General features: G+C 58.3%; 112 protein-coding genes and 1 riboswitch (2 of these 113 running past the window's edge). Of the genes, 70 read left to right on the top strand and 42 right to left on the bottom strand.

Translation table 11 applies throughout. The annotated features are described in order from the left end of the window. From ACR3E6_RS05590 to ACR3E6_RS05550, 9 genes are all read left to right on the top strand, one after another. Positions 1-906 carry the 3' portion of a PAS-domain containing protein gene (locus ACR3E6_RS05590; protein WP_480486210.1) on the top strand. It extends 603 nt beyond the left edge of the window, so the window shows 906 of its 1,509 coding nt (coding positions 604-1,509); its start codon lies off the left edge, out of view; it ends in the stop codon at positions 904-906. Positions 907-947: 41 nt separating this feature from the next. After that, on the top strand, positions 948-1,421 hold the full coding sequence (gene tsaE, locus ACR3E6_RS05585) for a tRNA (adenosine(37)-N6)-threonylcarbamoyltransferase complex ATPase subunit type 1 TsaE (RefSeq protein WP_480486208.1): 474 nt from the start codon (positions 948-950) through the stop codon (positions 1,419-1,421). Further along, complete coding sequence (locus ACR3E6_RS05580) at positions 1,418-2,422, top strand: aminoglycoside phosphotransferase family protein (protein ID WP_480486206.1); 1,005 nt, start codon at positions 1,418-1,420, stop codon at positions 2,420-2,422. Before tsaE ends, ACR3E6_RS05580 begins: the two co-directional genes overlap by 4 nt. Then, complete coding sequence (locus ACR3E6_RS05575; RefSeq protein WP_171723988.1) at positions 2,419-3,105, top strand: nucleotidyltransferase family protein; 687 nt, start codon at positions 2,419-2,421, stop codon at positions 3,103-3,105. The genes ACR3E6_RS05580 and ACR3E6_RS05575 overlap by 4 nt, the downstream gene beginning before the upstream one ends. Continuing rightward, a complete protein-coding gene (addB, locus tag ACR3E6_RS05570) occupies positions 3,098-6,022 on the top strand; it encodes a double-strand break repair protein AddB (protein ID WP_480486204.1) in 2,925 nt (974 codons plus the stop codon). The genes ACR3E6_RS05575 and addB overlap by 8 nt, the downstream gene beginning before the upstream one ends. Next, positions 6,019-9,375, top strand: a complete 3,357-nt coding sequence (addA, locus tag ACR3E6_RS05565; protein WP_480486203.1) for a double-strand break repair helicase AddA — start codon at positions 6,019-6,021, stop codon at positions 9,373-9,375. Before addB ends, addA begins: the two co-directional genes overlap by 4 nt. 9 nt (positions 9,376-9,384) lie before the next feature. Next, complete coding sequence (gene trxA / locus ACR3E6_RS05560) at positions 9,385-9,756, top strand: thioredoxin (RefSeq protein ID WP_348539528.1); 372 nt, start codon at positions 9,385-9,387, stop codon at positions 9,754-9,756. A gap of 74 nt (positions 9,757-9,830) precedes the next feature. After that, a complete protein-coding gene (locus tag ACR3E6_RS05555; RefSeq protein ID WP_480486201.1) occupies positions 9,831-10,181 on the top strand; it encodes a Lin0512 family protein in 351 nt (116 codons plus the stop codon). Then, positions 10,178-10,540 (top strand): Lin0512 family protein, encoded by a 363-nt coding sequence (locus tag ACR3E6_RS05550; protein ID WP_171723992.1) that lies wholly within the window; start codon positions 10,178-10,180, stop codon positions 10,538-10,540. The genes ACR3E6_RS05555 and ACR3E6_RS05550 overlap by 4 nt, the downstream gene beginning before the upstream one ends. 61 nt (positions 10,541-10,601) lie before the next feature. On the opposite strand, the gene ACR3E6_RS05545 is transcribed toward ACR3E6_RS05550, so the two are convergent. After that, complete coding sequence (locus ACR3E6_RS05545) at positions 10,602-10,796, bottom strand: DUF1127 domain-containing protein (RefSeq protein ID WP_152459629.1); 195 nt, start codon at positions 10,794-10,796, stop codon at positions 10,602-10,604. Positions 10,797-10,993: 197 nt separating this feature from the next. Here ACR3E6_RS05545 and hslV point away from each other — a divergent pair, with 197 nt between their 5' ends. Then, on the top strand, positions 10,994-11,551 hold the full coding sequence (hslV, locus tag ACR3E6_RS05540) for an ATP-dependent protease subunit HslV (RefSeq protein WP_480486198.1): 558 nt from the start codon (positions 10,994-10,996) through the stop codon (positions 11,549-11,551). On the opposite strand, the gene ACR3E6_RS05535 is transcribed toward hslV, so the two are convergent. Beyond that, positions 11,543-12,784 (bottom strand): MFS transporter, encoded by a 1,242-nt coding sequence (locus ACR3E6_RS05535; RefSeq protein WP_480486197.1) that lies wholly within the window; start codon positions 12,782-12,784, stop codon positions 11,543-11,545. The genes hslV and ACR3E6_RS05535 overlap by 9 nt on opposite strands. Before the next feature lie 106 nt (positions 12,785-12,890). Next, on the bottom strand, positions 12,891-13,292 hold the full coding sequence (locus ACR3E6_RS05530; protein ID WP_209834389.1) for a DM13 domain-containing protein: 402 nt from the start codon (positions 13,290-13,292) through the stop codon (positions 12,891-12,893). Positions 13,293-13,491: 199 nt separating this feature from the next. Here ACR3E6_RS05530 and hslU point away from each other — a divergent pair, with 199 nt between their 5' ends. From hslU to ACR3E6_RS05515, 3 genes are all read left to right on the top strand, one after another. Then, positions 13,492-14,799: an ATP-dependent protease ATPase subunit HslU gene (hslU, locus tag ACR3E6_RS05525; RefSeq protein ID WP_171723995.1), complete on the top strand. Its 1,308-nt coding sequence runs from the start codon at positions 13,492-13,494 to the stop codon at positions 14,797-14,799. 68 nt (positions 14,800-14,867) lie between these two features. After that, positions 14,868-15,998, top strand: a complete 1,131-nt coding sequence (locus ACR3E6_RS05520; RefSeq protein ID WP_348539739.1) for an alpha/beta hydrolase — start codon at positions 14,868-14,870, stop codon at positions 15,996-15,998. Then, positions 15,995-17,215 carry an MFS transporter gene (locus ACR3E6_RS05515; protein WP_480486194.1) on the top strand — a complete coding sequence of 407 codons (1,221 nt, stop codon included), beginning with the start codon at positions 15,995-15,997 and terminating at the stop codon, positions 17,213-17,215. The genes ACR3E6_RS05520 and ACR3E6_RS05515 overlap by 4 nt, the downstream gene beginning before the upstream one ends. On the opposite strand, the gene ACR3E6_RS05510 is transcribed toward ACR3E6_RS05515, so the two are convergent. The 3 genes from ACR3E6_RS05510 to ACR3E6_RS05500 are packed head-to-tail and all read right to left on the bottom strand — an operon-like array spanning position 17,212 to position 19,495. Continuing rightward, a complete protein-coding gene (locus ACR3E6_RS05510) occupies positions 17,212-17,799 on the bottom strand; it encodes a Smr/MutS family protein (RefSeq protein WP_480486192.1) in 588 nt (195 codons plus the stop codon). The two genes, ACR3E6_RS05515 and ACR3E6_RS05510, sit on opposite strands and share 4 nt — an antisense overlap. Then, positions 17,799-18,839, bottom strand: coding sequence for a murein transglycosylase A (gene mltA, locus ACR3E6_RS05505; RefSeq protein WP_480486190.1), 1,041 nt, complete (start codon positions 18,837-18,839; stop codon positions 17,799-17,801). Before mltA ends, ACR3E6_RS05510 begins: the two co-directional genes overlap by 1 nt. Beyond that, complete coding sequence (locus ACR3E6_RS05500; protein ID WP_152459622.1) at positions 18,836-19,495, bottom strand: Tim44/TimA family putative adaptor protein; 660 nt, start codon at positions 19,493-19,495, stop codon at positions 18,836-18,838. The genes mltA and ACR3E6_RS05500 overlap by 4 nt, the downstream gene beginning before the upstream one ends. Before the next feature lie 108 nt (positions 19,496-19,603). On the opposite strand from ACR3E6_RS05500, the gene ACR3E6_RS05495 reads away from it, so the two are divergent. Both ACR3E6_RS05495 and secB read left to right on the top strand, forming a co-directional pair. Continuing rightward, complete coding sequence (locus tag ACR3E6_RS05495) at positions 19,604-20,104, top strand: FxsA family protein (protein WP_480486189.1); 501 nt, start codon at positions 19,604-19,606, stop codon at positions 20,102-20,104. 54 nt (positions 20,105-20,158) lie between these two features. Further along, positions 20,159-20,659, top strand: a complete 501-nt coding sequence (gene secB, locus ACR3E6_RS05490; protein ID WP_152459620.1) for a protein-export chaperone SecB — start codon at positions 20,159-20,161, stop codon at positions 20,657-20,659. Positions 20,660-20,683: 24 nt separating this feature from the next. On the opposite strand, the gene dnaQ is transcribed toward secB, so the two are convergent. Genes dnaQ through ACR3E6_RS05470 form a run of 4 tightly spaced genes read right to left on the bottom strand, consistent with a single transcriptional unit; the run spans position 20,684 to position 23,418 of the window. After that, complete coding sequence (gene dnaQ / locus ACR3E6_RS05485; RefSeq protein WP_171724000.1) at positions 20,684-21,406, bottom strand: DNA polymerase III subunit epsilon; 723 nt, start codon at positions 21,404-21,406, stop codon at positions 20,684-20,686. Beyond that, the gene (gene coaE / locus ACR3E6_RS05480; protein WP_480486186.1) at positions 21,399-21,992 is read right to left on the bottom strand and encodes a dephospho-CoA kinase; all 594 of its coding nucleotides are present in this window, start codon (positions 21,990-21,992) and stop codon (positions 21,399-21,401) included. Before coaE ends, dnaQ begins: the two co-directional genes overlap by 8 nt. Further along, positions 21,989-22,822 carry a shikimate dehydrogenase gene (locus tag ACR3E6_RS05475; protein WP_171635358.1) on the bottom strand — a complete coding sequence of 278 codons (834 nt, stop codon included), beginning with the start codon at positions 22,820-22,822 and terminating at the stop codon, positions 21,989-21,991. The genes coaE and ACR3E6_RS05475 overlap by 4 nt, the downstream gene beginning before the upstream one ends. Then, entirely contained in the window at positions 22,819-23,418 is a 600-nt protein-coding gene (locus ACR3E6_RS05470; RefSeq protein WP_152459616.1) for a Maf family protein, read from the bottom strand. The genes ACR3E6_RS05475 and ACR3E6_RS05470 overlap by 4 nt, the downstream gene beginning before the upstream one ends. 404 nt (positions 23,419-23,822) lie before the next feature. Here ACR3E6_RS05470 and ACR3E6_RS05465 point away from each other — a divergent pair, with 404 nt between their 5' ends. The 7 genes from ACR3E6_RS05465 (at position 23,823) to ACR3E6_RS05435 (ending at position 31,195) form a co-directional block, all read left to right on the top strand. Beyond that, positions 23,823-24,272, top strand: coding sequence for a CopD family protein (locus ACR3E6_RS05465; RefSeq protein WP_171171524.1), 450 nt, complete (start codon positions 23,823-23,825; stop codon positions 24,270-24,272). Between the two features lie 122 nt (positions 24,273-24,394). Next, complete coding sequence (gene rho / locus ACR3E6_RS05460; protein WP_171635359.1) at positions 24,395-25,666, top strand: transcription termination factor Rho; 1,272 nt, start codon at positions 24,395-24,397, stop codon at positions 25,664-25,666. A 31-nt stretch (positions 25,667-25,697) separates the two neighbouring features. Beyond that, on the top strand, positions 25,698-26,984 hold the full coding sequence (gene mnmE, locus ACR3E6_RS05455) for a tRNA uridine-5-carboxymethylaminomethyl(34) synthesis GTPase MnmE (RefSeq protein ID WP_171724003.1): 1,287 nt from the start codon (positions 25,698-25,700) through the stop codon (positions 26,982-26,984). A 12-nt stretch (positions 26,985-26,996) separates the two neighbouring features. Next, on the top strand, positions 26,997-28,865 hold the full coding sequence (mnmG, locus tag ACR3E6_RS05450) for a tRNA uridine-5-carboxymethylaminomethyl(34) synthesis enzyme MnmG (RefSeq protein ID WP_480486184.1): 1,869 nt from the start codon (positions 26,997-26,999) through the stop codon (positions 28,863-28,865). Further along, complete coding sequence (rsmG, locus tag ACR3E6_RS05445) at positions 28,865-29,482, top strand: 16S rRNA (guanine(527)-N(7))-methyltransferase RsmG (protein ID WP_480488097.1); 618 nt, start codon at positions 28,865-28,867, stop codon at positions 29,480-29,482. The genes mnmG and rsmG overlap by 1 nt, the downstream gene beginning before the upstream one ends. After that, a complete protein-coding gene (locus ACR3E6_RS05440; RefSeq protein WP_152459610.1) occupies positions 29,475-30,278 on the top strand; it encodes a ParA family protein in 804 nt (267 codons plus the stop codon). The genes rsmG and ACR3E6_RS05440 overlap by 8 nt, the downstream gene beginning before the upstream one ends. Before the next feature lie 20 nt (positions 30,279-30,298). After that, positions 30,299-31,195: a ParB/RepB/Spo0J family partition protein gene (locus ACR3E6_RS05435; protein WP_171635364.1), complete on the top strand. Its 897-nt coding sequence runs from the start codon at positions 30,299-30,301 to the stop codon at positions 31,193-31,195. Here ACR3E6_RS05435 and ACR3E6_RS05430 read toward each other — a convergent pair. Genes ACR3E6_RS05430 through rph form a run of 4 tightly spaced genes read right to left on the bottom strand, consistent with a single transcriptional unit; the run spans position 31,185 to position 34,009 of the window. Beyond that, entirely contained in the window at positions 31,185-31,538 is a 354-nt protein-coding gene (locus tag ACR3E6_RS05430; RefSeq protein ID WP_480486181.1) for a YbaN family protein, read from the bottom strand. The genes ACR3E6_RS05435 and ACR3E6_RS05430 overlap by 11 nt on opposite strands. Positions 31,539-31,540: 2 nt before the next feature. Next, entirely contained in the window at positions 31,541-32,695 is a 1,155-nt protein-coding gene (gene hemW / locus ACR3E6_RS05425; RefSeq protein ID WP_480486179.1) for a radical SAM family heme chaperone HemW, read from the bottom strand. After that, positions 32,685-33,299, bottom strand: a complete 615-nt coding sequence (rdgB, locus tag ACR3E6_RS05420) for an RdgB/HAM1 family non-canonical purine NTP pyrophosphatase (RefSeq protein ID WP_480486177.1) — start codon at positions 33,297-33,299, stop codon at positions 32,685-32,687. The genes hemW and rdgB overlap by 11 nt, the downstream gene beginning before the upstream one ends. Then, entirely contained in the window at positions 33,296-34,009 is a 714-nt protein-coding gene (rph, locus tag ACR3E6_RS05415) for a ribonuclease PH (RefSeq protein ID WP_171233535.1), read from the bottom strand. The genes rdgB and rph overlap by 4 nt, the downstream gene beginning before the upstream one ends. A gap of 112 nt (positions 34,010-34,121) precedes the next feature. On the opposite strand from rph, the gene hrcA reads away from it, so the two are divergent. Continuing rightward, on the top strand, positions 34,122-35,186 hold the full coding sequence (gene hrcA / locus ACR3E6_RS05410) for a heat-inducible transcriptional repressor HrcA (RefSeq protein ID WP_152459604.1): 1,065 nt from the start codon (positions 34,122-34,124) through the stop codon (positions 35,184-35,186). A gap of 10 nt (positions 35,187-35,196) precedes the next feature. Further along, complete coding sequence (locus ACR3E6_RS05405; protein WP_171116719.1) at positions 35,197-35,760, top strand: nucleotide exchange factor GrpE; 564 nt, start codon at positions 35,197-35,199, stop codon at positions 35,758-35,760. 58 nt (positions 35,761-35,818) lie between these two features. Here the strand turns inward: ACR3E6_RS05405 and mutS are convergent, their stop codons facing one another. Continuing rightward, on the bottom strand, positions 35,819-38,434 hold the full coding sequence (gene mutS, locus ACR3E6_RS05400; protein WP_480488095.1) for a DNA mismatch repair protein MutS: 2,616 nt from the start codon (positions 38,432-38,434) through the stop codon (positions 35,819-35,821). 161 nt (positions 38,435-38,595) lie between these two features. On the opposite strand from mutS, the gene ACR3E6_RS05395 reads away from it, so the two are divergent. Both ACR3E6_RS05395 and ACR3E6_RS05390 read left to right on the top strand, forming a co-directional pair. Further along, a complete protein-coding gene (locus ACR3E6_RS05395) occupies positions 38,596-40,851 on the top strand; it encodes an NADP-dependent malic enzyme (protein WP_171724010.1) in 2,256 nt (751 codons plus the stop codon). A 3-nt stretch (positions 40,852-40,854) separates the two neighbouring features. Continuing rightward, positions 40,855-41,727 carry a ribokinase gene (locus tag ACR3E6_RS05390; protein ID WP_171724011.1) on the top strand — a complete coding sequence of 291 codons (873 nt, stop codon included), beginning with the start codon at positions 40,855-40,857 and terminating at the stop codon, positions 41,725-41,727. On the opposite strand, the gene msrA is transcribed toward ACR3E6_RS05390, so the two are convergent. From msrA to ACR3E6_RS05370, 4 genes are all read right to left on the bottom strand, one after another. After that, positions 41,724-42,326: a peptide-methionine (S)-S-oxide reductase MsrA gene (gene msrA / locus ACR3E6_RS05385; protein ID WP_480488093.1), complete on the bottom strand. Its 603-nt coding sequence runs from the start codon at positions 42,324-42,326 to the stop codon at positions 41,724-41,726. The genes ACR3E6_RS05390 and msrA overlap by 4 nt on opposite strands. A 259-nt stretch (positions 42,327-42,585) precedes the next feature. Further along, complete coding sequence (locus ACR3E6_RS05380) at positions 42,586-42,867, bottom strand: SCP2 sterol-binding domain-containing protein (protein ID WP_210093134.1); 282 nt, start codon at positions 42,865-42,867, stop codon at positions 42,586-42,588. Between the two features lie 79 nt (positions 42,868-42,946). After that, a complete protein-coding gene (locus tag ACR3E6_RS05375) occupies positions 42,947-43,351 on the bottom strand; it encodes a DUF1810 domain-containing protein (protein WP_171724165.1) in 405 nt (134 codons plus the stop codon). Positions 43,352-43,383: 32 nt separating this feature from the next. Further along, on the bottom strand, positions 43,384-44,610 hold the full coding sequence (locus tag ACR3E6_RS05370; protein ID WP_152459598.1) for an argininosuccinate synthase: 1,227 nt from the start codon (positions 44,608-44,610) through the stop codon (positions 43,384-43,386). 141 nt (positions 44,611-44,751) lie between these two features. On the opposite strand from ACR3E6_RS05370, the gene ACR3E6_RS05365 reads away from it, so the two are divergent. Then, positions 44,752-45,519: a hypothetical protein gene (locus tag ACR3E6_RS05365; protein WP_480486174.1), complete on the top strand. Its 768-nt coding sequence runs from the start codon at positions 44,752-44,754 to the stop codon at positions 45,517-45,519. Positions 45,520-45,577: 58 nt separating this feature from the next. Further along, entirely contained in the window at positions 45,578-46,804 is a 1,227-nt protein-coding gene (ilvA, locus tag ACR3E6_RS05360) for a threonine ammonia-lyase IlvA (protein WP_170345826.1), read from the top strand. Here the strand turns inward: ilvA and ACR3E6_RS05355 are convergent. Next, positions 46,801-47,130, bottom strand: coding sequence for an Hpt domain-containing protein (locus ACR3E6_RS05355; protein WP_170345824.1), 330 nt, complete (start codon positions 47,128-47,130; stop codon positions 46,801-46,803). The genes ilvA and ACR3E6_RS05355 overlap by 4 nt on opposite strands. Positions 47,131-47,293: 163 nt before the next feature. On the opposite strand from ACR3E6_RS05355, the gene ACR3E6_RS05350 reads away from it, so the two are divergent. Continuing rightward, on the top strand, positions 47,294-48,568 hold the full coding sequence (locus tag ACR3E6_RS05350; protein ID WP_171635382.1) for a PP2C family protein-serine/threonine phosphatase: 1,275 nt from the start codon (positions 47,294-47,296) through the stop codon (positions 48,566-48,568). Here the strand turns inward: ACR3E6_RS05350 and ACR3E6_RS05345 are convergent. Further along, complete coding sequence (locus ACR3E6_RS05345) at positions 48,565-49,008, bottom strand: NUDIX hydrolase (protein WP_152459593.1); 444 nt, start codon at positions 49,006-49,008, stop codon at positions 48,565-48,567. The two genes, ACR3E6_RS05350 and ACR3E6_RS05345, sit on opposite strands and share 4 nt — an antisense overlap. Positions 49,009-49,084: 76 nt before the next feature. On the opposite strand from ACR3E6_RS05345, the gene hslO reads away from it, so the two are divergent. From hslO to ACR3E6_RS05305, 8 genes are all read left to right on the top strand, one after another. Beyond that, positions 49,085-50,071 (top strand): Hsp33 family molecular chaperone HslO, encoded by a 987-nt coding sequence (gene hslO, locus ACR3E6_RS05340; protein WP_209834369.1) that lies wholly within the window; start codon positions 49,085-49,087, stop codon positions 50,069-50,071. Then, positions 50,046-50,660: a CoA pyrophosphatase gene (locus ACR3E6_RS05335; RefSeq protein WP_209834366.1), complete on the top strand. Its 615-nt coding sequence runs from the start codon at positions 50,046-50,048 to the stop codon at positions 50,658-50,660. Before hslO ends, ACR3E6_RS05335 begins: the two co-directional genes overlap by 26 nt. Next, on the top strand, positions 50,657-51,811 hold the full coding sequence (locus ACR3E6_RS05330) for a CCA tRNA nucleotidyltransferase (protein WP_171635387.1): 1,155 nt from the start codon (positions 50,657-50,659) through the stop codon (positions 51,809-51,811). The genes ACR3E6_RS05335 and ACR3E6_RS05330 overlap by 4 nt, the downstream gene beginning before the upstream one ends. Before the next feature lie 191 nt (positions 51,812-52,002). Further along, positions 52,003-53,841 (top strand): ABC transporter ATP-binding protein, encoded by a 1,839-nt coding sequence (locus ACR3E6_RS05325; RefSeq protein WP_209834362.1) that lies wholly within the window; start codon positions 52,003-52,005, stop codon positions 53,839-53,841. Then, the gene (locus ACR3E6_RS05320) at positions 53,838-55,670 is read left to right on the top strand and encodes an ABC transporter ATP-binding protein (protein ID WP_480486169.1); all 1,833 of its coding nucleotides are present in this window, start codon (positions 53,838-53,840) and stop codon (positions 55,668-55,670) included. The genes ACR3E6_RS05325 and ACR3E6_RS05320 overlap by 4 nt, the downstream gene beginning before the upstream one ends. A 39-nt stretch (positions 55,671-55,709) precedes the next feature. Next, a complete protein-coding gene (locus ACR3E6_RS05315) occupies positions 55,710-56,939 on the top strand; it encodes a class I SAM-dependent RNA methyltransferase (RefSeq protein ID WP_480486167.1) in 1,230 nt (409 codons plus the stop codon). Between the two features lie 21 nt (positions 56,940-56,960). Beyond that, positions 56,961-57,746, top strand: coding sequence for an ion transporter (locus ACR3E6_RS05310; protein ID WP_171635393.1), 786 nt, complete (start codon positions 56,961-56,963; stop codon positions 57,744-57,746). A gap of 59 nt (positions 57,747-57,805) precedes the next feature. Then, positions 57,806-58,324: a L,D-transpeptidase family protein gene (locus tag ACR3E6_RS05305; protein ID WP_171230125.1), complete on the top strand. Its 519-nt coding sequence runs from the start codon at positions 57,806-57,808 to the stop codon at positions 58,322-58,324. Here ACR3E6_RS05305 and ACR3E6_RS05300 read toward each other — a convergent pair. From ACR3E6_RS05300 to cysQ, 7 genes are all read right to left on the bottom strand, one after another. Further along, positions 58,321-59,760: a nodulation protein NodH gene (locus tag ACR3E6_RS05300; protein WP_480486165.1), complete on the bottom strand. Its 1,440-nt coding sequence runs from the start codon at positions 59,758-59,760 to the stop codon at positions 58,321-58,323. The two genes, ACR3E6_RS05305 and ACR3E6_RS05300, sit on opposite strands and share 4 nt — an antisense overlap. A gap of 6 nt (positions 59,761-59,766) precedes the next feature. Further along, positions 59,767-61,467, bottom strand: coding sequence for a DUF5927 domain-containing protein (locus ACR3E6_RS05295; RefSeq protein ID WP_209834354.1), 1,701 nt, complete (start codon positions 61,465-61,467; stop codon positions 59,767-59,769). Next, on the bottom strand, positions 61,464-62,450 hold the full coding sequence (locus tag ACR3E6_RS05290; RefSeq protein ID WP_209834477.1) for a glycosyltransferase family 2 protein: 987 nt from the start codon (positions 62,448-62,450) through the stop codon (positions 61,464-61,466). The genes ACR3E6_RS05295 and ACR3E6_RS05290 overlap by 4 nt, the downstream gene beginning before the upstream one ends. A 184-nt stretch (positions 62,451-62,634) precedes the next feature. Next, positions 62,635-63,678, bottom strand: coding sequence for a glycosyltransferase family 2 protein (locus tag ACR3E6_RS05285; protein WP_171724022.1), 1,044 nt, complete (start codon positions 63,676-63,678; stop codon positions 62,635-62,637). 7 nt (positions 63,679-63,685) lie between these two features. Further along, on the bottom strand, positions 63,686-64,669 hold the full coding sequence (gene galE / locus ACR3E6_RS05280) for a UDP-glucose 4-epimerase GalE (RefSeq protein WP_171724023.1): 984 nt from the start codon (positions 64,667-64,669) through the stop codon (positions 63,686-63,688). A 70-nt stretch (positions 64,670-64,739) separates the two neighbouring features. After that, positions 64,740-65,540: a 3-deoxy-manno-octulosonate cytidylyltransferase family protein gene (locus ACR3E6_RS05275; RefSeq protein ID WP_171724024.1), complete on the bottom strand. Its 801-nt coding sequence runs from the start codon at positions 65,538-65,540 to the stop codon at positions 64,740-64,742. Beyond that, positions 65,540-66,337, bottom strand: coding sequence for a 3'(2'),5'-bisphosphate nucleotidase CysQ (gene cysQ, locus ACR3E6_RS05270; protein ID WP_480486162.1), 798 nt, complete (start codon positions 66,335-66,337; stop codon positions 65,540-65,542). Before cysQ ends, ACR3E6_RS05275 begins: the two co-directional genes overlap by 1 nt. 122 nt (positions 66,338-66,459) lie before the next feature. Here cysQ and ACR3E6_RS05265 point away from each other — a divergent pair, with 122 nt between their 5' ends. Beyond that, positions 66,460-67,284, top strand: coding sequence for an ABC transporter permease (locus ACR3E6_RS05265; RefSeq protein ID WP_171616598.1), 825 nt, complete (start codon positions 66,460-66,462; stop codon positions 67,282-67,284). On the opposite strand, the gene ACR3E6_RS05260 is transcribed toward ACR3E6_RS05265, so the two are convergent. Then, a complete protein-coding gene (locus tag ACR3E6_RS05260) occupies positions 67,281-67,883 on the bottom strand; it encodes an alpha-ketoglutarate-dependent dioxygenase AlkB family protein (RefSeq protein WP_480486160.1) in 603 nt (200 codons plus the stop codon). The genes ACR3E6_RS05265 and ACR3E6_RS05260 overlap by 4 nt on opposite strands. 212 nt (positions 67,884-68,095) lie before the next feature. Between ACR3E6_RS05260 and dnaK the strand changes: the two genes are divergently transcribed. The 13 genes from dnaK to radC all read left to right on the top strand — a co-directional run bounded on the left by dnaK (position 68,096) and on the right by radC (position 79,766). Beyond that, positions 68,096-70,003 (top strand): molecular chaperone DnaK, encoded by a 1,908-nt coding sequence (gene dnaK, locus ACR3E6_RS05255; RefSeq protein WP_209834348.1) that lies wholly within the window; start codon positions 68,096-68,098, stop codon positions 70,001-70,003. Positions 70,004-70,077: 74 nt separating this feature from the next. Then, entirely contained in the window at positions 70,078-71,226 is a 1,149-nt protein-coding gene (dnaJ, locus tag ACR3E6_RS05250; RefSeq protein ID WP_171635418.1) for a molecular chaperone DnaJ, read from the top strand. A 238-nt stretch (positions 71,227-71,464) separates the two neighbouring features. Next, positions 71,465-71,570: riboswitch (TPP riboswitch) on the top strand. Between the two features lie 44 nt (positions 71,571-71,614). After that, on the top strand, positions 71,615-72,418 hold the full coding sequence (thiD, locus tag ACR3E6_RS05245; RefSeq protein ID WP_480486157.1) for a bifunctional hydroxymethylpyrimidine kinase/phosphomethylpyrimidine kinase: 804 nt from the start codon (positions 71,615-71,617) through the stop codon (positions 72,416-72,418). Further along, positions 72,415-73,392, top strand: coding sequence for an FAD-dependent oxidoreductase (locus ACR3E6_RS05240; protein ID WP_480486155.1), 978 nt, complete (start codon positions 72,415-72,417; stop codon positions 73,390-73,392). The genes thiD and ACR3E6_RS05240 overlap by 4 nt, the downstream gene beginning before the upstream one ends. Next, a complete protein-coding gene (gene thiS / locus ACR3E6_RS05235; RefSeq protein ID WP_171635425.1) occupies positions 73,376-73,570 on the top strand; it encodes a sulfur carrier protein ThiS in 195 nt (64 codons plus the stop codon). Before ACR3E6_RS05240 ends, thiS begins: the two co-directional genes overlap by 17 nt. A gap of 2 nt (positions 73,571-73,572) precedes the next feature. Further along, positions 73,573-74,337 (top strand): thiazole synthase, encoded by a 765-nt coding sequence (locus tag ACR3E6_RS05230; RefSeq protein WP_171635428.1) that lies wholly within the window; start codon positions 73,573-73,575, stop codon positions 74,335-74,337. Then, positions 74,334-74,930 (top strand): thiamine phosphate synthase, encoded by a 597-nt coding sequence (locus ACR3E6_RS05225; RefSeq protein WP_480486153.1) that lies wholly within the window; start codon positions 74,334-74,336, stop codon positions 74,928-74,930. The genes ACR3E6_RS05230 and ACR3E6_RS05225 overlap by 4 nt, the downstream gene beginning before the upstream one ends. Then, positions 74,927-75,892, top strand: a complete 966-nt coding sequence (locus ACR3E6_RS05220) for a HesA/MoeB/ThiF family protein (protein WP_209834344.1) — start codon at positions 74,927-74,929, stop codon at positions 75,890-75,892. Before ACR3E6_RS05225 ends, ACR3E6_RS05220 begins: the two co-directional genes overlap by 4 nt. A gap of 20 nt (positions 75,893-75,912) precedes the next feature. After that, entirely contained in the window at positions 75,913-76,848 is a 936-nt protein-coding gene (locus ACR3E6_RS05215) for an ABC transporter substrate-binding protein (protein WP_171635434.1), read from the top strand. Then, on the top strand, positions 76,845-77,519 hold the full coding sequence (tenA, locus tag ACR3E6_RS05210) for a thiaminase II (protein ID WP_171635437.1): 675 nt from the start codon (positions 76,845-76,847) through the stop codon (positions 77,517-77,519). Before ACR3E6_RS05215 ends, tenA begins: the two co-directional genes overlap by 4 nt. Continuing rightward, positions 77,516-78,244, top strand: coding sequence for an ABC transporter ATP-binding protein (locus ACR3E6_RS05205; RefSeq protein ID WP_480486150.1), 729 nt, complete (start codon positions 77,516-77,518; stop codon positions 78,242-78,244). Before tenA ends, ACR3E6_RS05205 begins: the two co-directional genes overlap by 4 nt. After that, positions 78,241-78,975: an ABC transporter permease gene (locus ACR3E6_RS05200; RefSeq protein WP_152459564.1), complete on the top strand. Its 735-nt coding sequence runs from the start codon at positions 78,241-78,243 to the stop codon at positions 78,973-78,975. Before ACR3E6_RS05205 ends, ACR3E6_RS05200 begins: the two co-directional genes overlap by 4 nt. Positions 78,976-79,010: 35 nt before the next feature. Further along, on the top strand, positions 79,011-79,766 hold the full coding sequence (gene radC / locus ACR3E6_RS05195) for a RadC family protein (RefSeq protein ID WP_171724034.1): 756 nt from the start codon (positions 79,011-79,013) through the stop codon (positions 79,764-79,766). A 3-nt stretch (positions 79,767-79,769) separates the two neighbouring features. On the opposite strand, the gene ACR3E6_RS05190 is transcribed toward radC, so the two are convergent. The 3 genes from ACR3E6_RS05190 to secA all read right to left on the bottom strand — a co-directional run bounded on the left by ACR3E6_RS05190 (position 79,770) and on the right by secA (position 85,085). After that, a complete protein-coding gene (locus tag ACR3E6_RS05190; RefSeq protein ID WP_210093157.1) occupies positions 79,770-81,326 on the bottom strand; it encodes a phosphate ABC transporter substrate-binding/OmpA family protein in 1,557 nt (518 codons plus the stop codon). A gap of 24 nt (positions 81,327-81,350) precedes the next feature. Continuing rightward, the gene (locus tag ACR3E6_RS05185; protein WP_480486147.1) at positions 81,351-82,268 is read right to left on the bottom strand and encodes a hypothetical protein; all 918 of its coding nucleotides are present in this window, start codon (positions 82,266-82,268) and stop codon (positions 81,351-81,353) included. A gap of 99 nt (positions 82,269-82,367) precedes the next feature. Continuing rightward, positions 82,368-85,085, bottom strand: coding sequence for a preprotein translocase subunit SecA (secA, locus tag ACR3E6_RS05180; RefSeq protein ID WP_210093159.1), 2,718 nt, complete (start codon positions 85,083-85,085; stop codon positions 82,368-82,370). 176 nt (positions 85,086-85,261) lie between these two features. On the opposite strand from secA, the gene ACR3E6_RS05175 reads away from it, so the two are divergent. From ACR3E6_RS05175 to ACR3E6_RS05115, 13 genes are all read left to right on the top strand, one after another. Then, complete coding sequence (locus ACR3E6_RS05175; protein ID WP_171724038.1) at positions 85,262-86,110, top strand: peptidylprolyl isomerase; 849 nt, start codon at positions 85,262-85,264, stop codon at positions 86,108-86,110. A 6-nt stretch (positions 86,111-86,116) separates the two neighbouring features. Beyond that, positions 86,117-87,343, top strand: a complete 1,227-nt coding sequence (argJ, locus tag ACR3E6_RS05170) for a bifunctional glutamate N-acetyltransferase/amino-acid acetyltransferase ArgJ (RefSeq protein ID WP_480486145.1) — start codon at positions 86,117-86,119, stop codon at positions 87,341-87,343. Further along, complete coding sequence (locus tag ACR3E6_RS05165) at positions 87,340-87,738, top strand: (deoxy)nucleoside triphosphate pyrophosphohydrolase (RefSeq protein ID WP_480486143.1); 399 nt, start codon at positions 87,340-87,342, stop codon at positions 87,736-87,738. The genes argJ and ACR3E6_RS05165 overlap by 4 nt, the downstream gene beginning before the upstream one ends. A gap of 173 nt (positions 87,739-87,911) precedes the next feature. Next, a complete protein-coding gene (locus ACR3E6_RS05160; RefSeq protein WP_480488090.1) occupies positions 87,912-89,855 on the top strand; it encodes an AMP-binding protein in 1,944 nt (647 codons plus the stop codon). Positions 89,856-89,933: 78 nt separating this feature from the next. After that, a complete protein-coding gene (locus tag ACR3E6_RS05155; protein ID WP_171635456.1) occupies positions 89,934-90,752 on the top strand; it encodes an ABC transporter ATP-binding protein in 819 nt (272 codons plus the stop codon). 29 nt (positions 90,753-90,781) lie between these two features. Further along, positions 90,782-91,768: a branched-chain amino acid ABC transporter permease gene (locus ACR3E6_RS05150; RefSeq protein ID WP_171635458.1), complete on the top strand. Its 987-nt coding sequence runs from the start codon at positions 90,782-90,784 to the stop codon at positions 91,766-91,768. A gap of 3 nt (positions 91,769-91,771) precedes the next feature. Next, entirely contained in the window at positions 91,772-92,029 is a 258-nt protein-coding gene (locus ACR3E6_RS05145) for a hypothetical protein (protein WP_480486140.1), read from the top strand. A 3-nt stretch (positions 92,030-92,032) separates the two neighbouring features. Continuing rightward, a complete protein-coding gene (locus ACR3E6_RS05140) occupies positions 92,033-93,109 on the top strand; it encodes a branched-chain amino acid ABC transporter permease (protein ID WP_171635463.1) in 1,077 nt (358 codons plus the stop codon). A gap of 74 nt (positions 93,110-93,183) precedes the next feature. Beyond that, positions 93,184-94,467, top strand: coding sequence for an ABC transporter substrate-binding protein (locus tag ACR3E6_RS05135; RefSeq protein WP_171635465.1), 1,284 nt, complete (start codon positions 93,184-93,186; stop codon positions 94,465-94,467). A gap of 107 nt (positions 94,468-94,574) precedes the next feature. After that, positions 94,575-95,408 carry an ABC transporter ATP-binding protein gene (locus ACR3E6_RS05130; RefSeq protein WP_171724042.1) on the top strand — a complete coding sequence of 278 codons (834 nt, stop codon included), beginning with the start codon at positions 94,575-94,577 and terminating at the stop codon, positions 95,406-95,408. A gap of 19 nt (positions 95,409-95,427) precedes the next feature. Further along, positions 95,428-96,645, top strand: a complete 1,218-nt coding sequence (locus ACR3E6_RS05125; protein ID WP_171635786.1) for a phenylacetate--CoA ligase family protein — start codon at positions 95,428-95,430, stop codon at positions 96,643-96,645. A gap of 122 nt (positions 96,646-96,767) precedes the next feature. Next, positions 96,768-98,432, top strand: a complete 1,665-nt coding sequence (locus ACR3E6_RS05120; RefSeq protein WP_171230091.1) for an ABC transporter permease — start codon at positions 96,768-96,770, stop codon at positions 98,430-98,432. A 73-nt stretch (positions 98,433-98,505) separates the two neighbouring features. Beyond that, positions 98,506-98,856 carry a DUF2794 domain-containing protein gene (locus ACR3E6_RS05115; RefSeq protein WP_117871396.1) on the top strand — a complete coding sequence of 117 codons (351 nt, stop codon included), beginning with the start codon at positions 98,506-98,508 and terminating at the stop codon, positions 98,854-98,856. On the opposite strand, the gene ACR3E6_RS05110 is transcribed toward ACR3E6_RS05115, so the two are convergent. The 3 genes from ACR3E6_RS05110 to ACR3E6_RS05100 all read right to left on the bottom strand — a co-directional run bounded on the left by ACR3E6_RS05110 (position 98,853) and on the right by ACR3E6_RS05100 (position 101,422). Continuing rightward, positions 98,853-99,590 (bottom strand): C40 family peptidase, encoded by a 738-nt coding sequence (locus ACR3E6_RS05110; protein WP_480486137.1) that lies wholly within the window; start codon positions 99,588-99,590, stop codon positions 98,853-98,855. The genes ACR3E6_RS05115 and ACR3E6_RS05110 overlap by 4 nt on opposite strands. Beyond that, positions 99,587-100,969, bottom strand: coding sequence for a leucyl aminopeptidase family protein (locus ACR3E6_RS05105; RefSeq protein WP_171724045.1), 1,383 nt, complete (start codon positions 100,967-100,969; stop codon positions 99,587-99,589). Before ACR3E6_RS05105 ends, ACR3E6_RS05110 begins: the two co-directional genes overlap by 4 nt. Before the next feature lie 63 nt (positions 100,970-101,032). After that, entirely contained in the window at positions 101,033-101,422 is a 390-nt protein-coding gene (locus ACR3E6_RS05100; protein ID WP_170345768.1) for a hypothetical protein, read from the bottom strand. Positions 101,423-101,566: 144 nt separating this feature from the next. On the opposite strand from ACR3E6_RS05100, the gene ACR3E6_RS05095 reads away from it, so the two are divergent. Further along, entirely contained in the window at positions 101,567-102,217 is a 651-nt protein-coding gene (locus tag ACR3E6_RS05095; RefSeq protein ID WP_152459543.1) for a carbonic anhydrase, read from the top strand. A gap of 98 nt (positions 102,218-102,315) precedes the next feature. Next, positions 102,316-102,852, top strand: a complete 537-nt coding sequence (locus ACR3E6_RS05090; protein ID WP_210093163.1) for an SRPBCC family protein — start codon at positions 102,316-102,318, stop codon at positions 102,850-102,852. Between the two features lie 47 nt (positions 102,853-102,899). On the opposite strand, the gene ACR3E6_RS05085 is transcribed toward ACR3E6_RS05090, so the two are convergent. After that, entirely contained in the window at positions 102,900-103,637 is a 738-nt protein-coding gene (locus ACR3E6_RS05085) for an endonuclease/exonuclease/phosphatase family protein (RefSeq protein WP_480486134.1), read from the bottom strand. 100 nt (positions 103,638-103,737) lie between these two features. Here ACR3E6_RS05085 and ACR3E6_RS05080 point away from each other — a divergent pair, with 100 nt between their 5' ends. Next, positions 103,738-104,091, top strand: coding sequence for a hypothetical protein (locus ACR3E6_RS05080; protein WP_480486132.1), 354 nt, complete (start codon positions 103,738-103,740; stop codon positions 104,089-104,091). Here the strand turns inward: ACR3E6_RS05080 and ACR3E6_RS05075 are convergent. The 4 genes from ACR3E6_RS05075 to ACR3E6_RS05060 form a co-directional block, all read right to left on the bottom strand. Beyond that, entirely contained in the window at positions 104,082-105,008 is a 927-nt protein-coding gene (locus ACR3E6_RS05075) for a DMT family transporter (RefSeq protein WP_480486130.1), read from the bottom strand. The genes ACR3E6_RS05080 and ACR3E6_RS05075 overlap by 10 nt on opposite strands. A gap of 151 nt (positions 105,009-105,159) precedes the next feature. Beyond that, positions 105,160-106,182 (bottom strand): aspartate-semialdehyde dehydrogenase, encoded by a 1,023-nt coding sequence (locus ACR3E6_RS05070; RefSeq protein WP_480486128.1) that lies wholly within the window; start codon positions 106,180-106,182, stop codon positions 105,160-105,162. 95 nt (positions 106,183-106,277) lie between these two features. Beyond that, entirely contained in the window at positions 106,278-107,363 is a 1,086-nt protein-coding gene (locus ACR3E6_RS05065) for a glycosyltransferase family 4 protein (protein ID WP_480486126.1), read from the bottom strand. Further along, a complete protein-coding gene (locus ACR3E6_RS05060) occupies positions 107,353-108,525 on the bottom strand; it encodes an MFS transporter (protein WP_480486124.1) in 1,173 nt (390 codons plus the stop codon). The genes ACR3E6_RS05065 and ACR3E6_RS05060 overlap by 11 nt, the downstream gene beginning before the upstream one ends. A 141-nt stretch (positions 108,526-108,666) precedes the next feature. Here ACR3E6_RS05060 and ACR3E6_RS05055 point away from each other — a divergent pair, with 141 nt between their 5' ends. Beyond that, a complete protein-coding gene (locus tag ACR3E6_RS05055; RefSeq protein ID WP_480486122.1) occupies positions 108,667-109,809 on the top strand; it encodes a DUF3095 domain-containing protein in 1,143 nt (380 codons plus the stop codon). A 4-nt stretch (positions 109,810-109,813) separates the two neighbouring features. Here the strand turns inward: ACR3E6_RS05055 and ACR3E6_RS05050 are convergent, their stop codons facing one another. Further along, entirely contained in the window at positions 109,814-110,584 is a 771-nt protein-coding gene (locus ACR3E6_RS05050; RefSeq protein ID WP_171724051.1) for an HpcH/HpaI aldolase family protein, read from the bottom strand. Positions 110,585-110,816: 232 nt separating this feature from the next. Here ACR3E6_RS05050 and hpaR point away from each other — a divergent pair, with 232 nt between their 5' ends. Both hpaR and ACR3E6_RS05040 read left to right on the top strand, forming a co-directional pair. Beyond that, positions 110,817-111,251 (top strand): homoprotocatechuate degradation operon regulator HpaR, encoded by a 435-nt coding sequence (gene hpaR / locus ACR3E6_RS05045; RefSeq protein ID WP_171206457.1) that lies wholly within the window; start codon positions 110,817-110,819, stop codon positions 111,249-111,251. Positions 111,252-111,858: 607 nt separating this feature from the next. Next, the gene (locus ACR3E6_RS05040) at positions 111,859-112,557 is read left to right on the top strand and encodes a fumarylacetoacetate hydrolase family protein (RefSeq protein ID WP_171635793.1); all 699 of its coding nucleotides are present in this window, start codon (positions 111,859-111,861) and stop codon (positions 112,555-112,557) included. A gap of 3 nt (positions 112,558-112,560) precedes the next feature. Here ACR3E6_RS05040 and ACR3E6_RS05035 read toward each other — a convergent pair whose 3' ends face one another. Beyond that, positions 112,561-113,190, bottom strand: partial view of a winged helix-turn-helix domain-containing protein gene (locus ACR3E6_RS05035; protein ID WP_480486119.1) — the 3' portion only. The gene runs 591 nt beyond the window's last position; only the last 630 of its 1,221 coding nucleotides appear in the window; its start codon lies beyond the right edge, outside the window; its stop codon occupies positions 112,561-112,563.

Genomic DNA, 113,190 nt, shown 5'->3' with positions numbered 1-113,190 from the left:
GTGTCGGTGGATGTTGCAGATACTGATCGCAAGCTTTGGTTCGATTTGACTCGGATCGAACACGAGAACGGTCATCTATGCTATGCCGTTGACGTCAACGCGATTGTCGAGGCGGAAACCGCCCAGCGCAAATTCGTGCAGACCATGACCAAGACCTTTGCCCAATTGTCCATTGGTCTCGCCATTTTTGACCGCAATCGGCAACTGGCCCTGTTCAACCCGGCCCTGATCGATCTGACCACGTTGCCGCCCGATTTCCTCAGTTGCCGCCCCAGCCTGAGCAGTTTCTTCGACCGCTTGCGGGATCAACACATGATGCCCGAACCGAAGAATTACCGCAGCTGGCGGCGTCAGATGAACGACCTTCTCGAAGCGGCTGAAGATGGAAACTACCACGAGACGTGGTCGCTGCCATCCGGATCGGTCTATTCCGTCAGCGGCCGCCCTCACCCGGACGGCGCAGTGGCGTTTCTATTCGAGGATATCACCGCCGAAATCACCCTGACGCGGCGCTTTCGATCAGAAATGGATCTGATGCAGTCCATCCTGGACAAACTGGCGGACGCGATTGCCGTCTTTGCAGATGACGGTACGCTGGCCTTCACCAACTATGCGTATCAAAAGCTGTGGGGAGACGCGCACGAGGTCGGGTTCCAAAGCGAAACGGTCACCGATGTCACGCGACGCTGGCAAGACCTTTGTATTGCGACGCCGGTTTTGGGTGAGGTGCGGGATTTTGTCGAAATGCGGGAAAACCGCGCCGAATGGACAGCTGAAATCCAGATGAGAACCGGCATAACCGTGGATTGCACCGTCACACCGGTTCATAACGGCGCGACAATCGTGCGGTTTACGCAATCCGAGTTTCCCTCGAAATCCACCGCGATGGAACAGATCAGCGCCTGAACCGGGTTGCAGCCGGTCAGGCGCAAGGCCATTGTGGCGGCATGACACAGTCCGCCCGATCTCTGACTTTCAAATCGCCCGAAGAAACCGCGGTTTTCGCACGCCAACTGGGAACATCACTGCGCCCGGGCGATGTTGTTCTGCTGGAGGGCCCGATCGGCAGCGGCAAGACGCATTTCGCGCGCAACCTCATTCAGTCATTGATGGCAGAACCCGAAGATGTGCCCTCGCCAACTTTCACTTTGGTCCAGGCTTACGACACGCCATCAGGGGAAATATGGCATTGCGACCTGTATCGTCTGAGCGCGGCCGAAGAAGTTGACGAACTGGGCCTGACGGACGCTTTCGATACCGCAATCTGCCTTGTGGAATGGCCGGACAAGCTGGGCCCGTTGGCGCCCCAAGGCGCGTTGACGTTGACCTTTGAAACAGACCCTAACAATATCGATTTTCGCTGTGTGACCCTGTCTTGGACTGCTCCGAAATGGGCGGAAAAACTGGAGAGAACTGCATGACCAACAGGACGGTCCTGGCCGAGGCCCTGATTGCACAAACACCCTGGGCCGGAGCAACACGTACGCCGCTGGCAGGCGATGCCTCGAACCGCCGATACGAACGGTTGATTGATCCAACCGACGGGCGCACTGTGGTTTTGATGGACGCGCCACCTGAAAAAAGTGATAATGTTGAACCCTTTGTGCGGGTCGCCGAATACCTCCGATCGGTTGGTCTGAGCGCGCCGGAAATCTACGCCGAAGATGCCCAGTACGGTTTTCTGTTGCTGGAAGATCTGGGTGATGACCTTTTTGCGCGCGTCCTGAAAAAAGACCCGGGCAAAGAGCGCGAATTGTACCGCGCCGCTACCGACGTGCTGCTCCACCTGCATCGGGCGCCTTCTCTTGCATTGCCGTCTTATGATCCGTCCCTGATGACGGAACTGGCGGCATTGGCTTTCACCAAGTATGCGGCCGGTATCCTGGGAATATGTGATGAAGACGCCCTGTCCCGGTTCGAGCACCGGTTCGCGGATATCCTGCATCGTGAAACATCCGGTTCGAAAGTGGTCATTCTCAGGGATTATCACGCAGAAAACCTGTTGTGGCTGCCGCAGCGCGAAGGCGTGAAGCGCGTCGGGTTGCTGGACTTTCAGTTGGCCATGCTGGGGCACCCGGCCTACGATCTGGTGTCTCTGCTACAGGATGTACGCCGAGATGTCTCGGCCGGGATCGAAATGCAGATGATCAACCACTATATCTCTGCGTCAGGTATGGACGACCATGAATTCCGCACGGCCTACAGTGTTTTGGGGGCCCAGAGAAACCTGCGTATCCTTGGCGTCTTCGCACGTCTGGCGACGGAATATGGCAAGCCTCACTATGTGGACATGATCCCGGCCGTCTGGGCACATCTGATGCGCGATCTGGATCACCCTGCCCTGGTTTCGGTGGCGTCCCTGCTGCACGAAGTTTTGCCCAGACCCACACCGGAAAACCTGGCCAAGTTGAGAACGCAATGACCGGATCGCCATTTGCCGTAATGCTGTTCGCAGCCGGGTTCGGCACCCGTATGGGCGCGCTGACCAAAGACCGGCCCAAGCCATTGATCGAAGTGGCGGGGCGACCACTGATTGATCATGCGCTGGGTCTTGTCGAAGATCTTGATCCCGTCCGTACCGTTGCCAACCTGCATTATCACGCTGATCAACTCGCGGCGCATCTCGGCCCCAAGGGCGTTCTGCTGTCTCGGGAAGACCCTGAAATTCTGGAAACAGGTGGCGGATTGCGGGCAGCTTTGCCGATGCTGGGCACCGACCCCGTATTCACGTTGAACACGGACGCGATCTGGTCCGGACCAAACCCTTTGACCCTGTTGCAGCACGCCTGGGACCCGGGTCGTATGGATGCGCTGCTGATGTGTGTTCCAGTTGCGCGAACCGTTGGTCATATTGGATCGGGTGATTTCACCGCTGGAAAAGATGGACGGATCACGCGCGGTCCTGGTCTGGTTTACGGCGGGGCCCAGATCCTCAGGGCCCAGGGTTTGCATTCGTTCTCGCAAACTGCGTTTTCACTCAACCTGCTCTGGAACCAGATGCTTGATCAGGGTCGGCTTTTTGCGGTCGAATACCCGGGGCGCTGGTGCGACGTAGGTCGTCCGGAAGGCATCGCGCTGGCCGAGGGTTTGCTGGCTGATGTTTGAATCCGGCACCCTGCCCCGTGTATTTGCCGTGCCTCCCGGCACGGATTTCCCCAAGGCATTGGTCGATGGCCTGCGGCAGCGCTGTTCGGGCCCGCCCGACGCTTTGGCGCGGGTAGAGTTGGTGCTGAACACACGACGCATGGAACGGCGCGTCCGCGATCTGTTCAATCAGGGGCCACCTTGCCTTCTGCCCCGTCTCTCGTTGGTGACGGACTTGGGTGAAAGGGTTGATCTGGCGCGGATCCCGCCTGCTATCCCGCCTCTGCGGCGGCGTCTTGAGTTGACTCAGCTTGTATCCAAACTGCTGGAGCAACAGCCGGACCTTGCCGCCCGGTCATCGATCTTTGACCTGTCCGACAGTCTGGCCGCGCTGATTGACGAAATGCAGGGCGAAGGCGTATCGCCCGAAGCGATCCGGCAGCTGGACGTCAGCGACATGTCCGGACACTGGTCGCGGGCACAAGCCTTTATCGGCATCGCGGATAAATTCATCGACACCGGCAGGCAGACGATGGATGCACAGGCCCGCCAGCGCCGCGTGGTCGAAAACCTGATCACGCGATGGCAGATTGCCCCCCCGCAACACCCGGTCATTCTGGCGGGCTCTACCGGGTCCCGTGGCACCACCCTGATGTTGATGGAAGCCATCGCGCGCCTGCCGCAAGGGGCATTGGTGCTGCCCGGATTTGATTTCGACCAGCCGGATCACGTTTGGCAGGGGTTGGATGATGCGTTGACGTCTGAAGATCACCCACAATACCGTTTCCGCAAGTTGATGCGCGCGCTGGAACTTGCACCGGGTCAGATCACCCCATGGACGGACTTATCGGCCCCCTCACCCTCGCGTAACCGCTTGATATCACTATCTTTACGTCCGGCGCCCGTCACTGACGCCTGGATGACCGAAGGCCCCGGACTGTCCGATATAAAAGGCGCAACCGACAGCCTGACGCTGGTCGAGGCTCAATCGCCTCGCGCCGAGGCATTGGCCATCGCCCTGCGCCTGCGGCAAGCGGCGGAAACAGGACAGACCGCCGCTCTGATCACGCCGGATCGCATGTTGACCCGCCAGGTCAGCGCCGCGCTGGATCGGTGGAACATCGTGCCGGACGACAGTGCGGGCCTGCCGCTACAACTTTCCCCGCCGGGACGTTTTCTGCGCCATGTGGCCAACCTGTTCACACGCCGTCTGGAAGGCGAGGCGCTGCTGACCCTTTTGAAGCACCCGCTATGTCATGATGGCGGTGATCGCGGAATTCATTTGCTGCACACGCGTGACCTGGAACTTGACCTGCGCCGTCACGGCCCGCCCTTTCCTGACAGTGCAAGCCTTGCGGCTTTTGCGGTGCGTAAAGAGGCCCAGGAAAGCTGGGTGAAATGGGTCGTGCAGCATTTCTGCGACCAGCAGATCACCAGTGAGCTACACCTCGCAGACTGGGTGGAGCGTTTGATGACACTGGCCGAGGCGATCTCGGCCGGCAGCACGGGTGAAACAGGTACTCTGTGGGACAAAAACGCAGGCCAAAAGGCGCTGGAGGTGCTGAATTCTCTCAGGGCCGAGGCGCAGCATGGCGGCCTGATGACGGCCCATGACTTTGCCGATCTGCTGGGTGCTCTCCTTGCGGGTGAAGAGGTTCGTGACCGGGATGCGCCGCATCCGCATATCATGATCTGGGGCACGCTCGAGGCACGGGTGCAGGGCGCCGACCTGCTGATCCTTGGCGGGTTGAATGAAGGAAGTTGGCCAGAGGCGCCAACGCCCGATCCCTGGTTGAACCGGCAGATGCGTGACAAAGCCGGCTTGTTGCTGCCCGAACGCCGGATCGGCCTGTCTGCGCATGACTTCCAGCAGGCCATCGGCGCACCCGAAGTATGGTTGACCCGCGCGATCCGCTCGGATGATGCCGAGACGGTTCCGTCGCGCTGGCTGAACCGACTGACCAACCTTTTGCAGGGTTTGCCGGGTCAGGGTGGCCCCGAAGCTCTGGCCAAAATGCGCGCTCACGGCGAAAAATGGTTGAACTGGTCCGAGGCACTGGAAGATGCGCCGCCGATCGACCTCGCACCGCGTCCTTCTCCGCGCCCACCGGCCGCCGCACGTCCGCGCCGTCTGTCTGTGACCGAGATAAAGAGGCTGATCCGCGATCCATACGCGATATACGCCAAACATGTGCTTCGGCTGAAACCGCTAGATCCGCTTGTACAGGCCCCCGATGCCTTGCTGAGAGGCATTGTGATTCACGAAATCCTCGAGCATTTCATCAAGGACAGCGTCCTCGACAGCGCTTTGCTGACGCGGGACAATTTCCTGAAACGGGCGCATGCTCTGTTGGATCAACACGTCGCCTGGCCGACGGCCCGTAAACTGTGGTTGGCCCGGCTTGAGCGGATCACGGATGATTTCCTCGGGGCAGAGCTCGCGCGCCGGAAGGATGGTGGCCCCGTGGCGTTTGAGGCGGTGATGAAACTGGCGCTGCGCCCCCTGGATTTCACCATTGTCGGGCGCGCGGACAGAATCGATTGCAACAGCCGGGGCGCGTTGCGCATCATCGACTATAAAACCGGCGCACCACCGACGGAAAGCCAGCAATCCAAATTTGACAAGCAGTTGCTGATCGAGGCGGCCATGGCCGAGCAGGGCGGGATTGAGGGCCTTGACCCGACAAGCGTGGCCGAAGCCATCTTCATCGGTATGGGTGGCAGCTATAAGGAGGTTGCGGCGCCCCTGCCGAAAGAACCGACCGACAAGGTTCTTGCCGAACTGAAAGAGTTGATTTCCGCCTATTTAGAGCCTGATCAGGGGTTTTCGTCCCGGCGCATGCTGCACAAGGATACGGATATGGGTGATTATGATCACCTGGCGCGGTTCGGCGAATGGGACCGGACATCGGAAACACACCCCGAGGATCTGACATGAGCCCGCGCAACGACGCAACCGAACGGCAGGTACAGGCCGCGCGCCCCGATGCCTCGACCTGGCTGGCGGCCAACGCCGGGTCCGGCAAAACCCGGGTTCTGACCGACCGTGTGGCGCGTCTGCTGCTGGGCGGGGTCCAGCCTCAGCACATTCTGTGCCTGACCTACACCAAGGCCGCCGCCAGCGAGATGCAGAACAGGTTGTTCAAGCGCCTTGGCAAATGGGCCATGCTGGATGATACCCCCTTGTTGGAGGAGCTGACCGACCTGGGTGTACCCGGCGAAATCGGCTCGGACCGGTTGGCGCAAGCACGCACCCTGTTTGCCCGCGCCATCGAAACGCCGGGTGGTCTGAAAATCCAGACCATCCACTCGTTCTGCGCGTCATTGTTGCGACGCTTTCCGCTGGAGGCTGGCGTTAGCCCGCAGTTCACCGAAATGGAAGACCGCGCAGCAGCCTTGCTGCAAGAGGAAATTGTCGAGGATTTCGCCGCGGGCCCGCAGGCCGGGTTGATTGAAGATGTGGCCCGGTTCGTCACGGACACGGGGTTTGATAAACTGACCGCTGCGATCACGCAAAAACGCAGTCTTTTTGCGCAGCCGCTCGAATGGTCCGATCTGCTGCAACGCTTCGGTCTGCCCGCCGGTTTTGACGAAACAGCGCTGCTTGCCCGGGTTTTTCTTGGTGGCGAAGTCGAACTCATCCAGTCCATACTGCCCGCTTTGACCGAAAGCGGAGGCAACAATGCCAAGGCCGCTGCAAAACTGGCCGCATTCAACGAAGCCAGATTGATACATCTACCCATGTTGGAAAGCGTGTTTCTGACAGGGAAGGGCGCAAAGGAACCCTTCACGGCCAAACTCAACGCTTTTCCCACCAAACCCCTGCGCGAAGGTGTGTTGGCCGACCGGATGCCGCAGATCGAGGCCTTCATGCAGCGGATCGAAACCGCGCGTGAACAACGTCTGGCGCTGGTCGCGGCGCAGAAAACCGCGGTTCTGCACCGCTTTGCCGCAGCCTTCCTGCCGGAATACGAACGGCGCAAGCAATTGCGCGGCTGGCTGGATTTCGACGACCTGATCCTGCGCGCGCGGCAGGTGTTGAACGATCCGGCAGTGGCCGAATGGGTGCTGTACCGACTGGACGGGGGCATCGATCATATTCTTGTGGACGAAGCACAGGACACCAGCCCCGATCAATGGGACGTGATCGAGAAGCTGGCGCAGGAATTCACCAGCGGGGAAGGGGCCCGATCCGGGGTTGAACGCACGATCTTCGTCGTCGGTGACAAGAAGCAATCGATCTATTCCTTTCAGGGCGCCGATCCACAGGCCTTTGACAGAATGCAGGAAGAGTTTGGCCGGAAACTGTCTGAATCAGGCTCTAAACTGTGGGATTCGACGTTGGAATACTCGTTTCGATCCTCCAGCGCGATCCTGACTCTGGTCGATATCCTGTTTGAAAACCGCTCTGATGCGGGGTTTCACAAGGACAGTCAGCACCGTGCTTTCAAGGCCGATCTGCCGGGTCGTGTTGATCTTTGGCCCGTGGTTGAAAAGGTTGCAGATACCGAAGACGGGGATTGGACCGATCCGGTCGATCGTCCGGGAGCACGGCATCACACCGTCATTCTGGCCGAGAGAGTTGCACAGTCGATCAAAGACATGATCGAACGGGGCGAGACGATCCCGGAAGATGGCAAATCCGGCCAATTCGTTCGTCGAAAAGTGCAGCCGGGGGATTTTCTGATCCTCGTGCAACGCCGCTCGGACCTGTTTGCCGAGATCATCCGTGCCTGCAAGGCGCTGCACCTGCCCATCGCCGGAGCAGATCGGCTGAAAGTGGGCGCTGAACTGGCGGTCAAGGATCTTGCGGCCCTGCTCAGCTTTCTGGCCACGCCCGAAGATAGCCTGTCTCTGGCGACGGTTCTCAAGTCCCCCTTGTTCGGATGGTCCGAACAGCAGCTTTTCGATCTGGCGCACCGTCGGAAGGAACAGTTCCTTTGGGCCGCACTGCGCAACCGCGCGGAAGAGTTTCCGGAAACACTGTCTGTGCTGAATGATCTGCGCAGCCAGATCGACTTTCTGCGCCCCTATGATCTGATCGAACGTATCCTGACCCGCCATGACGGACGGCGCAAGCTGTTGGGGCGGTTGGGGGCGGAAGCCGAAGACGGTATCAACGCGCTGTTGTCGCAGGCGCTGGCCTATGAGCGAACGGATATCCCCAGCCTAACGGGATTTCTGGTCTGGATGCAGACCGACGATCTGGAGATCAAACGACAGATGAGCGGCGTCGGCAACAGAATCCGGGTGATGACCGTTCATGGTTCAAAAGGGTTGGAGGCGCCGATCGTCATCCTGCCGGATACCGGCAAGCGCCAGCCTCCGCGTGACGCAGAGATCATGCTGGCCGGCGGAACACCCTTGTGGAAAGTGTCGGCGGACGCATCACCAAACCTGATCTCGCAGGCGCGGGAAGAGGCGCGCAGCCGTGAGGAAAACGAACGGCTTCGGCTGCTATATGTGGCTCTGACACGAGCGGAAAAGTGGCTGATCGTGGCGGCGGCAGGTGATTTGGGGAAAGACGGCAACAGCTGGTATCAGATGGTCGAGGCGGCGATGGATCGGGCCGGGGCCGCTCAGGTGCCGGGTACCGATATCCGCCGTCTGTCCCACGGGGATTGGGACGCGCTGCCCTTGATCGATCAACCGAACACTGTCGTTCAGCAGGTCGAATTGCCGGACATTTTCCAACATCCGGCACCGGATCCGGTTGCGCCTACCGTCACGCTCAGCCCTTCGGATCTGGGTGGCCCTAAAGCGTTGCCCGGCGATGCCGGCCTGGATGAAGATGCGGCCAAACTGCGCGGAACCCGCCTGCACCTGTTGCTGGAACACCTTCCCGTCGCCGAGAAAGACCTTTGGCCAGAGCTTTGCGCGCGGTTGCTGCCCGATATGCACGAAACGGACCGGCAAGAGATATTGAGCGAAGCCGTAACTGTGCTGATAGCGGAAGGTTTGCAGCCCGTCTTCGCGCCTGACACGTTGGCCGAAGTGCCCATTACAGCCGCTCTGAACGGGCAGCGGATGCATGGGGTTGTTGACCGTCTAATCCTATCGGAATCGGAAGTGCATGTGATTGATTTCAAATCAAATGCCACCGTTCCAGACCGCGCGGAAGACTGCCCCGAAGGCCTGTTGCGACAGATGGGGGCATACGCGCAGGCGCTGGCGCAGATCTATCCGGATCGCAGCATTCGTACCGCCATTCTGTGGACCCGCACGGCGCGGCTGATGTGGTTGCCACACGATCTTGTGACAGATGCTTTGGCCCGCACCCGGATATCTTGACCTTACCCGATGCGGCACATACGTTCTGTTCCCAAGTTTACCCCATTCAGGAGACAGAATATGTCGACCGTAGCCGTAACCGACGACACCTTTGACGCCGAAGTCAAGAATTCGACCGTTCCCGTGGTCGTGGATTTCTGGGCCGAATGGTGCGGCCCCTGCAAGCAAATCGGCCCTGCGCTGGAAGAGCTGGCGGCCGAGTATGGCGACAAGGTCAAAATCGCCAAGGTCGATGTGGACAGCAACCCGAACTCAGCCGCCGCCATGGGCGTGCGTGGCATCCCCGCGCTGTTCATCTTCAAGGACGGTCAGGTCGTTTCCAACCGCGCGGGCGCGGCGCCCAAAGCCGCCCTGCAAAGCTGGATCGACGAATCCATCTAATCTGGTCCTAACAGATTATCTCGAAGGCGCCTCTGATCGGGGCGCCTTTTCTATTGAAGACATCGGAGACACCAATGGCAAAAACGCGGGTCCTTGTGGAATTCGGGATGGGCACATCCCTGCGCCAGATGGACTATACCCAGGCGTCACTGCGGGCGGTCAAGGATGCGCTTTGGCACAACTCGGTCAACATGGCGGAACTGTTCGGGTTTCCGAAAGAGGCGATGATCATTGATGCCGAAATTGGGGTTCAGCAGCCGGATCAGGTGGACACCGAAGCGTTGAAAGCTGTCTTTCCCTATGGTCATCCGAATATCACTGTCACCAAAGGCGGGCTGGACATCGCAAAGCCCCACAGTGACGGGCACACGGTCATCGCCAACGCTGCCCTGATCGTTTCCTTCGACATGGAGCCCACACAATGAGTGAAAAACGCATCATTCTGGAGATGGGAACAGGTAACGACCTGTATGGCCGGGACTATACCAAGGCAGCCCGCCGCGCGGTGCAGGACGCTTTGCACCATTCATCTATCACGTTGTTTTCAAAACTGGGGATCGACCATTCCGAAATGCGCGTCAGCGTCACGATCGGTGTGCAGGATCCTGAACAGGTGGATTGCGATCTGGTTGCCGCGGATCTGCCGCGGGGCAGGGCCGAGGTTCGTGCAGTCAAAGGTGGGCTTGACGTTGTCGACGAAGAAGCGGGAACGCGGCACGTGGTTGCAACTGCGGCGATCGAGGCGTTTCTGCCTGATCTTTCCGGAAAATACGTGCAAGGCTGAAAAAAGAAAAAGCCGCTCGGAAATCCGTGCGGCTGTCATGAATTGGCGATCTGCGGGAACATCAGAGATCGGCGATGTCTGCGCGGCTCAGGCCGATATCGTCAAGCTGGGCGTCGCTGAGTTCCGACAGGAGTTTGCGGGTTTTACGGGATTCTTTCCATTCGACAACGGTGTTGACGACATTGGTGAACGCGTCCACTACGTGCAGGATGGTAGCTGCTCCGAGCGGCGCATGAATGTTAGCTGTGGTTGCCATGTGCGCGGTCCTTTGTGAAGAAACAGCCGACCCGTTGTCGGTTGTGAGCCTCATGTAGTCCTGCATGCCCGGACTCACAATTGCTGGTCCGGTAACCCCGGAATGCGTTTTTTGCATATCTTTTAAGCAACTGAAGAACGGGTTGCGCCAACCTGCGACCCAGCCCATATATACCGCCAGCGAAAACGGAGACGATCATGGCAGACAACGAGTTTCCCGGTTGGCACGGCACAACGATCATTGGCGTCAAGAAAGACGGTCAGATCGTCATAGCCGGTGATGGGCAGGTCAGCCTTGGTCAAACCGTGATCAAGGGCACGGCCCGCAAGGTGCGTCGCCTGTCTCCCGGAGGGTCCGAAGTTGTCGCCGGCTTTGCCGGGTCGACGGCCGACGCCTTCACGTTGCTGGAACGGCTGGAGGCCAAGCTCGAGGCGACACCGGGCCAACTTGCCCGTGCTTCTGTGGAATTGGCCAAAGACTGGCGCACCGACAAATACCTGCAAAAGCTCGAAGCGATGCTGATCGTCACGGACGGCAAGGACATGTTCGTGATCACCGGGGCGGGTGACGTACTGGAACCTGAACACAACGTGGCTGCCATCGGATCCGGGGGCAATTTTGCCCTGGCCGCTGCCCGCGCGATGATGGACAGTGACAAGTCGGCGGAAGAGGTCGCGCGTCAGGCAATGGCCATCGCGGCCGATATCTGTGTCTATACCAATGGCAAGCTGACGGTTGAGACGATCTCAGGCTAACAGCGCCGAGATCTCCTTGCCTTTCCAGCGGCGATGCATGCCGATCAGGCCAATGATCGCTGCGATGATGACGATGTAATAGGGCACGCGGATATCGATGCTCATCAATCCGCCCCCGATCAGCGACATGATCCCGCCCGCAAGGCAGAACACGGCAGTGGTCACACCCATGACCCAGCCCTGATCCGCTTCGCTGACGCTGGAAGAGAACAGCCCAAGCATGGTGGGGTAGGCGATTCCGAACAGGAAATAGAAGAAAAAGACCGGCACATAACTGAACACGCCGCTTGGGCTGAAGGCGAACGCGAAGCCGCAAATCACCATGACGATGAGCGATGTGCGGATTATCGCATGTTTGCTGAATTTCTCCTGCGCGGGTTTCACCAAAAACGTGCTGGAGAAGGCCAGCGCCACACCGATGACAACCATCGCCACGCTGCCGCCGATGACTCCGTATCCGAAGGCGCTGGTCAGGAAATTGTCGACAAAGACGTAGAAGGTGACATTGGCGATCATGAAGAACGAATAGACCGGCAGGATCTTCAACACCATCGGATGACCACGCACCGCCATCAGGCTGTCTGTTATGTCACGGGGACGGAAAACAAAGGGCGCGCGATCCGTTCGGGTATCCTGGAAGAAAAACAGGACCAGAAAAATTGCAATCAGCACAAGGACAAATGCGCCGTAAAAGGGCGTTCTCAGCGTGGCGAAGCCGCCCAGCAGGGCGGCGTCAGACAAGACCGCGCCGATGATCGGCCCGCCCACAAGACCAAAGCTGACGCCCGTCACGATATAGCCCATGTTCCGGTCCCGGTCTGTCGCGTCGGTACTGCCGTCGATCATCGCCGCTTGCGCAATGGGTTGGTTGCCCGCAGTGAATCCGGTGATCGAACGCCCGACGATCAGCAGAAGAAGGTTGTTGAGATAAAGCGCGGCAATGGTCAGGGCATAGCCGGCCAGAGCACCGCCCAGGCACACCAGCAAAGCGTTCTTGCGCCCGATCGAATCCGATACTTTCGAGACATAGACAACGCCCAAAAACCACGACAGGAAAAAGCACCCGATCACGAGGCCGTAATAGAAATGCCTGCGCCCCTCGGGCGTGTTTTCGGGCAGAAACCCGGATTTCGTTTCCATGATCAGCGAGTTGATGATGGGAAAGACCAGCCCCTGTCCGATCAGATCCACAAACACCACAAACAGAAGGGTAATCTTGGCAATTCTCGTCATTAAATTCGTCCCCGGCTCCAATGCCTTGGGACAAGTGTAACAGACGACGACTTTGTTACCTAACGGTGCGTCAGCAACCGGAGGACCCGGCCGCTGACCGAAAGAATTACTTCAGCGACGCAACACCCAGCGGCACACCCGCGACCTCGCACCAGATGTACACCTCATTGTAGCCAGAAACATCCATGGTCGGCGGAACGGCATAGGATTGGCTGCCGGTCAAGTTCAACAGCGCGCCCAGCTTGGTGTCGGGCGCATAGGTCCCATCTTTCCCGAAGGCCACCCGTGGGTCAGGGCCGCCGTCCAGCGAGAAATCATCGCCCAACTCGACGATGTAACGCTCGCCGTCCTTGACCAGCTTCACCGATCCGCTGGTGATGTGGTTCGACCTGCCTTCAAACGTGCCTTTCTTTTTGGCACCTCCGGCCAAAGCAGCCCGGGTGCCAACCAAAGCAAGAGCAGCGCCCGTGGCGGCAGCTTTCGCAAAAAGCGAACGACGAGTCATCATGATAAGGTATCTCCATATGAATGTCGCGGGCGACCTGCCCGTCACGCAAGACTATGGGGCACACACCGTCCCGTGACGATTCACATCGCCGCCAATTTCCGTGTGCTACGTGTGAGTTGGTGTGAGTTTTCCGTGATCAGCTTGTGTTTTTGTGTCTTATGATTAGGTTCCGTTGCGAAACAAACGGATAGAATTTAACATGACCGACCTGACCCCGCGCGAGATTGTCTCGGAACTGGATCGCTTCATCATCGGGCAGAAGGACGCCAAGCGTGCCGTTGCCGTCGCCCTGCGCAATCGCTGGCGCCGCAAGCAATTGCCGGACGACATCCGGGAGGAAGTATATCCCAAGAACATCCTGATGATCGGCCCCACCGGCGTCGGCAAGACCGAAATCAGCCGCCGTCTGGCCAAACTGGCCCGCGCGCCGTTTATCAAGGTCGAGGCCACCAAGTTCACCGAAGTCGGATATGTCGGCCGAGACGTGGAACAGATCGTGCGCGATCTGGCGGATGCGGCCATCCTGCAAACCCGCGAGTTCATGCGCGAAGACGTCAAGGCCAAAGCGCATCAGGCCGCCGAAGACCGCGTGATCGAAGCCATTGCTGGCGCGGATGCGCGCGAAGGCACGCGCGAGATGTTCCGCAAAAAGCTGAAAGCCGGCGAACTGGACGACACGGTGATCGAGCTGGAACTGTCCGACACCACGAACCCGATGCCGATGTTCGACATTCCGGGGCAGCCGGGTGGTCAGATGGGCATGATGAATCTGGGCGACATCTTCGGCAAGGCCTTTGGCGGACGGACCGTCAAGAAACGCATGACCGTCGCCGAAAGCTATGATGCGCTGATCGGGGAAGAGGCCGACAAGCTGCTAGATGATGAAACCGTCACCCGCACCGCGCTGGACTCCGTCGAACAGAATGGCATCGTATTTCTGGATGAGATCGACAAGGTTTGCGCCCGCTCTGACGCACGCGGCGGCGATGTCAGCCGGGAAGGCGTGCAGCGCGACCTTCTGCCCTTGATCGAGGGAACCACCGTCAGCACCAAGCACGGTCCGGTCAAAACCGACCATATCCTGTTCATCGCCTCGGGTGCGTTTCACATCGCCAAACCGTCGGATCTGTTGCCGGAATTGCAGGGGCGCCTGCCGATCCGTGTCGAACTGCGCGCCCTGACCGAAGAAGACTTCGTGCGCATCCTGACCGAAACCGACAATGCCCTGACCTTGCAATACACGGCGTTGATGGGCACCGAAGACGTGACCGTCAGTTTTACCGAGGACGGCATCGCGGCATTGGCGAAGATTGCAGCTGACGTGAACCAGAGCATCGAAAACATCGGCGCGCGGCGGCTTTACACGGTCATGGAGCGGGTTTTCGAAGAACTGTCCTTCGCTGCACCGGACAAAGCCGGTTCGGAGATCACCGTTGATGCACAGTTCGTCAGCGACAATCTTGGTGAATTGACCAAGTCCTCTGATCTGAGCCGTTACGTTTTGTAACACGGCCAGCCGTTTTTTGCCGTTGTTTTGGTCTTGCCATGCTGGACGTCGCGCAGGAATAGGATAGCGTGTGCACAAGTCACCCCGAGGTCTGGCCCGTGCTGCGATATTTCGTCATTCTGTTCATATGCCTTTCGCTCAGCGCCTGTGTCGACCGGACGGTGTCCGAGGTCGTGCCCGGTGCCGTGAACATCGGAACACCTGAAACCATCTTCGCAAGCACGACCCGCGCGCGTGAGGCCGATGGCTCCTATGGATTCCGACGCGGTGAAACGCTCAGGTTTCTGGAAACGACGGTTTCTATCCCACCCACGCATACGCCGGGTACGCTCCGCTTCTCCTACGCGAACCCGAATCCGCGGAAAGAATTCGTTCTGGCGGACGTGACCGAGTTGGATGGACCGCAGGGGCTGCGCAAACACCTGCGAGGACAGGATGATGTCACGATCTTTGTGCACGGCTACAATTCGACCCAGACCGAAACGATCTTCCGCGCGGCGCAGCTGACACATGACATCGGCCTCCCCGGATCAACGCTGGTGTATTCCTGGCCCAGCCGCGCGACGGGCTATGGATATGCCTATGATCTGGACAGTATGCTGTTCGCCCGCGACGGGTTGGAACAGACCATCCGCGAACTGAAAGCCATGGGTGTCAAACGCGTTATTCTGGTCGCACATTCCATGGGCGGTGCGTTGACGATGGAGATGATACGGCAAACCGAATTGCAGGAACCCGGCTGGGCCAAGCGAAACATCGAAGGGGTCGTTCTGATCTCGCCTGATCTTGATCTTGATCTGTTTCGATCGCAGATGAAACGTATCGACAACCCCCCCGATCCGTTCATCGTAATGGTGTCCCAAAAGGACAAGATTCTGAACATCTCGGGCCGCTTGCGTGGCACGGATGAGGGCCAGCGGTTGGGGAACATCAGTTCGGTTGACTCGCTCGAGGAATTCCCGATCAGCGTGATCGACACGACTGCTTTCAACAGTGATGCCGCATCCTCGCATTTCGTTGCCGCGACCTCTCCGGCTTTGTTGTCGATCCTCAACTCATTGCGGCGGGTCAACAATACCTTCGGGCGGGAAGACCGACCAGCCATTGATATCCTGGTACCACCCAGCGAGCGCAATCCAGACGGAGCCACTGAAATTGTTCTGACGGAAACCGGGCAGGCACAGGTTACCACTCCGTGACGCGGTTCAAGCTGCGTCGGTATCTTCTGGACAATGCCACCTGGCTTGGCGCTGGCGTTCTTCTGACGTTTTTATCCAGCTTCGGGCAAACATTCTTCATCTCGATCTTTGCCGGTGAAATCCGCGCGGAATTCGGCCTCGGCCACGGTGCGTGGGGTGGGCTATACACATTGGGCACAACCCTGTCGGCCATCGTGATGATCTGGGCCGGAGGGCTGACGGATATCCTTCGCGTCCGGGTGCTGGGTCCGGCGGTTCTGGCTGGGTTGGCCCTAGCCGCCCTTGCCATGGCGCTGAATACCTGGCTGCTCCTGTTGCCAGTGGTGATTTTTCTGCTGCGCCTGCTGGGTCAGGGGATGAGCACACATCTGGCCGTGGTCGCCATGGCGCGGTGGTTTACGGTCACGCGGGGCAAGGCGCTTTCCATTGCATCCATCGGCTATGCCATCGGTGAGGCCCTGCTGCCCCTGATCTTTGTTGCGGCCATGGTTTACCTGGACTGGCGTTGGCTGTGGGTCGTCGCGGCGGGGATGACCGCCTTGGGAATTCCCGTTCTGATGCGGCTGTTGCGCGAGGAACGAACACCGCAAAGCCTTGCCAGCGGATCCTCTGCCATTGGGATGCAGGGTCGCCACTGGAGCCGTCGCGACGCGCTGTTTGACCCCTTGTTCTGGTTCATAGTGCCCGCCGTGCTTGCGCCATCGGCATTCATCACCGCGTTTTTCTTCCATCAGGTCTATTTCGCCGAGGTCAAAGGCTGGCAGCATATCCAACTGGTCGCTCTGTTCCCGGTGTTTACCGGAGTATCACTGCTGTCGATGTTTGCTGCGGGCTGGGCATTGGACAAGTGGGGCACTGCGCGCATCATGCCATTCTATCAGCTTCCGATGGCGGTTGGGTTTGTGGTTCTGAGCATGACTGAATCAATCAGCGGCGCGACGATCGGGTTGGTGTTTCTTGGCCTGACGGTCGGAGCGAACAGCACGTTGCCCAGCGCGTTCTGGGCAGAATTCTATGGGACCCGGCATATCGGGGCCATCAAGGCGTTGGCTGCGGCTGTCATGGTACTGGGGTCAGCCATCGGTCCCGGTCTGACCGGCGTTCTGATTGACCTTGGTATCCCGCTGAGCGTTCAGTTTTTCTGGATTGGCCTGTTCTTCGTGCTGGTATGCAGCCTTGTTTGGGTCGGTATTTCCCGCGCCCGTCACGACCTTTAGCGCACGCGCCTGAGATACACGTAATACGCCCCGTCTCCGCCGTGGCTTATATGAGCCGGCGTGACCTGCATCACCGCCTGCACCAGCGGTGGGATCGACAACCAATGAGGAACCTGATTTCGCAGAACACCGCGCGGCGTCGGAATCGGACCGGGCTCGTCCCGATCCTTGCCTTTGCCGGTCACGACCAGAACCAGACGCTTACCCTGTGCTTGCGCGCTCAGGATGAATCGGATCAGCGCCGGATGGGCCGAAGCCACCCGCATACCGTGCAGATCCAGCTTGCCTTCGGGTTTCAGCTTGCCGCGCTTCATCCGGCCAAAGGCCTTGTTGTCCATCTGAACCGGTGCATTGCGCAACGCATCCGTCACCGAAGGCTTCAGGTCGTTCGGTTTCGGTTTCGACTGATGGGCCTGTCCAAGTTCGAATGCCTGAAAACGGGGTTTCGGCGTTTTCTTGGGCTTGGGTTTCGGCAAAGAGGTCGGATGGATCGTCTGCGGAATCTCGGGGTGCAGCCTCTCGGCCTGTTTGGCGACCTTGCGCCACAGCTCGATCTCTTCGCTTGTCAGTTTGCGCCGGGTCATCAGAATTCATCCGGCAACAGGGCATAGGCACGCTGGATGGGCAGCAACAGCACCATCCGACCCGGATCCTTCAGCTTACCCGCGGCATGACCGGCTTCGTCCCCCGTTCCGAAAAAGATATCGGCACGCTGCGCGCCTTTGATGGCCGCACCTGTATCCTGCGCGATCATCAGGCGGCGGATCGGTTTCTTGCCGTCTTTTTCCACCCAAACCGGCGCGCCCAACGGGGTATAGGCCGGGTCGACCGCAATGCTGCGCATCGTCGTGACAGATCGGTTCATGGCGCCCAACGGCCCAAGCTCGGGCGCGACACGTGAAACTTCGCGGAAAAACACGTATGATGGGTTGTGGAGAAGCAGTTCCGCGCCGGCCTCGGGGTTTTTGCGCACCCAGGCGCGGATCATCTGCGCGCTGACCTCATGCGCGCCAAGAATGCCGCGCCGCACCAGTTCCACGCCAATTGACCTGTAGGGATGCCCGTTCGCACCGCCATACCCGACGCGCAAAGCGCCGCCATCCGGCAATCGAACGCGGCCCGAACCCTGGATTTGCAGAAAAAACAACTCTACGGGGTCATCGACCCAGGCAATCTCAAGCCCGCGGCTCTGCATGACATCACTGGTCAGGATTTCTCGTCGGCTCAGCCAGGGCCCCTCAGCGCGGGCCTCGGGCGGCATCTTGTAGATGGGGTATTTGAAACGATCCGTCCGGGTACGCGCACCATCAAGTTCGGGTTCGAAATACCCCGTGAACAGGGCATCCTCACCATCCTCGACCAGAACAGGGCGAAAAAAGAGCTCAAAAAACGACCGTGCCGCTTCGGCATCATAGGTTCTTGCCACACCGCACAGGGCCCGCCAATCGGGATCCTTCAGATCCCCGCAGGTGTTCAGAAAAACGGACAGGGCTGCACCGTGGTCATCCTCGGCCCAGCCACGCAGATCATCGAACGACAGAATGGATCGCGTTGCCTCGGCCCCGGCAGCGCTGGCAGTGGTCATTGCACCCACCAGTAAAAGCGACCGGAGCGTGGCAATCATGCGTCCGTGGCAACAAGCAGCCAGTTCGGATCGTCCTTGCCCATCACACGGGCAAAGGTCCAGCTGTCCTTTTGGCGTTTCACGGTGTTGGGGCTGCCTTCGACGATATCGCCACCGCGATCCCGCACGACCGAAGTCAGTTCACCCACGAATTTCATGGTGATCTCGGCCTGATTGGTATCCTTGTCGAATTTCACATCCGTCAGGGTCGTCTCTCGGACACCGATGAACTCGGCCTCGATCGTCAGGCCCTGATCTTCTCGTGCGGCGACGCCCGCAACGAAGGATTCAAAAACTTCTTCCGACAGGAATGGCTGGATTTCGTCCAGGTTGCCCTTCTCAAACCCCATCACGATCATTTCATAGGCACCGCGGGCACCCTGAACAAACTCGGTGACGGAAAAACCGGGTTCAACGCGTTTCATCGCCGCCAGCGTCTGCGCCAGCTCGCTGTCTTCCGGGACATGGTCTGTGATGTCATGATCCGGGCCGCCTTCGATCACTTCGAAATCGCGGCGCGACTTATGCGCTTCGGGCTGCTGCTGCACAGGCGGTTTCTCAAAACCTTCACGCGTGCCCAACACGCTCTTGAGGCGCAGGATCAGGAAAACGGCAATTCCGGCCAGGACCAGCAACTGGATCATGGGTTCGTTCATTTCATCCTCTTTTCAGAACCGCGGCTTTGTATACGCGGCCTCATGCCACTATGTAGGTGACCGTAGGTGGCAAGTCCACAGCCCGGCCTAAGGGAAAGGATAACGCAAATGTATCTGTTCTTGGCATTTTTGTTGGTGCCCATCATCGAGATCGCGCTGTTTATTCAGGTTGGCGGGTTGATCGGCTTGTGGCCAACCCTTGCCATCGTAGTGCTAACGGCGGTTTTGGGCACTGTTTTGGTGCGGACACAAGGTCGCATGGCGTTGGGAAACCTGCAACGGTCGTTTGCCGAACTGGACGACCCGACCGAGCCGCTGGCCCATGGTGCGATGATCCTGTTGTCGGGCGCTTTGTTGCTTACACCTGGATTCTTTACTGATGCCATTGGATTTGCGTTGCTTGTTCCCGGCGTGCGGGTCGCGGTTTTCAGGTATCTCAGATCGAAAGTCACCGTTACCCAGTTTCAGATGGGTCAAGGCCCCGGTTTTCAATCTCGTGGAAACCCGTTCGATCAGGGTGATATCATAGATGGCGACTTTACCGAGGTCCGCCCGAAAAATAATCCGTCAAAGCCGTCTAAATGGGTGGAAGGCCCCCACCGGCATTGAGGTGCCGCGCCCAACTTGATAAGCAGTGGCGAATTTCATTTTTGGAGTAGATCCATGGCCGAAGAAAAAGCTGCAGAAAACACTGCGGCCAAAGCCGCCCCGCAAGTTCAGATGCGCGTTCTGGGGCAGTTCATCCGCGACATGTCCTTTGAGAACGTGATGGCCCAAAAGGGTGTTTCCGGTGACGTACAGCCCGAAATCGCGGTTCAGGTGAATCTGGACGCCAAGAAGCGCCCGGCTGACCACCAGTTCGAAGTGTCGATCAAGCTGAACCTGACATCCAAAGCCAAAGGCCTGGAAGACGTTCTGTTCCTGTGTGAACTGGACTATTGCGGCCTGTTCCACGTGGAAGGTGTGCCGGAAGACCAGCTGCACCCGTTCCTGATGATCGAATGCCCGCGGATGCTATTCCCGTTCCTGCGCCGCATCGTCAGCGACATCACTCGCGACGGCGGTTTCCCACCGGTGAATCTGGACAATATCGATTTCGTCGCCCTGTACCGCAACGAATTGATGCGTCGTCAGGCCGAACAGTCCCAGAAGACAGACGCCTGAGGGTTTGGCCCGTGCCTGACGGGTTCAGGTGCGGGTCCACAGGGCATTGTCGCCCAGTTTTTCTATGAATGCATCATGTGCCGCGCGTTCATCCTCGGTAATACGAGACGGCAGTGGCGTTGCTCGTGGTGCCGGTCGCCAATCATCGCTGCCGCCTGCCACGGATGATGCAGATGTTGACAGTCCAAAATCGGGCTGTCGTCCTCCGATCAGCTCAAGATAAACCTCGGCCAGGATTTCAGAGTCGAGCAACGCGCCGTGCAGCACACGGTTCGAGTTGTCGATATTGAAGCGACGGCAAAGCGCATCCAGTGAGGCCGGAGAGCCGGGAAACCGTTTGCGCGCAATTGCCAGCGTATCCAGCGCCTGTTCCATCGGGATGAGCGGGGCACCCATCCATTTCAGTTCGGCATTCAGGAACTTCATGTCGAAAGATGCATTGTGGATCACCAGCCGCGCATCGCCGACGAATTCGCGAAAAGCGTGACCGATCTTGGCAAAAACCGGTTTGTCTTTCAGCGTCACTTCACCCTTTTCGGGCGGGCGTGGGTTTTCCAACAGGTCCGGGCCGATGCCATGCACGCCAAATGCCTCTTCCGGCATCGAACGTTCGGGATTGATGTAGACGTGATACGTCTCACCCGTTGCGACGTGGTTCCACAGTTCAACGGCGCCGATTTCCACGATCCGATCACCGCTTTCGGGATCGAAACCCGTGGTTTCGGTGTCGAGTACAATTTCACGCATCTGCCATTCCCGCCCGTATCTGCCTGACCACATCCTGCACCTGCGCGCGGGCGTGGTCCAGAGTGTCGGTCACGATGACGTAATCCGACAGCGCGCATTTTTCTTCATTCGGCATCTGCTTGGCGCGGATTTGCTCGAACTGCGCCTCGGTCATTGTGCCCCGTTCCATGACACGCCGCTTTTGCTCGTCGGCCGGGATCAAAACACAAGCCACCGCGTCCATCGCCGCGTCACCGCCCGTTTCAAACAAAAGCGGAATGTCGAACACCAGGATGTCGTTTGTCGCGGCTTCACGAAATGCTGCGCGGTCAGCAGCGACCAGAGGGTGGACGATGGCTTCGATGGCCTTCAGCGCAGCAGGATCGGCGGCAATTATCTGTTTTAGCGACTCCCGGTTGACCGCACCGTCCTGAATGGCCGACGGAAACAATCGTTCCATGGGGCCAACGGCCGCGCCCCCCCTGGAATACAGGCGATGCACCGCCGCATCCGCATCCCACAAGGCACAACCTTCTTCGACGAACATCTGCGCCGTTGTGCTTTTCCCCATGCCAATGGAACCGGTCAGGCCAAGCGCGAAACTCATGCCAAGGCCGCCGCACGCGCATCAGCATCAACTTCGGGGCGCACGCCGAACCAGCGTTCGAAACCGGGCACTGCCTGATGCAGCAACATGCCCAGCCCATCGACTGCGGTGCATCCTGCCTGTTCAGCGGTTTGCAACAGGCGGGTTTTCAATGGCGCATAAACCAGATCCGTCACCACGGCACCGGGCTGCAACCCATCAAGCGGAACCCGCAATTCCGGTTGGCCCTGCATGCCCAACGAGGTGGTGTTCACCACGAGTTCTGCGTTTTCGATGACATTTCCGGCCTGAACCCAATCCACCACGCGGATACGTTGACCGAATTCCTCTTTCAGATGATCCGCACGGGCGCGGGTTCGGTTGGTCAGCAGGATTTCCGGAACACCCGCGTCAGATAATGCCTGCAACACGGCGCGCGCGGCCCCTCCGGCCCCGAAGACAACAGCCGGTCCGTCCTTTGCATTCCAGTCCGGAGCACCAGTGCGAAGATTCTCCATGAACCCGTACCCGTCAGTGTTATCCGCGTGGATCGAGCCATCTTCACGAAACACCAGAGTGTTCGCCGCACCTATCACTGTTGCGCGGTCAGACGCATGATCCGCGATCTTCAAGGCGGCTTCCTTGTGGGGAACGGTCACATTGGCGCCGACAAAACCCGCCCTGGGCAGGGTGCGCAGCACAGTTTCCAGGTCGGCGGGTGCCACATCCATCGGGATGTAATGACCGGCAAGACCGTATGTCTTAAGCCAATGACCATGCAGTTTGGGGGATCGTGAGTGACCAATGGGATGTCCAATCACACCGGCCAAAGGAACCCGATAGTCCGTCATTGATCGATTACCCCTTTGACAGCCAGAAAGTTGAGCAGCTCCAACAGGGGCATACCCAAAACGTTAAAATAGTCGCCGTCAATGGTGGCGAACAGGCGGACACCTTCTTCCTCCAGCTTGTAAGCTCCGACGGCGTGGCGGATACTGTCCCAGTTTCGCGCGACGTAATCTTTCAGATAGGCGTCGGAACTGGCCCGCATCCGCAATCGTACCTGCCCCACATGCCGCCAGACCGGCTGAGCATTCTGATAGATCACCGCTGCGGACAAAAGCATGTGACGCTTGCCTCGCATGGCTTTCAGCTGGGCCAACGCCTGTTCGGGGGTTTCCGGCTTTGACATCAGTTGACCGTCAAAATCCAGAACCTGATCACATCCCAGAACCATGGCACCGGGATTTTTGTCACTGACCTTCCGCGCCTTCATTTCTGCGAGTGTATCGGCAATGTCCCGTGGTGATGCGTTTTCAGCCAGCAGGGCGCGTTTGGCCGTCTCTTCATCCACGCGCGCGGTTTGAACCACAAACGGTACGCCTGCATTTTCAAGCAGCTGCGCGCGAATGGCGGACCCGGAAGCAAGAAGAATGGGGACAGACATGTGGAAAACCCCGTGCGCAAATAATTGAGAGTTCAGGGGTGCTTTGTATGGTTTTCCGGTTGACACGCAACCCCGGGGATTTCGCGCCAGAGATCCCAGAGTCGCTCAAATCTCATCCCGTCCGGACAAGGATAAGTCGGTTTCTCTGGAAAACCCCGATATCCCAAATTCTCCTACCAGTTATCCCCAAGCGGAACGAGGAATACTGTTATTAAACTATTGATTTTAAATGATAAAAATATCCACCAACAGAATCACCTGAAAAATTCCGTGCTCTGTCCACCTGGGGAAAACACTTGTGTAAAAAAGTAATCCACGGATTTTACTCACCCTACAAAACCATCATCCTTTTTCTTTTCTTATTTTTTTATTAGGGAGGGTCCCGAACAACGCCCGGAGCCGAAATGACCGATCTTCTGTTCACTTTGTACCCATGGGTGAAGTCACTCCATATCATGGCGGTGATTTCGTGGATGGCCGGCCTGTTCTACCTGCCCAGGTTGTTCGTCTATCACGTCGAAAAGGCGCAGGCCGTCGAAGGCGCACAGGACATTTTCTTTGAAATGGAAGAAAAGCTGCTGCGTGTGATCATGAGACCCGCGATGATCGTTGCGTGGGTTTGTGGTTTGATCATGGTGTTCACGCCCGGCATCGTGGGATGGGACTGGAGCTGGCCTTGGGTCAAGGGCGCTGCCGTGATCGGCATGACCTGGTTTCATCACTGGCTGATGGCGCGACGCAAGGATTTTCTGGAAGGGCGAAACACGCTCAGTGGGCGGCAGTTTCGCATGATGAACGAGGTCCCGACCGTTTTGATGGTTGCCATCGTTCTGGCGGTTGTTCTGAAGTTCTGAGGGCATGTTTGACTCCGCCCCGCACTGCGCTTATGTAGGGGTCAACACGCCCGTCCGGGCGGCGTATCTTCCATACTGAAATTCCACTTCGTGCCGCGCTGTCAGCGGTGAAGGTATATATCATGACAACCGAATCCCTGAATCTTGCTGACCTGAAAGCCAAAAGCCCCAAAGACCTTCTGGCGATGGCCGAAGAGCTGGAGATCGAAAACGCCTCGACCATGCGCAAGGGCGAGATGATGTTCCAGATCCTGCGTGAACGCGCCGATGAAGGCTGGACCGTTGGTGGCGATGGCGTGCTTGAAGTGCTTCAGGACGGATTCGGCTTCCTGCGCTCGCCCGAGGCGAACTATCTGCCCGGCCCGGATGACATCTACGTCTCACCCGAGATGATCCGCCAGCACTCATTGCGGACAGGGGATACCGTGGAAGGCGAGATCAAAGCCCCGGATGAGAATGAGCGCTATTTCGCGCTGACGAAGGTAACCAAGATCAACTTCGAAGACCCGGAAAAGGCCAGGCACAAGATCCTGTTCGACAACCTGACGCCGCTTTATCCGGATGAGCGGCTGAAGATGGAGATCGAGGATCCGACCATCAAGGACAAGTCTGCACGGGTGATCGACCTGGTCGCGCCGATCGGCAAGGGCCAGCGGTCGTTGATCGTGGCGCCGCCGCGCACCGGTAAGACGGTGATCCTGCAAAACATCGCGCACTCGATCGAGCGCAACCACCCGGAATGCTACCTGATCGTCCTGCTGATCGACGAACGCCCGGAAGAAGTCACCGACATGCAGCGTTCAGTGAAGGGCGAGGTGGTATCCTCGACCTTTGATGAACCCGCGACGCGCCACGTGGCTGTGTCGGAAATGGTCATCGAAAAAGCCAAGCGTTTGGTCGAGCATAAACGAGATGTTGTTATTCTTCTTGATTCGATCACAAGACTTGGTAGGGCCTTTAACACGGTGGTCCCATCCTCGGGTAAAGTTCTGACCGGTGGTGTGGATGCAAACGCCCTGCAACGGCCCAAGCGTTTTTTTGGCGCGGCGCGGAACATTGAAGAGGGTGGTTCGCTGACCATCATCGCAACTGCACTGATTGATACCGGCAGCCGGATGGACGAGGTCATCTTTGAAGAATTCAAAGGTACTGGTAACTCGGAAATCGTTCTGGATCGCAAGATCGCGGACAAGCGAGTGTTCCCGGCCATCGACATCCTCAAATCCGGCACGCGGAAAGAGGATCTTTTGGTCGACAAGGGCGATCTGGCCAAGACCTTCGTTCTGCGGCGTATCCTCAACCCGATGGGCACGACCGACGCAATCGAGTTCTTGTTGTCCAAGTTAAAGCAGACAAAGACAAACAGCGAATTCTTCGATTCCATGAACACCTGACACTGGTCTTTAACTCTAGCGAGGCCTTCGAATGGATACGATATTCGCCTTGGCCAGCGCGCAGGGCAAAGCCGGGGTGGCGGTCATCCGCCTCTCGGGTCCGGACTCTCATTCAGCTGCGGCGCGCCTGACGGGTGGTGCGCTGCCAAAGCGTGGCATGGTCCTGCGCACTCTGACCGATCATGGCGGAGCACGTTTGGACGACGGATTGGTCTTGACCTTCCAGGCCCCGGCCAGTTTTACCGGTGAGGACGTGGCCGAGCTTCAGATTCATGGAAGCACCGCCTCTGTCAACGCCGTTCTGCGTTGCCTGTCGGATACGGAAGGATTGCGCATCGCTGAACCGGGTGAGTTCACACGACGGGCGCTGGAAAACGGCAAGATGGACCTGACTCAGGTCGAAGGCCTGGCCGATCTAATCGATGCAGAAACGGAAGCACAACGTAAGCAGGCTCAGACCATTCTGGCGGGCGAGCTGGGCACGTTGGCTGAACGGTGGCGTCGGGATTTGATACGGGCTGCGTCCCTGTTGGAGGCTGTCATCGATTTTGCTGATGAAGAAGTTCCAACCGATGTGACGCCGGAAGTGCGCGAGCTGATCCAAGGCGTCATGTCGGACCTTCATCGCGAAGCAGATGGCGTCAAGATTGCCGAGCGAATTCGTACAGGGTTCGAGGTTGCGATCGTCGGCCTTCCAAATGCGGGAAAATCCACTCTTTTGAATGCTTTGGCAGGCCGTGAGGCGGCCATTACTTCGGAATATGCCGGGACCACGCGCGATGTGATCGAAGTTCGAATGGATCTGGCTGGTTTACCGGTGACCTTGCTGGATACGGCAGGCCTGCGAGAGACCGAAGATCATGTCGAAAACCTGGGTATCGAGCTTGCGCGCAGCAGAGCAGAGGCCGCCGACCTTCGCGTTTTCCTGTCTGAAACACCGAAGGACCTGGGGGTGGAGATGCGGGAAGATGATATACATGTTTTGCCCAAAGCAGATCTTAGAGGGATCGGGGAAAAGGGTGTTTCAGGGAAATCTGGACAGGGAATAGATGCGTTAGTAGACCAGATATCGTGTGTTTTGCGCCAGCGAACCACTACCCATGGTATTGCAACTCGGGAACGTCACCGCATTGCAATCACCAGAGCATTGGACTCACTCACATCTGCAATCTCGGTTCTGGAATCAGGCCCAGACCTGTATGATATAGCGGCAGAGGAGCTGAGAACCGCCATACGCGCCCTTGAATCCTTGGTGGGCAGAATTGACGTGGAAACTCTGCTGGATGAAATCTTCTCCAGCTTCTGTTTGGGAAAATAAGGAGTGTTTCACGTGAAACATTCGAAGTTTGATGTCATCGTCATCGGCGCAGGTCACGCCGGAACCGAGGCCGCTCATGCATCAGCCAGAATGGGTGCTACAACTGCGCTGGTGACGCTGTCCGCAACGGACATTGGCGTCATGTCCTGCAATCCAGCGATTGGCGGTTTGGGGAAAGGCCATCTTGTGCGTGAGATTGACGCCTTGGATGGCGTCATGGGTCGGGTGGCGGATCAGGCGGGCATTCAGTTTCGATTATTGAACCGTCGAAAGGGGCCCGCCGTTCAGGGGCCGAGAGCGCAGGCGGATCGCGCCCTTTATCGTCTTGCCATGCAACAGGTAACGGAGAAGCAGGATAACCTGTCCGTCGTTGTCGGCGAGGTTGTCGATTTCCTGATGAACGGCGAAAAGGTTGCAGGTGTTGTTCTTTCCGATGGATCAGAACTTTCCGCGCGCGCCGTTATTTTGACGTCCGGTACGTTTCTAAGGGGCGTCATCCATATCGGTGACGTGTCTCGCCCAGGAGGGAGAATGGGGGATCGGCCTTCCATCAAACTGGCTGAGCGGTTGGATGGATACGATCTTCCCATGGGGCGATTGAAAACCGGAACACCACCGCGTCTGGACGGGCGGAGCATTGATTGGTCCGATCTTGAAAGGCAGGACGGCGACGATGAACCAACCCTGTTTTCTTTCATGTCGAAATCCGTTGTCGCGCCCCAGATTTCTTGTGGAATTACGCATACAAATGCGCGAACTCATGAGATCATTGCGGCGAATCTTTCGAAATCTGCCATGTATGGCGGTCACATCGATGGGGTAGGCCCGCGTTACTGCCCTTCGATCGAAGACAAGATCGTACGCTTCGCCGACAAGGAATCGCATCAAATCTTCCTTGAACCCGAAGGGGTCAACGACCACACAATCTATCCGAACGGCATATCGACATCTCTGCCCCAGGATGTTCAGCTGGACTACGTGCGGTCGATCAAAGGCTTGGAAAATGCAGAGATTCTGCAACCGGGATATGCAATCGAATACGACTATGTTGATCCGCGCGTCCTGAGTGCTTCTTTATCCTTGCCGGCTGTTCCCGGACTATATCTAGCGGGCCAGATAAATGGGACCACAGGATATGAGGAAGCTGCGGCTCAGGGCATGGTGGCCGGACTCAACGCGGCGTTAGAGACCCAAGGGCGGGAGCCTATCCATTTTACACGATCCGACAGTTATATTGGCGTAATGATCGACGATTTAACAACTCGAGGAGTTGCCGAACCTTACCGCATGTTCACGTCACGCGCGGAGTTCCGGCTATCTCTGCGTGCCGACAATGCTGATCAACGGCTGACTCCGCTTGGTTTGGAATTGGGGTGCGTCGGAGAAGGGCGCAAGGTTCAGTTCGAAGATAAAATGAACCAACTTGAGAGTGTGAAGTCAAAGCTGACGGAACGCACTTATACGCCCAAGGAAGTTCTCGCTGCCGGTATAAACGTTAATCAGGACGGAAACCGAAGGGATGGGATGGCAATTCTGGCGTTTCCCGATACCTCATTTGAAGATTTGTTGCCTCTCGTTCCTGATCTGCAGGACGTTGACCCAAAGATCAGGCTTCAGATCGAGAGGGACGCCTTGTATGCCAACTACATTGCCAGACAAAAGCGGGATGTCGAAGCAATGAAGCGGGATGAATCCTATGTTATCCCGAATGAGTTCGACTATTTTGCCTTGGACGGCCTGTCTTCGGAGATGAAACAGAAGCTGTCGCAGGCGAAACCCGCCAATATCGCTCAGGCAAGCCGTGTCGAGGGCGTCACTCCGGCAGCGCTGACGCTCGTTCTGGCAAAACTGCGCCGGGATCAAAGAGCTCGTCAGGCATGATGGTTGATTATTCGAAGTTTGAAGACCTGAATGTTTCACGTGAAACATTCGATCGCCTCGTGACCTATGTTGATCTGGTGAAGCGTTGGAATCCTAAGATCAACCTCGTGTCTAAGAACAGTTTGGAGCATATCTGGGATCGGCATATTCTTGATTCGGTGCAAGTCTATCGGTGCGCTGACAGTTTTGACACCTGGGCAGACCTGGGAAGCGGAGGCGGATTCCCTGGTATGGTCTGCGCCATCATCGCTGCGGAAGAAAACCCAGGCGCCGCATTCAATATGATCGAGAGCGACCAGCGGAAATCAGCTTTCTTGCGCAGTGTTGCGCGGGAATGCGGCATAAAATGCACGGTGATCTCAAAAAGGATTGAATCGGCTGATCCTTTGGCTGCAAGCATAATTTCTGCCCGAGCACTGGCTGACTTGCGCACCCTGTTGTCCTTTTGTGACAGGCATTTACACACCAACGGGACAGCGTTGTTGCCCAAAGGCGCAAATTGGAAAAAAGAGCTGGAAGACGCACGTGAGGAATGGAATTTCGAGGCTGAGGCGATTACAAGTTTAACTGAACCTCAAGCCGTTATCCTTAAGATAAATGGAGTATCACGTGGTTGATTTGTCTCGACCTTCAGGGCCTCGGATAATTGCTGTTGCCAATCAGAAGGGCGGGGTCGGAAAAACAACCACAGCGATCAACCTTGCAGCAGGATTGGCCGAATCCGGGTGTCGGGTGCTGGTGGTTGACCTTGACCCGCAGGGGAACGCTTCGACAGGTTTGGGTGTCGAAGATCGAGACTGGACAACTTATGATTTGATCCTCGACGACGCGCCATTGGAAGCCGTCGTTCAGGAGACTGAAATCGAAGGTCTTTTCGTTGTTCCGGCGACCGTTGATCTGAGTTCCGCCGATATTGAACTGATCTCCAACGAAAAACGCAGCTATCTTTTGCATGATGCTTTGAGGCAGCCAGCCATAGATGCGTTTGAACTGGATTTCGTGCTTATCGACTGCCCGCCATCCTTAAACTTGTTGACCGTGAATGCAATGGTTGCTTCGCATTCGGTGCTTGTTCCGCTGCAGAGCGAGTTCTTTGCTCTTGAAGGGCTTTCACAACTGATGCTGACGATTCGAGAGGTCCGCCAAACGGCGAATCCAGATCTGAGAATCGAAGGTATTGTGTTGACCATGTATGACAACCGCAACAACTTGTCCCGTCAGGTTGAAAAGGACGCGCGTGACAATCTGGGTGAGATGGTCTTTAAAACGAAGATACCCAGAAATGTGCGGGTCAGCGAAGCGCCGTCATATGCGCTGCCTGTTTTGCAATATGACTCGGGATCGCTTGGGGCCATGGCCTACCGGCATCTTGCTCGTGAGATCTTGCACAAGAACAATAAGACCGCTGCCTGAGCGGGAACGAGGAGGGCGACATGAGCGCCAAGAAAGCAAAGTCCAGAGGATTGGGGCGGGGGTTGTCTGCCCTTATGGCGGATGTGAATCCTGAATCAGAAGGCCGGATTTCAACGGATGCACGCAGACCGGATCTGAAAGTCCCGATTGAAAAGCTGAAAGCCAACCCCAACCAGCCGCGCCGGACATTCATGCCCGAGCAGTTGGACGAGCTGGCAGCGTCGGTTAAGGAAAAAGGTATTATTCAGCCGTTGATCGTTCGCTCGACGGGGTCCGATGAATACGAAATCGTCGCGGGGGAACGCCGTTGGCGCGCGGCACAGATGGCGCAGCTGCATGATATCCCGGTGATTGTGCGTGAATTCGATGATACGGAAGTGTTGGAAGTTGCGATTATCGAAAACATCCAACGCGCGGATCTGAACGCGGTGGAAGAGGCCGCCGGCTACAAGCAGTTGATGGACCGGTTTGGTCACACACAGGAAAAGCTCGCCGAGGCCCTGGGTAAAAGCCGCAGCCACATCGCAAATCTTTTGCGGCTTCTGTCCTTGCCGTTGGATGTTCAAACCCTTGTTATTGAAGGAAAATTATCTGCGGGCCACGCCAGGGCGCTGATTACGGCGGAAAATCCGTCGGAACTTGCGAAACAGATCGTCAAGGATGGCTTGTCGGTGCGCGCAACCGAGGCTCTGGTCAAAAAACAGCAGCAAGGCACTGCCGAGCGTTCTGCGCCGCGCTCCAGAAATCTGGATGCTGGAAAGGATGCAGACACACGTGCGTTGGAAAAAGACCTGTCCGCGATCCTGGCGATGAAAGTTTCAATCAATCACAAGGCCGGAACGGAAACGGGACAAGTTGTTCTGACCTACGAAAACCTGGATCAGCTGGACGACTTGTGCGCCAAGCTCAGCCGTTAGGCCGTGACCAGATAAAGATCATGACACCGCCCAGCACAACCGCCTGAATGATCAACACAAAAGGCGGTGCTGACAACAAAACAGAGAGTCCAAAAACGGCGGCGATCGAGACGGTTGCCGCCTTTTTTGCGGCTGGTCGAATGGCACCGGAACTTTGCCAATCAAGAATCAGTGGCCCAAAAAGGTTATGGGTCACAAGCCAATTGTGCAGCTGCGAGGATGAGCGGGCGAAGAAAAACGCGGCAAGCAGAAGAAAAGGCACCGTTGGAAGAAGGGGCAGGACAACTCCAACAGCCGCCATAGCAACACAAAGCAATCCCAGTCCGGCCCAAAGATACTGCATGCTCAGTCCAACAGCTCCCGGATGACCGCGTTCAATACGGCGCGCCCGTCTGATGTGGCGATGAGGCGCCCGTTGCTGCGCCGAACCATGTTGATGTCGGTCAGATGATCTATGGCTTCAGAAGGAAGAGAGCGGCCAGACAAGGCTTGCCACCTGTCCATATCTAGTCCCTCAGTAATTCTCATACCCATCATAAGGTATTCATTTGCCTGATCTTCAAGGGGCAATGCGCTGCGGTTCATTTCACCATTGCCTTGATTCGCGGCATCAAGCCAACGCTGGGGGTTCAGATAGGTTTCGGTCGCGTATTTCCGACCATTCAGGGTAATCCTCCCATGGGCGCCGGGGCCGATGCCCACATAGTCGCCATACCGCCAGTAAATCAGGTTGTGCTGCGATTCTGCGCCCGGTCGGGCATGGTTCGAAACTTCATAGGCCGGCAAGCCATGTGCTTCGCAGATTTCCTGTGTGGCCAGATACATGTCGGCGGCACTGTCATCTTCGGGCAAGCCGCGTAACTTACCGACGGCGTATCGATCGCCAAAGGCCGTCCCGTCTTCGATCGTCAATTGATAGAGCGACAGGTGGTCGATGGCCATCGATAGCGCTTGGGTCAGTTCCTCTTGCCAGGCGTCCAGTGTCTGGTGTTGGCGCGCATAGATCAGGTCAAAGCTGACCCGGTTGAAACAGTTGCGGGCGATGTCAAAGGCGGCGCGGGCCTCTGCCACGGTGTGGATGCGGCCCAGCCGCCTCAGGTCTTCGTCATTCATCGCCTGAATGCCCATCGAAACCCGGTTCACGCCTGCATCGCGATAGGCGGCGAACCGCCCGGCCTCGACCGAACCGGGATTGGCCTCGAGGGTGATTTCCATGTCATTGGCGGGCCGCCACAGGGCGCGGGCGGTGTCGATCACGGCGGCCACTGTTTCGGGCGCCATCAGCGAGGGGGTGCCGCCGCCAAAGAAGATCGTGTTCAGAACCCGATCGGGCGTTTCGGCAGCAGATCGGTGAAGCTCGGATAGATAGGCGTCAAGCCATTGTTTTTGATCAATATTATTTGAAACATGGCTGTTGAAGTCGCAATAGGGGCATTTGGCCTGGCAAAAGGGCCAATGCACGTACAGGCCAAAGCCCCCGTTGCGCCAATCATCCGCCAAAGCAGCCTTTCACGAACATTTCCACCGCGCGACCGCGGTGGCTGATCTTGTTCTTTTCCCAGCGATCCATCTCGGCAAAGGTAATGTCGTAGCCGTCGGGGACAAACATCGGGTCATAGCCGAACCCGTCCTTGCCGCGGATCGGCCAGACCAGATGACCGGGCGCGATGCCTTCGAACACTTCGTCGTGCTCGTCGGGCCAGGCCAGAACCAATGTGCAGCGGAATTGGGCCGTGCGGGGATGCGGTGCGTTTTTTGCTTCAAGCTCGTCATGGGCGCGGGTCATGGCCATCAGGAAATCGCGGCCATTTCCGGTTTCGGCCCAGTCGGCGGTGTACACGCCCGGCGCGCCGTCCAGCGCATCGATGGTGATCCCGGAATCGTCCGACAGGGCGGGCAGTCCGGTGGCCTGTGCGGCGGCGTGGGCCTTGATCCGGGCATTGCCGACAAATGTGTCCTCGGTCTCTTCCGGCTCGGGCAGGTCCATCTCGGCCGCGCCCACGACCGTCACGCCAAAGGGCTCGAGCAGATGGGCCATCTCCTCAAGCTTGCCTTTGTTGTGGGTGGCGACCAACAACCTGTCGCCGTCGAACTTGCGGGTCATGCGGTGGCGGCCTTTTGCGCGGCCGCAAGTTCGGACACGCCTTTTTCCGCCAGATCCATCAGTTGATCCATTTGGGCGCGGCTGAAAACCGAGCCTTCGGCGCTCATCTGCACTTCGATCAGTTTGCCGGATCCGGTCATGATGAAGTTGCCATCTACGCCCGCTTCGCTGTCTTCGGGGTAATCAAGGTCCAGCACCGGCTGACCTGCATAAATGCCACAGGACACGGCCGCGACCGGATCAACCAGCGGGTCCGAGATCACGTCGCCGGTCTTCATCAGCTTGTTAACCGCCAGACGCAGCGCGACCCAGCCGCCGGTGATTGACGCGCAGCGGGTGCCGCCATCGGCCTGGATCACATCACAGTCCACGGTGATCTGACGCTCGCCCAGAGCAACCCGATCGACGCCGGCGCGCAGGGCGCGGCCGATCAGGCGCTGGATTTCGACCGTGCGGCCCCCTTGTTTGCCCGCGGCCGCCTCGCGCCGCATCCGCGTATTGGTGGCACGGGGCAGCATGCCGTATTCGGCTGTGACCCATCCCAGGCCCGAGCCCTTGATAAACGGCGGCACGCGATCTTCGATCGTAGCGGTGCACAGAACATGCGTGTCGCCCATTTTGATCAGGCAGGAACCTTCGGCATGTTTCGTGACTCCCGTCTCGATTGAAACGGCGCGCATTTCACTTAAATCTCTTCCAGAGGGTCGCATCGGAATTCCTTTGTTTGCTGGGTTGGGGATAACGCCCCGCAGCGTTACGATGCAACCCCGATTGACCTTTCATTTGCCTGCTATTTAATGACGAACGAGCAGGGGAACACGGATGAGCGAAGCGAGCAAGATTCTGGACGAGATGAACGACCGGTCACGCGAAGTGTTCCGGCTGATTGTCGAGAGCTATCTGGAAAGCGGAGAGCCCGTCGGCAGCCGTACTTTGACGCGTACGTTGTCAGAAAAAGTCAGTGCTGCAACTGTCCGCAATGTGATGCAGGATCTGGAGTTTCTGGGCCTTCTGGATAGCCCCCATGTCAGCGCCGGCCGAATCCCGACGCAGCAAGGCCTGCGAATGTTTGTGGACGGATTGCTTGAGGTCGGTGACCTGGGTGCCGATGACCGGCAGAAACTGGAGCAGACATTAGGCTCTAACACGGGTGATGTTGGTGGAATGCTGGACCGTGTCGGCTCTGCCTTGTCTAACGTGACACAAGGGGCCTCGCTGGTTCTGACGCCCAAGCATGAATCGGAAATCAAACATATCGAATTTGTTTCTCTGGGCCATGATCGGGCTTTGGTGGTTTTGGTTTTCTCGGACGGACATGTGGAAAACCGGCTGTTCACGCCGCCGCCTGGGCAAACACCCAGTTCCATGCGCGAGGCCGCGAACTTCCTGAACGCACTTATCGAGGGACGGACACTCAGCGAAGTGCGGCGGCAAATGCAGACGCAGATCGATGCGCGCAAGCAGGAAATCGACACTCTGGCCCGTGAGATGGTCGAAAGCGGAATGGCCGTTTGGGACGGAGACGGAAGCGACTCGGCCCGTTTGATCGTGCGCGGGCGCGCGAATCTTTTGAACGAACCCGGTCAGGCCGAGGAACTTGACCGCATCCGCACCCTGTTCGATGACCTTGAGCGCAAGCGAGACATCGCCGAATTCCTTGAATTGACCGAGGAAGGCGAGGGTGTGCGCATTTTTATCGGGTCTGAGAACAAACTTTTCTCACTTTCGGGTTCCTCTTTGGTGGTGTCTCCTTATATGAACGCTGATCGAAAGATAATCGGTGCGGTGGGGGTCATCGGACCCACACGTCTGAATTATGGGCGGATCGTACCGATCGTGGATTATACGGCGCAACTGGTCGGCAAGCTGATATCCGACCGGAGCTAGAGGGTAAAAGATGGCAGAGCCGAAGAACGAAGATTTTCTGGACGATATCGCAACCGCCGAGGCCGAAGAGCTGGCCGAAGAGCTGATGGATATCAGCGAAGAAGAACTGGAACTGGACGCGCTGCGGGCCGAACGGGATGACTATAAAGACAAGTTCATGCGCGCGCTGGCGGATGCCGAAAACATGCGCAAGCGCAGCGACAAGGCGCGCCGAGATGCGGAACAGTATGGCGGATCCAAGCTGGCCCGCGATATGCTGCCCGTCTATGACAACATGAAGCGCGCCCTGGAAGCTGCGACGGATGAGCAGAAAGAAGTGGCTGCTGGTCTGCTGGAAGGCGTCGAATTGACCATGCGCGCTTTGAAGGACGTGTTCCAGAAGCACGGAATCGAAGTGATCACACCCGAAGTGGGCGACCGGTTTGATCCGAACGTGCATGAGGCCATGTTCGAGGCGCCTGTTCCCGGAACCAAGGCAGGAGACATCATTCAGGTGTCCGCCGAAGGGTTCATGTTGCACGATCGTCTGTTGCGCCCGGCACAGGTGGGCGTGTCGTCAACCCCGGCAAGCTGAAACGCGCCCAAGGGCGCGTGCCTTCGGCGAGAGTATTTGGGAAAAGATGAAGGGGCGGTCAGGATCTGGCCGCCTCTTTCAGTTTGTAGATCAGATCGAGGGCCTCGCGCGGGGTCAGTTCGTCCGGCAGGATCTGGTCCAGCATATCGGTGACTGGCGACGCTTTCGGGACCGGCTGCGGCGGGGGCGGTGAGGCGGAAAACAGCGGCAGATCGTCGATCAGCGCCTTCTGCTTGCCGCCCTCGCGTTCCGTTTTCTCCAACTGGTCCAGAACCACGCGGGCGCGTTCGACCACGGATGCGGGAAGCCCGGCCAATTGCGCGACCTGCACGCCATAGGAGCGGTCGGCGGCGCCCTTGTGGACCTCGTGCAGGAATATCACCTCGCCGTCCCATTCCTTGACCGCGACGGTGGCGTTTTCGACGCCTTCCAGTTTACCGGCCAGCGCGGTCAGCTCGTGGTAATGCGTGGCGAAAAGCGCGCGGCAGCGGTTGGCGGCGTGCAGATGTTCCAGCGTGGCCCAGGCGATGGACAGGCCGTCATAGGTGGCGGTGCCACGCCCGATTTCGTCCAGGATCACCAGCGCCCGGTCATCAGCCTGGTTGAGGATGGCGGCGGTTTCCACCATCTCGACCATGAAGGTCGACCGGCCCCGCGCCAGATCGTCGGACGCGCCTACGCGGCTGAAAAGCTGGCTGACCACGCCGATATGCGCCTGCTCGGCCGGGACGTAGCTGCCCATCTGGGCCAACAGGGCGATCAGCGCATTCTGGCGCAGAAAGGTCGACTTACCGGCCATGTTCGGACCGGTAAGTAACCAGATGGCGGCGCCGTCCTGGGCGCTGAGGTCGCAGTCATTGGCGATGAAGGCATCGCCCGATTGCTGGCGCAGCGCGTGCTCGACCACAGGGTGGCGGCCCGCGACGATGTCGAAGGCGCGCGATCCGTCCACCTGCGGGCGGCACCAGTTCTCGCCCCGCGCCAGATCGGCCAGCGCGGTGGTTAGGTCCAGCTCGGCCAGCCCGCGCGCGGCCTGATTGACGCGGGCAGCCTGCGCCAAAATCTTGTCAGAAAGCCTTTGATAGAGCCGCTTCTCGATCTCCAATGCCAAATTGCCGGCGTTCAGGATGCGGGTTTCGATCTCGCTGAGTTCAACTGTGGTGAACCGCACCTGGTTGGCGGTGGTCTGACGATGGATATAGGTCTCGGAAAATGGCGGGTTCAGCATCTTCTCGGCATGGGTGGCCGTGGTTTCGATGAAATAGCCCAGCACGTTGTTGTGCTTGATCTTCAACGAGGCGATGCCGGTATGTTCGGCATATTTCCGCTGAAACCCGGCAATGACCGAGCGGCCTTCGTCCCGCAGGGTGCGGGCCTCGTCCAGTTCGGGGTCGAAACCCGGCGCGATGAAGCCGCCATCGCGCGCCAGCAGCGGCGGGTCGGCGACCAGCGCCTGATCCAGCAGGTCGAGCAGATCGTCAAAGCCCACAAGGTTCTGCACCGCAGTCGCCAGCAGCACCGGCAGGTCCTGACCTTCGCAGATTTCGGAAATTGCCTGCGCCTGCGCCAGCCCGTTGCGGATGGCGGCCAAGTCGCGCGGGCCGCCTCGGTCCAGCGACAGGCGCGACAGGGCGCGGTCCAGATCGGGAGTTTTGCGCAGAGCCTCGCGCAGGTCCGATGCGATCAGGCTGTCTTCAGCGGCAAAACTAACCGCGTCCAACCGTCCGTGAATAACATCGAGGGTAAGCGAAGGGCTGGACAGGCGCTGCTCCAGCAACCGTGCGCCGCCGGGCGTGACCGTACGATCCACCACGGATAACAGCGATCCGGCGCGCCCGCCGGACAGGGATCGAGTCAGTTCCAGATTGCGACGCGTGGCGGCGTCGATTTGCACAACACGGTCCTCGGATTCCTTGAGTGGTGTTTGCAGCAGGGGTAGTTTGCCTTTTTGAGTAATCTCCAAATAGCCAATCAAGGCACCCATCGCCGATACTTCTGCGCGCCCGAAGGACCCGAACGCGTCCAGAGCATTCACATGAAACAATCCGCAGATGCGTTTTTCCGCCGCAGTGCTGTCGAAGCTGGCTCGTCCAATTGGTGTCAGCGAAATTCCCAGATCTCGTACCGTTTCCTGCAAAGGCTGTTCCACCCCGTCGGCCACGATCAGCTCGGATGGGGCCAGCCGGGCCAGCTCGGGGCTCAGCCGGACCGAGGTCAATGGCATCACGTGAAACGCCCCGGTTGAGATATCTGCCCAAGCCAGCGCGGCCTCGTCGCGCACCTCGGAATAGGTAGCCAGAAAATTGTGACGACGGGCTTCCAGCAGGGCATCCTCGGTCAGCGTACCGGGTGTCACCAGTCGCACGACATCGCGCTTTACGACTGATTTAGAGCCTCTTTTCTTCGCTTCAGCGGGGCTTTCCATCTGTTCGCAGACAGCGACGCGGAACCCTTTGCGGATCAGTGTCAGCAAATACCCTTCGGCGGCGTGAACCGGCACGCCACACATTGGAATGTCAGTTCCGTTGTGTTTGCCGCGTTTGGTCAGGGCGATGTCCAGCGCCTCGGCGGCGTTCACGGCATCCTCAAAGAACATCTCGTAGAAATCGCCCATGCGATAGAACAGCAGGGCATCCGCGTGGGCCTCTTTGATTTCCAGGTATTGCGCCATCATCGGCGTGACGTTGGACAAGGCTGCTCCCCTCTGGCGTATTCCGGCGCGACCTTACAAACCCGGCCCCTGCGACGAAAGGTGAAAACGTATTGTCGTTGAGACGCGCCTTTGCCTGCGCTATGAGGCAAAAGCCCAACAGATGTAAAGAAACGACATATCCGATGCCCAAAGCGAAGATCACCAAAGAAGAGGCGCTGGCCTTTCACCTCGACCCGACCCCCGGCAAGTGGGAGGTGCAGGCCACCGTCCCGATGACCACGCAGCGGGATCTGTCATTGGCCTACAGCCCCGGTGTGGCTGTCCCATGTGAAGCCATCGCCGAGGCGCCGGAAACCGCGTATGACTATACCAACAAGGGCAATCTGGTCGCTGTGATCTCGAACGGGACGGCGGTGCTGGGTCTTGGCAACCTTGGTGCACTGGGCTCGAAACCGGTGATGGAGGGGAAATCCGTTTTGTTCAAACGGTTCGCCGACGTGAACTCGATCGATATCGAGCTGGACACCGAAGACCCGGATGAGTTCTGCCGAGCGGTTCGACTGATGGGGCCGACCTTCGGCGGCATCAACCTGGAAGACATCAAGGCGCCCGAATGTTTCATCATCGAACAGCGCCTGAAGGAAGAGATGGACATCCCGGTCTTCCATGATGACCAGCATGGAACAGCGGTGATCTGCGCGGCGGGTCTGCTGAACGCTCTGCATATCTCGGGCAAGAAGATCGAGGATGTGAAGATCGTTCTGAACGGGGCCGGGGCGGCAGGAATCGCCTGTATCGAATTGCTCAAGGCGATGGGCGCCCGCCATGAAAACTGCATCGTCTGCGACACCAAGGGCGTGATCTATCAGGGCCGGACTGAGGGAATGAACCAGTGGAAGTCGGCGCATGCGATCACAACCGACCTGCGCACATTGGAAGACGCGATGAAGGGCGCGGATGTGTTCCTGGGCGTATCGGTCAAGGGCGCTGTGACGCAGGATATGGTTGCCAGCATGGCTGACAATCCTGTCATCTTTGCGATGGCCAATCCCGATCCGGAAATCACCCCGGAAGAAGCGCACGAGGTCCGTGTGGACGCCATCGTGGCGACCGGGCGCAGCGACTATCCAAACCAGGTGAATAATGTTCTGGGCTTCCCCTACCTGTTCCGCGGTGCGTTGGACATTCATGCCCGCGCCATCAATGATGAGATGAAGATCGCCTGTGCCCACGCACTTGCAAATCTGGCGCGCGAGGATGTGCCGGATGAGGTCGCCATGGCCTATGGCAAGTCGCTGACCTTTGGGCGGGACTATATCATCCCCACGCCGTTTGACCCGCGCCTGATCCACCGTATCCCGCCCGCTGTTGCCAGGGCGGGGATGGACACCGGTGCCGCGCGCCGTCCGATCATCGACATGGACGCGTATGAGCTGAGTCTGAAATCCCGGATGGACCCGACCGCCAGCATCCTGCGCGGGCTGAACGCCCGGGCGCGACAGGCGCAAAGCCGCATGATTTTTGCTGAGGGCGATGATCCCCGCGTGCTGCGTGCAGCGGTCATGTATCAGCGGTCAGGTTTCGGCAAGGCGCTTGTGGTTGGTCGGCCAGACGATGTTAAGACCAAACTGGAAGCCACGGGCCTGGGCGACGCTGTGCGTGAAATCGAGGTCGTGAATGCGGCCAATACCGCGCATCTCGAGACCTATTCGAATTTCCTTTATGAGCGTTTGCAGCGTAAGGGCTTTGACCGTAAAGATATTCACCGTTTGGCCGCACGGGACCGGCACGTGTTTTCCTCGCTGATGCTGGCCCATGGGCATGGTGATGGTCTGGTCACCGGCGCAACCCGCAAGTCCGCGCATGTGCTCGACCGGATCAACCATGTGTTTGATGCCGATGCCGCCAACGGTGCCGCCGGTGTGACAGCTTTGCTGCATAAAGGTCGGATTGTCCTGATTGGCGACACTTTGGTACATGAATGGCCCGACGAAAACGATCTGGCGAATATTGCCGAACGTTCGGCCGCAGTTGCCCGGCATATGGGGCTGGAGCCGCGCGTGGCTTTTGTCAGCTTCTCAACCTTTGGCTATCCGGTGTCAGAACGTGCTGAAAAGATGCACCGCGCCCCGGCTGTTCTGGATCAGCGCGGCGTCGACTTTGAATACGAGGGTGAAATGACGGTGGATGTCGCCCTGAACGTCGAACAGCAAGCGGCCTATCCGTTCTCGCGTCTGACCGGTCCGGCGAATATCCTGATCGTTCCCGCACGGCACTCGGCCAGCATCTCGACCAAGCTGATGCAGGAAATGGGCGGTGCCACCGTGATCGGGCCGATCCTGTCGGGCGTCGACAAGCCGATTCAGATTTGCTCGACCGTCTCGACCGCGAACGATATTCTGAACATGGCCATTCTGGCCTCGTGCGACATCGGGTAACCCATGACAATCTGGAACCTCGGCTCGATCAACGCGGATATGGTCTATGACTTGCCGCATCTGCCTGCGCCAGGGGAAACTCTGGCCGCCCACGGGCTGGACCGGTTTCTTGGCGGGAAAGGTGCCAATATGTCAGTGGCGGCTGCGCGGGCCGGATCACGCGTCAGCCATATCGGTGCCGTCGGGCATGATGGGCGCTGGGCGAAGGATCGACTGACGGAATATGGTGTGGACACACGCTATATCTCTGAGGTGGATCTGCCGACCGGGCACGCGATCATTGCGGTGGACGCCGAGGGTGAGAACCTGATCATCCTCTATCCGGGGGCCAACCATGCTTTGGATATCAGCCATCTGGGGCAGGCGCTGTCATCGGCAAGCACCGGTGATCTGCTGATCTTGCAGAATGAAACCAACGCACAGGTCGAAGCTGCGCAATTCGGGCGCAAACTTGGATTGACCGTGTGTTATGCCGCTGCACCGTTTCAGGCACAGGCGGTTCAGGCGGTTCTGCCCTATCTGGATTTCCTGATCCTGAACGAGATCGAGGCCGAACAATTGCGGCAGGAAACCGGGATGGGTGCGGCTGACCTGCCCGTGCGGCATGTCATTGTCACGCTGGGCTCAAAAGGTGCCCGGTATTTGCAGCAGGGCAATGACCCGGTGGAATTTTCGGCCCACAAGGTGCAGGCCGTGGATACCACCGGGGCAGGTGATACTTTTACCGGCTACGTACTGGCTGGAATGGATCGGGGAATGCCGATGGAACAGGCCATTCTGCAAGCGAACCGCGCCGCTGCCCTGATGGTCACGCGGCACGGGACTGCGGATGTCATTCCCGATCTGAGAGAAGTGCGCGACGCGTCCTTCGATTAAGAGCCGGCGAAAGGCGCATCTGAACCCCAAAGCTGTTTGACACGCGCGTCACGGCCACAGGCTTTGCGATATGCTTTATAGGCGTTTTGCTGACGTTTCGGCCCAAAGCGGGTAAAGATCAGCTTGTTCCCTTTGTAGTAATCCTGATGATAGGCCTCGGCAGGGTAAAACGTGCCCGCGTTCAGGATCGGGGTGACCACCTTTTGGCCCAATGCCCGCTCTGCATTTTTCTTCGCCTGTTCCGCCAACGCCTTTTCGCCCGGGTTAGAGACGAAAATTGCGGTTCGATAGCTGTCGCCCCGGTCGCAGAACTGACCACCGGCATCCGTTGGGTCAACCGAGCGGAAGAACATGTTCAGCAGCGTTTCACGTGACACCCGGGCCGGATCGAAAGTGATCTGAACCGCTTCATAATGGCCAGTGCTACCTTTGGAGACCTGATCATAGGTGGGGTTGGCCGAATTGCCGCCGGTATAGCCCGACACAGCCCCGACAACGCCCGGTACCGATTCAAAATCGGACTCAACACACCAGAAACAGCCCCCTGCAACTGTCAGCGTTTCGGCCCCTGCCGCGGGGGCGGGCAGAGCGCGCAACATCGCAGCCAACGTGATCAGGGTGAAAAGAATGGCCGGTTTGAAGGCTTCCAGAAAAGCGGTTCGTGACATGTCGGGTCTCCTTTCGGCACCAAGGTGACCCGAACCCGAATGACATTCAATTGCCTGACATCTGATGTCACGGTCTGGTGAGGCAAGTTTATCGGCGGCGGATGTCAGTGGAACAGCTTGCGCAGGCCGTCTTGGCGGAGGGACAGGGCGCCCCGGCGAGGTGGAATTCCGCGGTGAACCTGCCTTCGGCTTAACCCAGCAGCTGCCCCAGTTTCATCGCAACGCCCATATTGCCCGAGATTTTGAGCTTGCCCAAAGCGACACCTGTCATCGGGTTCAGTTTTCCGGTCAGAAGCTTGGTCAGGTTGTCCTGCGAGATGCGGATCGTGCAATCCGTTTCCTGGTCCCGTGTCGATGCCTGACTGTCGGCCAGAACAATCACGCCGTCCTCGCCACAATCGAATTTCAATGAGCCGTCAAAGGTTTTGCCGTTCAGGCCTTTTTGAATTTCGTCGGCGATATGCTGAAGCATCCGGGTTCCTTTCGCAGTTACCGAATGCGTAAAACGTCAGGTATCGAACAGGCAAGGCTGACCCGACTGGAACTTCCGATCACGATGCGCCAAGGCTCTGAACGGTTCGCGCGCACGGCTCGCCATCGTAGAAAGCGTCAAGAACGGCCTGGAACTCGGCCGGAGCATCTGCCACCGAGGAAAACAAGGTCATCGAAGAGCGAAGCTTTTTCGCGTCAACCCCGCCCAGTATGTCGCTGGCGTCGCGCCCCTGATGCAGCAACATCAACGAGGCCGCTTGCGTCAGACGGTGGCGCAGTACCGGGTGGTTCAGATAGCGCTTGGCTTCATCCAGATCTTCGATGCCGTAAAGCTGCGCCATATGCGATTGGCCCAGCTCGGCCAGTTGCGGAAAAACGAACCACATCCAATGGCTGGTCTTCTGCCCCTGTTCCAGTTCGCGCAGGACATCGGCCCAGACCGTATCCTGCGCTTCGATGAACATTTCCAGTTCGTCGTTCAGACCGTCATCTTCGGTCACTTGGACAACCGCTTGTCGCGCGCGGCCAGCAGTTTCAACCGCAGCGCGTTCAGTTGGATGAAGCCCGCGGCGTCTTTCTGATCATAGGCGCCCGCGTCTTCTTCGAAGGTCACATGCGCCTCGGAATACAGCGAGTGATCCGACCAGCGGCCCACGGTCGAGGCCAGACCCTTGTACAGCTTCACCCGCACGGTGCCGGTGACGTGTTCCTGGCTCTTGTCGATGGCGGCTTGCAGCATTTCACGTTCAGGCGAGTACCAGAAGCCGTTGTAGATCAGTTCCGCATATTGCGGCATCAACTGATCCTTCAGATGCATCGCGCCCCGGTCCATGGTGATGGATTCGATGCCGCGATGCGCCTCAAGCAGGATGGTGCCGCCGGGTGTTTCATAGATGCCGCGCGACTTCATGCCAACAAAGCGACCTTCAACAAGGTCCAGTCGGCCAATGCCGTGCTTGCCGCCATATTCGTTCAGCTTGGTCAGGATGGTCGCGGGGCTCATCGCCTCGCCATTGATACTGACCGCGTCGCCTTTTTCAAAGCCGATCTCGATGAATTCCGGCTGATCGGGCGCGTCCTCGGGGTGGACGGTGCGCTGATAGACATAGTCGGGCGCCATATCGGCTGGGTCTTCCAGAACCTTTCCTTCGGACGAGGTGTGCAGCAGGTTGGCATCGACCGAGAAGGGGGCCTCGCCGCGCTTGTCCTTGGCGATCGGGATCTGGTTCTGTTCCGCAAATTCCAGCAGCTTGGTGCGGCTGGTCAGGTCCCACTCGCGCCAGGGTGCGATCACTTTGATATCGGGGTTCAGCGCATAGGCCGCCAGTTCGAACCGTACCTGGTCATTGCCCTTGCCGGTGGCACCGTGGGCGACCGCATCGGCACCGGTGGCTTCGGCGATTTCGACCAGACGTTTCGAAATCAGGGGGCGCGCGATGGACGTGCCCAGCAGGTACAGACCTTCGTACTGCGCATTGGCGCGGAACATCGGGAAGACGAAGTCGCGCACGAATTCCTCGCGGATATCCTCGATATAGATGTTCTCGGGCTTGATCCCGAGCAGCTCGGCCTTTTTGCGAGCGGGCTCCAGCTCTTCGCCCTGACCCAGATCGGCGGTGAAGGTGACGACCTCACAGCCATATTCGGTCTGCAACCATTTCAGGATGATCGAGGTATCAAGGCCACCGGAATAGGCCAGAACAACTTTCTTGGGCGCGGACATCTGACTTCCCTTTATGCGTAGAACGATTGGCCCCTAGCGGGTTTTGCACGCGGGGGCAAGTTGTGAGGATTGACGCAGTACCGGAATTGGGGTGAAACGGATGCAGAGAATAACAAGCATTGGTTGAAGGGGCGGTTTCAAATGTTGGGATGGCAAATATTCGTGCATTCGGTGCGGATGGTATTTGGAAACATCAAGCAGGTGCTACAGATTACGGTTGGCCCTGCCCTGATTGCGACGATCATCATCGTGGGCGTGTTCATGGCGCTTGGTATTCCGCTTGAGGCGCTGGATGAAAACGCAGTCGATCTGCCACCGGGTGTAACCGCAGGTTCAGCCTTTGTTTTTGTGGTCGTTTTGCTGGCGGTAATGTTCGTCACCATGTTCTGGATCGCGGTGTCATGGCACCGCTTCATCCTGATGGAAGAGTACCCCACGGGAATACTGCCGACCTTCCGTTTCGACAGGATTCTTGCCTATTTCGGTCGCTTCCTGATGTTGGGAATTTTGATGGTGATCGCGTATGTCCCCATGGGCCTGGTCGCTGCTGCACTAGGCGAAGGTCTTGCAGGGCTTTCGATCATTCTGATGATTGCATACTCCGTTTTTCTGGTCGTATGCTTCTATCGCCTGTCAATTATTCTGCCCGCGGCGGCGATAGGAAATCCCATATCGCTCGGTGAGGCTTGGAACAACACATCCGGGGTCAGCGGTGCAATCTTGTTGCTGCTCCTCGTTGCATTCCTGTTCCAGGTGTTGGTGCAGCTGGCTTTCGCCGCCTTGGCAATAATACCGGTGCTGGGCGTTTTGCTGACCGTGTTCTTCGGCACGCTCATCCTTCCGATGATCAACGTCAGTATCTTTACTACAATGTACGGCGTCTTCATCGAAAAGCGCGAACTGTCCTGAGCGGCGTACACATATGTATTCCTTGCCCTTATCGCGACGATGGGGCAGGGAAACGGGCATGACTGATTTCATGACCCGCGCCCGCGCCGCCGAACAGGCGATGCGCTCTGTGTTTCCGGCGACGCCATTGCAGCGGAATGCCCATCTGTCTGACCGCTACGGCGCCGATATCTGGCTCAAGCGCGAGGACCTCAGCCCGGTGCGGTCCTACAAGATCCGCGGTGCGTTCAACGCCATGCGCAAGCAGCAGGGGCAGGACCTGTTCGTCTGTGCCAGCGCGGGCAACCACGCGCAGGGCGTGGCGTTCATGTGCAAGCATCTGGACGTCAAAGGCGTGATCTTCATGCCGGTGACGACCCCGCAGCAGAAAATCCAAAAGACCCGCATCTTCGGCGGCGACAATATCGAGATTCACCTCACCGGCGACTATTTCGATGACACGCTGGCTGCTGCCCAGGCGTGGTGCACACAGCAGGGCGGGTATTTTCTGTCTCCGTTTGACGACGTGGATGTCATTGAAGGCCAGGCATCATTGGCGGTCGAGATCGAAGAGCAAATGGGCGGTGTGCCGGATCACGTCGTTCTGCCGGTTGGCGGCGGCGGCATGTCCTCGGGCGTGGCCACGTGGTTCGGGGATCGCAGCCATTGTCTGTTTGTCGAACCGGCCGGAGGTGCCTGTTTGCGCGCTGCGCTGGCTGCGGGGCATCCTGTGTCGCTGGATCATGTGGATACCTTTGTCGATGGCGCTGCGGTTGGACGGATCGGTGAGAAACCGTTCGAACTGCTGAAATCTCGCCATCTGTCGGACGTACTGGTTCTGTCCGAGGACCGAATCTGCACCACCATGATCGAGATGCTGAATGTCGAAGGCATTGTTCTGGAGCCCGCTGGCGCGCTGGCGATCGAAGCGGTGGGTGATATCCAAAGTTTTGTACGGGGCAAAACCGTGGTCTGTGTAACGTCGGGCGGCAATTTCGATTTCGAGCGCCTGCCCGAGGTCAAAGAACGCGCCCAACGCTATTCCGGGGTGAAGAAGTATTTCATCCTGCGCCTGCCGCAACGCCCCGGCGCGCTGAAAGAATTTCTGGGTATTCTGGGCCCCGAGGACGATATCGCCCGTTTTGAATACATGAAAAAATCGGCTCGCAATTTCGGCTCGGTCCTGATCGGGATCGAAACCCGCAAGCCTGAAAACTTCATGCGTCTGTTTGCGCATCTGGATGAGGCAGGGTTCACCTACACCGATATAACCGAAGACGAAACGCTGGCGCAGTTCGTGATTTAATCCAGATTCTGGCGCAGCTCAGCCTCGAATTTCTGTTTCGAGCTGTCAAATACGGCCAGAATAGCGGGCAGATCGACATCCTCGCCCTGACCCGCGGCCGCCTGCCGTTCGCCGTCCTGACAGAGTTTCGAGAACTGATCGAATCCAAGACTGAGCGCGCTGCCTTTCAGGAAGTGCAGGTTCTGTTCCAGTTCGGACCGGCTTGTATCCTGATGCAGGCGGGCGATGACCTCCTGCACTTCTTCCAGAAAGATGTCGACCACTTCATCAAACTCATCCGGGCCAACCTCGTCCCGCAATTGTCGGACTCTGCCCCAGTGGATCATACTGCGTCACCTGCCGTTGAACATGCGCTTTCAGGAATAGGCAACAGCAGTAAAAACCGGGTTAACGGCCAAGCTGGATTGCTGCCTTCGGTCTTCACCGGATGTTAAAACCGTCGCCACTAGGATCGCCCTGTGTGAATGAACGCATCAGGTCAGAGGGTAAATGGTGCCAAGGGCGAGTCTTGAGGAAACCAGATCAGATCTGGATTTCGGCGCGATCCGTAAGGTGCTGGTTGTTGATGACAGCCGTCTACAGCGGCGCATCCTGGTCGCATCGCTCAGAAAATGGGGCTTTGAGGTGGTCGAGGCCGATACGGGCGATGCCGCTTTGGCGCATTGTCTGGACGATCCGCCCGATCTTGTTCTCAGCGATTGGGTCATGCCGGGGATGAGCGGGCTTGAGTTCTGCAATGCGTTTCGCGCCCTGGATACCGATCAATATTGTTATTTCATCCTTCTGACTTCCAAAAGTGAAAAGCAGGAGGTTGCGCGCGGACTGGATGCCGGGGCAGACGATTTTCTGATCAAACCCCTGGAGGCGGATGAGTTGCGGGCGCGCATATCCGCAGGCGCGCGCATTCTGGACATGCAGCGCGAGCTTTCACAGAAAAACCGCCTGATCGAATCCGCGCTGGAAGAACTCAGGCTGGCGCATGACGCGATCGACAAGGACCTCATGCAGGCCCGAAAAATCCAGGAATCGCTGGTTCCGGAATTTACGCGGAGCTTTGGAAAATCCCGGGTCAGCCTGTTGTTGAAACCCTGCGGCCATATCGGAGGAGACCTTGTTGGCATGTTCTCGCCCGGGGTCAATCGGCTGGGGTTCTACAGCATAGATGTATCCGGGCATGGCATCACCTCGGCCATGATGACGGCGCGTCTGGGCGGTTATCTTTCCAGCAAGCATTTCGATCAAAATGTCGCAATGGAAAAGAGGTTCAACAAATTCTATGCACTGCTGCCTCCGGAAGACGTCGCAAGCATGCTCAATTCCCGATTGATGGCGGATGAGGGGATCGAGGAGTATTTCACGATGGTCTACGCCATTGTGGATCTTCGAAACGGGCATCTCAAGATGGTGCAGGCCGGGCATCCGCATCCGCTTCTGCTGCGGCAGGATGGCAGCACTGAATTTCTGGGTGATGGCGGGTTGCCGATCGGGCTGATCGAAGATGCGAGTTTTCAGCAAATCGAGATTCACATGAAACCCGGCGACAAACTGTTGGTGTATTCGGACGGGTTTACCGAATGTCAGCTTGCCGAAGGCGGTTTGCTAGAGGAAGACGGTTTGCGACAGATGGCCCAGCAGTGCATTTCTGAAAAGGGCGGCTCGGAGTTTCTGGACGACATGTTCTGGCGATTGACCCAGGAGATTTCGCCCAAAGATGGCATTGGGGATGACGTATCCGCCGTTTTCTTTGAATATAACGGGCCTTAAAGCGAACTGAGATGCATTTCCGCAAAGTGCCGGTCACCGTCATTGCCCAGCAATTCAACGGCATCGGCGGCTTCCATCCACAGTGCTTCGTGGAATGCCTCGCTCGGCGGGCCTTTGCGGCGTACGGGACGGGCGCGGTAGATCAGGCAGACCTTTTCGGCCCACAGATCGTATTCGGGCATATAGGTGAACCGACGAAAAGCGCCGATGCGACGCGGGTTGGCAACGTGCCACCCGGTTTCTTCATAGACTTCGCGATGCAAGGCCGAAATCGGTGATTCGCCCGGATCGATGCCTCCACCCGGCAATTGCAGATCCGGGCCCGGTTCGGTCTGACAGGTCAACAGCAATTGGCCGCCACGTGGCAAAAGGGCATATACGCCAACCCTTCGGGTGTATTTCCGCCCCGTCTCGGGGGTTTCACCGAACCGCCTGATCATGTATGGCCCCTTTCAACCCGATCTGTACGACCTATATGGTGCCGGTATGCCAACCCGTGGCGTGTAAGGAAACCCCATGTCTCTTGGAACAAAAATCGCGTGGGACGATACTGTCCTGCCCTTTCAACTTGATGCATCCGACATGCGCGGCCGCGTGGCCCGTCTGGATGGCGTGCTGGAAGGTATCCTGAAACAGCATGACTATCCCGAGCAGGTCGAGGCGCTTGTGGCCGAGATGGCCTTGCTGACCGCGTTGATCGGCCAAACGGTTGCGTTGCGCTGGAAACTGTCGTTGCAGGTACAGTCCAAAGGGGCGGTGCGCATGATCGCAACCGACTATTATGCGCCGCAGAAAGAGGGCCAGCCCGCCCAGATTCGGGCTTATGCCAGTTTTGACCGGGACCGGCTTTCCAATTCCGCACCGTTCGATCAGGTGGGCGAAGGGTATTTTGCCATCATGATCGATCAGGGTGAGGGCACGCAGCCGTATCAGGGCATTACCCCGCTGGCCGGTGGATCACTGAGTGCGTGCGCCGAGGCGTATTTTGCACAATCCGAACAGCTGCCGACGCGGTTTTCGCTGAGCTTCGGCAAATCGACCGAGCCGGGCGTGGGCGAGCATTGGCGTGCAGGCGGCATCATGCTGCAACACATGCCCAAAGCGTCGCCCTTTGCCGCGTCGGGCGAAGGAACCGGTGACATTCTGACCGCTGCCGAACTGGTCGACGGCGAAGAAGGTGAAAACTGGGGTCGCGTCAATATCCTGCTGGATACCGTCGAGGAATTGGAGATGATCGGCCCCTCTGTTGCGCCGACCGACCTTCTGGTTCGCCTGTTTCACGAGGAACAGCCGCGTGTCTATGATGCGCAGTCCGTGCAATTTGGCTGCACCTGTTCCGAGGATCGTGTGCGACAGAGCCTGTCGATCTATTCGGCCAAGGATATCGAAAAGATGACCACGCCCGAGGGCGAAGTCACCGCGGATTGTCAGTTCTGCGGGGCTCATTATGTGTTGGACCCAGCAACTGTCGGGTTCGATGCCGAAGACCCCAAAGGTGCATGACCTGGTTGAAAAGATCCGGGCGGCCCTGCGCCGCCCCGGTCACGGGTCCAGCGACTTTGACCTGAACCCGGATACCGTTCTGCCGCCCGGACGACGGTTGCGACCCGCCGGTGTTCTGGTGGCCATTTCGCTGGCTGATGACACACCGCAGGTCATCCTGACCAAACGCTCATCCGCGTTGAAGCATCACCCGGGCCAGATCGCCTTTCCCGGTGGCAAACAGGACGAAACCGATGCTGATGTTACGGCTGCGGCGCTGCGGGAAGCTGAGGAAGAGATCGGCCTGCCCCCGGAAATGCCCGAGATCCTGGGATTTCTGTCGACGCATGAGACCGTGACCTCGTTCACTGTGACACCGGTTGTCGCAGTTTTGCGGGACAGGTTCCAACCCGTGCCTGAACCCGGAGAAGTGGACGAAGTTTTCTCGACCCCCCTTGCCCATCTTTTGAATCCTGAGAATTATCTGGTCGAGTCGCGCCGATGGCGCGGCCAAAGACGCAGATACTACGCAGTTCCGTACGGCCCCTATTACATCTGGGGCGCGACCGCCCGCATATTGCGCGGGCTTGCTGCACGGGTGAATGAATGATGCTGATTGACGAAGCCTGGATCAGTGAACCAGCGACCCAAAAGGTCTGTTCGGCGCTGACCTCATCCGGGGCTCAGGCGCTTTTCGTGGGTGGATGCGTGCGCAACGCGCTGCTTGGCGCACCAGTGTCGGATATCGACATTGCCACCGATGCAAAGCCCGGGCAGATCGTCGAACTGGCGCAGGCTGCCGGGCTCAGGGCCATTCCGACCGGCATCGAGCATGGTACGATCACAGTGGTCAGCGCGGGCATCCCGCACGAGGTCACCACCTTCCGCCGTGACGTGGAAACCGATGGCCGCCGCGCGGTCGTGGCTTTTTCCGATCATGTCGAAGAAGACGCGGCGCGACGGGATTTCACTATGAACGCGCTCTACGCCCAACCTGATGGCACCGTGCTGGACCCTCTAGGTGGTCTTCCCGACCTCGAGGCCCGGTTGGTGCGGTTCATTGGAACCGCCGAGAACCGCATTCGCGAAGACTATCTCCGCTCGCTTCGCTACTTCCGTTTTCACGCCTGGTACGGGGATCCGGATGGCGGTTTCGACCCCGGTGCCCTGGCCGCCATCGGCGCCAATCTTGACGGGCTGGAGTCGTTGTCGCGCGAGCGGATCGGGGCAGAGCTGCTGAAATTGCTGGCGTCGCCTGATCCGGCCCCCGCCGTTGCAACCATGCGCAGTACCGGTGTTTTAGCCCGTGTGCTGCCGGGGGCGGACGATCGGTCTTTGGCCCCTTTGATCGCGCTGGAACAGGCGGCTGGTGCCGATCCCGATCCGGTGCGTCGTCTGGCAGCCATTGCCTCGCCCGATGATGCCGCGACATTGCGGTTGAGCCGTTCGCAGTTGCAACGCCTGATCAGGATGCGTGAAGAGGCACAGTCCACAACCAGTATTGCTGAACTGGGATACCGCTATGGCGATGAAGGGGGATTGCACGAGACGCTTTTGCGCTGCGCCTTTCTGGAACAACCCTGGTCCGAAGATTTGCGGCGCGATCTGCATGCAGGCGCAGCAGCACGTTTCCCTGTCCAGGCCAGGGATCTGATCCCCAACTTCACCGGCCCGGCGCTGGGCAAGAAGCTGGCCGAGCTGGAAAAACGCTGGATCGCATCCGGTTTTGCGCTGTCACGCGAAGAGTTGCTGGCACATTAGCGCGAAGTCTCAAAAGGGGATGACATCTCGGATCCTTTGTGCTTAGGTGCGCCTGTCACATGGATGGAGGAATGCGAATGTATTACGGGATCTGGTTCGGCTAAAGCCGGGACACCTGCCCCGTAAAGGGTGGTGTTCAGGCGCCATCTTTCTTCGCACGTCTATTTTCCTGCTCAATCGGAGCACTATCCATGTTTCGCTATTTCGAAAACCTTGTTGACCCTTTTGTTGCCTACCGTGAGTCTGACACTCCGCCGACGCGGTTGTGGCCCTTCATGCTGGATTATTCGCGGCCCTTTATTCGGGTATTTTTCTGGGCGGCGCTGGTTTCCATAATCGTCGCGGGTGTTGAAATCGGGCTGATCTACTACATGGGTCGCGTCGTGGATCTGTTGGGCGGCACGCCGGCAGAGGTCTGGCAAAATCACGGAACGGAATTGCTGCTGATGGCAGCCTTTGTGTTGCTGTTGCGTCCGCTTCTGCATTTGGTCGACGTACTTCTGCTGAACAATACGATTTTGCCGAACTTCGGTACGCTGATCCGTTGGCGTGCGCACAAACACGTGTTGCGTCAGTCGGTTGGCTGGTTCGAAAACGACTTTGCCGGGCGGATTGCAAACCGGATCATGCAGACACCTCCGGCGGCGGGTGAAGTGGTCTTTCAGGTTTTTGACGCGATTTCCTTTTCGCTGGCCTATTTGATCGGTGCGGCGATCCTGCTGTATGCGGCGGATCCGCGTTTGTTGATCCCGCTGCTGATCTGGCTCGGATTCTACGCCATGCTGGTGCGCTGGACCGTTCAGCGTGTTGGTCCGGCGTCAAAAGCGGCCTCGGATGCGCGTTCGACGGTCACGGGGCGGGTGGTGGACAGCTATACCAACATCCATTCGGTCAAAATGTTTGCCCATGGCCCGCAAGAGCTGGACTATGCCCGCGAGGCGATCGAGGAAACCCGTCGGACATTTCAGATTGAAATGCGGATTTTCACTATTATGGATGCCGTTCTGGTCACTTTGAACGGTATGCTGATCGTGGGTGTTGTGGGCTGGGCGATTGCCTTGTGGATGCAAGGCAGCGCTTCGGTCGGTGTTGTTGCGGCGGCTACGGCCTTGACCCTGCGCCTGAATGCCATGACCGGATGGATCATGTGGGCCCTGACCAGCTTTTTCCGCCAACTTGGTATCGTGTCCGAGGGGATGGAGACCATTGCCCAGCCCATCGATTTGCTTGATGCACCGACTGCGAAGCCACTGCAACTCAGCAAGGGTGAGATCCAGATCCGCGACCTCTCGCATCACTATGGTCGCGAGGCCGGCGGTTTGGACCATATCGACCTGACCGTCCGGCCCGGCGAAAAGATTGGTTTGATCGGGCGGTCTGGCGCGGGAAAATCGACCCTAGTAAAGCTGCTTTTGCGATTCTACGACGTTGAGCGTGGCGCAATTCTGATTGACGATCAAAACATTGCGGATGTCACGCAGGACAGTCTGCGGAGCCATATCGGCATGGTTCAGCAAGATAGCGCGTTGCTGCACCGGTCGGTGCGCGACAACATCCTCTATGGCCGTCCGGATGCGTCCGAGGCACAGATGATCGCCGCCGCCAAACAGGCCGAAGCACATGAGTTCATCCTCGATTTGCAGGATCCGCAGGGTCGCACCGGGTACGACGCGCATGTCGGTGAACGGGGGGTGAAGCTGTCAGGTGGCCAGCGGCAGCGTGTGACGCTGGCGCGGGTGATCCTGAAGGATGCACCGATCTTGTTGTTGGATGAGGCGACATCCGCCCTAGATTCCGAGGTCGAAGCGTCAATTCAGGAAACTCTCTACGGCATGATGCAAGGAAAAACCGTGATCGCCATTGCCCACAGGCTTAGTACCATCGCGCAGATGGATCGCATTCTGGTGATGGATGCAGGCCGTATCGTCGAGGAAGGCACGCATTCTGATCTTCTGGCGCAAGGTGGCCTTTACGCCCAATTCTGGGCGCGGCAATCTGGTGGCTTCATGAACCCGGAGGCCGCTGAATGAGGATTGCCGACCTCATCTATCCGTTCAGGAACACCGAAACGCCCCCACCGCAGACGTTGGGGGCGTTCATCCGCTGGAGCCTTTCCGGGGCGTGGCCGATGCTGTTTGTTGCGGCGTTCTTCTCGGCCATTGCAGGCGCGATGGAGGCGGTCACGGCATGGATACTGGGCCGCGTGATTGATGTAGCGACCGCCAGCGGGCCCGAGAATTTTCTGACCGCTGCTAATATGTGGATGATCCTCGGTGCGGTCGCCTTCTTCATGTTGCTTCGCCCGATCCTGTTTGGCCTGTCATCCTTGTCGAACAATTTTATTGTCATGCCAAACATCACACCTTTGGTTCTGGCCAAGTTGAACCGTTGGACCTTGGGTCAGTCGGTGACCTATTTCGACGATGATTTTGCCGGTCGGATCGCGCAAAAGCAGATGCAGACATCGAACGCCATGGCTTCGGTCGTGTCGGAAACGATCAGCGCGATTGTGTTTGCCCTGGCGTCTCTGGCGGGGTCTTTGCTTTTGTTAGGGTCTATTCATCCTTTGGTGATGCTGCCCTTCGCGGCATGGCTGGCTGTGTATTTCATGCTGGTGCGCTGGTATCTGCCGCGCATCCGCAAACGTTCCGCCGCGCGGGCCGGGGCGCGGGCGATGGTGTCCGGGCAGGTGGTCGATACGATCACCAACATCAAAACCGTGAAGCTGTTCGCCCACTCGGAATTCGAAGATCAGGCGGCGCGTGAATCGATGGTGGATCTGCGTGAAAAATCGCTGGATTTCGGCAAGCTGTCGGCGAGTTTCCGGTTCATCCTCATGACACTGGCCGGTGTCCTGCCTGTCTTGCTGCTGGGCGCGACTTTGTGGCTGTGGCAGGGCGGTATGGCGACCGCCGGGGATATCGTGGCTGCCGGGGCGGTTTCGATCCGTATTGCTCAGATGACCGGTTGGGTCAGTTTCACCTTGATGGGGCTGTATGCCAATGTCGGTGAAATCGAAAACGGGATGAAAACGCTGGCCAAGCGTGACCGGGTCGAAGATATTTGCGGGGCGAAGGACCTAGACGTGACCGAAGGGTCGATTTCCTTCGAAGGCGTCAGCTTTGCTTACGGGCGCGATATCGGTGGCGTCACGGACTTGAGCCTGACCGTCAACCCGAGCGAAAAGCTGGGCATCGTCGGTGCATCCGGGGCGGGGAAATCCACGCTCGTCTCACTGTTGCTCAGGCTCTATGACAGGGAAAGTGGCGCCATTCGTATCGACGGCCAGGACGTGTCACAGGTGACGCAGGACAGCCTGCGCCGACAGATAGGTATGGTCACGCAGGAAACGGCGATGTTCAACCGGTCTGCTCGTGAGAACATTCTGTATGGCCGGCCGGACGCCTCAGAGGCCGAGATGATTGAGGCCGCAAAAAAGGCCGAAGCGCATGATTTCATCCTGAGTCTTGAAGATGCTCATGGTCGAAAAGGCTATGATGCTCATCTGGGTGAACGGGGCGTGAAACTCAGCGGCGGGCAGCGACAACGGATCGCTCTGGCGCGCGCCATTCTGAAAGATGCTCCAATTCTGGTTCTCGACGAGGCGACATCGGCGCTGGATTCCGAGGTTGAAGCTTCGATTCAGACCGCGCTGCATCGGGTGATGCAGGGTAAAACGGTGCTGGCCATTGCGCACCGGCTGTCGACACTCAGCGAAATGGACCGGATTGTTGTTTTGGACGAGGGCAGGATCGCCGAAACCGGAACGCATGAGGCGCTGCTGGACCTGGGTGGGCTGTATGCGCGGTTCTGGCACCGCCAGTCGGGCGGGTTCATTCAGGCAGAAGCTGCGGAATAAGGGTTTTTTTGCTGCGAAAGCCCGGCTATCAGGCCTCTTATGACGCAGCAATTCATAATCACACGGCTTGGACATCAGGGCGACGGTATTGCCGATGGCCCTGTTTACGCCCCTCGTACCCTTCCCGGCGAGATCGTCAGCGGCACCCTTGTTGGCCAGCAATTGACCGATATCCGGGTCGAGACACCGTCCGAACACCGTGTCAAAGCCCCTTGCCGCCACTACAAAGCGTGTGGTGGCTGCCAGTTGCAGCACGCATCCGATGCATTTGTGGCCGACTGGAAACTGCAAGTCGTCCGCAAGGCGCTGACGGCGCAGGATCTCGAAGCACCCCTCCGCCCGATACACACATCGCCCGAACGGTCACGTCGGCGGGCTACGATTGCCGTAAGGCGCACGAAAAAGGGCACATTGGCGGGGTTTCACGGTCGTTCATCCGGCACGATCACCGAGATACCCGATTGCCGCTTGCTTGACCCGGCCTTGATCGTGGCCATTCCCGTGGCCGAGGCGCTGGCCACCCTGGGCGCAAGCCGCAAGGGCGTTCTGGCTGTCACGCTCACACTGTCCGAAGCTGGTCTGGATGTGGCCGTAACAGGTGGCAAGCCGCTGGACGGCCCCTTGGAACTGGCGTTGGCGCAGGCGACCGAGAAACATGGGCTGGCCCGGCTCAGTTGGGATGATGAGGTTATTGCCATGCGGCATGCGCCGGTTCAGCGCTTTGGAGCAGCCGGAGTCACGCCACCCCCCGGAGCTTTCTTGCAAGCAACAAAGGACGGAGAAAAGGCTCTGTCAAAGGCAGTTTCCGAGGCTACACGGGGTGCGAAACGTATCGCTGACCTGTTTGCAGGCAGCGGAACGTTCTCTTTGCCGTTGGCGGAAAGCGCCGAAGTTCACGCGGTTGAAGGCGAGGCCGCCATGATCGAGGCGTTGGATCAGGGCTGGCGCAGGGCACAGGGGCTGAAACGCGTCACGACCGAGGCCCGCGACCTGTTTCGCCGCCCGCTGATGCCGGACGAGCTGAAATCTTTCGACGCCATTGTTCTGGACCCGCCTCGCGCCGGTGCCGAAGCGCAGGTAAACGAGATAGCACAGGCGCAACGCCCGGTGATCGCTTATGTCTCGTGCAATCCCGTCACCTTTGCGCGCGATGCAAAAACGCTGGTTAACGCGGGTTACACCCTTGAATGGGTACAGGTCGTTGACCAATTTCGGTGGTCGTCACATACGGAACTCGCTGCGCGGTTTGTTCTGAACGCCGCATCTTGATCTTACTGGGGAAGCTGACACATGGGGTCCAAACAGCGTTTGCTGAATATTATCGAAGCGCCCGTTTTCGGGCGGTTCATAACGGCCGTGATCATTTTCAATGCCATTCTTTTGGGGATGGAGACATCGCCGACCCTGATGGAACTGGCAGGTCCTTTGATCGTGGCGCTGGACAGGCTTTGCCTGGCGATCTTTGTGGCTGAAATTTCCATGAAGCTGATTGCCACCGGGCGCAGGTTCTTCACAAATGGCTGGAACATATTCGATTTCCTGATCGTTGGAATTGCCCTGGTTCCCAGCGCCGGGGGGCTGTCGGTGCTGCGCGCCCTGCGAATTCTGCGGGTGTTGCGCGTGATTTCCGTGGCGCCTCGTCTGCGTCGCGTGGTCGAAGGGTTCATCTCGGCCCTTCCGGGCATGGCCAGCGTGTTTCTGCTGATGGCAATTCTGTTTTATATCGGTTCGGTAATCTCGACCAAGCTGTTTTCGGAATCGTTCCCGGATTGGTTCGGCGATCTGGGCCTGTCTGCTTATACGCTGTTCCAGATCATGACGTTGGAAAGCTGGTCGATGGGCATCGTGCGCCCGGTGATGGAGGTCTATCCCTATGCCTGGGTCTTCTTTGTTCCCTTCATCATGGTCACGACCTTTGCGGTGGTGAACCTGTTGGTGGGTCTGATCGTCAATTCGATGCAGGATGCCCATCATGCCGAGGATGAGGTTAAAACCGATGCCTATCGCGACGAGGTTCTGGAACGGCTGGAAAGCATTGAACGTAGACTGGCCGAGCAGTCGAACATCAAAATGTGATTTCAGTTTTTCCAATTTTTGGCATAATGATCGAAAAAAAGCAGAGCAGGCAGTGAAACATGGATCGTCGAGTATTCGGTTTAGGCGCGTTGGCAACGCTGAGCCTTTCGGCTTGTGCCTCTAGCGGCCCAAGATTTCTGACTTACAACGGACCCGAGGTGACCTCTTTGGTGGTCAACAAGGGCACGCGCAAACTATACTTGTTGCACAACGAAAAGATCCTTAAGGAATATGACGTCGATTTGGGGTTTGCCCCGAATGGAACGAAGAACCAGCGCGGTGACGGTAGAACGCCCGAGGGCACCTATCTGATCGACCGTCGCAACCCCAGAAGCCGGTACCACCTATCGCTGGGCATTTCTTATCCAAACTCGCAGGATGTCGCCAAAGCCAAGGCTGCGGGTGTTGATCCGGGTGGGGATATCTTCATCCACGGTGAACCCAATCTGCGTTCTGAGCGGAGACGCGCAAAAAAGAAGCGGGATTGGACAGCTGGATGCATCGCGGTCAAGAATGACGAAATCGAAGAGATTTACGCGATGGTTAACAAAGGTACGCTGATAACCCTGCGCCCTTAGGCCGTTTTTGGCGCCCAGTCACTGAACCCGAATGCTTCATAGTCGCGCTGATAGGCGTCAACCGCCAGCGCTTCGAGGTTTTTGTCGTAGATCAGCTGCAAAGCGTAGGGTTCATCCGGTGCGCAGGAGCCAGGCTGAGGCGGGTTTGAATGCCCCATGCTGCGCGCCAGATTCGGCAGATCGGTCATCAGATCCTCCTCTCTCAGAATCAGATCCGGCAGAGTGAAGGATGCGATCCCTTCCAACGTCCTGGACTGGCTGCACCACGTGCCGTCCACACGGACCGGTGTCTGCCCGTTGAGGTTGAGGCGCAGAAAGTTCAGAAAGCCCGAAAACGCTTCGCGGTGCTGTTCGACAGAATAATTGTTGTCCCTCACTTGCCCCGGGATCGGCAGCTTGAGCCGGTTGCGAAGATAATTCCGCACCATCTTATAGCTGCCCGGCCCCGTGTTCAGAATATGACTGCAAAACGCCGTATGTGCCCGGGCCAGAGGGTGACGCAGGACGGTAAATTGCCGATGACCGGGATGGCCCTGCTTCCATGACCGGACCTGTTTGCGATTTCGATCCGTGATCAGCTTGTCGGTCTGACATCCGTCCAGATCAGCCAGCCATTGCACGATAAGAGGCTCTATCCCGCCCCGAATGGGCAAATACATCAAAGGAGACCTTGCAGCGGCAACATAAAGCGGTACAGCCGCGCCGCGCTGCGGCTCAAAGCTTGTTGACCGATGCAATCCGAACCGATCCTGATCGCACAAGGCTTGTTTCAGTTCATCAGGATTAGTGACCTTGGACAAAGCCGGCGCCGGGTTTTGCGGCTTCAGGGTATCATCCAGTCGGGTCAGCCGCCCCTCAACCCCCAGCCATGCAGCCAGCCCGTTTATGACCTCCAGCTCGGTCAGGTCGTCATAGTGAATGAAGAACCCGGTTTGGCCTGTCTTTTGCAGGTGCCGTTGCACCATAAGCTGATGGTCTTGCAGCTGGTTCAGGTAATCCGAAAATTCGTCGGCGTCGAAGTCAACCTGCGCGTCGACGCGGCGTTTCACATTCTTCAGCAGCCACTGCTGCGTTTTCTGTGCTATTTTCAGCGACAGGTAGCTGTCCAATGGGTTGCGGGTCAGAATGATCTTGGCGCAGCGCGGATCGTTCAGCATGGGTTTTAGGATACGTGGGTCATGGTCTTCGAAATATCGAAAGCCATTGATGTCACCCGGTGCTGATTTGATCGCCTTGAGCAATCGCATGGGGTCCGCATCCCGGTCTTCCAGCGAAAGGCCAAGCAGACGATCGGATTTCAGGCTGCCCGCAAAATGCGGATTGAACGCCTCTCCGTGACAGGTGACCCCTTCCAGCGCGTTCAGGTTGGCCTCAAGCAGGTTCGAACCTGTGCGCATGGCGGCCAGAATCACGAAGTAATCAAAATGGGCTGACATGGGCAATCACTGCACCAGATACGGTTTTCGGTATGGCTTTTCCTGGCGACCGAACACATCGTCCGCCGGGAAATCACCCATCAGATATGGGTGCATTCCCTGATTCTTGAGGTTTTGCAGGAACTTCCCGAATCCGGACAGTTCGACCATGGTTGGCACTTCGGTCAGATGGCTGGTCTGCTGCATGCCGATTTCTTCTAGAATGCCCTGCAAGGCATCCATCGGAGATTCAATGAAGTCGGCCAGCGTCCAACTGCGCATCCGCGCCTTGGTCCAGACCGATGTCAGCACCTCCAGCTGCTTGGTTTCAATTTGTTGCAGGCGCGCCGCCTCACTTCGGATTTCCGAGAAGTTCATATTGGACCGGAACAGTGGGATCGCCCAAGCGCCGGTGATGACCGAAATCTGAGCGTTTTTGTCCCGCGCCAGAAACCAGTTGATTTCCTGAGTGTCCCGCGGGCTGAACTGGAAACACTGGCGTTCACCGCGCGTATTCCAGATCAGGTTCGACAAAAAGGCGGTCGGGTTATAGTCCCGCAGCGCCGCACTGTCGCTGAGGGCGCCATTTGTTATGGCTTCTCCTTGCGAAAATTCGGCGCGTTCCGGCCCGAATAGATGCCCGTGGACTCTGGCCCCGGTGGTTGCGGCTAACCAAGGTTCGAAATCCTCGAACAGTTCCGAAAAGCCTTGGAATACGGAATATTGTGACGATGTCAGACCGTTTTCACTGCCATGGCGGGGAAACCGGCTTTGCATATACAGCCCGTCGCGCCCGCGGGTTCGCCGTTCCACCGCTTTGGAAAATACGCGATCGATCTTGCCCGGATTGGGCTCTGCCGGTTTCATCGCCCCGGCCTGATCTGTCAGGAATGCCTGGTACAATCGCTCTGCGCGGGGCCAGATTTTACGGGCGACAAAACAATCCGATCGGCGCAGCAATTGCAGATGATCGTCATAGAAGATGTGCGGGCGGCCCTGGTAATCGAATTTGGACAGCGTCAGGGACCTGCTTTCAATATGCGTGGAATACAAGCGCGCCAGCGTCTGGAAATAGCTTTCATCCGGAATCCAGACATGACGGAAATACTTGTCATACAGCTTGCGCCTGGGGTCTTGAAGGATTGCCGACAGCGTTTGGCGGGTCAGGCACCACCACTGGCTTCCCATATGCGGAACCAGTCCGTCGGGGATTTTCCTGCGAAAGCCCATCAGACGCTGAAGTTTTACATATGCGTCGAATAGTTTGCGATGCTTGCGCCACGAAAACGGAAACCGCAGGGTGAACCGTTCATGATCCAGCCCGCCGATGGTCCAGCTGACATCGGATGTCGTCGCGCTTTCGATGAAATCGACACGCGGCCGGTCTGACAGGTAATCGATCAGTTCCTGAACCGGTCGCAAGGGCAGGCAGGCCCCCGAGGCAAGAAATACATGCCGAACTTCGGGGAAACGCTCCAGCATCAACTCGGACGCGCTTTGCGAGGCGGCAACGATACCCCAGCCACCCCAATCGCAGCGATGTCGGTCAGAAAACACGATCGATGGATTGTTCGAACAGGACGCAACAAACCGGGAAAAAACAGTGTCTGGCACCTTGCGATCCACATGGATGACCACCGGGCACCCTGCTGCTGTCCAGTGGCGTGCGACCTGCTCGGCGCGGTCCAGCGAAGTATGAACCAACATGACAATACCCAGACCGCTCATGCCCAGTTTCCTTTCGACATGAGGCCCAGGATCTCAAGCTGTCGCCAGTTGATGTAGGCCTCGGACCATTCGCACCAGAAAACAGGCTTGTCCTCAAGCCGGGTTGCATATGCCTTGTATTCGCCCGAGCCCCGGTAATGCTGGCCACGCAGCAATTCCTCGCGGGCTTTTTCCCCAAGAGTATTGATCAACTTGGCATGAAGCAGTGACCCGCTGGCCTTTTCGCCGCCCCATTCGTCGTAAACCTGGTTAAGCCCGCGCGGCAAAAGCGAATGGGTCGAGCTGACATAAACATAGCGCCGGTTCCATTTTACCAGCGGAATCTTGTTCAGCGCCGGTGCTTTGGAGGGGTTGTCCTGAAAGAACACGCGCGCCCGTGGACCCCCTTGAATCCAAAGGTTCTTGTACTCGGGGTTCTTGGTGATCATGTAATTCCCGGGATCGAACCAGCGCGCGATTTCGAACGGGTTCTGACCTTCGGCATAGGGGTCGGCGTCCACCGGACCTTCGGGGTACATGTCGATCAGCATCGTGCCAAAACTGCGCACGGCACTGCCATCTAGCCAGTCCGTCAAGGCTCGGATTGGACGGGTGTCGCAGAACGGATAGATGAAGAATTCGTCCGGATCGACGCTCAGCACCCAGTGATCGTGCGCGTATTTGCGCAGCAGATAGTTCGACCAGTCCAGACCATAGCTTGCCCGTTTGTAGCTGGTCGTCGTCCGCCAGACCGAAACGTCAGCCTGTTCTTTCAAAAATTCAAAACTGCCATCATCGCTGTTGTTGTCGACAAACAGAAAATGGTTGATGCCCAGTTTGCGATAATATTCAAGAAAGAAGGGCAGGCGAATTTTCTCGTTCCGCACAACGCTCATCAGCAGGATATCATCACGCCGTATGGCCTGTGTGTTGTTGCTGACTGGCTTGAGCTCGCGGCGTCGTCTGAGGCAGCGCAGAATACGGCGCTTGCGCCGCAATCTCATTTTGTAGGACTCAAACAGGCTCACGTGACTGCCCAACCTTTTTATAACGCGAGCTTTCCCCGAACCAGCCGTGACAGTTGGCACGACATGGCATTACCGGTTTATGCCATCTTTGCATCTTCTGACGCAACGTCTTTAAAACCCGCAAACTGTAAACGTGCGGTTGATGCCCTTGTTTTCGTTTTCAATCCCAGCCTCCGCCGTTCATCAGACCCAACTGTTCCAGCTGGCTCCACCCGGTGTAGCGCACCGATTGTGGGGTCCACATGTCCGGCTGGTTGATTATCCCATCGTAGTATGGCCCGAATTGGTCCGGATCATGAAAATGTTGGCGTCGCTGCTTTTCGGTATTGGATTTCTCGATAACGTCCGGCAGGAACTTCGTGTGCAGCAACACGCCCGACGGGGTATCGCCGCCCGGGCCATCATAGGTTTCGTTCAGGCGGCGCGGCAGGGCAGAATGGCATGAGTTCACATAGGCATAGCGCCGCGACCAGCGCATCAGCGGGATCTTGTTCAGCGTGGGTGATCTTTGCCGGGTTTGCGTAAAGAAAATACGTTCCCGCGCGCCACCCTGCACCCACAGATTGCCCATCGGGCTTTGCCGCTGCGCGCGATACGGTCCTGCATCGAACCAGCACAGCAGGTTTGTGGGGTCGGTGTCCGGGTCATAAGCCGCATCACCCAAGGGGCCCTTGGGATAGAGGTCCAGCATCAGCGTCCCGAACCCGATCTTCCCGTGCAGGTCCAGCCAGGTTGTCAGGTCATGCAGGGACCGGGTGTCGCAGTGGGCATAGACCAGCAGTTCATCCGCATCCACCATCAGGCACCAGTGGCGGTGGCCATAGCGCATCTGCAACCAGGTCAGCCAGTCCAGGCCAAACCGCGATCCACGATAGCTGGAATGGGTTCTCCACACCGAGACATCCGGTTGATCTTGCAGATACTCGGATGATCCATCGTCGCTGCCGTTGTCGACGATCAGAAAATGATCGACGCCCAAGGCGCGATAGTGACGAAAGAACCAGGGCAGGCGGATGATTTCATTGCGCAAGGTGACAAAGGCCAATATGTCACCCCGCTGGATTCGGGATGTCTGATCCTTCTGGCGGGTCAACTGATGTCGGCTGCGCAGCGACCTCCAGAGCAGCCGCCGGCGTTTCCAGCGCAACCTGTACTTCCGTGCCCATCCGATCCGGGGAAGTGTCAAAGCAGAGCTGGATGTCACCGGGTCCTCATTTTTCGTAGTGGCCGTTCTGGTGCCAGCGCCAGGCATCTGCGATCATCGTCTCTAACGTAGATCTTTTTGGCTTCCATCCCAGTTCATTTTCAGCCCGCACAGAACCAGATACCAGCTTGGTGCAATCTCCTGCCCGACGAGGGCCCACTGTATACGGCACGGGACGGTTGGTGACGGACCTGGATTGCTCGATCACCTCAAGAACGGAAAACCCGGACCCGGTGCCCAGATTGAAGACACGGCTGCCTTTGCCCTGTTCCAGCCAGCCCAGCCCCAGAATATGCGCATCTACCAGATCGCAAACATGTACATAATCGCGGATACAGGTGCCGTCGGGCGTATCATAATCTGTGCCAAAGACGGTCAGACCGTCCCGCTTGCCGTCAATCGCGTCCAACATCAGCGGGATCAGATGGGTTTCGGGGCGGTGAAACTCGCCCACGTCTCCTTCGGGGTCTGCACCTGCAACGTTGAAATACCGGAAGATGACATGGCGCAGCCCATGAGCCGCCTCGAAATCCTTGAGGATATCTTCGATCGCGCGTTTTGATGCCCCGTAGGCGTTCAGAGGATACTGCGCCGTGGATTCATCAAGAACCACATTGTCGTGCTCGCCATACGTTGCACATGTGGACGAAAATACGAAATCCAGACAGCCGGCCTCGACGGCTGCTTCAATCAGAGTCAGCGAGCCCGTGACATTGTTCGACCAATACACGCCGGGCTGGCGCATGGCATCGCCAACCTGGCTGAGCGCCGCGAAATGCATCACCGCATCTGGCTTGTGTTTCGCGAACACCTCATCCAGGCGGTCCCGGTCCAAAAGGTCGCCCTGTTCAAAAGGGCCAAATTGCACCGCATCCTGCCAACCCGTGATCAGGTTGTCGTAGGTCACAGGGAGGTAACCTGCCTGCGCAAGCGCCTTGCAGGCATGTGAGCCGATATACCCGGCACCACCGGTGACAAGAATTGTCTTCATGGCATATCCATTGGGGCTGGTTGAGGCACAGTTTCTACAGGGGCGCCGTCAGAGTCATAGGGAAAAGACGTCACTCCAGCCCCATGGCTGCCATCATCTCTTCGATCTTGGGCACGTCCTGCGGGTTGTTCAGCTCCCAGAACTGACGGCCCCTTGCCTCGACCTCGACGCACAGAACCTTGCGCCCGTTTTCCATGAACCTGAGCTGTTCCAGGCCTTCCAGCTGTTCCAGAGGCCCGGTTGGCCAGCCCGGATACGCCGCAAGGGCGTCGGGCCGATAGGCGTAAACGCCGACATGGTGAAACACGGGTGTCGCTTCATCGCCGGCGTATGTCTGCGACGTGAAGGGGACGACCTCTTTCGAGAAGTACATCGCACTGTGATCGCGTCCGAACACTGCCGTCGTGCCACCTACACGGCCATGCTTGCGGTCGTTCAGCAGACTGTTCAACGCACTACCGTCACAGCGCAGGACAGGGGTCGCAACACCGGCATCCGGGGCGGCGCGCAGGCCGGAAACCAGATCTTCGACAAACCAATGCGGGGTCAGCGGAGCGTCGCCTTGCAGGTTGACGATGATTTCATACCCGCCACCCAGAACCTCATGCGCCTCGGCGCATCGTTCGGTGCCGTTCTGACAGTTTTCCGAGGTCATCACGACCTCGGCCCCAAAGCCCTCGGACACGTCGCGAATGCGCTCATCATCCGTCGCAACAACAACGCGATCGACACCCGAGACTGACATGGCTGCACGCCAGGACCGTTCGATCAGTGTCATGGATGCGCCTTTTGCGCCGGTCAGGGGAACCAGTGGCTTGCCGGGATAGCGGGTCGAGGCGTAACGGGCGGGAATGGCAATCAGAACGGACATCAGGCTTCCTTCAGTTCAACACCCGGAGCGTAAGCAATAAAGAACGGATTTGCATAGCCATCCTTGCCATAAACCAACGGAGTATGGTCGTCAAAACGCACAACCTGGCCACCGGCTCCGGCCAGTACCGCGTGGCCTGCCGCCGTATCCCATTCCATCGTGCGCCCGACGCGCGGATAGATATCCGCTTCGCCCGTGGCAACCAGACAGAACTTGAGCGACGAACCCGCGCTTTTGCTGTCCTTCACATGATATTTGTTGATGTAGTCCTCGGTGGCCTGATCCCTGTGGGACTTCGACGCCACGACCAAAAGCCCGGAATTATCCGGTTCAGAGACTGATATGGGCGTCAAAGGACCGGTCTCGTTTTTGTCGAAAGCGCCCGTTTCCTCGACCGCGCGGCCATCAGCCAACGTGAAGAACATACGACCCCGCGCCGGGGCATAGACCACTCCCCGGGTTGGCACTCCGTTTTCGACAAGCGCGATGTTGACGGTAAAGTCGCCGCGACGGTTGATGAATTCCTTGGTGCCGTCCAGCGGATCAACAATGAGGAAAGTATCGCCTTTTTCCGAATGCGAAGCGGCCTGTTCTTCGGTGATCAGAAGAATAACCGGGAATGCCGCACGCAAGCCTGCCGAAATCAATGCGTCAGCGGCTTCGTCTGCCTCGGTCACAGGGCTGGAGTCGGATTTGACTTTGACATCGAAATCATCCGCCTCGTAGATTTCCATGATCTTGTCGCCTGCCTCCAGAGCCAGTCGCCGGATGACGGGAATAAGCGCATCGTAGGTCACAAAAAAGCTCCGTTCCTGTGGTTTGTTGATCCAAAATCGCGATCGACTTATGATGCGGCGGTTACGGAACGGCAAGATATTCATGCCAGTTTAGAGGCGACGAAGCAGAAAAGACCCTTTGAATGTTCTATTTCAAGCGCAACCAAACGCTGCTGGGCGGCGCTTTCACGACGGCTGAGCTGGTATTCCATGCCACCGTGCGAAAGGTGCGCTCGCAACATCCGAATGCAATAGTCGCCATCCTGATCAATGTTTTGCAGCTTGTGGTGATGGGAACCACTTTCTACCTGCTCATGTCACTGATGGGCCGAGGCGGAATTCCAAAGATCAGGGGCGAATTTCTGCTGTATGTTCTGTCCGGCGTGTTCCCCTTCATGCTGCACATCCAGTCAATAGGCGCGATTTCAGGGGTTGGGTCCGCGAACAATCCGATGATGCTCCATTCGCCGATGAATGTGATGGTGACGATCCTGTCTGCGGCGCTCGGTATTCTTTACAAGCAACTGCTGGCTATGTTCGTGATCCTGTTCATCTACAGCGTCGCGGTCGCCCCGATCGAGGTGCAGGATCCCGGCGGTGCTTTCGCAATGCTGATATTGGCCTGGTTTACCGGATGCGCCGTGGGTTTGGTGTTCATGGCGATGAAACCCTGGTTTCCGACGACTGTGGGAATGCTCACCAATATCTACCGTCGCCTGAACATGGTGTTTTCGGGAAAGATGTTCGTCGCAAACACGCTGGGCGGCGGATTGCTGATGATGTTCGCCTGGAACCCGCTGTTTCATATTATCGACCAGTGCCGGGGCTTCATCTTCCGAAACTACTTTCCGCGAAACACAAGTTGGGAATACGCGCTATGGGTCGGGATAGCTTTGTTAATGATCGGTTTGATGGCTGAGTTTTTCACGCGCCAGCATGTTTCACAAAGCTGGAACGCGCGCCGCTAACATGCGACCCGCAGCGTCAAGTTGATCCGTCCGCCTTTTGGCAACAGCCGGGATGATCCGTATCTGATCCGGTCGACTCCGTGATAGGCCAATCGTGCCGGGCCGCCCATCACTACCACGTCGCCCGAGCCGAGCCAGATCGACTCGGTCTTGCCGCCACGGGTCGTATTGCCAATTCGGAACAGGGCGTCATCGCCCAGGGAAACCGACAGAACGGGCCAGGAAAAATCTGCCTCGTCCTTGTCCTGATGCAGGCCCATTTTGGCGCCTTCCCCGTAGTAGTTGATCAAACAGCAATCCGGCGCGCGCTCGGTGCTGACCAGATCGTGCCAGATACCAAGAATGACCGGGGGGATTTCAGGCCAGACCCCGCCTTTCGGGTGCTTGTCCTGATAGCGATAGCCTGCCTTGTCGGTCACCCATCCCAGATCCCCGGCCGAGGTCATTCTTACCGACATCTCTTTGCCCGAAGGCGTGACGGGTCGAAACAAGGGTGCCGCTTTCAGAATCGGTCGAAGGGCCGCGATCAGCCGTGCCTGGGCAGCAGGGTCAATATAGCCTTTCCTGATTTCGAACCCTCGCAAGACAACTCGCGTCATTCCGGAAACCCCAAACCTTTCCAATTTCTTGCCAAAAAAGACCTCAAATTCCCGAAAACCTGCACTCTACGGTGCTTGCAGGCCTCTTGCCTCGCCCTTATATACGCCGAGACGTGCGATGGTAGTGCTGTCGCGCACATCAGATCGGGGGTGGGATGCCATAAAGGGTCCGACCCTCGGGACATCGCCTTGAAGAGAAAGGGATTGCAAAAATGGGAAAAGTAATCGGGATTGACCTGGGAACCACGAACTCCTGCGTGGCCATCATGGAAGGCTCGCAGCCGAAGGTCATCGAAAACGCCGAAGGGGCGCGGACCACGCCTTCGATCGTCGCCTTCACCGAAGATGAGCGACTGGTCGGTCAGCCTGCAAAACGTCAGGCGGTCACCAACCCCGACAACACGATTTTTGGCGTCAAACGTCTGATCGGTCGTCGCGTGGATGATGCAGAAGTCGAAAAAGACAAGAAAATGGTGCCGTATTCCATCGTGAACGGCGGCAATGGTGATGCGTGGGTTGAAGCCCGCGGTGAAAAGTATTCCCCGAGCCAGATCTCGGCCTTCACTCTGGGCAAGATGAAGGAAACCGCCGAAAGCTATCTGGGCGAAGATGTCACGCAGGCGGTTATCACCGTTCCGGCATATTTCAACGACGCCCAGCGTCAGGCCACCAAAGACGCCGGTAAAATCGCCGGTCTGGAAGTGCTGCGGATCATCAACGAACCGACAGCGGCTGCGCTGGCCTATGGTCTGGACAAAGAAGAAACCCAAACCATCGCGGTTTATGACCTGGGTGGTGGTACCTTCGACGTGACCATTTTGGAAATCGACGACGGCCTGTTCGAGGTTAAGTCGACCAACGGCGACACCTTCCTGGGTGGTGAAGACTTTGACATGCGCATCGTCAACTACTTGGCGGATGAGTTCAAAAAGGAACACGGTGTCGATCTGTCTCAGGACAAGATGGCCCTGCAGCGTCTGAAAGAAGCCGCTGAAAAAGCCAAGATCGAACTGTCCTCGACCTCGCAGACCGAGATCAACCAGCCCTTCATCTCGATGGGCGCCAACGGTCAGCCGTTGCACATGGTCATGAAACTGACCCGTGCCAAGCTGGAATCGCTGGTGTCGGACCTGATCAAGAAGTCGCTGAAACCGTGCCAGGCCGCTCTGAAAGACGCGGGTCTGTCGGCTGCTGACGTGGACGAAGTTGTTCTGGTCGGTGGTATGACCCGGATGCCGAAAGTGATCGAAGAGGTCACCAAATTCTTCGGCAAAGAGCCGCACAAGGGCGTGAACCCGGACGAAGTGGTTGCCATGGGCGCCGCCATTCAGGCCGGTGTTCTTCAGGGCGACGTCAAAGACGTGGTTCTGCTGGACGTGACCCCGCTGTCGCTGGGTATCGAAACGCTGGGTGGCGTGTTCACCCGCCTGATCGACCGCAACACCACGATCCCGACCAAGAAGTCTCAGGTCTTCTCGACCGCCGAGGACAACCAGAACGCCGTGACCATCCGCGTGTTCCAGGGTGAGCGTGAAATGGCTGCGGACAACAAGATCCTCGGTCAGTTCAACCTTGAAGACATCCCGCCGGCACCGCGCGGCATGCCTCAGATCGAGGTGACTTTTGATATCGACGCCAACGGCATCGTCTCGGTTTCGGCCAAAGACAAAGGCACTGGCAAAGAACAGAAGATCACCATCCAGGCATCGGGCGGGCTGTCCGATGAGGATATCGAAAAGATGGTCAAGGACGCCGAAGAGAACGCGGAAGCCGATAAGGAACGCCGCGAGCTGATCGAGGCGAAGAACCAGGCGGAAAGCCTCATTCATTCGACCGAAAAGTCGATGGAAGAGCATTCCGACAAGGTCGACCCGACCACGATCGAAGCCATCGAGTTGGCGATCGCCGCGCTGAAGGACGAGCTGGAAACCGAAAATGCCGACAAGATCAAGTCGGGCATCCAGAACGTCACCGAAGCCGCGATGAAGTTGGGCGAAGCCATCTATAAGGCGCAAGCCGAAGAAGGCGAAGAGGAACCTGCTGCCGCAGACGCTGCACCAGGCGACGATGACATCGTTGACGCCGAGTTCGAAGACCTCGACGACGACAAGCGTAAGTAACGGGTAACCGGGCCAGTATGGGCCGGTCCGGATGCCGGGCCGGCCTATTTACGTTGAGGCGGAAGGAAACACTGATGTCAAAACGCGACTATTACGAAGTGCTCGGCGTGTCCAAGGGCGCTTCGGCGGATGAGATCAAGAAGGGTTTTCGTAGGAAAGCCAAAGAGCTGCACCCAGACCGCAACAAGGACAACCCGGATGCCGAGGCGCAGTTCAAGGAAGCCAACGAGGCTTACGACGTGCTGCGCGATGCCGAAAAGAAGGCGGCTTACGATCGCTTTGGCCATGCTGCATTTGAAAACGGCATGGGCGGCGGTGGCCGCCCCGGTGGCGGCTTTGGCGGTCAAGGCGACTTCTCCAGTGCATTTTCGGATGTATTTGACGACCTGTTCGGTGATTTCATGGGTGGTCAAAGGGGCGGCGGCGGACGTCGCGCCGCGCGCGGCTCGGACCTGCGCTACAACCTGCGTGTGACGCTGGAACAAGCCTACTCGGGCCTGCAAAAAACCATCAACGTGCCAACGGCCGTGGCGTGTTCGTCCTGCGAAGGTACCGGGGCTGAAGGTGGCGTTGAACCCACATCCTGCCCCACCTGTTCGGGCATGGGGAAAGTGCGGGCACAACAGGGCTTCTTTACGGTGGAACGGACTTGCCCGACCTGTTCGGGATTGGGTCAGATCATCAAGAACCCCTGTAAATCTTGTCAGGGGGCCGGCAGGGTCGAAAAAGACCGCGCTTTGTCGGTGAACATTCCTGCCGGTGTCGAAACCGGTACGCGAATTCGTCTGGCAGGCGAAGGTGAGGCGGGAATGCGCGGCGGCCCTCCGGGCGATCTGTATATTTTCGTCGAAGTGGCCGAGCACAAACTGTTCGAACGCGACAGCGTAAACCTCTACTGCCGCGTGCCGGTCAGCATGGCCAAGGCGGCGCTGGGCGGATCGATCGAGGTTCCGACCATTGATGGCGGTCGCGGCCGTGTTCAGATTCCGGCCGGAAGCCAGTCGGGTCGGCAAATGCGCCTGCGCGGCAAAGGCATGCCTGCGTTGCGCGGCGGTGGTGTTGGTGACATGTTCATTGAACTGGCCGTGGAAACCCCGGTCAACCTGACCAGCCGCCAGAAAGAACTTCTGCGCGAGTTTGATGATCTGGGTGAAGACAACCATCCGGAATCAAAAAGCTTTTTTTCGTCCGTCAAGTCTTTCTGGGATGGCATGAAAGGCTGAACGACCATGAACGGGGGCTCTGCCCCCGCCGCCCTTTGGGCGACTCCCCCGGGATATTTTCAGCCAGATGAAGCAAGGGACCCTGTATTCATCTGGCGAAAAATATCCCGGAGCGCGAGGCAGAGCCTCGCATGTCACTGTCCTAAACATGCAGTTTTGGCCTTAGCAGAAAGCTGAAAGTGGCAATACATCTGGAAAATTGAGTCTTGATTCCGGCCTTCGACCCTGAGATTGTCCGCTTCAACCGTTGGGGTGCCCTTTGACAGGGCTGAGAGACGCAACCGCGTTAACCCATCGAACCTGATCCGGGCAATTCCGGCGTAGGGAACGGTCTCTTGAACACAGACGTTTTCTCTACTCCGTTGCCCATAGAAGATGGAGCAACGACATGGTGGCAATTGCCCTGACCATAGCAGGATCCGACAGTGGCGGCGGCGCGGGCATTCAGGCTGACCTTAAGGCAATGTCGGCGCTGGGTGTTTTTGGCGCAAGTGTCATCACCGCCGTTACCGCGCAGAACACGCAAGCTGTCACCGCTGTGCATGGAATTCCGCTGGATGTGATTTCCGCCCAAATCGACGCGGTTCTGAACGATCTTGACGTCAGGGCCGTTAAAATCGGCATGCTTGGGACACCGGAGATCATTCATACGGTCGCCAGGGGCCTGGCGGCGTTCGACGGTCCCGTGGTTCTTGATCCGGTTATGATTGCAAAATCCGGCGACGCTCTGTTGGAGCAAGAGGCGGTCCGGACGCTGCGCGATGTGTTGTTGCCAGCGGCGACTGTTCTTACGCCGAATCTGCCTGAGGCGGCGTGCCTGCTGAACATGCCAGCGGCAGAAACGCGTGAGCTGATGGCTGAACAGGGCCGGGCATTGTGCGCCTTGGGTGCGGGTGCAGTCGTGATGAAAGGCGGACACGGGTCAGGTGATATCTGCCACGATTTGCTGATCGATCCGTCGGGTGTCATGGCCGAGTTTCAGGCCCCACGTCAGGATACGAAAAACACCCATGGAACAGGATGCACCCTGTCGTCATCCATCACCGCCGGTTTGGCCAGGGGGCTGACCCTGAAGGACGCGGTTGCGCAGGCGCATGACTATCTGCAAGGGGCCATCGCGCGCGCGGATGAGTTGAATGTCGGCGCTGGGCACGGGCCGGTGCATCATTTCCACCGGGTTTGGCCCTCGTGACGCTTTGGTCTGTCATAGGGGCAGGGGTTGCCGGTCTTGCCGTTGCCAGCGAACTGGTGTCGCGCGGTGCAAGAGTGCAGATATTCGACCCCGGCGGGCCACCGGGCCCGCATGGGTGTTCATGGTGGGCCGGAGGAATGCTGGCACCTTGGTGCGAATATGAAAACGCGGAAGAATCGGTGTTGCGTCTGGGGCAGTCCGCGATGGAATGGTGGGCCCAACGCACCAAAGTGACCCGGCGGGGAACGCTTGTTGTCGCAAGTGCCCGTGATGTGCCGGACCTGCGCCGATTTGCGCGTCGAACAAAAGAGTTCACCAAGGTCGAACGGGCAGAAATATCTGAATTAGAGCCTGATCTGACGGGGTTTGGCCAAGGCCTGTTCTTCGAACGCGAAGCCCATGTTGATCCGCGTCAGGCGCTGCAAGATCTGTATCGTCAACTGCAAAGCCAGGGCGTCGTGTTCCACCGGAAGCTGGCGCCCGCCCAGTTGGAGAATGCAATTGACTGCCGTGGCCTTCACGCCCGCGAATACCTACATGATCTGCGCGGCGTGAAGGGTGAGATGCTGGTCATACGATGCCCTGACGTGGAGCTGACGCGCCCGGTTCGTTTGCTGCACCCGCGGATGCCGCTTTATATCGTTCCGCGCGGCGGCGGCGTCTACATGTTGGGTGCGACCATGATCGAATCCGAGGATAGCAGCCGCATTACCGCCCGTTCGATGCTGGAATTGCTCAGCGCGGCCTATGCCGTGAACCCGGCTTTTGGTGAAGCCGAAGTGTTGGAGATAGGCGTCGATCTGCGCCCCGCCTTTCCCGACAACTTACCGCGCATCCGGCGTTTGGGCCGCACGATCTATGCCAACGGGCTTTATCGCCACGGATATCTGTTGGCACCGGCGCTGGCGCGGGGTGTTGCGGATCTGGCGCTGAACAACACACATTCGGAGATGGTAGATGAAGATCGTGCTTAACGGCGAGACGCGCGAGGTGCGCGCCGAAACCCTGTCGGAATTGTTGGACGAATGCGGTTTCTCGGGCCGTGTGGCCACCGCCGTGAACGAAGAATTCGTACCCTCAAGCCTGCGCGTCGCTCACAAGCTGGCCGAAGGTGACCGGGTCGAGGTCGTCGCACCGATGCAGGGGGGCTGAAGATGAAAACGTTTTACGGCACTGAACTGCCCAACTCACTGATGCTGGGCACGGCGCAATATCCAAGCCCGGCCATTCTGGAACAGGCGTTTCGCGAAAGCGGTGCAGGCGTTGCCACTGTATCCTTGCGGCGTGAAGCGGGTGCAGGCCAGACCTTTTGGAACATGATCCGCGAATTGGGAGTTCTGATCCTGCCCAATACGGCCGGTTGCCATACGGTGAAAGAGGCCGTGACGACCGCCCATATGGCCCGCGAAGTGTTCGAGACCCGATGGATCAAGCTGGAACTCATCGGACATACGGACAGTCTGCAACCGGACGTTTTCCAACTGGTAGAAGCCGCCCGCATTCTGACCGAGGATGGGTTCGAGGTGTTTCCCTACACCACCGATGACCTGATCGTGGGCGAACGCCTGTTGGAAGCGGGATGCGAGGTGCTGATGCCCTGGGGCGCACCGATCGGGTCAGGACGCGGGCTGAACAACGAATACGCCCTGCGTGCGATGCGGGCCGAATTTCCTGACATTCCCCTGGTGGTGGATGCCGGTATCGGCTTGCCCAGCCACGCGGCCCGCGCGATGGAGCTGGGCTTTGACGCGGTTCTGCTCAACACCGCTGTGGCCCGTGCCGGAGATCCGGTTCTGATGGCCAAGGCGATGGCGCAGGCAACCCTTGCCGGGCAATTGGCCCATCAGGCCGACCCGATCGAGCCGCGCGACATGGCGGAACCTTCTACTCCTGTTGTTGGAAAGGCCTTCCTGTCATGAAGCTGGACCGTTTCTATCCGATCTTTGATCACTCGGACTGGCTGCGGCGGATGTTGCCGCTGGGTGTCAAGCTGGTGCAGCTGCGCATAAAGGATCAGCCAGACGATGTGGTGCGCGACCAGATCGCAGTCTCACGCGAATTGTGCCGCGACCATGGGGCGGTTCTGGTGATCAATGACTATTGGCAACACGCGATCGATCTGGGCTGCGACTGGATCCATCTGGGGCAGGAAGATCTGGACGACGCCGACCTGAAAGCCATCCGAAAAGCGGGTCTGAAACTGGGCGTTTCCACCCATGACGACGATGAGCTTGAGCGTGTGCTGGCCATGGATCCCGATTACGTGGCACTGGGCCCGGTCTACCCCACCATCCTGAAAAAGATGAAATGGCATGAGCAGGGCCTGCCCCGCGTAACGGAATGGAAGGCGCGGGTTGGTGATATTCCCTTGGTCGGTATTGGGGGCATGAGTGTCGAGCGCGCAGCCGGTGTGCTGAAGGCCGGGGCGGACATTGTCTCGGCAGTCACGGATATCACCCTGAACCCCGACCCCGAAGAACGGGTGCGCGCGTGGATCGAGGTCACACGATGAGTCGATATGCCCGCCAGACGCTTTTGCCCGAAGTCGGGGCAGAGGGGCAGGTACGCTTGTCGGCGGCCCGTGTTCTGGTCGTCGGCGCTGGCGGTCTGGCTGCACCGGTTCTGCCACTTTTGACAGGGGCCGGGGTGGGGCGGATCACGGTCATGGACGGGGATACCGTCGATCTGTCGAACCTGCACCGTCAAACGTTTTTCTCCGAGGCCGATTGCGGGCAACCCAAGGCAGAAACCGCCGCCGCCCGTTGCCGCGCGCTGAATGATGAAACTGATGTCATTGGCCTGAATCAGGCTCTGACCAGTGAAAATGCACCCGGTTCGGTGTCGCAAGCCGATATCATTCTGGATTGTGCCGACAGCTACGCAGCCAGCTACATCCTGTCGGACACGTGTCTGGCGCAGGGCAAACCTTTGATCAGCGCCTCGGTGCTGGGGCTTTCGGGTTATGTGGGCGGTTTCTGCGGCGGGGGCCCATCGCTGCGCGCTGTATTTCCCGATGCACCGGACAGCGGCGCCAGCTGCGCCACTGCGGGGGTTTTGGGCCCCGTGGTTGGCGTGATCGGGGCGATGCAGGCGCAGATGGCGCTCAGCTTGATCCTTGGACTTGATCCCTCACCCCTTGGGCAGTTGGTTCAATATGACGCAAGAACCCTGCGCAGCACCGGGTTTCGCTTTGATGACGCACCCGAGCCCGGCAACTGCTTTCGCTTTCTGTCCGCAAGCCAGCTGAAGGGCACGGATCAGATCATCGAGCTGCGCAGTTCGCAGGAAGCCCCTGTTCCCATCCATTCGAACGCGACGCGCATTTCGCCGGATAATTTGCGCGAAATAGACCCTAATGGCGGAAAAAGGCTGGCTCTTTGCTGTGCCACCGGTTTGCGGGCATGGCGTGCCGCAGAACAAATTCAACCAGATTGGCCGGGCGAGATTGTCCTCGTCGCGGCCTCAACCTCGTGAAGAAAAGGGAAACGCGAGATATGAAAAAGCTGATGACAGCCATCGCCCTTCTGGCCGCCGCGCCGGCATGGGCCGAAGACAAAATGACCGTCCTGCTGGACTGGTTCATCAACCCTGACCATGGTCCTATCATCGTGGCGCAGGAAAACGGCTATTTTGCTGAACAAGGGCTTGAGGTCGAGATCGTTCCGCCCGCCGACCCGTCCGCCCCGCCCCGTTTGGTGGCTGCCGGCCAAGCCGACCTGGCGGTGTCTTACCAGCCGCAATTGCACTTGCAGATTCACGAGGGCCTGCCTCTGAAGCGTGTCGGCACATTGGTTGCGACGCCGTTGAACTGTCTTCTGGTGCTGGAAGACGGGCCGATCAAGTCGCCTGCTGACCTCAAGGGTAAAAAAATCGGCTTCTCGGTCGCGGGGGTCGAAGAAGCCATCCTTGGCACCGTTCTGGGCAAATACGATGTTGCGCTGGGCGATGTCGAGCTGATCAATGTCAACTTTTCCCTCTCGCCGTCGCTGATGACCGGTCAGGTGGACGCGGTGATTGGCGCTTATCGCAACTTCGAACTGAACCAGATGGATATCGAAGGTCGTCCCGGCACCTGCTTCTATATCGAGGAAGAGGGCGTTCCGTCTTATGATGAACTGATCTATGTCGCCAATCCGGAAACGATGGACAAGGACAAGATCGCCCGGTTCCTCGCCGCGACTGAAAAAGCGACCCAATTTATCGTCAATAATCCGGAAAAAAGCTGGGAAATCTTCGCGGCGACCTCGCCTGAACTTCAGGACGAGCTGAATGCCCGCGCCTGGGTCGATACACTGCCGCGCTTTGCGCTGCGTCCGGCAGGTTTTGATGCCGGTCGTTATGCCCGGTTCGAAACCTTCCTGAACGAAAGCGGGATGATCGACAGCGTCCTTCCGGTCAGTGACATCACCATCGACGTGACCGCGCAATGAGCAATTATGGCAAAGCCTTTGCGCTGATGCGCGATGCTGCGGCGGATCCGTGGCGGGATTACACCCGCCACGCCTTCGTAGAGGGTATGAAAGACGGAACGCTGCCACGCGAGGCGTTTCTGCACTATCTGCGGCAGGATTATGTGTTTCTGATCCACTTCTCACGTGCCTGGGCGCTGGCCGTGGTGAAATCAGAAACGCATGAAGAAATGCTTGCCGCATCGCGAACTGTGAACGGTTTGATCAGCGAAGAGATGAAACTGCATATCGGTATCTGCGCGGCGGAAGGTATCTCGCAGGCAGAGTTGTTTGCCACGCCAGAGCGACACGAGAATCTGGCCTATACCCGGTTTGTCCTGGAAGCAGGCTACAGCGGAGATCTTCTGGACCTGCTGGCGGCCCTTGTTCCTTGCGTCATGGGGTATGGTGAGATCGGTACGCGCCTGTCCGCCGAGGCAACGTCCGAGACATATCGCGGCTGGATCGACACTTATGCCGGCGAAGATTACCAAGCCGCATGTGTGGCGGTTGGCGAGTTGCTGGATCAGGCTCTAACAAGACGTATTGGGGCTGATTTCCAAGGTTCGCCACGCTGGGATCGACTGTGCCAGACCTTCCGCAAGGCGACAGAGCTTGAAGTCGACTTCTGGCAGATGGGTTTGACGCCATGACACCTGCGCCCGAACTGACCATCAACGGCACTGCCACGATCGACGGCGCGACCCTGTTTGCGCCATTGTCCCTGACCCTAGGGGCCGGGGCGTGGACATGCCTGCTGGGCGGTTCGGGCGTGGGAAAAACCACGGTTCTGAGGTTGATTGCGGGGCTCGAGACCGGGGCTGTCTTCGCCGGGCGGATCACGGCCAGTGATGGCTTGCCTGTGGCTGAGCGTGTCGCATACATGGCGCAGGATGATCTTCTTTTGCCTTGGGCAACTGTCGCGCAGAATGTCTCGCTGGGTGCGCGTCTGCGCGGGGAAAACGTTGATCTTGATCGACGTGACCGCCTGATCAAGCGTATGCGGTTGCAGGATCACATGAACAAGAAGCCCAATGCGTTGTCCGGCGGGCAACGTCAGCGTGTCGCCCTGGCCCGGACACTGATGGAAGATCGCCCCGTTGTTTTGCTGGACGAGCCCTTTTCGGCCCTTGATGCCCGCACCCGCGCTGACATGCAGGATCTGGCCGCCGAAGCATTGCACGGTCGCACCGTCCTTCTTGTGACCCATGATCCCGCAGAGGCCGCGCGACTGGGGCAATCCATCGTGGTGATGACCGAACACGGATTGACGCAGTGCGAACCGCCCCGGGCCCAGGCCCCGCGCCGCGTGGATGATTTGGAGACATTGGAAACCCAGGGTGCCTTGCTGCGTCTTCTCCGCGAGGGCGTGGCATGAAGTATTTTTCTGCACTGGCCGCAACTTTGTTTGCCTTGCTGATCTGGCAGGGCATCGTGACCCTGACCGGGTTGCCGAAGTTCATCCTGCCCGGACCCGCCGTCGTGGCCGAAACCTGGTGGCAGAACCGCTGGGTGATCGCCGAGCATACCTGGATCACAGCGATCGAAGTGGTGATCGGTCTGGCATGCGGAACGCTGCTGGGTGTCGTTACTGCGTTGCAACTGGCGAATTCGCGGGCGGCGCGGGTCCTGGTGCAGCCGATGCTCGTGTTCACGCAGGCTCTGCCGGTATTCGCATTGGCGCCGTTGCTAACGCTATGGCTGGGCTATGGGCTGTGGTCCAAGGTCGCCATGGCGGTGTTGATCATCTATTTCCCGATCACCTCATCCTTTTTTGACGGGCTTATGCGCACCCCGTCGGGGTATCTGGATCTGGCCCGAACGATGCAGGCCAGCAAGCGCGCCGTATTGTGGCATATCCGTATTCCGGCCGCTCTGCCGTCGCTGGCGTCGGGGATGCGGCTGGCGGCGGTCTATGCCCCGATCGGAGCGGTGATCGGCGAATGGGTCGGCTCGTCGCAGGGGCTGGGCTATCTGATGCTGCTGGCCAATGGACGTGCCAAGACCGATCTCATGTTTGCCGCGATGCTGACCCTGGGCGTATTCTCGATCCTTCTGCACATGATTGTCCGCCGGGCCACGGCACGCATGGCGGGTGAGGTGCGTTAACCAATCAGAAACCGATTCTGGGTCAGGGTGCGCCCATGACACAGGACGCCTTTGCCGAAGCCCCGATGCTGTTTGATACGGACGAAGCGCCGGCGCAGCCGCTGCCCTCTGGCCGGTTACCCTCCTACATAAAAGACCACCGCAAGCGGCTGCGCGAACGGTTCAGGACCGGCGGATCGGCGGCGATGCCGGATTACGAACTGCTTGAACTGGTCCTGTTCCGATCCATTCCCCGTCAGGATGTGAAGCCACTGGCACGGGCATTGATGGACACTTTTGGTGATTTCAATCGTGTCCTGACCGCGCCCGAGGAACGGCTGCGCCAGATCAAGGGCGTTGGCGATACCGTGGTTACCGACCTGAAAATTCTTGAGGCCTGCGCCCACAGGATGGCCCGCGCCCGGGTGATGCAGCGGCATGTGATCTCGGGATGGGATGCGCTACTGGATTATTGCCACACCACCATGGCGCATCGTGAGATCGAACAGTTTCGCGTGTTCTATCTGGATCGCAAGAACGTAATGATCGCGGATGAGGAACAGGCCAAAGGCACCGTGGATCACGTGCCGGTTTACCCGCGCGAGGTTGCCAAACGAGCGCTGGAACTGAATGCCTCGGCCCTGATTCTGGTGCACAACCACCCGTCGGGTGATCCGACGCCCTCGCAGTCGGATATCGACATGACCAACCGTATTCAGGATGCCTGTGCGGCCTTGGGCCTGACCCTGCACGACCACCTGATCATTGGAAAATCGACCGAGTTGAGCTTTCGGTCCGAAGGGTATCTGTGAGCTTCACTGCACCCAGATTTCAACCCGGCGGTTGACCTTGCGGCCCCATTCGGTGTCGTCACAGGCCATCGGCATTGCTTCGCCAAACCCTTCCGCGACCACCTCGATACTGTCTGATATCGATGTCTCGGCTGCGGCCAGAACCGCGTTTCGTACCGTCTGTGCACGTCGCAGGGCAATGCGGGCGTTGGCGGCGGCCCCGCCATCCCCGTCGCTGAAACCGGCAAACACCAGCTTGCGCGCCTTCAATGTGCCGGCGTCAAGCATATGTGCCAGTTGCTGAATATTGGAACGTGACTGCGCATCCGGACGGGATGATCCGGGCTCGAACCGAACCGACAGGGACAGCCGTGACAGCGGGCGCAGGGTTTCGATCATGCGCTGAAGCTCATCCAGCCCAACTTCGGGCCCTCCGGTGGCGATGGCATTGGCAAGCCGGTCGCCCTGTACGCCAACCGGCAAGGTTTCAGGCGATTGATCCACATAACCTGCGTCACGAATGGCCATCTGGGCCCCGGGGCTTAGGCTAAAGGCCAGAAATTGCCGTGCAATCCGCGGCAGGCGGCGTTCGGGCAGATACAGAAACATCGGCATGTTCAACGGATAATCTTCGGTCTTGATCGATTGACGGGTGGCGGCCAGCGGATGCCCACACCCTCCGGTCAACGGCAGGGCTCGGGTATTGTCGGCTGTCGCTTTGCTGGCGATTCCGATGGAAAACGGGTCCTTTGCCACGGCCTTGGCCAGATCGCTCGTTCGAATATGACGGATTGCGGTATCGGTCAGTTCCACGCCAGCGGTCTTCAATACCTGATCCTCGACAGCCTGCGCCAGCCCCGATCCCGGATCCGGCACATGCAATGCGATCGGAGCATCCGGCCCGCCCAGGTCCACCCAGTTCTTCACTTCACCTGACAGAATGCGGGCCAAGTCGGCCAACGAAATCTGACGCATCACACTATCGGATGCCACCACCGGAACCATGGCGTCCAATGCAACAACCCTGGATCGCCGGGCCCGTTTCAAATCACCCAGCCCCGCGGCATCGGCTGCATCCCGCTCTGCCTCGCGTACTTCGCGCAGGGCCATCACGATATCTGTCTGATTCCCGATCAACTTGGCGAAGCCGCGATCCGTGGTCCCGACGTCAAAGTAGAACCGCGCCAACGGGGCGTCACGGCCTGACTGAAAAAGCTCATAGACGAAGGTGTCAGAATCCACGCGGGCAGGCGTTGCGGTCAAGCCTTCCTGCTGCGCAAACCCGATGATCAGGGCGGGCAGGACCGTTTCGGCCATGACAGACGATCCGGAAAATCGCAACTCGGCTACGAAATCCGTCAGGCTGGGGCACGCAGGTCCGTCGCAGGTGACGCCCGAGCCATCAACGGTCAACTCACCGAACTGCGTATCAACGCGGTAAAATTCGCCGTCGAAGCCCAGCAGGTTGCCTGTTACTTCGACCTTGCCGTCATGAGACGTCAGTGTGATGTCTTGCGCCATTGCACAGGTCGCACCTGCAACGGTAAACAGCGCGGTCACAGCCGCACGAAAGAAAGTCATAAGAGAGTCGAGCCTGCCTGCGGATTACTTTGCCGCGATTGTCAGGTCTGAGAGCAGATTATTCAACACCAGAAACTCACCGGCCTGTGAACAATCCGGCAGGGTCAGGGACATGTCGCGCGACCGCAGGCGGCTATCTGACAGAAGTTCCAGCGCCTGCACATTCAGCGTTTGCCCGCAGTTGGATTCGGTCACTTCGGCTTCGACCGTCAGGTCGATGCTGCCGGACCGATCCGACGCGCCCGTCGGAAAGGAATATACTTCGATATTCTTGGCACGACCCAGACCCGTCTGGCCCAGGCGCAGAACCTCTCCTGCGCCATTTGCCGAGGAATCATTCCACACATGGCCGCTGTTGCCATAGCTTGCCCCGAATTCCAGCGCGTGAATCTGCAACTCGGTATCACCCTGCCATTGCAGGACGACGCGGTCATATTCGGCAATGTCGGTCACGTGAGTGGTGGCGACCGTGCCTGTTTCATCTTCGAATGAAATCAGGAAAATCGCGTATTCCGACAGTGCCGGGATGGACATGTTCAAGGCACCGGAATCGTCGGTGTTCTGGCTGACCGTCAGGCCGCTGTGATGAATTTCAACGCGTTCGTTTCGGTGGCAGGGTGCCCGCAGCGACAGGTGTGCCATGGCGCCGGGGACGGCGACGGCGCGCGCGCTGATGTTGCAATCCGTTGTTTTCGGTGCTGACGGAACTGCGCGAGGTTCGGGCGCTGCCGCCCCGGAATCTGCGTCAGACGCCGGAGCCGAAGTCAGTACGATAGCATCCAACCCCGACAGAACCGAGGATTGCTGAGATGCCGAGGCAACATCAACACTACCCCCCGCGTTCGCAGGCTGCGCGGTTGGTCCGTTCTGCATCAGGTAGCCTATGCCCAAAGCACAAGCGACCGTGCCGCACATGGTCACGTAGTTTCGAACTACAAACAAGACACCCTCCCCAGTTGAAGGAGCAAATCGCACATTCGCCACGAATCGCGGCCAATTTGTGGCCGCAAGACGAACACATTGTGGATTCGGCGGGTAACGTTAGGTCAGTCGGCCATGGCAGTGTTTGAACTTCTTGCCCGAGCCACACGGGCACGGATCATTTCGCGACGGGTTGCCCCAGGTCGATGGATCGCTTTCGTCGAACCCCGGAAGCGCATCACCCGAGGCCGCAGCCTCGGCCTTGGCTTCGGCCTGTTTCGCGGCCTTGTCCACGGCCTCCTGCGCCTGAGCCTGCTGCCCGGCCATCTGCGCCAGCATTTCTTTCTGTTCTTCTTCGGTCAGCGGACGTACGCGCGACAATTGCTGTGTCACGGTCTCGCGCAGCGAATCCAGCATGCTTTCGAACAGCTGGAAGCTTTCGTTCTTGTATTCGTTCAGAGGATCGCGCTGGGCATAACCGCGGAACCCAACGACCGAGCGCAGGTGTTCCAGGGTCAGCAGATGCTCGCGCCATTTGCTGTCAATGGTCTGAAGCAGAACCTGTTTTTCGATGTTGCGCATGTTTTCAGGGCCAAAGGCGACGGCCTTCTGGGCCATCATCTCATCCGCGGCCTTGATCAGACGTTCGCGCACCTGCTCGTCATCCACGCCTTCTTCGGCGGCCCAGTCCTGAACCGGGACGTCCATGTTCAACTTGTCCTTTATCGCCTCGTGCAGACCCTCAGTATCCCACTGATCAGCATAGGATTTCGGCGGCATGTATTCGTCAATCAGGTCGTCAATCACCTGTTCGCGCATATCCGAGACGATCTCGGACAGGTCGTTTGCAGACATGATTTCGCGGCGCTGGCTGAAGATCACCTTCCGTTGGTCATTCATCACGTCGTCGAACTTCAGAACGTTCTTGCGCATGTCAAAGTTGCGGCCTTCGACCTTGGACTGCGCGCGTTCCAGCGACTTGTTCACCCAGGGGTGAATGATCGCCTCGCCTTCTTTCATGCCCAGCGTGGTCAGAACCTTGTCCAGCCGTTCCGAGCCGAAGATGCGCATCAGGTCATCCTCGAGGCTCAGGTAAAATACCGTTCGGCCCGGGTCGCCCTGACGACCGGAACGACCGCGCAGCTGGTTGTCGATGCGGCGGCTTTCGTGGCGTTCCGATGCCATAACGTAAAGGCCGCCAGCAGCCAGAACCTTTTCTTTTTCTTCGGCGTGGCGTGCTTCTTCGGCGGCCCGCAGCTCGGACGGATCCGCGTCTGGATTCTCGGCAATCGCTTTCAGGACCTTCATCTCGACATTGCCGCCAAGCTGAATGTCGGTGCCGCGACCGGCCATGTTGGTGGCGATGGTTACCGCACCCAGACGACCGGCATCGGCAACGATCTGTGCCTCTTGCTCGTGCTGGCGGGCGTTCAGAACGTTGTGCTTGATGCCTTCCTTGGTCAGCATCTGGCTGAGCAGTTCGGATTTTTCGATCGACGTGGTCCCCAGCAGAACCGGCTGGCCCTTTTCCTGCGCCTTTTTCGTCTCGGCGATCATCGCATCGTATTTTTCGGCGGCCGTACGATAGACCTGATCATCTTCGTCGATACGGGCAATCGGCAGGTTGGTCGGAACTTCGACCACGCCCAGACCGTAGATCTCGGCAAATTCTTCGGCCTCGGTCAACGCGGTGCCGGTCATGCCGCTCAGTTTGTCGTACAGGCGGAAATAGTTCTGGAATGTCACGCTGGCCAATGTGACGTTTTCCGGCTGGATCTGAACCTTTTCCTTGGCTTCGATCGCCTGATGCAGACCTTCGGACAGGCGACGGCCCGGCATCATGCGGCCGGTGAACTCATCGATCAGAACGACATCGCCGTCGCGCACGATGTAATCCTTGTCGCGCTGGAACAGCTTGTGGGCACGCAGCGCCTGGTTGACGTGATGCACGACGGTGGTGCTTTCCGGATCATACAGGGAATGGCCTTCGGGAATCAGGCCGGCCTGAAGCAGCTGTGCCTCAAGAAATTCGTTGCCTTCATCAGTAAAGGTCACGTTGCGCGATTTTTCATCCAGGGTGTAATGATCATCGCTCAGCGTCGGGATCAGGCCATCAATGGCGGTGTACAGATCCGACCGGTCCTGCGCGGGACCCGAGATGATCAGCGGTGTCCGCGCTTCATCGATCAGGATCGAGTCGACCTCGTCCACAATCGCAAAGTTGTGGTGTTTCTGGTAAACCTGCTCTAGATCCGCCTTCATGTTGTCGCGCAGATAGTCAAAACCCAGCTCGTTGTTGGTGGCATACGTGATGTCACAGGAATACGCGGCCAGTTTTTCCGCGTCGGGCTGGCCGGACCAGATCACACCAGTTGTCATGCCTACGGCCGCAAACACCTTACCCATCCATTCCGCGTCTCGTTTGGCCAGGTATTCGTTCACCGTGACAACATGCACGCCCTTGCCGGTCAGCGCGTTCAAATAGGCCGGGAAGGTGGCGACCAGAGTCTTGCCTTCGCCCGTCTTCATTTCCGAGATGTTGCCCTGATGCAGGAAAATGCCGCCCATCAGCTGCACGTCAAAGGCCCGCAGGCCAAGTGCGCGCTTGGCGCCCTCGCGTACGTTGGCAAAGGCCTCGGGCAGCAGGTCGTCCAGGCTTTCGCCATCCAGTGCGCGCTTGCGCAGGTCTTCGGTCTTGTCGATCAGACCTTGATCTGAAAGCGTTTCAAACTCTGGTTCCAGCGCATTGATCTTTTCGACCAGAGGGCGGGTCGCCTTGATCTTGCGGTCGTTCGGTGTTCCGAACACCTTTTTGGCGAGCGTTCCGAGTCCCAGCATGTTCACTCCAGAGGATCTGTTCTTTTCGTGGTTGCGACAGGCTTGCCCACCTTGCGCGCAACCCATAGATACGGGGGGTGAAAGGCGGCCCTGTCCAAGGCTTCAAAGCGATGTAAGCGGCAGGTTCCAGAGTGTCAACGCCGCGCCCTGTCGCGGCAAGAAAATAGGATGATTCAATGCCCAAAGGTCTCACTTTTCTGCCATCGCTGGCCCTGGCCGCCGTGATGGCCCTGCCGCTGGCCGCCGAAACCCAGCCGGATGCGTCGACCGTGGTCGCTCGGGTAAACGGGGATGAGATCACATTGGGTCACGTGATCGCCACCGTCGCTTCTCTGCCACCGCAATATCAGCAGGCGGAAGACGACGTGCTGTTCGATTTCATTCTGGAACAGCTGATCCAGCAGCAATTGCTGGGACAGCAACAGGATGGCCTGAACATGCGGAACGCGCTGACACTCGACAATGAAAAGCGGTCGCTTCAGGCGGTTCAGACGGTCGCGGCTCTGACCAACGATCTCGTCACAGAGGAAGCCATTCAGGCCGCTTACGATGCGCGTTTCAATGATTTTGCGGGTGAAGACGAATTCGACGCCAGCCATATTCTGGTGCAATCGGAAGAAGAAGCCAAAGCGCTCAAGACTCAGCTTGATGATGGTGCAGATTTTGCGGAACTTGCCCGCGAGAACTCGACCGGTCCGTCCGGTCCGAATGGTGGCGCGTTGGGATGGTTCGGAAAAGGCCAGATGGTACCTGAATTCGAGGCAGCCGTGATCGCGCTGGAAAAAGGGCAGGTGTCGGATCCGGTGCAAACTCAGTTTGGCTGGCATCTGGTCAAGCTGAACGACAAGCGCAAAACCGAAGCCCCCGAACTGGACGCGGTGCGCGATGAGCTGGCCCAAACGATCCAGCAAGATGCCATTCAGGCGCGGATCGACGAGTTGACGCAGCAGGCACAGATCGAACGCCCCGCGCTGGAAGGCGCAGGCCCCGAGATCATGCGCCAGCTGGACCTGATTCAGGAGTAAAGACCAGTGGCCACGATCACGAAGGTATCGCCACTGGCACCGGCGTCTTTCCCTGAACTGCCTGCGATTGACGGTGTGCGTTTTGCCACCGTCGAAGCGGGTGTGCGCTATCAGGGTCGCACGGATGTCATGCTGGCTGTTCTTGATCCGGGCACGTCGGTGGCGGGTGTCTTCACCCGCTCGGCCACCCGCGCGGCACCGGTTCTGGATTGTCAGAAGAAAATAGGAGGCCCCAGTGATGGACCTGCGGCGATCCTTGTGAACTCGGGCAATGCGAACGCGTTCACCGGCCACTATGGCCAGACATCGGTTGCCGAGGTGACACAGGCCGTTTCCAAAGCGACCGGCGTCCCCGTCGAACGGGTCTTTACGTCATCCACCGGTGTCATCGGTGAACCGCTGCCACATGATCGCATCATATCGCAGCTTGAAGCGTTGAAATCCGGCCTCAGCCGCCATGCCATCGAAGATGCCGCGCGGGCGATCATGACGACGGACACGTTTCCCAAAGGGGCGAGCGCACAGGTCGAAATCGGTGGCAAAACAGTCTCTATTGCAGGGATAGCGAAGGGTTCTGGAATGATCGCGCCAGACATGGCGACGATGCTGGTCTATATCTTCACCGACGCACAGGTTGAGCAATCGGCGTTGCAGGAAATGCTGAGCGCCCAGACAGATCGCACCTTCAACTGCATCACTGTGGACAGCGACACCTCGACCTCGGACAGTCTGCTGCTGTGTGCGACCGGATCTTCGGGCGTTGATGCCACCGGCGATGCCACTTTTGCACGGGCTTTGGAAACAGTGATGCTGGACCTCGCGCAACAAGTGGTGCGTGACGGGGAAGGCGCCACGAAATTCGTGGAAATCCGCGTGACCGGAGCCGCCTCGGACGCTGACGCCAAGACCCACGGTCTGGCCATCGGCAACTCCCCTCTGGTGAAAACCGCCATCGCCGGTGAAGACCCGAACTGGGGCCGCATCGTCATGGCCATCGGCAAGTCGGGCGCGGCAGCGGATCGCGACAAGCTCAGCATTTCATTCGGTGATATTCTTGTGGCCGAGAACGGCTGGGTCAGCCCGGATTATCGCGAAGAAGACGCCGCCGCCTATATGAAAGGTCAGGACCTCGTGATTGCGGTCGATCTGGGGCTGGGCGAAGGGAAATCCACCGTCTGGACCTGTGATCTGACCCACGGCTATATCGAGATCAACGCGGATTATCGCTCGTGAAAACCGTGTTAGTCTCTGCTGTCGCCCTGATCGACATCGAGGGCCGCGTGCTGCTTGCCCAACGTCCCGAAGGCAAATCCATGGCCGGACTGTGGGAATTCCCCGGTGGCAAGATCGAGCCCGGCGAAACCCCCGAGGCCGCCCTGATCCGGGAATTGCACGAGGAACTGGGCATCGACACCTGGGCCTCGTGCCTAGCACCGCTGACCTTTGCCAGCCACAGCTATGATGATTTCCACCTGCTGATGCCGCTGTTCGCCTGCCGCAAATGGGAGGGTATTCCGCAGTCGAAAGAGGGCCAGGCGCTGAAATGGGTGCGCGCGAATGACCTGCGGAACTTTCCGATGCCGGCGGCGGATGTGCCGCTGCTTCCGATTTTGCGGGATTGGCTGTAACAATTCGTAAGAATTGAGAAAACATCACGAAAAAGTTGACGCTGATCGTCCTCCTTGTCCTTAATCGGGGCAGCAGCGTTCCGGTCTGACCCGGCGACGCCGTTCCGGCCCGACCCGGGGCCGGATGGGGAGGAGAGATAGAATTGGCTCAGACGCAGTCGGGCGCCGAGGGGATGCACTCCCTTCCGGCGCTGCTACATCGCAATGCGACGCAGTTCGGGGATGCCCCGGCTTACCGCGAAAAGGAGTTCGGGATCTGGCAATGCTGGACCTGGGCGGAAACGGCCGCCGAGATCCGCGCGCTGGCGCTTGGATTTCTTGAACTTGGCGTTGAAAAGGGTGACCACATCGCCGTAATCGGGCGCAACCGTCCGGCACATTACTGGTCAATGGTTGCGGCGCAGATGGTCGGTGCCATTCCGGTTCCTCTCTATCAAGACGCGGTTGCCGAAGAGATGGCCTATGTGCTGGAGCATTGCGGGGCGAAATATGTCGTCTGCGGCGATCAGGAGCAGGTCGACAAGGTCATCGAGATTCAGGAAAACCTGCATCAGGTCAAACACATCCTCTATACCGACAAGCGCGGTATGCGGAAATACGACCACAGCCAGATGAATGCCCTTGACGACATCAAGGCCGAGGGCAGCGCCGGTCATGCGCGTTTCGACGCCGAACTGGACAGGCGCATCGGCGAGATCACCTATGACGACACCTGCGTGATGCTCTATACTTCGGGTACCACGGGCAAGCCCAAGGGCGTGGTGCTGTCGAACCGCAACGTGATCGAAAGTGCAAAGAACTCAGCCGAATTCGACCACCTGACCCGCAACGAAGACATCCTGTCCTATCTGCCGATGGCCTGGGTCGGGGATTTCATCTTTTCCATCGGTCAGGCTTATTGGTGCGGGTTCTGCGTGAACTGCCCCGAAAGCGCCGACACGATGATGACCGACCTGCGCGAGATCGGGCCGACCTATTTCTTCGCGCCGCCGCGCGTATTTGAAAGCCAGCTGACCAATGTGATGATCCGAATGGAGGATGCCAGCAAGCTCAAGCAGCGCATGTTCCACTACTTCATGGCGCATGCCAAGAAGGTCGGCGGTCGGTTGCTGGATGGCAAGCCGGTGAGCTTGGGTGACAAGGTGAAATATGCGCTGGGCAATCTGTTGGTTTACGGGCCGCTCAAAGACACGCTGGGATATGGGCGCTTTCGGGTGGGCTATACGGCGGGTGAGGCGATCGGGCCGGAGATCTTTGATTTCTATCGCTCTTTAGGCATCAACCTGAAACAGTTGTACGGCCAAACCGAGGCGACCGTGTTCATCACCGTCCAGCCCGACGGCGAGGTGCGCGCCGACACCGTTGGCGTCCCGGCCCCCGATGTCGAGATCAGGATCGACGAAAAGGGCGAGATACACTACCGCTCGCCCGGCGTTTTCGTCGAATATTTCAAGAACCCGGACTCGACCGCATCGACCAAGGACCCTGAAGGCTGGGTGGCCACGGGCGACGCAGGGTTCATCGAGGAAAGCTCGGGTCATCTGCGGATCATCGACCGCGCCAAGGACGTGGGCAAGATGGCCGACGGGTCGATGTTCGCGCCGAAATATGTCGAGAACAAGCTGAAGTTCTATCCCGATATTCTGGAGGCGGTGCTGTTCGGCAATGGCAAGGATCGCTGCGTCGCCTTCATCAATATCGATCTGACCGCGGTCGGCAACTGGGCCGAGCGCAACAACGTGGCCTATGCCTCGTATCAGGAACTGGCGGGACATCCGCGTGTGTTAGAGACGATCAAGGCCCATGTGGAAGAGGTGAACAAGTCGGTCGCCGCTGACGAGATGCTGTCGGGCTGCCAGGTGCACCGCTTTGTGGTGCTGCACAAGGAACTGGATGCCGATGATGGCGAGATGACCCGGACCCGCAAGGTGCGGCGCGGGTTTGTCGAGGACAAATTCAGCGACATCATTGCCGCGCTTTATGACGGGTCCAAGACGGTTTCGACCACGACCGAGGTGACCTATGAGGATGGTCGCAAAGGATCGATTTCGGCGACGCTGGAAATTGTCGATGCGCCGGTTGTTCCTGTCGCCCAACACAAGGTTGCCGCAGAATGAGGGCCGTACGAGCGCGGCTCGACCTGCGGTCATCGCCCCGCCCGCCGTCCCGTTTTCGCGCAAGTCAGGGAGTGACCGATGCTGGATAATTCCGAAGGATATGTCACCGAAGACGGTCGCAAGATCGGCGGTGTGGTGATGGAAATGAAGAACATCACCCTGCGCTTTGGTGGTGTGGTGGCGATCAAGGATATCTCGTTCGATATCCGCGAGGGTGAGATTCGTGCGATCATCGGGCCCAATGGCGCCGGTAAATCCTCGATGCTGAACGTGATCTCGGGCTTCTATGTTCCGCAGGAAGGCGAGGTCTGGTTTCATGGGTCAAAACGCCCGCCGATGCGGCCCTTTGAGGTGGCGCAGCAGGGCATTGCCCGGACGTTCCAGAATATTGCTTTGTTCGAAGGGATGAGCGTTCTGGACAACGTTATGACCGGGCGGCTGGGGTACATGAAGACCAATATCCTTCAGCAGGCACTGTGGAAGGGCAAGGCCGAGAAGGAAGAGACAGAAAACCGTGAAGCTGTCGAGAAGATCATCGACTTCCTTGAAATTCAGCACATCCGCAAGACGCCGGTGTCGCGCTTGCCCTACGGTCTGAAGAAACGCGTCGAACTGGCCCGCGCGCTGGCGGCAGAGCCCAAGCTGCTGCTGCTGGATGAGCCCATGGCGGGCATGAACGTCGAAGAGAAAGAGGACATGAGCCGCTTTATCCTCGACGTGAATGACGAATTCGGCACCACCATCGCCCTGATCGAGCACGATATGGGCGTTGTGATGGATCTGAGCGACCGGGTGGTCGTGATGGATTACGGCAAGAAGATCGGCGACGGCACACCCGATGAGGTGCGCAACAACCAGGAAGTCATCGACGCCTATCTGGGGGTCAGCCATGATTAAGCTCTGGGCAGAATTGGGGAGGGGCTGGCATGCCTGAACAACTTATCTTCGCGATGGAGGTCATCCTCAACGGTCTGATGGCCGGGGTGCTTTATGCGCTGGTCGCGCTGGGCTTTGTGCTGATCTACAAGGCGTCCGGTATTTTCAACTATGCCCAAGGGGTTATGGCCCTGTTCGCGGCGATGACGCTGGTCGGGATTATGAATGGGCAGGTGCCGTTTGCCCATCTGATCAACGCGACTTTCGGCACCCATATCCATTATTTCGGGTGGAATGTGCCCGCGCTGTTCGCGATCATTCTGACGATGGGTGTGATGGTATTGCTGGCCTGGGCCGTGCAGCGGTTCGTCATGCGCCATCTGGTGGGGCAGGAACCGATCATTCTGTTTATGGCGACCATTGGTCTGGCGTACTTCCTTGAAGGCGTGGCCGACCTGATGTGGGGGTCTGAAATCAAGACGCTGGATGTGGGTCTGCCGCAGGGCATCAATCTGTGGATTGACGAGACCACCTATAACATCTTCGACTACGGCTTCTTCATCGACAATCTGGACATCGTGGCGACAGTCATCGCGGCGCTGTTGGTAGCCGCTCTGGTGGCGTTCAGCCAGTACACCAAGCAGGGCCGGGCCATGCGCGCAGTGGCGGATGACCATCAGGCGGCGCTATCGGTGGGCATATCGCTGAACTTCATCTGGGTCATGGTCTGGTCGGTGGCCGGGTTCGTCGCTCTGGTCGCGGGCATCATGTGGGGCACCAAATCAGGCGTCCAGTTCTCGCTGTCGCTGATCGCGCTCAAGGCGTTGCCGGTGCTGATGCTGGGCGGGTTCACCTCGATCCCAGGCGCCATCGTGGGCGGCCTGATCATCGGCGTGGGTGAAAAGCTGTTCGAATTCGCAATCGGACCGATGGTCGGTGGCGCAACCGAGAACTGGTTTGCCTATGTGCTGGCGCTGATCTTCCTAGTGTTCAGGCCGCAAGGCCTGTTCGGAGAGAAGATCATCGAGAGGGTATAGGGCATGACCAAGCTGATCGCCATCATCAACGTGATCGCATGGGCGGGGTTCTGGGCTTTTGGCTACATCGCCCTCACATCAGACGATCTGACCGAAGGCCAACTGACGATTGCAGCGATCCTGGCCTTTGCCGGGCTGATCATGGGGGTTCTGGCCTACTTGAAGCTGGTGCGCGCCTCGGAGGCGAGCGGATACGCCAAAGGCTCCAATCAACTGGACGCCGAAGCCCGGAACCGGGCGCAGGAAGAATGGGGAAAGTAAGACATGTTCTATCGTGAGGCCGGAGATTTCAAAACCTCCTACGTGGATGACAGCCAGACTTTCCCGATCAAGTTCGATCGGTATCGGTACTATGTGGTGCTGGCGGTGGCCTTCGGGATCATCCCGTTCATCATCAACGACTATTGGGCCAACGCACTTCTGCTGCCCTTCCTGATCTATGCGATCGCGGCCATTGGGCTGAACATTCTTGTGGGGTATTGCGGGCAGGTCAGCCTGGGTACCGGGGGCTTCATGGCCGTTGGGGCCTATGCCTGCTACAAGTTGATGACCGCCTTTCCAGACGTGTCGATGTTCATCCACGTGATCCTGGCCGGTGGCATCACCGCCATCGTGGGCGTGCTGTTCGGCTTGCCGTCATTGCGGATCAAGGGGTTTTACCTTGCGGTGGCGACGCTGGCGGCGCAGTTCTTTCTGGTCTGGCTGTTCAACCGAGTGCCGTGGTTCTACAATTACTCGGCTTCGGGGCAGATCAACGCGCCGGAACGGGATGTTTTCGGCATCATCATCACCGGTCCGAATGCATCGGCCTGGGCCACCTATCTGTTCTGTCTGATTTTCCTGACCGTCTGCGCCCTCGTTGCGCGCAACCTGACACGCGGTACGACAGGGCGGACATGGATGGCGATCCGCGATATGGACATCGCCGCCGAGATCATCGGGGTGAACCCGCTCAAGGCGAAACTGACCGCCTTTGCCGTAAGCTCGTTCTTCGTGGGCATCGCGGGCGCACTGTTCTTTGCGGTCTATCTGGGCGCGGTTGAGGTCGGTGAGGTCTTTGGCATCCAAAAATCGTTCCTGGTTCTGTTCATGGTCATTATCGGCGGGTTAGGCTCTATTTTCGGATCCTTTGCGGGCGCTGCATTCCTTGTGCTTTTGCCGGTGGTCCTGAAAGTGGTCGGCGTCGATGTGCTGGGCTGGCCCACAGATATCGTTGCCCATCTTCAGCTGGTGATTGTCGGCGCCCTGATCATCATGTTCCTGATCCTCGAACCCCATGGGCTGGCACAGCTGTGGCGCGTCGCGAAAGAGAAACTCAGACTCTGGCCGTTCCCGCACTAAGGGTAGGCCCAATCAAAAAGACGGGTGCGAAAACCCGAATACACCATCGGATCAATCAAGGGAGGATACACCCGATGAACAAGAAACTGGCAACCGTGGCGCTGAGCGCCCTTATGGCCGCTGGGCCAGCGATGGCGGATCTTGTGATCCCTGATCTCAGCTATCGCACCGGGCCATATGCTGCAGGCGGTATCCCGTTCTCGGACGGCTACAACGACTATTTCACTCTGCTCAATGAGCGGGATGGCGGTATCGGAGGAGAACCGATCCGGGTGGTTGAATGTGAAACCGGCTATAATACCGAAAAGGGTGTGGAATGCTATGAATCGACCAAAGGCGAAGGTGCATTGGTTTATCAGCCTTTGTCGACTGGTATCACCTATCAGTTGATCCCCAAAGTGACGGCAGACGGAATTCCGCTGCACACGATGGGGTATGGCCGCACTTCGGCTGCAAACGGGAAGGTGTTCAGCAACGTGTTCAACTATCCGGCCAACTATTGGAACGGAGCTTCGGGCGCGATCAACTATCTGCTGAGCGAAAATGATGGTGACCTGAACGGTAAAAAAATCGCGCTGGTCTATCACAACTCTGCCTATGGCAAGGAGCCGATCCGCACATTGGAAATGCTGGCTGAAAAGCATGGGTATGAGCTGACGCTGCTGCCAGTGGACCACCCGGGTCAGGAGCAGAAGTCGCAGTGGTTGCAAATCCGTCGTGAAAAGCCGGATTACGTGGTCATGTGGGGCTGGGGCGTGATGAACCAGGTCGCAATTCAGGAAGCTGCGAACATCCGTTTCCCAATGGAAAACTTCATTGGTGTCTGGTGGTCGGGCGCAGAATTCGACGTTGAGCCTGCTGGTGATAAAGCAACCGGGTACAAGGCGCTTACATTCACCGGTCTGGGCGATGACTACCCGGTTTACGACGACCTAAAGAAATACGTCGTCGATTCGGGTAAAGCTGCGGGCGCCGGTGATCAACTGGGCGCGGTGCAATACAACCGTGGTCTCTATGCAGCGATGTTGGCGGCTGAAGCCATCAAGACCGCACAAGAAATCCATGGCGTGACCGATATCACCCCAGCGATGATGCGCGACGGTATGGAGGCGCTGGAGATCACCAATGCCAAGATGGAATCTCTGGGCATGAGTGGATTTGGTCCCGAATTCAGCGTGACTTGTGAAAACCATGGCGGCCCGGGTCTGGTGGGTGTTGTTCAATGGGATGCCTCGACCGGTACCTGGAACAAGCTTCAGGACTTTATGCCAACTGATCAGGAAGTGATCGGCCAGCTTATCGCGGAAGACTCGGCAGCGTACGCGGCCGAAAACAACATCGAACCGCGCTGCGAATAAAGTCGGTTTCTTCCCGGCTGAGGCCGGCTCTCAAAACTCCGGAGCGGCGGTTTGCCGCCGCTCCTCACGAACAGTCCCGAAGGGGACAGGCATGAGGACACGCGCTGATGCTTGATGCGGCACAAACCACTGACGTGCAGGCGGAAAACCTGCTTGAGGTCAACAATATCGAGGTGATCTACAACCACGTGATCCTCGTGCTGAAGGGCGTAAGCCTGACTGTGCCCAAGGGCGGTATTACGGCCTTGCTGGGGGGCAATGGCGCGGGCAAGACGACCACGCTCAAGGCAGTGTCGAACCTGCTGCATTCAGAACGCGGCGAAGTCACGAAAGGCACGATCAAGTATCGTGGCCAGAACGTACACGAAAGCGACCCCGCCGTATTGGTTGAAAAAGGCGTGATTCAGGTGATGGAAGGCCGTCACTGTTTCGAACACCTAACGGTTGAAGAAAACCTGCTAACGGGCGCGTATACCCGCAAGGACGGCAGCGCAGCGATCCAGCAGGATCTGGAGCTGGTCTACAATTATTTCCCCCGCCTGAAAGAGCGCCGCCGCTCGCAGGCAGGCTATACGTCGGGTGGTGAACAGCAGATGGTTGCCATGGGCCGGGCTTTGATGTCGCGCCCCGAGACGATCCTGCTGGACGAACCTTCGATGGGACTTGCGCCGCAGTTGGTCGAAGAGATTTTCGGCATCGTGAAGGATCTCAACGAGAAAGAGGGCGTTTCCTTCCTGTTGGCCGAGCAGAACACAAATGTTGCCCTTCGGTTCGCGCATTACGGATACATTCTGGAATCCGGGCGCGTAGTGATGGATGGCCCGGCCGCCGAACTGCGCGAGAACCCGGATGTCAAGGAATTCTACCTTGGCATGTCGGATGAAGGCCGCAAAAGTTTTCGCGATGTGCGGTCCTATCGTCGCCGCAAGAGGTGGCTGTGAGCGGATGGAGGATATGGCGATGATGTATTTCGACGCACTCGAAACACGCTCGGCGGACGAACGCGCTTCGGATCAGGCCGCGGCGCTGGTAGAGCAAATCAAACGTGCTGCATCTGCCCCCGGGTTTGCTGCACATTTTTCTGAATCAGACACTAACAAGGTGGTCTCGGCAGATGATTTGCCGATGTTGCCGGTGCTGCGCAAATCGGACCTGATCCGGGCGCAGGCGGAACGCCCCCCTTTTGGTGGGTTCACCGTGAAGCCCGCGCGCCACTTTCATCACGTGTTCCAGTCCCCCGGGCCGATCTATGAACCGGGCAGCACCGATCACGACTGGTGGCGCATGGGCCGGTTCCTGCATGCCGCTGGTGTTGCAGCTGGCGATATTGTTCAGAACTGCTTTGGCTATCACCTGACACCGGCTGGCATGATCTTTGAAAACGGCGCCCGCGCTGTTGGTGCTGCCGTTCTGCCGGCGGGAACCGGGCAGACCGAATTGCAGGTGACAGCCGCGCGTGACGTTGGCTGCACCGCCTATGCGGGCACGCCTGATTATCTGAAAGTCATCCTGGACAAGGCCGACGAGATGGGCGTTTCGCTGAATTTCTCCAAGGCCGCTGTTGGTGGTGGCGCGCTGTTCCCGTCTTTGCGTCAGGAATATGCGGATCGCGGTATTTCGTGCCTGCAATGCTATGCGACGGCGGATTTGGGTAATATCGCCTATGAAAGCGCCGCGATGGAAGGGATGATCATCGACGAACATGTGATCGTCGAAATCGTGACGCCCGGAACCGGAACCCCGGTAGAGCCGGGCGAGGTGGGCGAAGTTGTCGTGACCTCTCTCAACCCGGATTACCCTCTGATCCGCTTTGCGACCGGGGATCTTTCTGCCGTCATGCCGGGTGTTTCGCCCTGTGGCCGGACCAACACCCGGATCAAAGGCTGGATGGGTCGCGCCGATCAGACCACCAAGATCAAGGGTATGTTTGTACGCCCGGAACAGGTTGCGGCCCTGGTCGACAAGCATGAGGAAATTGTCAAAGCCCGCGTTATTGCAGCCCGCCAGGGTGAGATGGACACGATGACGGTCCGGATCGAAAGTCCGCGCGGTGACGACCCGGCATATGCCAAGTCAGTGGCCGAAGTGTTGAAACTGAAAGGTGCGATCGAGGTCGTGGCCCCCGGATCCCTTCCCAAGGACGGGGTGGTGATCGAGGATCAGCGCGTCTACGAATAGCGGTGTTTTTCAGATCTGCGGCAGTTTGTGCCGCAGATTTGTTGACCGATGCACTGGTGTTTCCGAGCTTTTTGGTCGATTAAAGGCGAACCCTTCGCCTTTGCCAATCACAAGCCGGGATGATGGCCGAAATCGAGTTTTCACAGAACGGATCGCGCAATCGCGGTGTACGCGGTACCCGACTGCTGGCGGGGATCGCCTACGTCGTGGCTGCCGCGTGCCTTTTGCCGATGATCGCCGTGGTCCTGGCGGCTGTAACCGGGGGAACGGACACGATCTCGCACCTGATGGAGACGGTGCTGCCCGGCTATATCGCGACGACCCTGATTCTTGTGGTCCTGGTTGCGGCCGGCACGTTCAGCATCGGCACCGGGGCGGCTTGGCTGGTAACGATGACCCGTTTTCCCGGCGTGCGGTTTCTGGAGATCGCACTGGTCCTTCCGCTGGCCTTTCCGGCGTATGTTCTGGCCTATGCCTACACCTTCATTCTGGATCACCCGGGCATCGTTCAAAGCACGCTGCGTGATGTAACGGGGTGGGGCCCGCGCGACTATTGGTTCCCGGAAATCCGCTCGACCGAGGGTGCAGCGGTCATGTTGATCCTTGTGCTTTACCCTTATGTCTATCTGCTTGCGCGGGCTGCGTTCCTGCAACAAAGCGCAACCGCGTTTCTGGCGGCGCGGGCGCTGGGCAACAATCCATGGCTGGCTTTTCGGCGCGTGTCACTGCCGATGGCGCGACCCGCCATTGCAGGCGGCGTTCTGCTGGCCGTCATGGAGACCATCGCAGATTTCGGAACCGTGTCGTATTTCGGCGTACAGACCTTTGCCACCGGGATCTACACAAGCTGGTTTTCCATGGCCGATCGTGCGGCAGCGGCGCAACTGGCCCTGTGCCTGCTGGTCTTTGCCCTGATCATGGCCGTGGCCGAGCGCACCCAGCGTGGCAAGGCAAAATACTATCAGGCGGGGAAACAGCATGTGGCGCAACCGGCGGCAAATCTGACGGGTCTGCGCGCCTGCGGGGCATTTCTGCTGTGTGCAATACCCGTTCTTTTCGGTTTTTTGCTGCCCGTCATCATTCTGGTCGAGATGGGCCTGGACTCCGAACAGAACCTGCTGTCGCAGCGTTATATTGGTTTCATCCAGAATTCGTTGATACTTGCTGGTACGGCGGCGGTCATCACCGTCTTTGCGGCGATCAGTGTCGGGTTCTTTCAACGTCTGAGGCCCGGGCGCGCCTCGTCTGCGACCGCATATATGGCGCGTCTGGGATATGCCGTTCCCGGTGGCGTCATTGCGGTTGGATTGATCGTCCCCTTTGCGAGTTTTGACAACGCGCTGGACGTCTGGATGCGACAGACCTTCGACGTATCCACGGGGCTGTTGGTGACAGGTTCCATCTGGCTGCTGGTCGCTGCCTACATGGTGCGCTTCCTGGCTGCCGCGCTTAGCGCGTATGAGGGGGGCCAAAGCACTGTACATGCGAATATGGATGCCGCAGCCCGTTCACTGGGTCAGACGCCGTTGGGAACATTGCGACGGGTGCACCTGCCGATTCTGACCCCCTCTCTGCTGACGGCCCTGCTGATCGTGTTCGTGGACGTGATGAAAGAACTTCCCGCCACGCTGATCATGCGCCCGTTCAATTTCGACACATTGGCGGTGCAGGCGTATCGGCTGGCCTCGGATGAGAGGCTGGAGGGCGCCGCCGTGCCTTCGCTGGTCATTCTGGCGGTGGGTCTGTTACCTGTAATCCTGATCTGCCGTCAGGTCGGCCGACGGTAACACTTGTGTCGCAATTGTAGGACAACTGCGCATCAGGCTTGATTCAAACACGATTTCCGGCAAGGCTGGAGGTATGAATATGCAGCCTCCCAGCCGGTTCTCGGCAAGCGCAGCGCAGATGCCCGTGGCTTTCGACCGGCATGAGATGTCTCAAATCCTATCCGTTTATGGTCGGATGGTCGCCGCCGGAGAATGGCGTGACTACGGTATTTCCAACCTGCGCGACATGGCGGTGTTCTCGATCTTTCGGCGCACCGCGGAACATCCGATCTACCGCGTCGAAAAACACCCGCGCCTGAGGTCCCGGCAGGGAATGTATTCCGTCATAGGTATGGATGGCCGCATCCTGAAACGCGGCCACGATCTTCGGGCAGTCCTGCGGGTACTGGAACGCAAGCTGATCCGGGCCGTAAACCCGGATTAGAGCCTTTTGTGGGCCGTGACCGGCCCGTCACCCTGATCCATTATGCGGCGGATCGCCTGATCCATTGGTTCGAATACCACCGCCATATGGCTGGCGTTCGCATGCAAAAGCATGTTTTGGCCCGAAACCCAGGCCACGTGCCCTTTCCAGAACAACAGATCACCCCGTTGCGCAGGGCCCCCTTCGATCACGGTTTTGCCCAAAGCGCGTTCCTGATCGCCGCTGTCGCCGGGGCACGGCAGGCCACAAGCCAAAAGCGCCGCTTGAACCAACCCGGAACAATCGATGCCGAACCGGCTGTTGCCGCCCCACAAATAGGGTGTGCCCAGAAACAGCTGGGCCACTTCGACCGGGTCGTCAGGCTTTTCGGTCATCGGCGCCGTGTGTACCTTTGGGATATATCCCAGTTCGGTTTCAACAAACCGGTCCGTCTCGGTCCTGGCTTGGATTTTGCTTCCGAAACTCAGCGACACCAGATCGCGGCTTTTGAAATCCGCTTCCTGGTAGGCATGCGTTGCAGGCGCCGTGATCCAATGCGTCGCAGGCGCATCCGCCGTCAGCTGATCTGTTCGCAACCAGCCGGTATACCCATCTTTGTCTGCGATGACCCTGTTCCACCCGCTCTTTGTTTCCTCGATCTGAACCGTATCACCGAACAACAATTGCCGGTCGCGTGGCCCGTCTGGGCTGCGCTGCAAATCGACAACTGGTGCGGAAACTCGATGGCGTGTCACAGTCCCAATATCTCCGGCAACGCCGTCAGCACGGCACGAGGTCCCTGACCCAGACCGCCCTTGGTGCGCCCCGGCTCTTTGCTGGGCTGCCAGGAATAGATGTCGAAATGGATGTAGCGGCGTGTGCCCACGAACCTGCGCAGAAACAGAGCGGCTGTGATCGACCCTGCAAACCCGCCCGACGGCGCGTTGTCCAGATCGGCGATGCCGGGTTCAATCATCGCTTCATAGGGCGTGTGGAACGGCATGCGCCAGACCGGATCAGCCGAAGCCTCAGCGGCATGCGACAGAGCAGACGCGCAGCGCTGATCATCGGTATAGAAAGGTGCCAGATCGGGGCCCACAGCCACACGGGCGGCCCCGGTCAGCGTCGCCATCGAGATCACCAGATCGGGTTCACCTTCCTCAGCAAGCGCCAACGCGTCAGCAAGCACCAGACGCCCTTCGGCATCCGTATTGTTGATCTCGACCGTCAGTCCCTTGCGAGAGGTCAGGATGTCCCCTGGGCGGAAGGCATTTCCGGCAAGCGCGTTTTCGACTGCCGGTATCAAGACCCTCAATTGCAGGGGAAAACCCAGCTGCATGATCATCCGCGCCAACCCCAACACATTGGCCGCGCCACCCATGTCTTTCTTCATCAGACCCATGGATGCGCCCGGTTTCAGGTTCAATCCACCCGTATCGAAACACACCCCCTTGCCGACCAGAGTCAGTTTGGGGCCGCTGCTGCCCCAATTCAGCTCGATCAACCGGGGGGCTTGTTCGGCGGCGCGCCCTACGGTGTGGATCATAGGAAAATTCTGTTCCAGCAAGGCCGCGCCGCTGATCACGCTGCACGCGGCACCGAATTCACCGGCCAGAGCCTCGGCCGCCTGCTGCAACTGCTCAGGACCCATATCCGAGGCTGGCGTATTCACCAGATCGCGGGTCAGAACTTCGGCATTGGCCATCGCTTCGATACGGTTGGCGTCGACACCTTCGGGCGCAACCAGCGCCGCGGTTCCAGCAGATTGAGACGCGTAGCGATCGAAGGTGTAACCTGTCATCAACCAGCCAAAGCACTCCATTTCCAGACGATCAGCGGGAATTCCGGACGCGATATGATAGGTTCCTTCGGGCAATGCCATGGCTGCGGCGGCCAATGGGAACCTTTTTCGCGCGCGCTTGTCTTCTGTTCCATACCCGGCCAGCACAAAATCAACCGCGCCATGCGCGCCTGGCACCAGCAGGGTCTGCCCCATCGCACCTGTAAACCCGCTTGCGGCAACCCAGGTCCGGACGGTATCCGGCTGGTCCTGCAACCAACTGTCCAAATCCGGCTGCGCAATCACATGAAGCGGTATGGACGGGTCAGAGGATGGGGCGAAGGACAGGGTCATGGGCGTCTCGGCTGATGGTTTCTGCGCACAGACTAGCCGCGCATGATCTGCCCGCAACCCCTGTCAGACGGAAAGGTCCTGCTGGTCCCAGACGGCGGTCAGCGATCGTTCGCCCACGCGGATCAAACGCCCAAGCGTCGCGCCCGCCGCAACGGCGTCACCGGCATCGACGGTGTGGGCCACGTCACCCGCCACCCGGGCCAGGGCCGTCATCCCGATCTGTTCGGATATAGCGACCAGTGACCTGGCGCATTTGCGCAGGTCCGCCCATTCGCGCTGACGCCAGTAGCGTTCGCAGTTTGACAGGCGCACGGCAAGCTCTTCGACCGTGCGACACAGAACATCCAGCGCATTCTTGTCGCCAAGTTGCCGGTACAGCCCGCTCAGTTGATCCGAGTCCAGACGGACGGATTCCTTATGTTCAAGCGTGATAATCTTTTCCACCACATTCACCCTAGTTCAAACGCCCCCACGGCGCGGTGTTGATCCTGGCAGAAAATTCCTTTGCAAAACCTTGCGGGGAAACTGGATAATGGCTCGAATTTTCGTTGAATTCGGTTTAGATCATCCTTCAGCGACAAGAACGGGGACATTGAAATGGAATTTGCCAAACCTCTGCCGAGCTACCTTGTAAAACGGTATCACGGTTGGAAGGCCACAACATATTCGGAAAACCAGGTCTGGTATCGCCGTCTCGCCGATGAAGGGCAACGCCCCCGCGCCATGGTCATATCCTGCTGCGACAGCCGGGTTCACGTCACGTCCATGTTCGGCGCTGACCAGGGCGATTTCTTTATTCACCGCAATATCGCCAACCTGGTGCCGCCCTATGCACCGGACGGGGACCACCACGGCACCAGCGCCGCGATCGAATACGCTGTAACGGCGCTCAAGGTCGCTCATTTGATCGTGCTGGGGCATTCGCAATGCGGCGGCGTGCAGGGCTGCATCGACATGTGCAAGGGGCAGGCGCCGCAACTGGATGCCAAGGACAGCTTTGTTGGCCGCTGGATGGATATTCTGAAGCCGAAATTCGAACTGGTCGCGGATATCGAGGACGGTGTCGAACAGGCCCGGCAGTTCGAACGTCAATCGGTTGTCGCTTCGCTGGAAAACTTGATGACCTTCCCCTTCGTCTCGTCAGCCGTTGATCAAGGCGCGCTGAGCTTGCACGGCTTGTGGACGGATATCGGCGCAGGCGGGCTTGAAAGCTATGACCCTTACCAAAAAAAGTTCGTCCCGGTCTGACAGTGACAGAGCTGGAAATCCGAAACAACAATGGCGGCTCTGATTCAGGGCCGTTTTTGGTATACTCCACCCATTACACCTGAAGATTGGAGCCTGCCATGAAAGTCATCAAGCGCATCTTCGCAGGATTGGTCGTTTGTATTCTGGTTCTGGTCGCGGTTTCCTATCTGTTGCCGGGAAAGGCGGAAGTTTCGCGTAGCATCGCGATCGACGCGCCGGCAAGCGCCATCTTTCCGTACGTGAATTCGATGCAGGAAACCGAAAAGTGGTCTCCGTGGCTGCACCGGGACCCCGAAACCAAACTGACCTATTCCGGCCCTGCCGCCGGAGTCGGGAACACTCTGAACTGGGCGTCGGATCACCCGCAGGTCGGTACGGGATCACAGGAAATCGTCGAAAGCGTGGAAAACCAACGGGTCAAAACGGCGCTGGATTTTGGCCCGATGGGTACTGCCACAGCGTCCTTCATCCTTGAGCCTGACGGGGCGGGAACCAGAGTGACCTGGGGGTTTGACTCGGATCTGGGTCTGAATCCCATGTCCCGCTGGATGGGTTTGATGATGGATACGTGGGTGGGCGAGGACTATGACCGTGGTCTGACCAATCTGAAAGCACTGGTTGAAAACCAAAGCTAGGCTGCTTGTTTTTGGGAAAGCATGCGGAGGTGTGCTTGACCGAAGCCCTAGCCCAGTCGAAACCGGGCAAGCTTTCCCAGGTGATCGGATCCCATGAAGGGGCGCAGCTCAACTGTTCCGGTTGTGCCTTTGGGGAACAACAGGTTGTCTATCGGCAATGGGATTTTCCAACTGCCGAGGTTGTGGGTGTTCAGGACGGTTCCAAAGCTTTGGTTGTTTGCGGCTGCTCCGATCCGTCTGACGCTTTCGCCCCAGGGCACCATATTGAAATCCCCGGCAATCAGAACCGGTCCTTCAAGTTGGCTGATGCGGTCGGCAATCACCTGGCTTTGTCTGGACTGGTCGTAAGGAAATGGCCAGTTCAGATGAACTGAAACAACCCAGACCAAGTCACCGCCGGGCGCTTTGACCTGTAACCCCACAAGCCCATAACCTTGCAGACAGAACTCGGAATTCTCGACAATCGGCAAGGTCGTCAGGATGGCGACGTTTTGTTCGGGGCGGAATTCACAGATCACCTGTTCGGGGTAATGCTCGAACAGGTTGCTCATGTACTTGCGGTTGTGGCTGGAGACTTCCTGCAAGGTCACGATCTGAGCGTCTGATTCAAGGATATCATCGGCCAGCGAATACCGGGGCCAGGCTTTGCTCATCAGGTTCTTCTGGTACAGCGTCAGGCAGGTGTCGTCACAATCGTACGAGGGCGCGGCAACGCTGGCCGCGATGGACCCGATGGCAATCCCGGAAAAGACCAAGGTGGCCAATGCAAGATATCTGGCGCGCATGAAAAGAAGAATTACCGCGCAGGGGAGAAGCAAAACACCAGCCTGAGGCCGGAGCAGAGCGATTGAATCTCCCACGGCAAAAACCTGCCCCGTAAAGCCAATGACGACCAGTATCATCAGAACGCATGTGCATCCGATGGTCAGGGTTCTGGCAATCCTGCGTCTGGTCAAAATGTGCATGCCCTGCCTCTTTTACCTTGCACCGGGCGGTTTTTTCCGGACTTCCGACATCCGCCACGAACAAGGTTCAGTTTTAGGTGGCAAGCGTGTCTGGTTTTGTCAACAGGTTGGCGATTTTCACCGCGCGCAAGACTGTACCCTAACCGAGGTTCATAGCGCAGCCATGATGGATGCGGGTGATGGACCGGAAGGTGCCGATTTGGTGGAAGAGGTGATCCGAGCCGGTTCTGCTGAGCGCATTGACGGGCCACCTCGGGCGCGGACTCACCTGTGACGTTGACTGCTGATCACGGTGGTAAAGGTTCGTGTTGCGCGACTTTGTGCAAGTGCAATGGCGCTCAAAACCAAGGCACAGGCCACTGCTTGCGCACCTGTGATTGTTTCACCGAAGGCAAAAACGCCCACGGCAAACATTGTCGGCAGTTCAATGCTGCCGATAACGGCCGTGCGCGATGCCCCGATGACAGGGGAACAGACGGTGTAAATCAGCTGGGGAACCAGTGCCGTCATAAGACCGATCCCGACGATCAGAAACCAGTCACTGCCGCCTGCTGGCAGGACTTCGCCAATTTCCGAAGAGATAATCAAAGGGGTTAGCCCGACGACCGACCCCAACGAAACCGACGCTATCCTGGCCAAAGGAGCAATTCGCGAAAGACGGTGTACAAGCACGCATATGCCGAAGCCAAATCCGAAAGGTGCAGCCAAAGAGACAAGCAGCGTTGGAATTTGGTCAATCGGTACGGATGCCGGAGACCCTGCAATGCCTGCCGCAAGAACAATCAAACCGGCCGCAACAAGGCTGCGCCGCGTCGGCGGATCGGCGAATATCGCCCAAGCGATGATGATCGTAAACACCGGGTAGGTCATGTAAAGAACACCCACCGTTGATGCCGGCACTGTTTCAAGTGCGGTAACATATCCGACCCACCCAAGCCCCATGACTGCCCCCGCAGCCATACCCCAGACTATTTCCCGCCGGTTTGAACGATGCTTCAGAAGGGTTGGCAACAATAGGATCGCCGTCAAAATGTACCGATAAAACGCAACTGCGTAAGGCGCGAGTCCCTGGTCAGTGAGTCCACGGCTGAAATAGGGTACAAAGCCAAAACAGATGGATGCAAAGAACACTCCCGCCCCGGCAAGGGCATAGGGTATTGGATCGTGCTTGGTTGATGTTGATTGGCCCATCTTAGACACCTACCATGCAGCATTTCCGTTGGCATCAGCAACCTGACCGAACCGTCACGTCGTCTGTAAACCAGCTATTGAGAAACGCAAAAAAACCCGCTGAACAATCAGCGGGTTTCCTGGTTTTCAAGCTTTGACGAAAATCGGGATGTCAGCCCTTTTTCAGAACCTCGCGGCCCAGAAGTTCCGCGATCTGCACCGCGTTCAGGGCGGCGCCCTTGCGCAGGTTGTCGCTGACGCACCACAGGTTCAGACCGTTCTCAATGGTCGAATCCTGGCGGATACGGCTGATGAACGTGGCGAAATCGCCCGCGCATTCGATCGGTGAGACGTAGCCACCCGCTTCGCGTTTGTCGATCACCATGATGCCCGGCGCTTCGCGCAGGATATCGCGGGCTTCGTCTTCGTCCAGGAATTCCTCGAATTCGATGTTCACGGCCTCGGAATGGCCGACGAAGACCGGAACGCGGACGCAGGTCGCGGTGACCTTGATTGACGGGTCGACGATCTTTTTGGTCTCGACAACCATCTTCCACTCTTCCTTGGTCGAGCCGTCTTCCATGAAGACGTCGATCTGCGGAATGACGTTGAAGGCGATCTGCTTCTGGAATTTCTTCGGCGGCACGTCCGTGGTGGGGTTGTAAACCGCCTTGGTCTGATCCCAAAGTTCATCCATGCCTTCCTTGCCCGCGCCCGACACCGACTGATAGGTCGACACCACGACGCGCTTGATCCTGGCGCGGTCATGCAGCGGCTTGAGCGCCACCACCATCTGCGCGGTCGAACAGTTCGGGTTGGCGATGATGTTCTTGTTCTTGTAGTCGTGGATCGCCTGCGGGTTACATTCCGGCACGATCAGAGGGATCTCGGGGTCATAGCGATACAGCGACGAGTTGTCGATCACCACACAGCCAGCCGCAGCCGCCTTGGGGGCATAGGTCTTGGTTGCGTCCGAGCCGATGGCGAACAGGGCCATGTCCCAGCCGGTGAAATCGAAGGTGTCGATGTCCTGGGTTGTCAGTGTCTTGTCGCCAAAGCTTACTTCCGTACCCAGCGAACGACGGCTTGCCAGCACGGCAAGTTCATCGACCGGGAACTGGCGTTCCGCCAGAATGTTCAGCATTTCGCGGCCCACGTTACCCGTGGCGCCGGCGACAACGACGCGATAGCCCATTTCATGTCTCCAAAGTTAAGGACGCGCGTTCATAGCCGCGTTGCAGCAAAGAAAAAAGGGCTATCACGGGTGAATTGGCCGAATTGACGTCGATTTTAACCCGAATGCGCTTTTTCACCCGTGTTCAGCAAAGACCGATAGACCCGCACGATGGCCTCGGCCTCACCTTCGATTCGAAAATGCTGCTCGACACGCTGTCTTGCGGCCTGACCGGATTGCACCAGCTTGTCCGGATCGCTCAACATCTGTTCCAGTGCTTCAGCCAGCGCCCCGGCGTTGTCCTTTTCGATCAAGCGGCCGGTTCTCCCGTCCTCGATCTGGGCGCTGAACGCTCCGACCCCGTGGCAGGCGATTGCAGGCACGCCGGAGGCCATCGCCTCAAGCGGTGTAAGGCCGAACCCTTCGTGACGGGCCGGGGCCACGAACAGGTCAAGGGCGCGGTAGGTTTCAACGATCTCCTCCCAAGGGCGCTCGCCCAGGAAGTGCACCCGTTCCGACAGCCCGGCAGCTTTGAGTTTGGCTTCCTGCTCCTGTTGGAACGCTTCAAATTCTTTGGTGGCGCGCCCGGTGAACACGATGCTGGCGTCGGGATGGTTCGGCAGAATCTCGATCGCCGCATCCACCAGCAGATCGACACCTTTCTGAGGTCGAATACGCCCGAAACACCCGATCAAGGTCCCTTCCGGCAGCCCCAGCTTCTGCCGCAGGGCGGTTTTGTCTTCGGCCGGGTGAAACAGTTCGGTGTTCACACCGTGCATGATGACGGTTGCGGGATGTTCCAGAAACGACGCCGCTTGCGGCGTTGTGGCGATCAGCGCATCCATCTTCGAAATCAGCCACTTGGTGAACCCCGAATGATTTCGTTGCGCAGCCGAGGTGAACAGAAGTTTCAGATTGCGTCGCAGCACATGTTTCAGAAACAAACCCATCAGCATTTCGGTGTTGCGCCGTGCATGCCACACCCGGAGCGTTCTGTTCGAAAGGAACGGAATTTTGATCAACCGGATATGGGGCAGATCACCCGGCAGGCCGGGTCCCGTGGCGACGATCCTGATCATATGCTTTTGAATCGGCAACAGGCGGATTACGGTTGTGGTGACGCCGGAGAGGCTGTGTTTCAGGTTCGGCGCTATAACCTCGATATCCTGCACGGCTTGCTCCGCAATTGCTTCAATCCACATTATCCTGGCTGAATAGATAAATCACGCAACCGATGGCAAGGGTTACCGCAAAAAACCCGAAAATCGCGGTGTAGGGCGCGGTTGTTCCAGCCTGGGCCGTGGCGGCATGAATGCGCCCGGTGACAAATTGGGCGATGCCGACCCCTCCGATTCCGAAAAGGTTCAACAGGGTTACGCCTCGGCCCACCAGATGGGCGGGAACGAAGGCCCGACCATGGGCCATGATGACCGGAAAACTGGCCCCGGTGAACCCTATGATGGCCAACAGCAGAACGGACAGCCATGTGGCATGGTCGATCCAAACGCAAAGCAGGGTCAGCGCCACGACACCCAGCGCGTTGCCCGTGAAGATAACCCACTTCCGAGTGCCGAAGACACGATCCAGCGGTCCGTAGACAAAGGTACCGGCGATCATCGCAGACCCCATGACCAGTGTCGCAGTGCCGATCTGGGTGGTGCTGAGCCCGAAGACATCGTTTAGATACGGCCCGGCCCATAGCCCGCGCAGTGCGGCAGAGGGCGCATAGGCCACCAGCATCAAGGGCATGATCAGCCACAGTGCAGGCTCTTTCAGCAGGTCCAGAAGTGAACCTTTGTGTTCCGTATCAACCTTCGCTGGATCGCGCAGGCTCAGCCAAATACCCAAAGCAATCGCAGCAGATATAACGGCCAGCCCAACCATGGTGGCGCGCCATCCCATCCATTCGACAGCCAGCGCAGTCGGATAGGAGGCCACGAGATTGCCCACCGAGCCAACACCCAGCATGACGGCGGCCAGTGTCGCGAATTTCGCGGGCGGGTATTCGCGGGCAAAGATGAAATAGGAAGCCATCAGAACCGGAGAGCACCCAACCCCGATCAGGCCCATGGCAACACTGACATGCAACGGTGAGGTCGCGACCGCAAAAATTGCGGATCCTCCTGCGCCGCCAACCAGAAGAAGCGCGGCTGCGGTCAGCCTGGGCCCAACCTTGTCCAGCGCCCAGCCGACCGGGATTTGCATTGCAGCGAACACCAGAAACCAAAGGCCGGATGCAAAGGCCAGATCTTCGGGTGTAGCGCCGATGTCGCGTTCAAGATCCAGGCTGAGCACAGCCAGAAATGCACGGAAAAACTGGCTGAGCACATAGCCCAGGCACAAAACCACCAAACCCGCCTGCATATTCCGCCTCTTTTCCGCTTTTTCGCAAGGAATGCTTGGCACGCAATGATGCAACGCACAAGCATGTGTACTATGTTTCAAAACGAGGACTCGGGCCGCATTCCGGCTATCATTGCCAGAAGTTTGATTTCGAGGGGGAAAATGAAAGACCTCCATTCCGCATTTTACGAAAACCTGTCCCTGTTGAGGGATTTCACCCGTCTGGCGGATCCGGCGCAGTTTTCGCCGGTGCCCGACGATTGGTTTCTGGGAGTTGCCGACATCGTCGATTCAACCGGCGAGATCGCGCGGGGACGATACAAAACCGTCAACACCGTGGGGGCTGCTGTTATCTCGGCGATGATAAACGCGATGGACGGCAAGTTGTTTCCCTATGTCTTTGGCGGCGACGGGGCGGCGTTTGCGATCCCCCCCAGCGAAGTTGAAGCAGCGCGGGATACTCTGTCAGCCATGCGGCGCTGGGCGGAAGAAGAGTTTTCCATGCCGTTGCGTGCGGCGCTGGTGTCGGTGGCGGATATCCGAAAAGCAGGCAGGGACTTGCGCGTCGCTCGTTTTGCGCCCTCTTCCGGGGTGGATTATGCCATGTTCTCGGGCGGAGGCTTGGCCTGGGCCGAGGCAGAGATGAAAGCGGGCCATCACATTATCGCGCCTGCCGAACCGGGTGCGCAGCCGGACCTGACAGGCCTGTCATGCAGATGGTCAAACAGCCCGGCGCGGCACGGTCAGATCGTGTCACTGGTCGTTGAACCCACTGCGTCGGCAACTGAACGCGACTTTGCCGACCTTGCGCAATCGGTTCTGTCCGCGTCAGAAGAGCTGGAGCGCGCAGGTCATCCGGTGCCTGTAAATGGTCCGCCCATGACGTGGCCGCCCCCCGGCCTCGACATTGATGCGCATGTTTCGCGCAACGGGCGGAATTTGTTTCTGCACAAGCTCGTTCTTCTGGTTCAGAACCTGCTGATCGCGATATTGTTCAAAACACGCAAGAAGCTGGGACAGTTCGAACCCGAACATTACAGGACGATGGTCAGCAGCAATGCCGATTTCCGCAAGTTTGATGACGGCCTGAAGATGACGTTGGATTGTGACCCGGCCACTTTGCGACAGATCGAACACTTGCTGGAAGAAGCACGCGGGCGCGGCAAAATCCGATACGGTCTGCACGTGCAGGACGAGGCGATGATGACCTGTTTCGTCCCGTCAGCCACACGGGACGATCATGTGCATTTCGTCGACGGTGCCTCGGGCGGATACGCCCAAGCCGCAGCGGCCATGCACCGTTGAGCGGTTAGTCGGCTTTCCATCGTGCGGCGAGATCACGTGCCGTTTGCGTCAGAAGCATCACATCAATGCCAACCGCCAAAAACTGTGCGCCCATATCCAGATATGCCTGACGGGCCTCGTCATTTGTGGCCAGAATGCCCGGCGCTTTGCCTGCGGCCTTGATCCGCGTCAGTGCATCCCGGATAACCGCGCGCACCTCGGGTGCCGCGCTGTTGCCCTGATGGCCCATATCGGTCGACAGATCAGCAGGGCCTATGAATACGCCATCCACGCCTTCAACATCAAGAATGTCGTCCAGAGCAGCAATTCCGGCGCGGGTTTCCACCTGCAACAACAGGCAAATCTCCTGATCTGCGGTCTGAATATAATCTCCGACCGATCCGTACATCGTCGCCCGCGATGCCATCGCGCCCACGCCACGGACACCGGCAGGGGGATAACGGCAGGCCCGAACCAGATCTTGCGCCTGCTTGGCGCTTTCCACGATCGGAACCAGAATGGTTTGAGCACCCGCATCCAGAACCATCTTGATCAACCAGGTCTCACCCACGGGAACCCGCACAACCGCATGAGAGTCGCTTGCCGCAAGTGCCAGAAGCTGGTCCCGGATCGACCGGATATCGTTAGGGGCATGCTCTCCATCGATTACCAGCCAATCAAAACCCGCGGTTCCCATCATCTCGGCCGCTGCGGGCTCGGCAAAGCTCATCCAGCACCCGATCTGCGTTTCTCCCTTTTTCAGAGCCTGTTTGAACGCGTTTTGCTGCGCAGCCATACTGTTTCCTTTGTTGCAAAATCTTCGGCGCGACGTGGTCGCGAAAGTGGCCGTTTCCACATCTTCTTCCGTGGCGCGAAATTGTCCAGTTTTAATGCAATTTGGCGTCATCGGATTGACGGCGGCAAAGGCGCGCCACGCAAGGGTGGCGGCGCCCCTGCGGTTCTTGTGCTTCAAACCGAAAGCCGAGGGTTCCCTTGCGTAAATCACGGATTTCGGCGATAATTTTGGCATGACCGACGACCTCCCACTGACGTCGCGATCTTTGCCCATTGCGCTTTTGCGGGCGCGGGAAAAGGTTATGGGACCCATCCGAGCAATGCTGGCCGACGCCGGTGTCACCGAACAGCAGTGGCGCGTGTTGCGCGTATTGAACGAAGAAGGCCCGCAGGAACCGACGCATATTGCCGAACGCGCCTGTCTGTTGTTGCCAAGCCTGACACGGATATTGCAGAAACTGGAGCATCGCGGCCTGATCTCCCGACGATGCCATCCGGCGGACCGGCGTCGCCAGATTGTCGAGATCGGTGAGCGTGGCGTTCAGATCATTCATGCCAATCAGCCCGCCAGCATGGCACAGGCGAAACGCATTCGTTCCCTTCTGGGGCCGGAAAAACACGAATTGTTGCTGGATCTTCTGAACGAGTTGAACGACCTGGATACCTGATGCCGGTCGCAGAACATGGGTGTCATCTGCAAGGACCCCGCCGGAGATTTTAGGGGCGATCTCCGACGGGGTGGCCAGACTTGGATTTGGGTTAGGCCTGGCCTGAGGCCGGTTACGTCACGCCTTGCCTGACGGTCCGGCCTGCGCATCGGAGTATTGAAGAGCCGGAAATGTGGCTCTGACTAGGGTCTTTCGGCCCTTGGGGGAAGGGCCATGCACCTATGCTCTCCGAAACAGACTTAGGCAATTGCCGATCGTTACGTGGGTCCGCAAGTGGTTTCCTCGCGTCACTTTGGTCGCTTATGGTGCCAAGGGCGCGGTGTTGCTGTCTTCGCATCTCCTAAGATGGATGCGTCAAACCAGTCTTCCTCAGTACCTAGCCCGACTTTCGTCTGAGCCAAGTGTTAACCCGATTTGTTTGTACCTTGATGCGTCCATAAAGACGGATATGCACTTGTTTTGATACGGCGGTTTTCTTTCAGGTCAGAATTGAGCAGGTTCGCGCTGAAACAACTCTTGGATAGCGGCGAAATCCAGCGCGCTTTCCCGGCTTGCCGACTGTTCTGGCAGGCGTAAGATGACGGCAAAGCAATATTCAGGAACCAACATGTCGAACAGTGTGTTTTCCCTTCCCGATCCAATCACCATCCCCATTGTTGGCGAGACCGCAGGGTATCCTGTTGGGCGCATTTTCTGCGTCGGTCGAAACTACGCGGCCCATGCTGCCGAGATGGGGAATGAAGTGGATCGCGAAGCACCTTTCTATTTCACCAAATCTGCGCCAAACGCGATTCTGACTGGTTCGACCGTCCCGTATCCAGCCGGGACCGAGAATTACCATCATGAGATGGAATTGGCATTGGCGATTGGAAAGCCTGTGTTTCGGACCACCCGTGCGCAGGCATGGGATGCTGTCTACGCCTATGGCTGTGCGCTTGATATGACCCGCCGCGACCTGCAAATCCGCGAGCGAAACAAGCAGCGACCCTGGGATCTGGGCAAAGACGTCGAAAACGGAGCGGTATTCGCACCGCTGACGCCCGCCGCTGCCTGGTCACCGGACGAAAACAAACACATCCGCCTCAGTGTAAACGGCGAACTGCGCCAGAACGCGACACTGGAAGAGCTGATTTGGAAGATAGACGAAATCGTTGTGCACTTGTCCGGTTTTTACCATCTGCGCCCCGGCGATCTGATCCTGACCGGCACGCCCGCTGGCGTGGGCCCGGTTGTAGCAGGAGATGTTCTGACTGGTGAAATCGATGGGCTGGAGCCGATTCAGCTCACGCTGTCTGACGTCGAATAGACCCTATTTAGGGTCTTTCAGCCAGTCAATTGCGAACTCTACATGCGTGACGCCTGCCAGCCTACGCACCCTGTCCAGCTCAGCGTTCAGGCGGCGGGTGCGGGCGTCAGACCAGCGCACTCCGCGTTCGGGCCAGAGCGCTTTGACATGCAGCAGGTCGCGATCGCGATGCGCCTTCATGTCGATCCGGCCGATCAATCGATCGCCTTCAAGCAAGGGGAAGACGTAATACCCATATGTGCGCCTGTCTTCGGGCACGAAAATTTCGATGCGATAGTGAAAGCCAAACAGCCGCTCGGCCCGGTTTCTGTCCCGAAGTATGGGGTCAAACGGGCTGAGCACTCGGATCCGACCGGGCGGTTGCGGCAAGTCGGTTGCCCGATCCATCAATTCAGGGCGGGCAAAGGTTTTGCGCAGGCGTCCATCGGCGCAAGTGACCTCGATCTCTTCGATATTGCCTTGAGCCAACGCCGTGGCACACCAGTCTTTGGCTTCGGCGGTGGTAACCGTGCCCCAGAACGCGGCCAGCTCGCCGGACGTGGCAAAGCCCAACCGGTCCAGCGCTGCGTTGCACAGCCAATCCACGGTCGCCGTCGCATCACAGGCCATGTTCCCGGGGCACAGGCGGGTTTC

It is taken from the genome of Ruegeria sp. AL3, assembly GCF_056536065.1.
The sequence above is the reverse complement of the archived record's forward strand: the minus strand, read 5'-3'. Positions and strand labels throughout refer to the sequence as shown.

Coding starts and splice junctions, on each gene's coding strand:
- ACR3E6_RS05350 (WP_171635382.1), top strand. CDS start 47,294: ATGGTGCCAAGGGCGAGTCTTGAGGAAACCAGATCAGATCTGGATTTC.
- ACR3E6_RS05200 (WP_152459564.1), top strand. CDS start 78,241: ATGAAGTATTTTTCTGCACTGGCCGCAACTTTGTTTGCCTTGCTGATC.
- ACR3E6_RS05320 (WP_480486169.1), top strand. CDS start 53,838: ATGAGGATTGCCGACCTCATCTATCCGTTCAGGAACACCGAAACGCCC.
- ACR3E6_RS05065 (WP_480486126.1), bottom strand. CDS start 107,363: ATGTGGATTGAAGCAATTGCGGAGCAAGCCGTGCAGGATATCGAGGTT.
- ACR3E6_RS05305 (WP_171230125.1), top strand. CDS start 57,806: ATGGATCGTCGAGTATTCGGTTTAGGCGCGTTGGCAACGCTGAGCCTT.
- ACR3E6_RS05335 (WP_209834366.1), top strand. CDS start 50,046: ATGCCGAAGACCCCAAAGGTGCATGACCTGGTTGAAAAGATCCGGGCG.
- ACR3E6_RS05085 (WP_480486134.1), bottom strand. CDS start 103,637: ATGCGCGCCAGATATCTTGCATTGGCCACCTTGGTCTTTTCCGGGATT.
- hslO (WP_209834369.1), top strand. CDS start 49,085: ATGTCTCTTGGAACAAAAATCGCGTGGGACGATACTGTCCTGCCCTTT.
- ACR3E6_RS05375 (WP_171724165.1), bottom strand. CDS start 43,351: ATGTTCATCGAAGCGCAGGATACGGTCTGGGCCGATGTCCTGCGCGAA.
- ACR3E6_RS05155 (WP_171635456.1), top strand. CDS start 89,934: ATGCTGGATAATTCCGAAGGATATGTCACCGAAGACGGTCGCAAGATC.
- rph (WP_171233535.1), bottom strand. CDS start 34,009: ATGCGACCCTCTGGAAGAGATTTAAGTGAAATGCGCGCCGTTTCAATC.
- ACR3E6_RS05225 (WP_480486153.1), top strand. CDS start 74,334: ATGAAGCTGGACCGTTTCTATCCGATCTTTGATCACTCGGACTGGCTG.
- ACR3E6_RS05090 (WP_210093163.1), top strand. CDS start 102,316: ATGAAAGTCATCAAGCGCATCTTCGCAGGATTGGTCGTTTGTATTCTG.
- msrA (WP_480488093.1), bottom strand. CDS start 42,326: ATGTTGCGCGCTCTGCCCGCCCCCGCGGCAGGGGCCGAAACGCTGACA.
- hrcA (WP_152459604.1), top strand. CDS start 34,122: ATGAGCGAAGCGAGCAAGATTCTGGACGAGATGAACGACCGGTCACGC.
- ACR3E6_RS05150 (WP_171635458.1), top strand. CDS start 90,782: ATGCCTGAACAACTTATCTTCGCGATGGAGGTCATCCTCAACGGTCTG.
- ACR3E6_RS05130 (WP_171724042.1), top strand. CDS start 94,575: ATGCTTGATGCGGCACAAACCACTGACGTGCAGGCGGAAAACCTGCTT.
- ACR3E6_RS05145 (WP_480486140.1), top strand. CDS start 91,772: ATGACCAAGCTGATCGCCATCATCAACGTGATCGCATGGGCGGGGTTC.
- ACR3E6_RS05070 (WP_480486128.1), bottom strand. CDS start 106,182: ATGGGCTATCGCGTCGTTGTCGCCGGCGCCACGGGTAACGTGGGCCGC.
- ACR3E6_RS05135 (WP_171635465.1), top strand. CDS start 93,184: ATGAACAAGAAACTGGCAACCGTGGCGCTGAGCGCCCTTATGGCCGCT.
- ACR3E6_RS05550 (WP_171723992.1), top strand. CDS start 10,178: ATGAGTGAAAAACGCATCATTCTGGAGATGGGAACAGGTAACGACCTG.
- thiS (WP_171635425.1), top strand. CDS start 73,376: ATGAAGATCGTGCTTAACGGCGAGACGCGCGAGGTGCGCGCCGAAACC.
- galE (WP_171724023.1), bottom strand. CDS start 64,669: ATGAAGACAATTCTTGTCACCGGTGGTGCCGGGTATATCGGCTCACAT.
- rsmG (WP_480488097.1), top strand. CDS start 28,865: ATGGTTGATTATTCGAAGTTTGAAGACCTGAATGTTTCACGTGAAACA.
- ACR3E6_RS05095 (WP_152459543.1), top strand. CDS start 101,567: ATGGAATTTGCCAAACCTCTGCCGAGCTACCTTGTAAAACGGTATCAC.
- ACR3E6_RS05370 (WP_152459598.1), bottom strand. CDS start 44,610: ATGTCCGCGCCCAAGAAAGTTGTTCTGGCCTATTCCGGTGGCCTTGAT.
- ACR3E6_RS05580 (WP_480486206.1), top strand. CDS start 1,418: ATGACCAACAGGACGGTCCTGGCCGAGGCCCTGATTGCACAAACACCC.
- ACR3E6_RS05140 (WP_171635463.1), top strand. CDS start 92,033: ATGTTCTATCGTGAGGCCGGAGATTTCAAAACCTCCTACGTGGATGAC.
- ilvA (WP_170345826.1), top strand. CDS start 45,578: ATGACTGATTTCATGACCCGCGCCCGCGCCGCCGAACAGGCGATGCGC.
- ACR3E6_RS05230 (WP_171635428.1), top strand. CDS start 73,573: ATGAAAACGTTTTACGGCACTGAACTGCCCAACTCACTGATGCTGGGC.
- ACR3E6_RS05260 (WP_480486160.1), bottom strand. CDS start 67,883: ATGACGCGAGTTGTCTTGCGAGGGTTCGAAATCAGGAAAGGCTATATT.
- ACR3E6_RS05215 (WP_171635434.1), top strand. CDS start 75,913: ATGAAAAAGCTGATGACAGCCATCGCCCTTCTGGCCGCCGCGCCGGCA.
- ACR3E6_RS05175 (WP_171724038.1), top strand. CDS start 85,262: ATGCCCAAAGGTCTCACTTTTCTGCCATCGCTGGCCCTGGCCGCCGTG.
- ACR3E6_RS05535 (WP_480486197.1), bottom strand. CDS start 12,784: ATGACGAGAATTGCCAAGATTACCCTTCTGTTTGTGGTGTTTGTGGAT.
- ACR3E6_RS05190 (WP_210093157.1), bottom strand. CDS start 81,326: ATGACTTTCTTTCGTGCGGCTGTGACCGCGCTGTTTACCGTTGCAGGT.
- ACR3E6_RS05300 (WP_480486165.1), bottom strand. CDS start 59,760: ATGTCAGCCCATTTTGATTACTTCGTGATTCTGGCCGCCATGCGCACA.
- rdgB (WP_480486177.1), bottom strand. CDS start 33,299: ATGACCCGCAAGTTCGACGGCGACAGGTTGTTGGTCGCCACCCACAAC.
- ACR3E6_RS05315 (WP_480486167.1), top strand. CDS start 55,710: ATGACGCAGCAATTCATAATCACACGGCTTGGACATCAGGGCGACGGT.
- ACR3E6_RS05510 (WP_480486192.1), bottom strand. CDS start 17,799: ATGACCCGGCGCAAACTGACAAGCGAAGAGATCGAGCTGTGGCGCAAG.
- ACR3E6_RS05050 (WP_171724051.1), bottom strand. CDS start 110,584: ATGGCTGCGCAGCAAAACGCGTTCAAACAGGCTCTGAAAAAGGGAGAA.
- ACR3E6_RS05295 (WP_209834354.1), bottom strand. CDS start 61,467: ATGAGCGGTCTGGGTATTGTCATGTTGGTTCATACTTCGCTGGACCGC.
- ACR3E6_RS05495 (WP_480486189.1), top strand. CDS start 19,604: ATGTATCTGTTCTTGGCATTTTTGTTGGTGCCCATCATCGAGATCGCG.
- ACR3E6_RS05380 (WP_210093134.1), bottom strand. CDS start 42,867: ATGCTTCAGCATATCGCCGACGAAATTCAAAAAGGCCTGAACGGCAAA.
- ACR3E6_RS05205 (WP_480486150.1), top strand. CDS start 77,516: ATGACACCTGCGCCCGAACTGACCATCAACGGCACTGCCACGATCGAC.
- ACR3E6_RS05530 (WP_209834389.1), bottom strand. CDS start 13,292: ATGATGACTCGTCGTTCGCTTTTTGCGAAAGCTGCCGCCACGGGCGCT.
- ACR3E6_RS05060 (WP_480486124.1), bottom strand. CDS start 108,525: ATGCAGGCGGGTTTGGTGGTTTTGTGCCTGGGCTATGTGCTCAGCCAG.
- mutS (WP_480488095.1), bottom strand. CDS start 38,434: ATGATGGCGCAATACCTGGAAATCAAAGAGGCCCACGCGGATGCCCTG.
- dnaJ (WP_171635418.1), top strand. CDS start 70,078: ATGTCAAAACGCGACTATTACGAAGTGCTCGGCGTGTCCAAGGGCGCT.
- mnmE (WP_171724003.1), top strand. CDS start 25,698: ATGGATACGATATTCGCCTTGGCCAGCGCGCAGGGCAAAGCCGGGGTG.
- ACR3E6_RS05355 (WP_170345824.1), bottom strand. CDS start 47,130: ATGATCCACTGGGGCAGAGTCCGACAATTGCGGGACGAGGTTGGCCCG.
- thiD (WP_480486157.1), top strand. CDS start 71,615: ATGGTGGCAATTGCCCTGACCATAGCAGGATCCGACAGTGGCGGCGGC.
- mltA (WP_480486190.1), bottom strand. CDS start 18,839: ATGATTGCCACGCTCCGGTCGCTTTTACTGGTGGGTGCAATGACCACT.
- hslU (WP_171723995.1), top strand. CDS start 13,492: ATGACCGACCTGACCCCGCGCGAGATTGTCTCGGAACTGGATCGCTTC.
- ACR3E6_RS05330 (WP_171635387.1), top strand. CDS start 50,657: ATGATGCTGATTGACGAAGCCTGGATCAGTGAACCAGCGACCCAAAAG.
- tsaE (WP_480486208.1), top strand. CDS start 948: ATGACACAGTCCGCCCGATCTCTGACTTTCAAATCGCCCGAAGAAACC.
- ACR3E6_RS05220 (WP_209834344.1), top strand. CDS start 74,927: ATGAGTCGATATGCCCGCCAGACGCTTTTGCCCGAAGTCGGGGCAGAG.
- ACR3E6_RS05055 (WP_480486122.1), top strand. CDS start 108,667: ATGAAAGACCTCCATTCCGCATTTTACGAAAACCTGTCCCTGTTGAGG.
- tenA (WP_171635437.1), top strand. CDS start 76,845: ATGAGCAATTATGGCAAAGCCTTTGCGCTGATGCGCGATGCTGCGGCG.
- ACR3E6_RS05040 (WP_171635793.1), top strand. CDS start 111,859: ATGTCGAACAGTGTGTTTTCCCTTCCCGATCCAATCACCATCCCCATT.
- secB (WP_152459620.1), top strand. CDS start 20,159: ATGGCCGAAGAAAAAGCTGCAGAAAACACTGCGGCCAAAGCCGCCCCG.
- addA (WP_480486203.1), top strand. CDS start 6,019: ATGAGCCCGCGCAACGACGCAACCGAACGGCAGGTACAGGCCGCGCGC.
- ACR3E6_RS05395 (WP_171724010.1), top strand. CDS start 38,596: ATGCCCAAAGCGAAGATCACCAAAGAAGAGGCGCTGGCCTTTCACCTC.
- ACR3E6_RS05080 (WP_480486132.1), top strand. CDS start 103,738: ATGACGACCAGTATCATCAGAACGCATGTGCATCCGATGGTCAGGGTT.
- ACR3E6_RS05115 (WP_117871396.1), top strand. CDS start 98,506: ATGAATATGCAGCCTCCCAGCCGGTTCTCGGCAAGCGCAGCGCAGATG.
- ACR3E6_RS05310 (WP_171635393.1), top strand. CDS start 56,961: ATGGGGTCCAAACAGCGTTTGCTGAATATTATCGAAGCGCCCGTTTTC.
- ACR3E6_RS05275 (WP_171724024.1), bottom strand. CDS start 65,540: ATGTCCGTTCTGATTGCCATTCCCGCCCGTTACGCCTCGACCCGCTAT.
- rho (WP_171635359.1), top strand. CDS start 24,395: ATGACAACCGAATCCCTGAATCTTGCTGACCTGAAAGCCAAAAGCCCC.
- radC (WP_171724034.1), top strand. CDS start 79,011: ATGACACAGGACGCCTTTGCCGAAGCCCCGATGCTGTTTGATACGGAC.
- ACR3E6_RS05575 (WP_171723988.1), top strand. CDS start 2,419: ATGACCGGATCGCCATTTGCCGTAATGCTGTTCGCAGCCGGGTTCGGC.
- addB (WP_480486204.1), top strand. CDS start 3,098: ATGTTTGAATCCGGCACCCTGCCCCGTGTATTTGCCGTGCCTCCCGGC.
- ACR3E6_RS05545 (WP_152459629.1), bottom strand. CDS start 10,796: ATGGCAACCACAGCTAACATTCATGCGCCGCTCGGAGCAGCTACCATC.
- ACR3E6_RS05435 (WP_171635364.1), top strand. CDS start 30,299: ATGAGCGCCAAGAAAGCAAAGTCCAGAGGATTGGGGCGGGGGTTGTCT.
- ACR3E6_RS05405 (WP_171116719.1), top strand. CDS start 35,197: ATGGCAGAGCCGAAGAACGAAGATTTTCTGGACGATATCGCAACCGCC.
- ACR3E6_RS05475 (WP_171635358.1), bottom strand. CDS start 22,822: ATGACGGACTATCGGGTTCCTTTGGCCGGTGTGATTGGACATCCCATT.
- dnaQ (WP_171724000.1), bottom strand. CDS start 21,406: ATGCGTGAAATTGTACTCGACACCGAAACCACGGGTTTCGATCCCGAA.
- ACR3E6_RS05365 (WP_480486174.1), top strand. CDS start 44,752: ATGTTGGGATGGCAAATATTCGTGCATTCGGTGCGGATGGTATTTGGA.
- ACR3E6_RS05290 (WP_209834477.1), bottom strand. CDS start 62,450: ATGAGATTGCGGCGCAAGCGCCGTATTCTGCGCTGCCTCAGACGACGC.
- trxA (WP_348539528.1), top strand. CDS start 9,385: ATGCGGCACATACGTTCTGTTCCCAAGTTTACCCCATTCAGGAGACAG.
- ACR3E6_RS05265 (WP_171616598.1), top strand. CDS start 66,460: ATGTTCTATTTCAAGCGCAACCAAACGCTGCTGGGCGGCGCTTTCACG.
- secA (WP_210093159.1), bottom strand. CDS start 85,085: ATGCTGGGACTCGGAACGCTCGCCAAAAAGGTGTTCGGAACACCGAAC.
- ACR3E6_RS05390 (WP_171724011.1), top strand. CDS start 40,855: ATGACAATCTGGAACCTCGGCTCGATCAACGCGGATATGGTCTATGAC.
- ACR3E6_RS05430 (WP_480486181.1), bottom strand. CDS start 31,538: ATGCAGTATCTTTGGGCCGGACTGGGATTGCTTTGTGTTGCTATGGCG.
- hslV (WP_480486198.1), top strand. CDS start 10,994: ATGGCAGACAACGAGTTTCCCGGTTGGCACGGCACAACGATCATTGGC.
- ACR3E6_RS05500 (WP_152459622.1), bottom strand. CDS start 19,495: ATGAACGAACCCATGATCCAGTTGCTGGTCCTGGCCGGAATTGCCGTT.
- ACR3E6_RS05345 (WP_152459593.1), bottom strand. CDS start 49,008: ATGATCAGGCGGTTCGGTGAAACCCCCGAGACGGGGCGGAAATACACC.
- dnaK (WP_209834348.1), top strand. CDS start 68,096: ATGGGAAAAGTAATCGGGATTGACCTGGGAACCACGAACTCCTGCGTG.
- ACR3E6_RS05555 (WP_480486201.1), top strand. CDS start 9,831: ATGGCAAAAACGCGGGTCCTTGTGGAATTCGGGATGGGCACATCCCTG.
- ACR3E6_RS05120 (WP_171230091.1), top strand. CDS start 96,768: ATGGCCGAAATCGAGTTTTCACAGAACGGATCGCGCAATCGCGGTGTA.
- hpaR (WP_171206457.1), top strand. CDS start 110,817: ATGACCGACGACCTCCCACTGACGTCGCGATCTTTGCCCATTGCGCTT.
- ACR3E6_RS05465 (WP_171171524.1), top strand. CDS start 23,823: ATGACCGATCTTCTGTTCACTTTGTACCCATGGGTGAAGTCACTCCAT.
- ACR3E6_RS05075 (WP_480486130.1), bottom strand. CDS start 105,008: ATGGGCCAATCAACATCAACCAAGCACGATCCAATACCCTATGCCCTT.
- ACR3E6_RS05160 (WP_480488090.1), top strand. CDS start 87,912: ATGCACTCCCTTCCGGCGCTGCTACATCGCAATGCGACGCAGTTCGGG.
- ACR3E6_RS05325 (WP_209834362.1), top strand. CDS start 52,003: ATGTTTCGCTATTTCGAAAACCTTGTTGACCCTTTTGTTGCCTACCGT.
- ACR3E6_RS05470 (WP_152459616.1), bottom strand. CDS start 23,418: ATGTCTGTCCCCATTCTTCTTGCTTCCGGGTCCGCCATTCGCGCGCAG.
- ACR3E6_RS05105 (WP_171724045.1), bottom strand. CDS start 100,969: ATGACCCTGTCCTTCGCCCCATCCTCTGACCCGTCCATACCGCTTCAT.
- coaE (WP_480486186.1), bottom strand. CDS start 21,992: ATGAGTTTCGCGCTTGGCCTGACCGGTTCCATTGGCATGGGGAAAAGC.
- ACR3E6_RS05125 (WP_171635786.1), top strand. CDS start 95,428: ATGATGTATTTCGACGCACTCGAAACACGCTCGGCGGACGAACGCGCT.